The organism is Rhodococcus sp. RCBS9 (genome assembly GCF_029457415.1).
Classification (GTDB): domain Bacteria; phylum Actinomycetota; class Actinomycetes; order Mycobacteriales; family Mycobacteriaceae; genus Rhodococcus_F; species Rhodococcus_F qingshengii.
Genome location: NZ_CP120422.1, coordinates 6,412,227 through 6,513,710, shown reverse-complemented (window position 1 = coordinate 6,513,710; position 101,484 = coordinate 6,412,227). Strand labels below are relative to the sequence as shown.

Here is a 101,484-nt window from a genome sequence, read left to right as displayed (position 1 = left end):
TGCAATGAGGTTGGGGGCACTTTTTTGTCATTCAGGAGGGGCTGAGTCGGCTTCCCTGACTCTCCCGACATTGCGCGATGGAGTGTAGGTGAGAGGTGCCGACAAGCTTTGGCGGTGCCCGTAAGTGCCCGCCGCATGCCTAACGTGGCACCGCTGCCGACTAGCTGCCGAACGGGAGTGAGCCGAGCGATCCCGTGCCTCCGTTGTCTTCATATCGGGTAACGATGACCGTAAACGTGGCGGATCCAACGGTCTGGACTCCGGTTGTCTGGTTGCGTACCTGGCACGAGACGATTGTGCCGAGTTCTCCGAAAAATGATCCCGACGTGGGGTTGCAGTTGCTAACTGTCAATCCAGCGACGCTGGCCGGCATGGTCCATGACACGTTTGCGCCGGCTATCTGCGCTCCGCTGCTGGGGCGGTCAGCTGGAACTACGATGTCGTGCGGCGTGATTTCGGTGCCGTTGAAGTAAGTCTTGGTGATTCGAGCATCGGCGAAATTGGCTCCCGAGATCTTTGTGCTTGTGAGGACAGCATTTTCGAGATTCGCGAAGCCGAGATTTGCGTCACGCAAGTCCACTTCGTGGAGGTTGGTGCCGGTGAGGTCGGCGTCGGTCAGTGTGACACCTGCCATGGACGAGCGGTCTAGCTTTGATCCTCTGACGGTAGCTCGATTGAGGTCGGCTCCGTCGAAATCTGCGTCGTTGATGGTGCCGTACGTCATCGACGCTGAGGTCAGTTTCGTGTTCTTGAATACCGCGCCATTGAGGTTTGCGCTATTGAGCGCCGAGTTCGACATGTCGGTGTCGGCGAAATTTGCGCCGCTAAGGTTCGCGCCGTACGCGTGCAGTCCCCGTCCAACTCCGAAATTTGCACCCGAGAACTTGGCGTCTGGGACGTTCGCGTACATCAAGTTGACTTGCGACAAGTCAGAGCCTGTGAAGTCTGCGCCTGGGCAGTTCGTGTATCGCGTTTTCGTTGGAGAGTCCACGATGGTGCACCCATTGATGACAGTATCCGCGGCCGCCGTGCCGCTTCCGACAGTCATAGCTGCGCCGACGGCGATTGCAAGCGCACCAACTGCGCTTGTGATCTTCGAGTTCACTGTTTTGCCCTTTGCTTGCTGAGTTGATTGCTCAATCAAACCAGACGAACTGGACGGTTGGTAGTTTTTTCCGCGGTGCCATTGGACTGTGTTCACGGTTTGCGTTAGCGGGTGCTGCATCGGGCGGGCTTGTGTTGTCGTTTCGTCGGTCGTGCGCGGGTGGAGCTTAAGCGCGTCGCGTCCGCCAGGACACTGCGGCAACTCCGGCAGCTGCAACGCCGGCGACTGCCCAGTACTGCCACGGCTGGTGTGTGACCGCGAGGGTGGCTGCGATGAGCGCGAAGATCGTCAGGCTGGTCTTGTCTTGGTTCGTCATCGTCTGATCCTTCCGTGTGTGGGAAACTGTAGTAGGGGAACCCGCCCGCTACATCCGGGCGGGTTCCCTTTGTTACTTGCGCTTTTTGCGTTTCCGCTTTGGGCGCTTTCGGGCTTCCAAGACTCTTCGGATGAATTCTGCCCATCCCAGCAGGATGGTGAGAAGTCCGATTATCTCGGTCCAATTCGGCGGGTCCATGTTTACCTCCTCTCTGTTGTTGTTCCTCAACTATAGCATCGTGACGATGCTGACACAAGTTGGAATTGTGTTTGTTTCCAATGTCTTCAGTGCTTGTGATAGCATCGTGACGATGCTAATGTTGTGTCAACACCAACAAGGGAGAGCAACATGAACGCCTACCGGACCACCGACACCACCGGCTTCGACATGATCGTCATGGGCACCAGTGCAGACCACGCCCGCGAGGTCGCCACCCAGATCCTCCAAGACCTCGCCGCTGACCATCCGAACATGATCGGAAGCAAGACCGTAATCGCGATGGTCGCGAGCATCTGACCGGGAGGCCCCTTCGGGGGCCTTCGTTGGCTGGCCGGTACCGTTGCATCGTCACGATGCTATCGTTGGTATCAGCGAACACTGAAAGGCGCAGATCATGATCCGCTTCCTCTCCCGGACCGAGGTCGCCGAACGTATCGGCGTCAAACCCACCAGCCTCGGCCGCTACAAGCTTCCTGAACCCGATGCCATGACAGGTGACGTACGTGGTTGGACCGTCGAAACCATTGATGCCTGGAATGCTGAACGCACGAAGCGATCTTGAGATGACGATGCCCCCACCTCCTGGCGAGGTGGGGCTTTGTCGTTTTGGGGGACCCGGCCTGGCCAGGTGCGGCCGGGTCCCGATTGACGCCACCCGCGTTGAGCACACAACGCGAATGACCAACCACATGCCGGATCCGACCCCTCGATTGAATCCGACTCATCGAACGTATTCGGCAAGCATCAGGCAATCACGCAAATCGGGCAGAAATCCACCAAACGAACGAAGATGGCCCCCAACCTCGGGGGGAGGATTAGGGGCCGCTCTCGACATTACAGGGGAGAGGCCCACCCCCGGCGAGTGGACAGCCGGAGGGCAGGCCTTGTGCGGCTGAACTGACCCGCTCAGAATCGCCGCAGCAACGGGATGGTATCCGCTTTTCGGGTGCCGTAAACACATCGGTTAGCGGGGCCGAGCTGGTCTTCCCTTACCCTCCCGACCCCGCGAGGCTGACGCTACCACTGATCGAACAGGTGTGCGAATATTGGGATGTGCCGTCGACTGAACGATCTCCGCAACGCTGCCCGAATGGGCACCTGTTGGTGGCGAACGCATGCCTCGTCGGGTGGGAAGTCTGCGGCTGCAAGACGGCGCACAATGGAGGTCATCGAACGCATTACTGCCGGCGGTGTGGTGAGACGATCCGGACGCCGGATTGCTCTGGCGCGCAGCCGCAGAAGTCGCGATGGAGCTAGCTCAAGCTAGTAACCACGCCGACTACAGTCCCGTCATCCATGACAATGACTCTGCAGTCAAAGGTAGAGCGAATCAAGGCGCCAAACCCGTTCTGGGAATCCGCCCATCCGCTGGCGATGTGACTGTAGTGATCGCCCTCGGGTGTCGTCACGAAGTCGAAGTCTCCGAACTCGGCAGACCCCGACGACTTGAGTCGGTTGGTCACCTTCTCGCGGCACTGGTCGGTCATCTGCTGAGTCTTGCAACTCCTCTTTCGAGGGACCCTCCGCCTCGTTGGAGCAACCGACGAGGGCGAGGGTTACGGACATGGCGAGCGAGAAGACCAAAGTCATCCCGTCGTAGGCGTAATTTATCGTCTTCGGAGTGACTATATCTATCGCGATCTGCTTCACCGTATACGACCTGCCCACCAGCGACGCTGAAGTGATTGCTCAGTTGTTCGAGGAGGTGCTGAAGGAGACGCAACTGGACAGCGACACGATCATCGTCAGGCGAGACAGCGAAGACGGGACCCGACGTGATGTGCGCGTGTTCTCCGAGGATTGGGTAGGTTTCAGCGGATTTTACAGGTGGCGCCCGCCCTTCGAGGAGTCGTTACAGCGTCGAGTGACCGAGGCGGTGCCGCATGCGAGGGTGTCCTTCGAATGGGACTACCGCGACGAAGACCTATGACCGCGGGCCTGACGCACTGCGTCCTTATGTGCTGCGTCCTTATGGGCTGCGTCGCCGCCCGGGTGAAACTAAACCCGGGCGCCCTTCGCCAGATTGCACGCCCGGCACAACAGCTGAACATTGCCTTCAGTGCTCGCGCCTCCTCTTGAGAACGGAATGATGTGATCGTATTCGAGGTAAGAATTCGCGCCGCATTCCACGCAAGCGCCACGATCTCGCTGGTAGACCGCAGACTTGACGTGTGCCGGTATGTGCCGCGACGGACGGTCCCCGTTGTCCGGTAGAAGGATTCGGCGGTCGATCCGCAGGGCGGTGTCCACCAGGATGGATGTGTATTCAGCATCAGGAACTGAGAAACGCCCGCTGAGTGACCGGGCTGTCGACTCGATCAGAACGGTGGTGCGGTCCAGGTATGACAGCCGCTGCACCTTGCTCAGTGGGATTTCGCCGCCATACTGCTGAGCGATAAACCGGATCTTGCGGTTGGTAATCGCTAGTTGCCCCTGGGACGGAGTGGGGCCAGCTTGGAGGTCGCGCCAGCGAGTTGCGCCAGCGACCATGTAGCAGTATTCGTCAGTGGGCAGATGGAGTCCTGGGATTTGAACAGTTGGTAGGCGACCTTGGCGGATCTCGCCGAGCATCTGCTCTCTGAGTAGTTGAGATTCGATGTGGGTGACCGCGGCGGGTTCCAATTCAAAAGCGCGTGCTGCTTGTCGGAAGGTGGCGAGTTCGTCGTCGGTGACGATGCCGTCACTGAGCGCGTATGTGGCGTACCTGTTGAGCCAAGTGAGTGCGTCGGCACGAATCGTGTCAAGTGCATGTTTCCGAGGGATACGCGCCCCGTACAGCCATTCGTGCAATGTGATCCATTCAGGTCCGAGCGGACCCGAGTGTGCCAACAGGTTCCTCGCAGCTGCCGAGTACTGCGTGAGGGTCGAATTCGCAAACGCCTTGCACTCAGGGCAGTAGCTCTGGAGCAATCGGGTCTTGGTGCCGCATCGTGCGCAGCCATCGCCAGCCGATCGAAAAGCTCTAAGCCACTTGTCTGCCATGCGAGATGCATACCAGACAGTCCGAACTGTGGGCAGTTTGCCTGCGAACCTGGGAACTGGCTTCCGGGATTGATCAGCGCGTGACTAACTAGGAAGCCCGCGGCTGTAGAACCAACTGCATACGGCGGCGGGTGCCAGGAGTCACTACTGCCGGCGGTGTGGTGAGACGATCCGGACGCCGGATTGCTCTGGCGCGCAGCCGCAGAAGTCGCGATGGACTAGCCGCCAATCGACATGAACGGTCCGGATCGAGCGTCCTCGTTTGAGTATGTAACCACTCCACGATGTGACACCTCGACCTGATAGAAGTCCAGGTCCGCGGGAACCGGAATCGAGAACGTCAACATGCATGCGCCGTCCATGTACTCGCTACCTGTAATCGACCCTGTTGCGACAGTCTTCCCCGACTCATCGCCAATCGTCACCGAAGCGCCTTCTGACAGATCCTTGTATCCGCCCTTTCCTGCACAACGATTGTCTGACAACTTGCTTGCGCCGTCGATGATCCCCACATTGCCTTCCAAGTTGAATGTCTTAGGCTCAGTGTCTCTCAGGGCGAATACCGCAATGATCGCGATGACGATGGCCGCGATAACAATTCCGCCGATGATAAGCACGCGCTTGTTGTTGTTCGGCGCGGGCTGCGGTGCTGGGGTTGGGAAGCCCGCTTCAGGGGTTGGGGGATATGTCATTAGGGCTGACCTTCTGTTGGTGTATGCGGATGCTAGTTAACCGAATCAGGATCGAACGCGAATGTGACTCACGGGCTCCGGTCCTCGGAGGGCGCAGATCGTCGCAGAGTTAACCATGCGGCTCCCGCGCCAATAATGCCGATTAATCCGAGGACGAATACGATCAGCCCACCACGATTTGCGCTCACGCACCGCCCGATATGGACTGACGTGTCCACGCAGTCGGAGAATCTATTCGTCTCGTATATATCGAATCCAAGGCCCAGCAGTATAAGTGCTGCCGACACAGCTAGGGCCGCTGCTGTCAGGGCTTTGGTGTTTGCGTTCATGGGTGTTTAATACCAGACGGCTCAGACATTGCGAACCGACCGGTTGCGATAGGTCAGATCGATTCGAACATTGTTCGAACACTTCGTGGGGTTCTTGCCCACATTTTGCCCACAAATAGTGGGCAAATCGAAGATATGTTCGAACATTGTCGAATATCGAAAACGCGCTGATCTGCTCATTTGACAGGAAAGCCCAGCGTATGACGGGGGTTGAGAACGAACTCATAATCCATTGGTCGCGGGTTCGAGCCCCGCCCGCCCCACCAAATAACTGCAGTTCAGACGCCCTTTCGGAGTAATCCGGGAGGGCGTCTTTTTGCGTCTGCCCACATTTTGCCCACATTTGAAGTCAGGCACGCTTCCGATTGCCACTGGATGCATTGCTTTGTGCAAGTACTGCGGCATCGATTTTCGACGCCACATCGTCCAGATGATCGTCAAATAGGTGGCCGTACAAATCCAAGGTCATGGTTGCTGTCTTGTGCCCGAGCATGGTTTGAACGCCCTTGAGGTTCGCGCCGGCGGCGATCGCGATGGAGGCCGCGGAGTGGCGGAGGTCGTGCGGGGTGATGGCAGGGACTTTCGACATTTCGACGGCGGCATCGAACCAGTCGCGGCGGGCATTCTTATTTCGCATGACGCCTCCACCGCTTGCGGGGCACAGGAGGTCAGTTGAGGATCTTCCAGCGATTGCAGCATTTATTTCATCGGCCACGAAACGGGGCACAGACACGGATCGGGCCTGGTGATTCTTCACAGGCCCCCACGTTAGTTTCCCGTCGATTTCGGTTACCTGTTCGGCGATGCGGAGTCGTCTGCGCTCTGGATCCCAGCGCTGCCCTTTAAGGGCTGCCATTTCTCCCCAGCGAAGTCCGCAGAAACCGAGAATAAGAATGGAGAGTTTGCCGACTCCTGATGCTTCAGCGAGAGCGATGACTTGTTGGCTCGACAGAAATGTCGGTTCGGTGTCTGCAATTCTCGGAAGGGTAAGGCCCTTTGCAGGGTTGGATTGGATCCGATAGTCGCGCACTGCAAGGTCGAGCAGCATCGACAAAAGTTGGTGGGCCTTTTTTACGGTTGTCGCCGAATACGGATGTGCGACAAGTTGCGCCAACCACACTTCAATTCCGGATGCTGTCATGTCGGACAGCTTCACGTTCTGCCACGTTGGAGCGACTTGGCCTTCCCACGACAACTCGTATCGGCGGAGGCTTGATGGTGCGAGGTTGAGTTTGGTCGGTCGCCACTGTTTGTACATTTCCGCGACTGTGGTTTTACCGGCCGCGGGGGAGACGTAGATACCTTTGAGTTTGTCGACTTCTACGTTCGCTGCCCAGGCGTTCGCTTCGGCTTTGGTGACGAATCCGCGCTTGTCAGTTTGCTTGCCCTGTGGTGTCCGGTATCGGACTCGGTAGCGCCGGCCTGCTGCGGTGTCGTATGCCTTGACGTTCGCCATGGTTTCCCCTTATGGGTGGTCTCGTTCTTGGAGCCGGGTTTCGATGTACCTGCACTCGTCAGCGCTGAGGGTTTGGAACCAGACGCGGAGGGTGTGGTGGTCTACTCGGAGTTCTTCGGCCGCGTGTGTTGGCGGGACCTTGTTTCCGAATGGGATCGCGGCAATGAAGGCGTCGATGTGGATGAGCTGGCGCGCCACGAGTTTGTCGATGGCCATCTCTTCGCGGTAGTTAGTGAGGTGCATCGAATGGTTGGTTTCGCGTTTGATGTGCCAGAGCTCGTGGCAAAGGGTGCAGCGGAGTGAGTCGCGGTCGAGGCTGCTGCACAAGTAGATGGTGTTGCCTTTAATGCATCCGCGTAGCCCTGGAGGCAGTTTGTGACTTCTGTCGATGAGGTAGTCGGGGTGGTTGTCACGGGCGTACCTCCAGGGGTTGAAATCGGGCATGGCGGAATCATGAGGGTCGCTACCGACATATTCCGCCGTGCGCCTCTTTACTATTGACGCCAAGTTACGGTGACTCCAAACCGTTTTCGGGGATGACTTGCTTCTCTCCGTGACTGGCTGCGTCGTATTCGCTGAAGTCAGGCTTGTAGGTGGGGTCGTATGTGGGCGGCTCATCCTTCGTGGCAGCCTTTTCGCCCCTGTCTGCAAGCTGCGCCTCGAATGCTTCGGATGCTGATCTGATGGGGCGAGCGCCGGCTTCGATTGCAAGTTCGGTGACGATACGTGTCATGATCGCCGCTCGCGAACGATCCGGAAGTGAAGCGATGAGCGGCGCTAGTGCGTTTAGCCACTCGGATACTGCTGGAGGCCACTTCTCATCTGAGTCGGCAGCAGCAGTCTCGGTTGTGGCACGCAATGCGTGCACGGTCCCGTCTTGCTTTCGCGCATCTCCCTTAAGGCCGAGGAGTTCGTCGACAGCGGCATCGCGATCGAGGCCGAAGTACTCAGCGGCTGACACCACGTCCTGGTAGTCGTAACGGCGGTTCTTCCGTCGGTAGAACGTTGACCGTGTGAGCCCGGTTGCTTCCAGCATCTCCTCAACCGTGACGCGGCGTCCCAGCGCTCGCTCCACGTATGCGGTGAGGTCCCATTCCGATTCGGTCATGACACTATCTTGTCTCATATTTGGGACTATTGCAAGTGGCTCTGCCTGCACGTTTGACCCGAGTTGACACCCCATCTGTCCCAAATGTGGAACAACATGGTTGACATTCGGCACGAGTCGGCTCATAGTTTGAGGCATGCCAATCACGAAACCCGCTGGCCTAGCCGCACTTCGAGTTCGGACTGACGCAATCCAGGCGGCGATGTCGAAACGAAACATCCCAAACTATTCGGCACTTGCGGTGGAACTAAAAGTTCCAAAGGCGACACTGCATCGAGTCATGACCGCTCAGTGCCAGCCCGGTCCTGCTGTCATCGCGGCAATCAGGCTTCGTCTCGGAATCCCATACGACTTCATCGTTGAGGCTTATGAGGTTGATGCCGCATGAAGGCTGCAGAGAAATTTGGCATGACGGAGTACATGACTCCGGCTGAAGCGGCCGAGATCGCAAGATGTAACCGGACACATGTGTATGCGGCGTTGACATCGGGTGAGCTTGAGGGTCACCAGCGTAAGCGCCGCAACAAGATCAAGGGCCCTTGGCTTATTTCTCCTGAGGCGCTTGATCGTTGGATTCGCGGCGAGTGAGCTAGGAAGTCCCGAATGGTTTGTGCGGGTTCGATTCCCGTGCGGGACGCGCAGCCTCAGGTCTGAGGTTTTGCACAACAACTTCTTTCAACCGTCTCTGACGGCTTCTTAAGCGCGGGTTTTTGCCGAGTCGCCTACGGGTGGTGGTGGCAAATGGATGCCCGTTGCTGCATGTCCTTCGAAAATTCCACAGCGTGTTTTACGTGCGGTGCCTGACCTTTGTGGGCCTGTCGTGACTGTCTGAACCCTGATGTGACTTGTCTGCGGGGGTGATGGTTGCAGGGTTTGTGGGTTGGGGTGTTTGCTGCACGGTTTGGCGCGGGATACGGGACTGGTTGTCCTACACCAACTTTTGTTGAGGTAAATGCGTCGAACGGTTTGGTGGTCCTGCCCAAGGTTGGTTGCCCGTTCGAGTCGGGCCAGGACACGGTTACACCCACTACTACATTCTTGGAGGTTGTTGTGACGGAACTTGTTTCCGTGGATGTGCAGTCGCCGTTTGATTCCATCCGCAAGGTTCGACCAGATGGCGTTGAATTCTGGTCAGCGCGTGACTTGATGCCGATGATGGGTTACGCCAAGTGGCAGGCATTCGAAGTGCCTGTCGCCAGGGCCATGCAATCGGCAAAGAATCAAGGCCACGACGTGACCAGTCATTTTACGGGATCCCGTAAAACGCCACCTGGGGGTGGGCCAGCCACTTTGGACTACGCCCTCTCTCGTTTTGCCGCGTACCTCCTAGCAATGAACGGCGACCCGAACAAGCCTGAGGTTGCAGCCGCTCAGTCCTACTTCGCGATCAAGACTCGCGAAGCCGAATTAGTGCAATCGCAGATCCCGCAGACATACGCCGAAGCATTGCGCGAAGCAGCGGCATTACACGAACGAGCCTTGCAGGCTGAAGCCGCTGCACTCGAAGCGAACACCAAAGTAGTTGAGCTGGAACCACTTGCCGCCGAATACGAACGGTTCCTCGATGCCGAGGGGACGCTGAAGATGGGCGGTGTCGCCAACATGTTTGGCATCGGCAGAACGACACTCTTCAAGCATCTGAAGGAAGAGGGTGTGTTGCAGCCGGATCGCAGGCCGTATCAGCAGTATGCGGATTGGTTCAGGGTGATTCCGCATGGCTACCAGAACAGTAAGGCTGAGGATCGGATGGCTTTTACGCCGACGTTGAAGCCTGATGCGGTTGATCCGATGCGGAGGTTGCTTATTCGGCGCGGCCGGCTCGCAGCTTGAATCTTCACTGACTTGCCCAAATGGAATGGCCCGGCACTGCACCACCAGTGGCCGGGCCTACGAACATCCCACTCAAAGGACCATTCAATGGAAACTATATCAATTCGCCGTGATGTTTGGGAAAACATGCAATCGGCGTTGGCGAAGGCCGTCCACTACATCACTGATCAAGAGTCCAGCGGAAGTGGTTGGCTGGATCGGCTGGGGGATTTGGTTGCGCAGCCCGGCACTACGATTGTCAGTCGAGATCAGGTTGCCGCTGAGGACGCCACGTTCGAGGGTTTTGCGGAGTTCTCGGATCACTCGCCGATCCCGTACACGTTGGCACCCCGCGTTTTTGATCGCGGTGACACCATCCCCGACGATGTGAAACGCCTCCGGCTGTCGAACGAGGAGAACAAGTCGTTCCAGGTTGTGGAACGCAAGGGATCTGGCAATTTCGGATTCCTGCATGTCAATCACAATGGCGGGTGGGGGCCGAGCGATACGACAGATCCCGCATGGGAAGACAGTGACTTCCCACTCACTGAGGTGTTCGAGGATGTGACGTACAGCGTTTTCGAGGCCCTCGATCATCTGAAGCATCACGGTGTTGATACGAATGCGGTTCGGCTGCATCGGTTTTTGAATACGGGTGCGGCTTGGACTGATGGGTTCGGGTTCCCTCGGGACTGTGTTTCGGAGTATCTCGTCGCAGGTGACGCGATGCCAATTGAGTTGCGGTTCTCGCCGGCGGGCCTGGCCGAGTTGGTTCGTATCATGAAGGTGGCTGTCTGATGGCGTACACGGATTCAGATCTGATTCACGAGTACAAGCATTTCCGGTCCTTCGGTTTCTCGAATGCGGAGATTGCCGAGAAGTTGGGCTATGTGAAGCCTGACGTGATGATGGCTCGTCTCAAACAGCTTGGGGTTGTCACGGATTCGGCGTATCAGGCGCGTGCTCGTGAGGTGGTGGATCGCTTGGTTTGTTCGGGTGTTCCGTTCACGGTCGAGATGTTGCCGACGTTGGCGGAGCCGTCGTTGGGATTCTCGTTGGTCAGGACTGCTCATGCTGAGGGGCGTGTTGTGAAGGTTGGCCGGTGTTCTTCTCGGCGTCCGCATTCGGGTGCTGTTGCGTGGCAGGGGGTTGCGGCATGACGAATCGTGAGCTTGAAGCTGCGGCTGATCGGTTGCTTGCCGCTGATCCTGAATGGTGCGAGGAGCGAGTCACATTCGCGGATCCTGCTGGTACGGCGGCTGACATGGATGTGTTGATCAATGGTGAGGGTTGGTTTCCGGATTTCCTGGCCCGCAAGTTTCGGATCCGGCGATGACCTCGTTGCCTCCTGATGAAGACCCGGAGGGTGAACTTGACTGGGTTAAGGGAGCTTTCGGCGCGACGATGCTATTGGGTGCATATGCGTATGCGCGGTTCAGGGGGTGGGTGCAGTGAAATCGCCTGTGTCTGTCAATGAGTGGCGTTTCTATGGGGCTGTGCTGGCTTCTTATCTGTTGGTGTGGTCTCAGATGGTGGGTGTGTTGTGAGTGTTCCGAGTGGTCCTCCGGTGTTGGATCCGCCGTTGGTGGGGTTGGGTTTTGATCCGGATGATGTTCCGGCTGCGTGCCCGCATTTTGATGTGGTTGAGGTGGCTGCTGCGGAGTTTGGTCGGGATTGTGTGTTGGTTGCGGGGCATGTGCCGCCGTGTGTGTTGGTGTCGGGTTCGGTTTTCAATGTGACGGAGGGCGATTCAAATCACTGATTACAGCGTGGTGAGAGATCAGTACGGGAGGCCCTTCGTCACCACAGACGGACAGCCACTCAAATACGAAGGCAAAAAGAAGACCCCCGTCAACGCTGTCGGCTACACCCGAGTATCGACACTCGCCGGCGCACTCGATGACAAATCGAACCTGGGGGACTGGCTGGCAGCGCAGACCGCTGTCGGTTTGATCCGCGAAAAGTCCGTCGCCGCGCAGGTCGCGTCACTGGTGTCCAAGTACAAGGATCCGTGGTCGCAGGCGAAAACGCAGATGAAGCAGCTCGTTTCGCGTGCTCAGACAGCTGCGTCGTCGGATGACGGATCGGGAAAGGGTACGGCGTTTCACGAGTTCACGGAGATTGTGGATGCGGGTGGTGAGCCTGAGTTCATGCCTGAGGAGTTCAAGCCGTGGATGGACTGCTACCGGGAGGTGATGTCCGACTACGAGGTGTTGGCTGCTGAAGAGTTTGTGGTTGTGGACGAGCTGCAGGCGGCGGGTTCGTTCGACAAGCTTTTGCGGCATAAGCGGTCTGGGCGTGTGCAGATTGGGGATTTGAAGACTGGTGCTTCGGATCCCCGGTATCCGCTGAAGGCTGCGATTCAGTTTGCTTCGTATGCGCATGGTGAGCGCTATGACCAAGTGACTGGTGCTCGTGAGGTGTTGCATGCGGATTTGGATTTGTCGGAGGCGGTGTTGATTCATGTGCCGATTCGGGGAAAGTCTCCTTCTGCTGCTGCGTATTCGGTTGATATTGGGGCTGGTTGGGAGTTCGCGAAGTTGGCTGTGCGGGTTCGTGAGGCTCGGAAGATGAAGCCGTTGGAGGTTGTGGCGTAATGGGCTATCAGAAGAATGACGACTACATCGAAGTTCCGGAACGGATCGCGGAGTTCCGAACCAAGTACCCGGAAGGTTCGCTGCAGCCGTGGGACAAGGCCAAACCGTATGAGGTTGTAGATCTTGGCGGAGTGGTTCACATCATTGTGGTTGCCGCGGCCTACCGTTCGCCGGATGATCCGCTGCCGGGTGTGGGTATGGCGCAGGAGGTCGTCCCTGGCAAGACGCCGTACACCAAGGGGTCTGAGTTGATGAATGCTGAGACTTCGGCGTGGGGTCGTGCGATTGTCGCGGCGCTGGCGGCTGACACGAAGCGTGGGATTGCTTCGGCTGAGGAAGTGCGGAACCGTCAAGCGGAACGCGATGTGCCGGATTCAAAGCCTGCAGCTCAGCCCAAACCTGAAGATGCCGAGGCAGCAGACCTTCGGGCGAAGATCATCGCTGCAGCACAGGCTGCTCAGTTCACACCCGCTCAGGTGACCGGCCTTGTTGGTGAGGCCGGAGGCAAGGGCGGGTTGAACACTGAAACTGATCTGGCGGTCCTCCGCGCTGTACTTGCTCTGATACCTCCGTTCTGATGAGCGGCGATGTGAGAGACGTTCTCCTTTCTGAGCAACTCGATCCCACCTCGCCTGCCTACGTCAACGCTCGACTCTACGAACTCGAACAGTTCTTTCAGGAAATGCCTGATCTGTTGGAGTCGATCGAGGGTGCCCACGATGAGGCGACCGAAGCTCATTTGTTGGCTGAGGCGTGGGCGCAATTGGAGGCAGACGGGAAGACTGCGGCGGATCGTGAGGCGCAGGTGTTATTGAAGACGGCTGAGTCTCGGAAGGTGTTGCAGGCTGCGAAGTCTGCTCTGCGTCATGCGAAGGCTCGGGTGAAGGCGCGTTCGGAGGAGAAGGACACGTTGATTACGCGGTCGGTGAATTTGCGTCGTGAGATGGATTTGAGCGGAAGGGGCAGGCCGTGAGGGTGTTTGAGTTCGGGGATCTGATTCCCGATGACGTTGAGCGTGTGGGGTCGCCTGACGGTGATGAGTATGTGCGGGCCGAAAACGGTGCGTTCAAGTTGGTGCGGGATCCGGGCGAGTTGCCTGGATATCTGCGTTCAAATACGGGCGCGGTGGGTCCAGAACCGCTGCGCGCAGCTTGGTTTGATTTCGAGTTTCCTTTGATGGAGGTTGCGGTATGAGTGTGACGGCAGATCAGATTGAGGCAGTAGCTGAGCATGCTGAGGCTGTGCATCTTGTTGGTGCGGCTCAGCAGTTGCGCGGTCGGGCCGCTCATGTGCGGTTGGTGGAGTCGCAGCCTGCTGAGGTTGTGGAGTTGGCTGCGGCGATCCGGAATGCGTACTACAACGATGGTGTGCGGCGGGAGTTATTGTCGTCGCGGGATCCGGGTCAGTGGTTGCGTATGGCGGTGGAGGCTAAGTCTGCGTTGGATGCTGGTGCGGTTGGGCCTCGTGTGTTCGAGCGCGGCAGCATCATTCCCGACGATGTACAGAGGGTTGTCGACACAGACGGCGACGTGTGGACTCGTAGACCCAACGGCGAGTTCTCCTTGCAGGGGTCATCCGAGGACGGTTACATGCCGTCAAATACTGATGGCGAGGGCCATGGTGGCGATTTGTGGGGCTACTATCTGCCACTCACCGAGGTGCTGGACGAACCGAAACCGCCGACGCCGCGTGTCTTCCATAAAGGTGACGAAATCCCGGACGACGTGACGCTCGTTCGCACCGCTGACGATCAGACCCTCGCGGTGAGGCTGAAAACTGGCGTTTGGCGTTACGTGGAGGACCTTGAGGAGGCGCGAACCGCTCGCGAGAATCGACGCAACGGCTGGAGCGTGTTCGGGGAGTCGGAGTTTCCTCTGACAGAGGTGTTGGAGTCATGACACCCGAAGAGGTCGACCAACTCGCCCTCAACCACGCCGGCGAACCCGACATTCACAACGCAATCCAATACATCCACACCCTGCAACAACGCAACGACAACCTGTCCAAAGCGCACAGGATAGCCGAAAACCTTGCAGAACAGTATCGGATCCCGCTGACAGCGTTGCGCGGGTTGAACCGCAAGTTCCGGGCAGGCGAGATCGATCAGGTCCAATTCAATGCGGGCGTCAACTACCACGCCACCGACAACTAGGAACAACACAACATGGGTTGGCAACAACAAGCGAAATGTCTGACCGCCGATCCTGAACTCTGGTACGTCACCAACCTTCCTGCCGAGGATCCTGTCGGGGCAGCTCGCGAGTTGTGCGCTGGCTGCCCCGTGCTGCGGGACTGCGCTGCTGATGCGGCGAAACCTATCGACATGACAGCGCTGTTGGGGACGTTCGAAGAACCGGACCTCATTCACGTGTCTGGTGTGGTTCGTGCGGGAATCATTTGCGATGAGTAACGCACTCGCGCAGCTTCTTTCCATCGCAGAGGGTGAACCGGTCGCCGATTGGTACGGCGGATCTTGCGTCGATTGTGGGCGCAGCATGTACCGCAAAGGACACCTCGCGCAGGGCAAGCCGCGTGGATGGGTTTGCAAGGGCGCACAGGGCAAGTGCATGTCGTGCTATCAGAGGAAGCGTCGTCGGGAGCGGGGACATATGCCGCGCCGTTCTGCAGCGTTGAGCCGTTGCGTGGTGTGTGGGCGTTCGATCAGGTATGCGGATGAGCCTGCAACGGTGGGTGAGTTGGTTCGGTCGAGTTTGTCGACGTGTAGGTCATGTATTGCTCCGAGGCCTGACGATCCGGTGGCGTGTTCGTTGTGTGCGCGCAGGTTTGGGTCGACGGGGCCGTTGGGTGGGCGTGTGCGGTTGGGGATTCGGAGGTCGGGTGTGTGTACGACGTGTCGGGATCGTGAGTCTCAGAGGAGGAAGCGTGGCCGGGCGAAGGACGGGGCCGGATAGGCGGACGGTGGAGCTGGTGACGAAGCGGGCCGGCGGGGATTGCGAATGCTGCGGTATGGGTGCCGCGGAGCAGATACATCACAGGAAACCCCGCGGTATGGGCGGGACCAGAGACCCGGCTATCAATGCGGCATCAAATTTGCTTTTCATTTGCGCGGCGTGCCATCGCGATATCGAGTCGAATCGTTCATCGTCTATGGAGTTTGGGCATATCGTCCGGAATTCTGGGGATTCTTTGTCGACGGCGGTTTATCGGCGTGGAGTGAAGTCGCTTTTGGATGATGATGGAGGTTGGATGATTTGCGTATCAGATCCATAAAACCTGAGTTCTGGCGTTCGCTGGATGTGACGCAGCATTCGATTCCAACGCGGCTCCTGTTTATTGGGCTCTGGAATTATGTGGACGATAACGGCGTGGGGTTGGACTCGGCGGAACTCATTCGGTCCGATCTGTTCCCGATGGACGATGTCACTGAGTCCTCAGTGAGGGTTCACGGAGGGCTCACTGAGCTCTCAAGTAGTGGTCAAATCGTGCGATACATCGGGGCCGATGGTCGGCCGTACTTGTACATCTCGAATTGGGCCGTTCATCAGAAGATCAACCGACCTACTCGCTCGAATAAACCGCTCCCTACCAGCGACGGCGTCAAACTCACTGAATCCTCAGTGAGTCCTCACGGAGCCCTCACTGAGCCCTCACTGCAGGAGCAAGGGAGCAAGGGAACAAGGGAACGAGGGATCGAGGGTGGTTCACGCAAGCGTCCCAGCCTTCCAATCCCTTCGGATTGGGTTCCGAATCAGTCGCACATCGAACGAGCGCGTGCCCGCGGCATGAACGTCGAAGTGCTCGCAGAGGAGATACGTAACTGGGCGGAGTCCAAAGATGAGCGGAAAGTCAATTGGGACGCGGCTTTCACCAATTGGATTAATCGGGCCGACAAAAAGCCCAGTAACACTCTCGTGAATCAGGATGCACCTTTATGGCAGGAGTGAAATGGATTGATTGAGGTTGAATACGATCGTGAAGTAGCGTGGGATGAATTGCAGGAGAAAACCCTTCTCGGGTTGGCGGTCCAATTCCCTGACCGGTGCGGTGACGCGCTACTGACTGTTGAGCCTGACGATTGGTATCACCCGGCGCATAAAGAGCTCGCGGCGGTAATCGTGAAGATGTTGCGCTCGAAGCAGTCGGTGGACACGGTGACCTTGGCAGGGCAGTTGCAGGCACAGGGTCTGACGAGGTTTTGGGATGCGGTGAAGATCTTCGGGCTAACTGAGTTGGCTTGGAGGCCTGAGAGCGCTTCTCAGATCGCCGCAAGGCTTAGGGAACTCTCTGGTAGGCGGAAGCTTGCTGACGCGTGTCAGCGGACCACTCAGCGGCTGCAATCGCTCTCCGACATCGACGGGTCAGCGGAAGTTCGCGTAGCGACCAAACTATTACGCGAAGCCTGCGATGCCGCAGAAGACACCGCAGCGGATCGAGAAACGCCACTCCCCAGAGGTATGAGTGACTTTCTTGCAGCCGAAACTCAAGCGCGTCAATGGCTCGTTCCAGGGCTACTTGAGCGGATGGACCGAACTGTCATCACTGGGGCAGAGGGTGGCGGTAAATCCGTTCTCTGCTCACAAATCGCGGCATGCCTCGCCGGCGGAGTGCACCCATTCGGCGGCAACGTCATGGGTGACGGAAACCAATCAGTGCGAGTGCTCGTAATCGACTGCGAAAACTCCGACGATCAGTCACGCCGCAGATACAGGTGGGTCATCGACCGTGTGAAAGCGATCCGAGAGCAGCACGGGCATGGCTTGGTGGACTGGAACGATCAGATGCGAATTGATACGAAACCGGCTGGGATCGATCTTCTGTCGGGTCGAGACATTTCGTGGCTGGAGAACGCGATTCAGTCGTTGGCACCCGACCTGTTGGTGTTAGGGCCGTTGTACAAACTGCACCATCGTGACCCGTCTGAGGAGACTTCGGCGCGGGAAGTGGCTCACGTGATTGACGGGTTGCGTGAGCGTCACGGGTTCGCGTTGCTTACTGAGGCGCACGCGGGCAATTCGAATGACATGCAGGGGCAGCGGGTTATGCGTCCGATCGGGTCTTCGTTGTGGCGTCGTTGGCCTGAGTTCGGGTTCGGTATTCGCCGGGCGAAGAGCGATCCGGGTTTGGCTCGGGCATCGATGGTGGATGTGGTGTCGTGGCGCGGGTCTCGTGAGGAGCGTGCGTGGCCAGCTTCATTGCAGCACGGAGCGGTGGGATTGCCATGGATTCCTGATGCCGAGTACTACGACTCGATGAACAACTATGAGTAGGAGTGTTTATGGCTAAATCTGTTGTGGCCGAGGACTTTGAGAAGATTCTTGTGGCCGTGTTTGTGTTGATCGGTTTGTGGGTGTTGTCGCCTTGGTTGTTGATGGTGGCGTTGGGTGCGATCTATCCGTGGGGGATCAGTTTCTGGCAGGCGTTCTTCGGCCTGTTGGTGGTTGGTTTGGTCGGGGGACGCTGGCACGGCTCACGGCGAAAGGTAGGTGCGTGATGCCCCTGAACATCACGTTCTCGACAGGGCAGAAGTCGTCAATCACGTTGAAAGACATCCGCGAACTCCATTCTGCAACCCGGGACTGGCATGAGAACACGAGGGTCGATTTGAACGTCGATCGCGGCTACAACCAGTTAGATCCTGGCGGGACAACGATCACGTGCTCTCAGGACCAGAGACTGGAACAGGGGAGCGCGAGGCGTATGGATGCTCGCGGCCCGAACGCATGACCAACCTGGTTTGGCGAATCATGCCACCCGAGGAGGTCGGCGAATTGGAGGCATGTCAAGCGCTGGAACCTAAGCGGCGCGCCAGACAGATGCAGTGCGTCTGTGGTCGATTCGTCAAGCGGTCTACGTTCTGGCGACGGGGTTACGACGTCAATGGCATGTCCAGTTGGGGCTGGCACTGCTCCCAGTGTGGCGACATGGTCGAACGATCGTGAAACGCCTGAAACATTCTGTAAAACAAACCATCTAACGAAAGAGAGCATCACATGGCTTTGGCCAATCTGAGTGGCAAGGGTTTCATCATCGGAGAAATTGAACTCAAATTCATCGGCGACCGACCCGTCGCCAACTTCCCCGTCGCATTCAACAAAGACAAGAAAAACGAATCAACCGGGCAGTGGGAGAAGGACAAGAGCGCAGTAATCCGTTGCGCCGCATGGGGACCACTCGCGGAGTTCGTGAAGGAAAACTTCGACGCGAAGACTGAGATTGAACTGTCGGGTGAGTTTTACATCCGCCCGTACGAGAAGGACGGGGAGACTCGCCAGTCGGCTGAGTTGACGGTTCGGACGGTGTCGAGCCCGATCCCGAAGCGTAAGAGCAACAATGACGCACCTGCGGACCCCTGGGGCAGCGCATAACCCATAGCTGAATACACCTGCACGGGAGGATCACACAGCTGTGGTCCTCCCTTTCTCATGCCCAAAGGAGAAAACATGACTGCAATAGCCTGGCCCACAGCTCAACCCGCCACCGGGTATGCCGGCCACGCCGAGATCTACGACATCGAAGACGGCCCCACAGCCCACGGCAAACAACTGTTGGTGTGGACGATCATCGAGCCGGATGCGTCGGATCCGGATGTTGAGCGTGCGTCGACTGTGGTGTTTACGCGGTTTGGTGGGGTGCCGTTGTTTGAGGGTTCTGTTCGTTCTCATGAGAAGGCGTTGGCTGCTTGCGGGTATGAGTTGGTGCCGGTGGAGGAAATCGCAGCATGAGTGAACGTCTAGAACGAGCACAAGTGTGGGTAGATACAGCCCTCGAATCCATAGGGCAAAGCGACCACGAATCCGCGACAGGTGAACTTCTGATCGCCGTCGACCAACTGATCACCGAAATCCGTGAACTACGAATCGAGTTGGGCAAATGACGCTTGTTGATGGTTTGTGTGTCCGATCCGAGTTCCCACCCGAATGGTGCTGGCACTGCAGAGACCTGCCCGACGACCCATTCGATGGCTTCCCCAACCCAGAACAGGAGACTGAACATGAGTGACTTCGAATTCAAGCCCTGGCCCAAAACGCCACGCCTCAAACGATCCGTCGTGATCACCGAAAAGATTGACGGCACAAACGCCTGCATCTACGTCAACGATGACCAAACATTCGTAGGCGCACAATCACGCAACCGCATCGTCACCCCAGACAACGACAACGCAGGATTCGCCCGCTGGGTTTACGCCAATGCCGGCGCACTCGCAGACACCCTCGGGCCCGGATATCACTACGGCGAATGGTGGGGTAGCGGAATTCAACGCGCCTACGGCCTGAAGAACGGCGACAAGCGATTTAGTTTGTTCAACGTGGATCGTTGGCAGTCACATGCTGATGAGTTGGCGGCAGTCGATTCTTTGGGTGTGGTGCCGGTGTTGTACCGCGGCGACTTCACTACGAATGCGGTGGATGACACTGTCGCGGAGTTGGCTGAGTCTGGTTCGCGTGTAGCTGATTTCGATCGTCCTGAGGGTGTGATTGTTTATCTGCCGGCTGCGCGTCAGGGTTTCAAGGTGCTGATCGAGAATGATCATTTGCCGAAGGGGTTGGCAGCGTGAGCGATATTCGCGAGTTTGATGAGATGTGGGCGGACTACGCCACCGCCAACTTCGGATTCCCGCAACCTGGATTCCTAACGGCCTACTTCAGCGATCCGCATACGAAGTGGCTTCTGTTCTCGGTGCCGGGTGGCAACTACAAGTGGAAGCGTGAGGTTCCGTTGCAGTGTGACGGGCTGGGTGATCCTGGTGCTGATCCAGCTGCAGAGTGGGATGTGCCAGACAAGCCAACTGACTATGAACTGCAGTCAGACGCAATCAACCCCAACCACTACCGCAGCCACCCCAGCGGCATCGAATGCATTCAGATCACCGAGCACATGGGGTTCCTGCTCGGAAACGCAACCAAGTACATCTGGCGTGCAGACCTCAAGCATGACAGTCCGATTGAGGACATCGACAAGGCAATCTGGTACTTGGAACGGTACAAGGCACTGAGATCGTGAAACCGTGCGTTGACTGCGTGGCCGAGAACATCACCACCAACCGGCCAATCGCCACAGACACAAACGAACCGGCAAACCAGTACCCGGACCACGCTGCACGACCCACCACCGAGCCAAACGTGCAGCCACCAAGGCGAAATCACACGCCCGCTACGTCCAAAACACCTACAAACTGCCGCCAGGAATGTACCCCGCAATCCTGGCGGCACAAGGCGGACGTTGCTACATCTGCCAAAGAGCGTCAGGAAAGGCGCGGATGCTCGCTGTCGATCACGACCACAGTTGCTGCCCTGGCGGGGAATCGTGCGGCAAATGTGTTCGGAGCCTTCTCTGTTCGCCGTGCAATCAGCTGTTGGGGCATTTGCGGGATGACGTGGAGGCGTTGCGTCGGGCAGTTGTGGTGATTCGGGATAAGCCCGCTCAGGCGGTGATCAATTCATTGAACTAGGAGAACACATGATTGAAAGTCGGATTGAGAAGCTCACGCGCATCGGGCAGGAGATGGCGGCAGCCGTCGCTGAGATGAACGCTGAAGCCGTAGACCTCACGCCTGACCTCACCACCGAACTTGCAAACCGGCAGATTGAGGGTGAAGCAGCGTGGTGGCGAAGCGTCGACTTCGACCGAAATGCCAGTCGCACTTTCGAGTCAATGACCGGAGATTCGCAGCAGGCTGTGCGAACCGGGGTTGAGCGGGTCCTCGCGCATCTCCAGTCCACTGGCCGTCTCATCCCTGCCGGCGGTATGGCACTCACCGCCGAACAGGTGAAAGACGTGCGGATCGTGCTCGGCCTGAATGGTTCGCAGGACATCAAGGTTGTGCTCGATGCGCAGGCCCGTCTCCGCGCCCTGTTCCCGGCAACCGAACCCGCCGAGGATGGTTGGGGTGACGTGAACCCGAACGATCCACTGGGCCGCACCTACCGCGAGACCGCTGAGGAGTACTACTCCGCCCCTGCCGAACCCGCCGAGGAGGAGACGAAAGCGGAAACGTGCGCAGGCATCTTCCAGGGTGATCGCGCTTACCTGTGTGCGCTGGCGGCCGGGCACTACGGCGATCACACAACGGCAAATGGTGAGCACTGGCAGAAGTCGTCCTCCTCGCCGGCTGTCCCTGCCCCCACCGAAACCGGACCGTGGAAGCGGATCGAAGACGTACCCGAGAACGTGATGGTCCGCGGCACAGACGGAACTTGGCGAGGTGACCCTGACGGCTGGCTCAGATCACCCGGCGCCCGCGCAAGTGCCAACCTCTGTGCCCCGTTCGTTGCGGCCGAGGAGGGGTGAGCATGAGCGCGGACGGCTGGCGGATCTTCCTCATCTGCCGAACAGAGAAGTGCAATCACCCCGAACACGAAAAGTCAGCCAAAGCGAAGTGGAAGACGTTCCTCGCAACCGAAACCATCTTCGCCGGCGCGAAACTCGTACACGCGGAACGCTGCTCGATGCTGTGGCAGGCCAGCCACGGCGGCACCTATGTCGATGCTCATCGGCGGCATTGCGGGGAGGGAAGTGTTCGACACGTTGCGTGTATCGCGAACAAGCCGTGGTTCATCGACCTATGGAGTGACACACATTCATCTGCCGGCGAGCAAATGACATTGGGGGTGGCGGCATGAGCCTTGAATACATCCGAAAGAACTACCAGGTACCAGCGAGCCGAGGCCAACGGATCACATTCTTCGGAGGCGACGACATCGACTTCGGAACAATCGTGGGATCAACCAGAGCTACAGCGCATCTCCGAGTGCGACTCGACAACGACCCGACACGGATCCATTCGTTGCATCCGACATGGAAAGTTCACTACGGAGACCTGTCCAGGTTGATCGGTGTTCGCGAACTATCAGGCAGGGACGTTGTCGGCATTCCAATGGACCAGCTCAGTGCCGACGCGATTGAGGAGATCCTGCTGGGCTACGACATTGGTAGCGACCACACTGTCATCGATTTCGCCGATGCAGCACAGGGAATTCTGGAATACCTGCTTTCGTCGGTCGTCACCCAAGGGGCCGAGGTGTCCTCGTGACTGGGGTGGATGTTGAGCACACGAAAGCGCTGATAGCCGAGGCGATTCGAGAAGTCCCATTATCTCGTCGGCGTGCGATCACTTTGGACCCGCCCATTGCGTTCAAGTTGGTGTAGCAGGCGGACGCCCTGGTTGCGGCTGTCGAGCGAGTCCAAGCACTGCACACGCCCGACGAGTTCGGGATGTGCGAAGGCTGCGGAAGCAACGAACACGGATATGCCATCGTCCCTCACCCTTGCCTCGCAATCCGAGAATTGGAGACACCATCATGAGCACAAAGATTTGGAACTGGGGCGACTTCGACAACGGGCACGACCCAATCGTTGAGTGCCCCGGGGAAGTTCATCAGCCCGGCATCACCATCGACAACCGATATGGCGACGACCTCAACATCCGATTCGATCAGCTCGACCCCCTCATTAAGCACCTCAAGGCGTGCAAGCAATTCCTGTACGAGCGCGGACTCGACGAGCCCGAAGGGGGGCAGCAATGAGCGCATTGACCACCTGCAACAACTGCGGCCACCTAGCCCAATCCGATCGCGAGGTCATGGAATGGGCACTGACACGAGAAATGCCACGCCGCATTCCGAACAAGTGGGACGTCAAAGACCTTGTCGGAACAGTCTTCGCGGTCATCGAATCGCTGGGATACAGCAAGCCTTCGGAGGAGTCGTTGTGAGTGAGATCCGATCACAGGCCACACCAGCGAGAGACGAACTGGTGCACATATTGGCCGGCGCAGTTCTCGACAACCCCGGTGGCATTGGGACGCTGCCACAGCACGCGGCCGACCGACTCCTCGCCGCTGGTTGGTCGAAGCCTCACACGGTGAACAGCGCGGCCGAGTTGGATGCGCTGCCGGTGGGGTCAGTCGTCTGGACACAAGCCCTAGTAGGTCCAGTCGGTCACATCTTCGTCAAATGCGCACGCATGTGGATTATTCCGTGGCACGACACCGCCGAAGACCCGCTAGAGCAAAACGGCAGTGTCACCGTCCTCTTCACTCCGGGGGATGCGGGATGACGCCGCAGGTTCCGTATGAAGAGATGCGGCGACTGTGCGGACTGCCCGACATTGAGCACCTCGATCTGATGGCTCTCATCCGAAAGCATGGACTGAACCAGGCGATCAGCTTCATGCAACTGACCGGCACTTTCCAGCAGCAGGAGGACGGGAGAATTCAGTGGACGCCCGATCCGTCGCCTTGGTGGGTTCCAGTCGATAGGCCATCGATCGAATCAACCCAGTGGACGTATGGCCGGCGTACTGGAAGCACGGGCGGTTTCCTTGGTGGGCGTAAACCTGAGGTTGCTACCCCGCTACCGAAACCCTCAACCAGTCCGCCGATGTGGGCAAACAACCCAGCCCGCACACGCAGAACAACATTCAAACCAACACGACGAGTCAAATGACCACCCCACAGAAAGGGGACCCATGAACGAACTCATCGACCTAGTCAAAGACACCCCGGACGTGATCGAGTTCCTCCGCCGGCAAGCGTACGCAAACAGTAGTGCTGCGGCGGGTCGGGATCAGTCGGATGTTGAGCGTGTGGAGGATGCTGAGCGTGTGTCGACTGGTGCGCGTCCGAAGTCTAAGCCTCCGTTGAATGTTGATGCGTTGGATTGTGCTGACGCTGAGGCTGCTGTCCTGTTTCGGTGGGCTGATGCGTTGGGGATTCCTCATCGGGGCTGGGTGTGGCGTGTGCAGGGTGTGCCGCGGGGTGTCTTGTATGGCGATTTGACGGCTGTTCGGGATATTCGTGCGTGGCTGTTGGGGGCGGTGGGGTTTGTTGCTCCTGAGGGGTTTGTGGGGGAGGTGCGTTCGGTTCGGAATGTGAATCGGATGTTGTGGCCTGAGTTGGATGTGTTTTTGTCGTCGGAGCAGGATTTCGCGGCTCGTAGGGATGCTGAACCTGCCTTGTTCTGACATGCATTGGTACCGTCTGTCGTGTGCCCCCTCTTGGTGATATCGCACAATGAACTATGCGCACACTTCTAATCGACACCGAGTACGAACTCGAAGACTGCGACCTGACGAGCTTCGAATCTCCGATTTCCGCGTTCGACTACGAGGTTGTTGTCTGGCATCCAGCAAGAACCCACCTGAAGCTGATCGGGAGTACGCACAGCAAGTTCGAGAATTGCCCAGCGCCCAATCAAAATGTCTCTGTGCTTTGGCGGGCTGCGATCGAGCGGAGAAAGACTGAGTTTGCTCGACTTCTCGAGCTGGGACGAACTGTGGTAATCGTACTGTCTCCTGCTCTGCGCATCGCCTTAGACACCGGTGAGCGGCACTATTCTGGGACAGGGCGCAACAGGGTGACGACGACTCTACGCGAATTTGTAGACCTGATGGTGGCAGTTCCAGTTGACTTGCAGGTCGGGCAGGCTGTGGGACTAAATATCGAATTGGTCCACCAACGAATCTCCACTTTGTGGAAGCGCACGGAACACCAGTGGATATACCGAGCATATTTCAATACCGTTCCCGGCATCCCGCTCCTCAAAATAGCTGGCACAGATCTGATAGTCGCGTCGCTCGTTCAGGACCAGGGGAGAGGTATGACGATCCTGATCCCCGAGCTTTGGATTCCAAGCGATGAAGAAGGCGAAGGTGATCCTGCGGAGGGGCAAGGACCTGACGATGAAGATACGGACCCCCTTGACAGTCCCCGCGCTCTGCTTGAGTGGATTCGGCTTTTGCAAGAGCCGAGTGCAATCGAACGTCCAGAGTGGTTTGAAGAATATCGTTTTGAATCCGAAACCAAGCGGCTCGCCGATCAGTCGCAGCTTGAGAACCAAATCGCAGCCCTCGAAGCAGCATTGGAAAAGTTGAAGGCTGAGCATGCTGAGGACGAACGGTGGAAGTGGTTGATCTCAGCCCAAGGCGCAGCTCTGGAAGCTCAGTGCAAGAGGGCATTTGAACTTCTTGGCTTCGAATCGTTGGAATCTGAACCAGGTAGGGCCGATCTGCGATTGGAACATGAAGGCCAGGTGATCGTGGTTGAGGTGAAGGGGGTAACGAAGAGCGGAGCAGAGAGCCACGCTGCTCAGCTTGAGAAGTGGGTTGCCACCGAGTTGGAACACGGAGTGACAGCGAAAGGAGTTCTGGTAGTCAACGGGTGGCGGCATGTGCCGCCATTTGAGCGGACTCAAGCCAACTTTCCGGATCAGATGGTGAAGTACTCGACAAACCGAGACCACTGCCTAGTTTCGGGTCTTCAACTTCTGGTTATGGCGCGGTACGTCTTAGAAGACGAATCAAAGGCAAAGGAGTTCCGCGACTTGCTGGTACAGACCTCTGGGAGGCTTTCACAACACGACGACTACACCGCGGTACTCGGTCGCGTTGTGGATGTCGAGGCTACCGACGATGAATGACCGGCGGGTATTCCATCCGGGGGATTGAAAGGCTATCAATGGCGACAGTGTGGCTGGACGTGTGGGACGCAACCCGATACGTCAACCGATCCACCAAAACCCTCCACCGCTGGCGGAAAGAAGGACTCGTCAAAGTGGGCAGGGGTGGTGGGCGTTGGTATTTCGATAAGGATTCGTTGCGGGCGGCCCGTGTGTTGTGTGAGCGCAGGCAGACTGGCTCGCAGTTGCAGTTTCGGAATCGGCGTGGGTTTGAGTTGGCGGGTCCGGGGCGTGGGCATCGTAAACCGGTTCGGGATGGTGGGCAGTTAGTGTTGTGGTTGTAGTTGGTTCGCAGTTGGGTGTCTCAGATATTTATCGCTACCCGCCGAATCAACGGTTGTCTCCTGCACACAATGAGCGGGAGTATCTGCCCCGTTACGCAAACAGGCAAAGCGGCATTCCTCAAAAGAATGTGTGTGCGAGTTCAACTCTCGCACGGGGTACGGCTCACACGTCGGTGTGAGAATCTGCGGGCGTTGGCCAGTCGCGGCAGGTTGGTGTTGACCCGGTGAGCTTGTGGGTGTTCCCGTGGTCCGCCTTGGCGGGTGGTGGTCTGGTTCAGGCCACCACCCTGCCTACAAACGGGCCTACCAGTTACACGTAGCGTTAGTGGCCTGGATGATCACCGAGTAGCTGTAGGGAGCCGCCGTCTCCGAGTCGCACGGTGACACAGGGCATCTGCACGGTTCGATAGCCGTGAGGTGCGTAGACTCGTGCGCTTTGGCCAAGTCGATTGCTTCGCGTATGTCGCTTGTGAGGACAAGCCATTCGTTCGTCTTCATTTGTTCCCTATTCAATTTTTGAGGCGAAGCCTTTTCGCCTGCTGTGAACACTATTTCATGCCTGCCTACGGTGCCGCAATTCTCGCCTGAATCCGCCAGTTAATCCGCACCAATTGAGTTGTAGGGGGGCGACTATGGGTAAGTGCCCTATGGTCATTGCCACGTTCGCGCTACTTATCGGTTGTCTTGCGCCTTTTGAAATGGCTTCGAATGCCAATGCTCGCAACGTGATCGTTGTCGACGGCACCGGACGGGACGGAGCCGTACTACACGCACCCGAGATCAAGCCAGGCGACACTGTCACGAACATTGTGTATCCGGGGACCGTGTTGTGGCCGAGCTACAACCGGAGCGTGGATGCGGGCAAGCAAGCGTTGCGTGAAGCGTTGGCGGAAGCCCCTGAGGACACACTTGTGGTGGGCTACAGTCAGGGCTCGCGAATCGTCGGAGACGTGTTGACAGAGGAACAGAAGCCTGGTGTCGAAGGGGTTCTGTACTCGGACCCCAGGCAGGCCGGCGCGGGTATCGAGACGCAACTGCCGTTTCATTTGCCAGGTGCGTTGATGTCTGGTGAGCGTGAGGGTTTCGCGGTTCCGGTGAAGTCCCATTGTATCCCTGGCGACGGTGTCTGCGACTGGAGTAACGATGATCCGGTGGGTTCGATCGTCGGCTACCTCAAGGTCCATACCCGCTACTTCGAATGAGCGCTCATGTCACGTGCGCGGCGCAAGAATCCGAATCGGTTGTCGGTGAGCGAGATTGAGTTGCGGCTGAACTTGAAGCGCGAGTTCACCGAGCGTGCTCTTAAGTCGTTGCAGGCTCAGATTGGTCTGATTCGTTCTGTTGTGAGGAGTGAGTGTGTCCGGTCGGATGGTCTTCCCCTACGAAGAGTTACCTGAGGGAGAGCGAGGCGAGTTCGCGTATCAAGAGGTGTGGTCGAATCCGTGGTCGATTCCGCAGAGATTTGTGCTGGGGACGGTGCCGAATCCTCCGAGGTGTGTGGTGCAACGTGCAAGCCGTGGACTGAGGCGGCCTGTGAAACCGGGATACCTGCACGTAGACATCTCCACGAGTGGTTCGTTCGCGTTCGGGTGGAACTCGTATGGCATCTACTACGACGAGCTGCCTGAAACTGACGCGTCAGCGCGAGCGGTCGCGAAGATCCAGACCATGCTCGATGAGATGCGTAGGGAGTCGGTTTGGTGAAGCGGTTGTGGGAGTGGCTGGTTGAAACGTATTACGACTGGCTTGTGAAGTTCATGTTGTTTCAGATGAAGGTTTGAGTAGTAGCCCCAGGCGATGTCTGGGGCACTTTTTTTGTGTCATAACGAGGGAGACCTGTGAGTACCAAGCCCGTTGTAAGCACCACCGCGACCATGAATGTCGGTCGCTTGACCCTCGACGTTCTAGAACAGTTTGTTGCTGCCACACGTGACTGGCCCAGGGACGCGGTCGTGTCGATCACGCAGAGTTCATACCGAAACGAATCGAATTCGTGCATCACGGCGACGCTCAGCGGTGCAACGTGATTGGGGTCCTTTTCATGATCCTTCACATCATCTTCAAAGGACTAGGAAACAATTGAACGTAACCGTATACAGCAAGGCCAACTGCCCAGGCTGCAAATTCACCATGAAGAAACTCGACAACAACCACACCCCATACACAGTGGTGAAGGTCGATGAAGATCCTGCCGCGTTGGCGTTGATTCAGTCGTGGGGGTTCACATCCGCCCCGGTCGTGGATGCGGGTGGTACCAGGTGGGCTGGATACTCGCCCGACAAGTTGGATGCGTTGAAGGTTGCGCCGGCGGAACGTGAGGTTCACCGGTCTGCGGGTGTTGAGGACCGCACCGACACCGAAGACAAAGGGTGATCGTGGAACTCGTTGAGGGACAGAAAGTCACCGTGCGCATGGGCGGGCGGGAAATGACAACCACGGTCGTGTATCGGAAGCCGTGGGAGACAGTGGAGACGTTGAAGTCTGCGGATCCTTACTGGCGGGAAGCTGGGGTGGCTGATGTTTTGTAAGGCTGGGGCGTGGCTCGACACACTCGATGACGACGACCGCGACGCATTCACCACATGGCCGGGATCCATGGCGCGACTCTTCAAAGTGTGCGTACGGGCAGGGTTTACGGGTGGATTGACCGCGGTTAAGGATCACATCCAGGGGAGATGCTGCTGTGAGTAGAACCTTCCGAACTGAGAGGCCGAGAACCTGGCGCGTCCGCGAATGGTTCCGAGCCGACGACCACACTCGGCTGCGAACCCAACTGGCGGACGCTGCGAAAGAACACAACGGATCAGGGTCGACCGACGTTGATGCGCAAAACTGGATTCGCCGCGTAGGCGTCTGGTGCGACTAGGGGGATTGCATGGGTGTACTAGCTGAGTTGATTCGCGAAGATGATGAGACCGAAACGCCACCACCAGAACCAACACTCACCAAAGGTGACTGCCTACTCAGCAGTGACGGCGGCGAATTCAAAAACGTCACCATGCTCGAAGACATCGGCACCGACTGGACACCCATCTTCCGGAAGTTCAACCTCGACCCCGATCACTTCGAAATCATCGACGACACTGTATCGATCCGACTATCGCAGTGGCAGCAGTCGAAACGCACTGACAACGGCGACCGCGACGTAATCGACTTGCAGGCATGGAAGTACAGTGCCCGATTCAAACGAATCTCGACAGAGCGGGTACCGGAATCGGTAGTAGCTGAATGGCGCGACTCACTCCGAACCGTCGTCCGGCCCGCAACCCCCGGCCTCAAATACCCGAACACGTATGTCATGTTCATCGCGGACCCGCAACTTGGGAAGAAGAACACCGGGCAGGCGGTCGAGAACTGGAAGCGGGGTGTGGCCGGCCACTGTGATGCGATCCGCACGCTGATAAACCAGAACCGATCACCATCCGCTGTGCATGTGGCATGGATGGGTGACGAGACTGAAGGTGTTTGCAACAACTACGGGAATCAGCCGCACACAGTTGAACTGAACCTGTCGAAGCAGTTGGAACTCGACTTCGATCTCCGCGTGTGGACACTCAAGCAGGTAGCGGAACTCGGGTTGCCGATCAGCGCGTCATCGGTCATATCGAACCATGGCGAGTGGAGCCGCAACGGATCCAAGGAACCCGTCACGTCTCAGGGCGACAATGCTTCCACGCATATCGCTCGGCAGGTGCAAAAACTCTTCTCCGAGACTGAGGCGTTCGGCGGGTCGCACATCGACTGGACAATTGGCGACGGTGACCCTGCAGTCCTGGTGAACCTATCCGGTGTTGACTGCTACTTCTCTCACGGCTACATCGAGAAGGGCAAGGGAGGGTCAACGGAGATCCGCACGAAGTCCGCAATTGAGCGTCAGATTCTCGGTCGGACTGACACATTGGGGAATGTTCCACTCTGGTTCATGGCTCACTATCATCACTTCTACACCAATGAGTTTGAGGGACGGACGTTGTTCGGGATGCCTGCCCTCGAAGCGGAACGATCCTCCGAGTACATGCTGAATCAGTACGGGGTGTGGTCGAAGCCGGGGATGTTGGGGATGTTGGTTGGTGAGCATACGGAGCGGCGTTGGTCGGATCTGAGCGTGCTCTGATGGCTACGAAGTATGTGGTCCGCAAAGAGGGCGGCCAGTGGGTTGTCCGTAAGCGTGCCAACTGGTTTCTGCGCTATTTCGGGTTCGCTGAGTGGGATATGCGGACGGTTCATCAGTGGCGGTTTGATTCGTGGGCTGATGCTTTCGAGGATGCGTTCTGGTGGTGCGAGCAACAGCGAAACAATCGGACGGACATGATGCCGATCCACTACTACGAGGGATACATGAAGTCTGAGTATCGGTTGCCGTGAACCGTAGTCAAATCTGTGGGGTTGATTCTTTGGAGTCAACCCCTTTTCGTTGACAAGGGGAAAAACGTGAACGCGCATGACGTGTTTGTTGTAGACAGTGCCGGCGTCACCACCATCGAACGCAGGGAGCAGTTGCCTTGGGTTCGGTTGTGGGATGAGAACTGGAATTTGGTGCGGGTGGTTCAGGCGGGTTGGCGGATTGATGAGCCTGAGGTTGTGGTGCTGCCATGGTCTGACCCCGCGGCCTTGTGGTTGTGGCGCAAATCGATGCTCGGGAAGGTTTACCTGACAGTCGATTGCGGCAATGGCAATCGTTGGAGCGGACGTGTCAGTGGTGCTGAGTTCTCTGATGGCGGTTGGGTGTCAGCACGGTTTGAGAGTTATGGCGTTGTTGAGGCAACGCGTGACGCTCTGGATTTGTTGATGGATTGGCTTGGGGTGCCGCGTTTGGATGTTTCGAGTGTGATTGCGCCGCTGGTCGAGGACGCAGAGCGGGCGTATCGGAAGCGGTACCGAATGGATGGGTCCTTCGACTCACCTCGCGTCTATCTGCCGAATCTGGAGGTGTGATGGGTGTGTTTTCGGATCAGGAAGCAGCCGAACAGAATCCACGTCGAGGCGAATACATGATCGTGCGCTGATTGGTCGATGCGGAGAATGAGTGCGTCCTCGCGGCGATCAATTCGGGTTGGTAAGAGCGTGAGGGTTGTTCGGTGAAGTCCTGCTACTGTGACTTCTCAAAACTGGAGTCTGGCCGAGGAACCGTCTTGCCACCCGAGATCGGGTCTAAGGGCGACCCAGTTCGTTGACGAACACGCAGTAATGTGCCGATCTGATGTACGTCCAATTCGCTAAACTAGGTGATTGCATTCCGCATACTCGCGAAAGATCTTGCTCGAGCAATCAGAAGGTAGGCGATGGGAGTTCCTGGAAAAGCGACGAAGACGAGGCTTGAGTACAGGGAGTACATCAACAGCCCAGCTTGGCGAAAGAAGCGCGAAGACTACTGGCGATCAGGGATGCCGAAGAACTGCTATTGCTGTGGCACTCCTCGACACTCAGGTATGCACCTTCACCATCGAACCTACAAAAATCTCGGAAACGAACGACTGATGGACCTCGCTCCGATGTGCCAAACCTGCCACGAACGGATTCACGACCTCCACCGGTCAAGCGAGCGCTGGAAGATGAAGGGCCTGTGGGCGGCCACAAAGCAGATTCGTAAGTTGAACAAGGCGTCGGGAAAATTGCTCGACCGGTAGCTCCATTTAGTGCAGCGGAGTACGTGGTTGCTTTCAGGAAACTGGTGTGTCGTTGCGGCTGTGATGATGAACATATAGGCCTATGAACCCACACGTGACACGAATCCTGCCTTGCCAGCCACTGCGGTTGGTGTTGACCCGGTGAGCTTGTGGGTGTTCCCGTGGTCCGCCTTGGCGGGTGGTGGTCTGGTTCAGGCCACCACCCTCCAAAACTTTGGGATGTGGTCGTGATTACAGAACGCCCCAAACCTTCAACCCGAGTTCAGTTGCTGCGGACTGCAGTGCCTTGTCTCCGAGGTCGATGGCCTTCTCGCGCTCCAACCTTGGCCGCGGCTTGTGCCTATAAAGAGTGGAGGCCCTTGCGTCAGGCGATAGTTCGATGCCAGCCTCTTCAAGAGTGGACTCACCCTTGTCGGTGGCGATTCCCGTTCGATAAAGGGTTTGTCCCACCCCTTGTACTTCAGCCTTCGCGTGCAGGGCGAGGGTGTATCCGATTCGCCTGACATCGCTGGCGTTGTAAATGATCTCGACGCACGCATAGCGTTCAACCTCGTTTTCCTTCTCGCCTGAGCCTTGAAAGAGGTGGAGTGAAGCTGTGAGGATGCCGAGCGCAACTCCTTCGTCTACCGCCACCCACCGCAGTAGCGGATTTCTGCCGGCTTCGAGATCTTCTTGAACGTGCGCTTCGACTAATTGAGGCATGTGGGAATCTTCTCACTTTCGCAATCGATTCGCAGCGATGCGGGCGATTTGAGCGGCGTCCGACATGCGAGAACGCGTCGAAACAGCAACGAATCGTGCCGCTCGACACCTCGCTGTCGGGTTGGGCTTCCTGTGGTGGTGCCAGTGCGGACAGTTCGTCTGATCCGGTGCGGACAGTTCGTGTGATGACGACTCGGGTCTTAGGCTAAAGTCCACCGCATGCTGCGATTTAGGACGGTCACAAGTTGACCATCGTCGAACCGGTGTTGGTGTTGCCAACTGACTCGTTGCCGGATACCGAAATGAAACAGCAGATCAGCATTGCCTATGTCCGAATGGTGGTAGCTGCGGCGGGATGCACAGTTCTCAGCTGGGACACTGACTACGACGGGGTTGACATCTCGATCAAGTCATCTGCGGAGTACAACGTGCGACTCGGGCCGCAGATCGATATTCAACTGAAATGTACAAGCCAAACGAAAGTTGTGCGTGAAGATGAGATTGCGTGGTCAATCGATGCGCGCACCCACAAGTACCTGACTTCGCCGAAGCGTCAAACGCCCGCCTTGCTGGCCCTGTTGGTGGTGCCTGACGACGTCGACGGGTGGCTGGACCACGACGAATCCCGGCTCCTTACAGCGAGTTCGATGTATTGGGTGCTGGGCTTGGATATTCCAGAGCTGCCGGATGGGCAGCAGTCGATAACGGTGAAGATCCCGCGAGCGAACCTGTTCACCAGAGACGCCCTGCTGGGCATCATGCATGCGGTGGGAGAGGGGTGGATAGGTGGACATTGAGCGGGTAACTAGTGACACGCTCCTCCCTCCTCAAGCTCTTAAGCGGTTCCTTGGGGCGAACCGGTGGGGGGTGGTGGAGAACTACGCAAACGAGTGGGAGATATGGCGTGCACCCGAAGGTTTGAAATCGCCTACTATCACTCTCATATTCGATCGCGAGTACTTCGATTTTGACGCGAGACTCTTCGAAGCTAACAAGCTAATTCAGAAGGCCTATCAGATTGATTCAACGGGCCTCGCGGAACGGATCACGTCACTGTCGGCGGACCTCTTTTTTGTGAGAATCCAGCAATTCTCTAGTGATGGAACTATTCCTTTCAAACAGGCTCAACGGGCGCTCGACAACATTTCTACGATGGTGAGAGCAGCAGCGACGACTGTGGCCAGCCCTTCTCATTCTCATCAGGGTCGACGCCCAGTTGAGGTTGAAGATTTCCTATCTGAAAACCTTCGTTTAGGCCATACGAAGAAGGGGAGTTTTGTTGTCACAGCGGTCGCCCGCTTTGATGACGAGCCTTCTGAGTTCAAAAACATGGCTTTGGCCAGCGAAACTGACGAAGCGTCGGATGATCCGCCTATACACATCGACCGCGAATACGAATCCGATGACGAACTGCGAGATGCTGTTGACGATCCGATAATGCCATTTGGTCGTCGGGTCATGCGGACTTTGTCGCGAGGTTTGGACGCAGCGAGAAAGGTCGCGAGTGACGAAACTTCGATCGGCCTAGCTCTGGAAGAAGGCTTGAGCCTAGAGCTTGCTGAGGCGCTCCAGAGGATTTCGAGTGAACCAGGTCTCCAAACGATCGACGTGACCTTCGATTGGTCACCCTCAGTGCCGCAACCAACTTCAGTTCCGGAACGCGTGGTCTTCGAGCAGAAGACGATCCAAGCACTTGCTGCAGTAACCGAGGCGCTGCAAATTCACAATAAACCGCAGAAAGCTGAAATCCTCGGTTCGGTGATCGGTTTGTCTCGATCGCTGAATAATGGCGAGCCAGGGGATTCAGGCCCAGTCACCATCCTGGCGGACGTTGACGGTCACCTTCGAAAGGTGACCGTCAACCTCGAGGGTGAGGAACACCGATGGGCAATTCGTGCCTATCAAGATCATTTTCCTGTGCTCGTAGAGGGGGAACTCGTAAAGCGAGGGTCGTGGCGACTGGAAGGGGCCGTTGCTCTAAATATTGAGGCAGCGCGCCAGTTCGCATCGGTGAAGCCCAAGACGCAATCAGCAATCGAAAGTTCCCGCAACGAGTCGAATGATGATGATCCCGAAGTAGACAGCAGCACACCCGCAGACTGAAGGCGGGCTCGCGGAACGGGGACCGACATGCTTCTGGCCGTGGCCGTGTATGCCGATCACCCCAACTACGAGAGGATGCGGGCAGTTGAGCGGCTAGTTGTCCTGTGGAGGAATGTCGGTACCACCAAGTCCAAGTTGAACAAGATCAGTTTTAGGATCATATTTGGTGTTTAGGCCCCGCACCGTCCTCCTGTACGCGCTATGCATCTCCGCCTGCGCTTTCCAGGCTGGATCAAATGCTGGGTACGGTTCCAGGTCTTGATCGATTTTGCGCCAAATTGCGTAGAGAGCATCTCGTAGGTCTTTAGTAGATTTGGACTCATCTAGACCCAAAAGTTGCAGCTTGGTTTCAACGGTGCGCAAACGGTTTAGGGAATTTTCGACGTCCTGCGCGGTCGGCGGGATCATGTCAGATTCTCCCAGATATGACGCGTGAGATGCCCCAACTGTGCTCCACGCGTGGTCTCCAGCTTCCAGTGCTTCTACCAGCGCAGATACCGCCTCAGCGCGCCGTCTTTCGATCGCGGCCACGGTCTCTTTGTCGACATGCTGCTGTTGGTTGCGGTTAACCCCGTAGAGGGTTACGCAGGCGACGATAACCGCCGCGCTAGCCGCAATAAGTGTGGCCACGGGTTGTGTAAGCCATGTCGAGGACTCCGGGGGAATATTTTGCACGATGACGGGCGCAACCTGGGCGTGGAGGAAGTTCACCGAAGAATCGTCGCATACAGGGTGGTGATTCTTAACGGGGGTTAAGTAAAACCGGTGTGTCCCTGCGACTGTCATGATGGACATGTAAGCCTTACAGCCCACGCGTCAAACAAATCTTGCCCTGCCATCCTTCGGGTTGGTGGGGCTTTTTTGTGCCCAAAACCTGGAGGAACAACCTTGACGATCAATCGCATCGACAGTGACCTTGGTATCAATACGACGGCGCAGGGTTTGGCGTCCTATCGGGATGAACTGTTGGAGCTTGGGTTTCATGCTGCGACGGTGGATGAGCTTGTGCGTGATGCTGCGTATGCGGTTCATCGCCGCGAGTTGCGCGTGAAGTCGCTGACTTACCGTCCGGATATCGATACAGCTGTGAATGTTGGCGGGCACGAGTTGCCGTCGCCGTCTGCGATTGTCAAAACGTCTTTCGAAGAAGCGCTAGCGGCGTTTAGCTCCTCCATAAATCGATGACCTGGAGGTGCCCGTGAAGCTGTTCGTAGATGACGAGCGTCCCGCGCCTGACGGCTGGGTGCTGCGTATGACTGCGGAAGCCGCGATCGAGACGCTTCGAACGCACCGACTCCTGCGGCAGCCGATCGACTGCCTGTCCCTCGATCATGACCTCGGGTATGCCACCGACACAGTGATGCCCGTCCTCTGCTGGATGCAGAAGTACAACTTCTGGCCGGTTGAGTTGTACGTGCACACAGCCAATGAAGACGGCGAGGAAGTCATGCTCGGCTTCATCGAGGCGCACGCTCCTGCTGGGACTTTGAAGGGCTACGGCTGCAACTTCTGGGGAACTGGCTGCGACTCGCAGGTGCGGAACTGGCTAGGCGGAGGTGCCCGTGAGTGAACGACTTACCCGGGCATACGAACAAGTCGACGCCGCGATCAAAGAACTCACCACCGCAGCCGACGAAGCCGAAGGCACACAAGAAGCGTGGATCGTCTCCCACTATGCACTCGTGGTTGGGCAGCAACGCTTCACAGATGAAGGCACTGTCGACTCAACCCAGTACTTGGCGTTGCCTTTTGGTGGGCCGCTCACATATTCCATCAAGGGATTGTTGAGTGAGATCCCTGAGTTGATCGGGCAGACAGAAGAGACAGACCTCGAATGACCCGCAAGAAACCACCAGCAATCGCATACCACTGGTCACCAACCATCCACCGAGACGGCATCAAAGCCTCAGGGCTGAAGGCGAACCACGGCGGAATCACACGAAGCAAGCCAACTGTGTGCCTATCGCCCACGCCAGTGGATGCGTGGAGCTTGATCGCGGGGCCAACTCGGATGGCCGAAACAAACTGCCGGCGAATCTGAAACGCAGAAACAAATCTAAACAGAAACTTCTCAATCAGATTTTTGTTAATCAGATTTTTTCTGAAACAGAATCCGCGGGCGACAGCGGGCAGCGCGAGCATGGCCAGCACGGTGAGCACGCCGACGAAGGCAACTCACCAAAAGCGGAGAAGCCGGCGAGAAGACACGACTCCCAACACGGACACACTCGCACACCGGCTACCGGGCCAGCACACAGGCCAGCAGCCAACGGGTGCAACACAACAGCACCTGGCATCCGTACACATGGCACACGTACACACAGGGCACAGGCACCTCGCACACAGGGGGACCAGACAGTCCCACACAGACAACAGCAACAGACACGCCAACGACACGATGAGTATGCGAGGTGAGCACCCATGCCACGAGCACGCACACGCGTCTGTTCACAACCCGGATGCCACCACATGCAACCAGAGCCAGAGTGCAGGCAGCACAGGGCGCAGCGTGACGCCCACCAGTGGGCAACCACACCCACCAAGCGCACACGCACAGCCGCTGAGCAGAAGCGCAGAGCCGCAGCAGTAACCGAACACCGAGCACTTGAAGGCAACTGGTGCCCCGGACACAACAGACCAGGACACCCCAGCACCGACCTCACAGCCGACCACATCCACGACATCCAACACGGAGGGTCACCAACAGGACCCCTCCAAGTCCTCTGCCGGGCATGCAACAGCACCAAAGCAGGCAGCCGGCCAAGCCCCTGACCAGCACAAACACAACTCGTACGCCCAGGTAAGCAACGCCCTGACCTGCACCAACACAAGGGGTGGGGGCAAACCCCCAAACGCGAAAACGAAAATCACAGGTGCTGGAGTCTTGTGTCCCAGTTACCAGGTTAACCTTGGGATGCGTCATCCTTCGCCGTTGATTCAGTTGACGGCTACGTCTGAGGATCAGGTTGCGAATGTGTATCGCCCGCTGGTGGCGATGATCAAGTTGGGTCCGTTGTCGGATTTGATGTATCCGCGTGAGGGTTTCATTCGTATTGCTGGTGAGTCTGGCGATGATGATGGTGACCGTATTGATGTTGTGACTGCGTCGGCGAATTCGCGTCTTGGTAATCCGATTAGTTTCGCGTTGCAGGATGAAACCGGTCTGTACACCAAGACTAATAAGATGGTGAATGTTGCTGATACGCAACGTCGTGGTGCTGCTGGTATGGGTGGTCGGACGTTGGAGACCACGAACTGTTGGGATCCGTCCGAGAATTCGGTTGCGCAGGCTACGTATGAGTCTCAGGTGCAGGACATTTTCCGGTTCTATCGGAAGCCGCCGGCTGGCCTGTCGTATCGGAACAAGCGTGATCGTAGGAAGATTCACCAGTATGTCTACGAGGGTTCGTGGTGGGTGAATCTGGATTCGATCGAGGCTGACGCGGCCGAGATTTTGGAGCGTGATCCGGCTCAGGCTGAGCGGTTCTTCGGTAATCGGCTGGTGTATGGCCAGGGGTCTTGGCTTCGTGATGGTTTGTGGGAGTCGAGGTTCGCTGGTGTCGAAGAAAGAGGCGTTGCCTAATCCTGCTCCTGGAACTGCGATCTCGTTGGGTTTCGACGGGTCGGAAAATAATGACTGGACTGCGATTCGGGCTGAGACGCGTGATGGTTTTCAGTTCACGCCGTTGTATGGGCCTGATCGGTTGCCGACGATTTGGAAGCCTGTTGATTGGGGTGATCAGATTCCGCGTGGCGAGGTGAATGCTGCTGTGGATGAGATCTTTTCGACGTGGCGTGTTGGCCGGTTCTATTGTGACCCGCAGGACTGGTATTCGGAGATCGGTGATTGGTCTCTTGCTCATGGTGATGGGCATGTGTCGGAGTGGCCGACGAACAAGATTGATCGAATGTTTCACGCTATTAGGCGTTTTGAGACGGATCTGGCTAGTGGGCGAATCACTCAGGATGGTTGTCCGATTACGGCGATCGCTATGGCGAATTGTCGGAAGGTCGCGAAGCCGGGTCAGAAGTATGTGTTGGGTAAGCCGGCGGATCATCAAAAGATTGATCCTGCAATGGCTTCCATTCTTGCTCATGAGGCTGCGGCTGATGCTCGTGAGGCTGGTTGGTCGGATGCTCCGAGTAGCCGAATGATTGTTTTCTGAAAGTGGGTGGTTGTGCCGATGGCCGACACTGTGAACGCTATTGACCTGATCCCGGTTCTTGAAAAGGGTTTGACGGCTGATCTGGCGAATCTGACGAAGTGGGACAACTATTTGGAGGGCGAGCAGCCTCTCAAGTACATGTCTGAGGCGATGAAGGAAGAGCTTGGTGACACCGCTGTCGAGTTGGTGTTGAACTGGGCTCGTCTGGTTGCTGATGCGTATGAGAACCGTTTGGATGTCGAAGGTTTCCGGTATGCGGACTCGGACACTGAGGATGCAGATCTGTGGGCGTGTTGGCAGTACAACGACATGGATGAGCAGTCTCAGCAGGGGCATCTGGATTCGTTGGCGTTGTCGCGAGCCTACGTGCTGATTTCCTCGAATGAGGAGAAGGACAAGCCGCCGCGGAATACGGTCGAGTCACCGTTTCAGGTGTGGGCGCAGCGCGATCCGAAGACCCGCAAGGTGAATGCGGCGATAAAGAAGTGGAAAGACCTGGACAAGGTCGAGCATGTCCTCGTGTACACGCCTGCTGAGACAGTGGAGTTCGTCAAAGACGGTGGCGACTGGAAGCAGGACGGGTTCGAAGACAAGCACAACTTTGGGATTGTTCCTGTTGTGCCGCTGGTCAATAAGCCTCGCCTGTTACGTCCGGATGGGATGACGGAGTTCAGGGACATCATTCCGTTAGCTGATGCGGCGAACAAGATGGCTACGGACATGATGACTTCGGCCGAGTTTCATGCGATGCCGCGCCGGTGGGCGTTCGGGTTGAAGGCGAGCGACTTCGTTGACCGTCAGGGCAATCCGGTGAGTTCGTGGTCGAAGATCAAGGGGCGTCTGTGGGCGTCTGAGAACAAAGATGTCAATGTTGGCACCTTCCCTGAGGCCGACCTCGCGAACTTCCATGGCACGATCAAACTGTTGGCGCAGTTGACTTCCCAGATGGCTGCGCTGCCGCCTCATTACATGGGGTTCAACAGTGACAATCCTCCTTCGGCGGATGCGATGCGTTCTTCGGAGTCGCAGTTGGTGAAGAAGGTTGAGCGGAAGCACACGTTCCTCGGTGGGGCGTGGGAGGACGTTCAGCGCATCAACTTGATGTTCATGCGAGGGAATCCTGAGCTGGAGGATCGCGATTACCAGTTGGAGACGGTGTGGCGTGATCCATCGACACCGACTGTGGCGCAGGTTGCTGATGCTGCGGTGAAAAAGTATGAGTCTGGTTTGGTTCCGTTGGAGCAGACGCGTATCGATCTGGGGTACAGCGCTACTCAGCGGGAGCAGATGCGGAAGATGGATGAGGAAGTCTCTCCTGCAAATCAGATTGCCGGCATTGTGAAGGCGAATGCTGCCTGATGCTGCGGCCGCGCACTACGCGGAGCAGCGGGGGATTACGGCTGAGGTGTTGGGGATCGCCGCCGATATGTGGGGTTCTCGACCGCCTTCCGATTTCGATGCGTGGTTCGACCGGAATTTGCCGATGCTTATGCAGTTGGTGGCTTCTGGTCAAGGTCGGGCGATGGCCGGGTCGGGTGTGTATGTCGCTGATGTGCTGGACGAGTTGGGTATTGGCGTTCAACCGGATGCGGTGCCGAATCTTGATGGCTTGGTCGGTGTGGCCTCTGATGGGCGTGCGCTGGAGTCATTGATGTACGGCGCTGTGGTCACCGCTAAGGGCCAGGTTGCTCAGGGTGCGTCTACTGCTCAGGCATGGGCGTCGGGGCTTTCTGCGTTGCTTGTGAGGCTGCAGGTACAGGTTGCGGATGCGTCTCGCGCTGCAACGTCGCTGCATATCGCATCGAGGCGACGAGTCGGGTACGTGCGAATGCTCAATCCGCCGTCGTGTCCGCGGTGCACAGTGTTGGCGGGCAAGTTCTACAAGTACAACGTGGGGTTCCTTAGGCACCCTGGGTGCGATTGCCGGCATATCCCATCTACGGAAAACCGCTCCGGTGATCTGACCACCGATCCGAACGAGTATTTCGAGTCCCTTTCTGTGGAGCAGCAGGAAAGGCAGTTCACTGTTGCTGGCGCGCAGGCGATTCGCGAGGGTGCTGACATCAGTCAGGTTGTGAATGCACGTCGGGGGATGTCCACGGCGCAGGTGTTCGGCGAGGAGCTGCTCGCGACTCACGAAGGTGTGACTCGTAGAGGTGTCGCTTACCGGGCGATGTCGAACGCGGGGTCTGCCCGTAGATCGACTGATGTTCGCGGACGACGTAACTTTCAGGCGAGTGCACCTAGGTTGATGCCTGAGTCGATTATGGCGATGGCCGAGGATCGTCCTGATGCTTTGCGTCTCCTGAAGCTGTATGGCTACATGGCGGACGAGGTTCCCGCGCGATCGAAGCCGGTTCCTTTGACCGGCGGGGGTGGTGGGAAGCCTCCCGTTAAGCCTCCGACGCGTGGTCAATCGATCCAAGGGGGCGATCCGCCCCGAAAAGGCAATGTGGACCGCACGCAGGTTAAGCATGTGGAACAACACGAGTTGGACACTGCTGAGCGGCTGGCGCTGCTGGGTCATAACGTGACGTTCCGCCCACCGATCGCAGCTCGCCGTGAAGATGTTCTGATCGAGGGACCTGACGGGGCTGTCGCGTGGGAGTTCAAATCGCCTACATCTTCCAGCAGAAACACCATCATGCGGCAGATCACCAAAAGCATGGGTGAACAGGCGAATCGTTGGATTCTGGATATCAACCGCTCGGATATCAGTTTCGAGGCCGCTGAAGAGCTGTCTTCGAACTTGATTGGTAGATATGCTGATGTGCACGAGATCTGGATCATCGGTGCCGCCGGCGCAGATGGTTTGCCGCTACAACGAAGGATTGGAGGCTCTGATGGCTAACGTCGATTACGTGGAAGTGTCAGGCGCTTCCTCCCTGAATGATGTTGTTTCGGCGGTTTCGGATGTTCTCGGGGCTGCGGTGCTGGATGGGCCGCAGCCGTGGATGACTCCGGATGATCGCACTCGGGTGGGGGTTTCCCCGGATCCTGAGGATGCCGGCACTGTGTTGGTGGAGATCTACTACGCGGGCGGTTTGGCTGCTCGCCGGCGGTGCGCACAGTCCATCTTCGATGCGCTGGTTGCACGTACTCAGTGGGGTTTGCTGTTGACGTCTGATGACGCTCCTGGTGAGGGTGTTGTTGCTGAACGGGTCCGCTCTGCTGCGTAAGCGTGAGCTTTGCCGTTGAACCCCGAAGTGTTTGATGCTTCGGGGTTTTTTCATACCCGAAACCGGTGAAATCTTGGTAACCAACGCAACTTGATAGATCCCAATCTTTGAGGCCCTGTGAGCTTTCTGCTCCGGGGCCATTTTTGTACCCAAATTCTTTTGGCCACGGTCTGTGGCTGTTCTCATTCCCGTCCGGGCGATCCGGTGCGGGCCAATTCCCCCGCGATGGAGGCGTTCTACCTATGTCTGAAGTTACCCCTGCTGTTCCCGTTGTTTCTGATCCGAATGTTGTGCCGCCGGTTCCTGGTGTCACTCCTGAGGCTGTACCTGTTGTGCCCGCAGCTCCTGCGCCGACTGCTCCTGTTGTTCCTGCCGCGACGGCTGAACCTCAGTACCCCGAGGGTCTCGGTGACCCCGGCAAGAAGGCGCTCGATGCCGAACGTGCACGTGCAGAAAAAGCTGAACGAGATTTGAAGGCTTTGCGCGACAAGGCTGCTGCTGATGCGAAGGCGGCTGAGGATGCGAAGCTGTCGGAACTTGAACGGGCGCAGAAGATTGCGACTGAAGCGACCGCTGCGGCGGAGAAGCAAGCGCAGGAGAATCTGCGTCTTAACTTCGCTTACAACAACGGCGTCCCCAAGGAATGGGTGAATCGCCTCGAAGGCTCGACTCCCGAAGAACTTGCGGCTGACTGGGCGATCCTGCAGCCGACGTTGGTGGCCCCGGTGGCTGCTGTCGATCCGAACGCACCTCGCGTTCCTGCTCCGGTTCCGTCTCCGGGACCGCAGCCCAGTCCGACCAAAACCGAGGATCAACTCCTCTACGAGCAGGTCTACGGGTCTGCTCCGAATCGAAAGTGAGACAAAACTTATGGCTGAATATACTCCGATCCGTAAGCCTGGCGCTGATGTGCCGATCGCTACGTCGGCTGCTGTGACTGGCGGGCAGGTGGTTGCCATTTCCGGTAACAGCACTGTCGCTCCTGCAGGTGCCGCGTCTGCTGCCTGGTTTGGTGTCGCGGCGTTCGATGCTGCTGTCGGCGAGACGGTGACTGTGCATCGTGGCGGTGTTCACGAGTTGACCGCAACGGGCCCGATTGTTGCCGGCGCGAATGTGATTACTGCTGCTGCTGGCGCTGTCGCCACTGCTGGCGCTGGCACGTTCGATCAGGTTGTGGGAATTGCGATTTCCGCTGCTGCTGGCGGCAAGGTACGTGTCGCGCTCCGCTGAGTGCCGCTCCTTTTCTCTTATTTCATTCTTCGAAGCCCTCACGTTCTCGTGGTGGGCTTCTTTAGGCTCTGGAGGGCCGAAAATTGGCTATTACTTATCCCGCTGGTCCGCCCACTTTCTCTGCGGACACTGCAACGATCAACCGGTTCCTGAACAGCCCCACGGCTGTGGCGACTCGGGTGAATGAGATTGCGAATCAGCGTTTCATCTCTGATTTCATTTTGACTTCCCGCCAGGATGTGTCGGGCGGCGCGATCGTGTTCGATCAGGATGACCCGCTTTACACTGATCGTCCGGTTGAGGCGATTTCGCCTGGCGCTGAGTACCCGCTGGCTGGTGTCGGTTCGGGTACCCCGCAGGCTGTTCGGGTCACCAAGTGGGGCCAGGACGTGCCGATCACGGATGAGAAGATCAAGCGGTCGAACTTCTCCCCGGTTGAGAAGGCGTTCAACACGATTGTCAATCAGATTGTGAAGACAATTGACTCGTTGTCTTTGTCGTTGGTTGCCTCTCAGGTCACGGCCACTCAGGCTGCCGCATCCACTTGGAGCGGTGTTGATCCTAAGATTCTTCGTGACATCATGCTCGCGAAGGCTAAGGTCACCGGCCTGAATAAGGGTTATGACCCTGACGTGATCGTTGTCGACGATGCTACTTGGGCGATCCTCGCATCTGACGACAAGCTGTCCACCCTGATGGCCCGCGAGGACAAGGGTAATGCTGTTTACTCGGGCGAATTCCGCACAATTGCGGGTCTGACGATTCTCCCGACCCCGAACCTGCCCGCTGCTGGCGCTTGGATCATTGACACCAACGCTCTTGGTGGTATCGGCGACGAGAAGCTGGGTGAAGGTTATGCCGGTGCCATCGTTGAGACGAAGTCGATTCGTGACGAGGACAACGATCAGTGGCGTGTTCGTGGCCGGCGTGTGTGTGTTCCGTATGTGAACGAGCCTGGTGCTGCTATCAAGATCACCGGAATCTGAGGGGTTTGAGTATGTCCTATGTTGTTGTTGCGCCCCTTGTCGGGGTGAATGGTGCTGATGGAAAGCTGAAGTACCTGTATCAGGATGCGGTTGTGCCGCTTGATGTGTCGGAAGCGGATGTTGCGCGTCTCGCTGCGGGTGGCCTGATCGAGAAGCTTGAAACCGAAACGGTTGAGGCTGAGACGGTCGAGACCGAGAAGGTTGAGCCTGTTGTGAAGACCACTCCCGCAAAGGCAGCCCCAAGAAGCCCGCAGGGGCATCGAGTGACGGCACCGCTTAGCCCGCTCATCACAGTTGAAGACGTTCAGTTTCGTCTGGGGGAAACCTTCGATGACGCTGAACGCCTTCAGGTTGAGTCGTTGATCGACTTCGCGTCGGCTCGACTGCGAGCGTATCCGCTGGACATCGACACCCGTATCGCGCAGGGCTCACTGAGTCCTGCGCTCGTTACGGGTGTCCTGGTCACTGCGGTGGCCCGCGCTGTAGATGCTATGCGAGTGGGGTTGCGGGTCCGCTCGGAACAGTACCCGGAGATCAGCACCACGTATGTGGATGTCGATCCGTCGCTGATTTTCTTCTCCGCTGATGATCTGGCTGTGCTCGATCCAGCGGTGGGAGTTCAATTCGGTGGCGCTTTCACGATTGTGCCGGGCTGATGCGGCGGCTACCTGAACCGTGGGTGCTGTTGCGCGACAACCCGCCCACGCTCGATCCGTCCACCGGAAATCGGCGTCCGAGCGACCCGACCGAGGTTCCATGGTCAGGTTTGCTGCAGCAGAGGCAGTTGGCGTCCTCATCTGTTGATGCTGGCAACGTGGAGTTCGTGGACGGCCATGTGGTGAGTTCTTATGTGCTGCTGCTTGATCCGGGCCTCAATCCGCACCCTGTGCCGCGTGATAAGTTCCGCGGCCCTGATGGGACTGTGTTCACGGTTGTCGGCCGCCCTCGGGTTAGGCGTCCGGTTCGTGGGACACGCAGGCCTGCATACATTTCCGCGATTGTGCGGAGTTCAACTGATTACCAGGAGTGACTATGGCGATTGTGTCCTATACCGACGAGGACGGTGTGCATTTCACCGATGAATTCTCGAAGACGTACGAAAAGCATCTGAAGGCTGTGGCCGACAAGGGTGCGGTGAAGCCGGCGGAAACGCCGAAGCCGGAACCTGTGAAGCCTGTCTCGAAGCCGGATGTGAAGTCTGACCTCAAGGTCAGCTAATGGCGCGGGTCACGATCTACCGTGACAACGCGCAGCGGGAGGCTCGGGAACTGTCCACCGAGGGTCGCAAGGAAATCGCGGAGAAGATCAAATCCGAGTTCGATGCGACAGCTCCGAGGCGCACAGGGGAGTTCGTTGGGGGTTCGGCGCTGGTAGTGGAAGGTGACCGTGTGTTCGTTGAGGACAACGATCCGGAGGCGTTCTGGAAAGAGTACGGAACGTCGAGGATGCGCGGCATTGCGGCGATGACGAACGCTGCCCGCAAGCACGGCAAGTATTCCGGGTTCAAACCTCGGGGATCGAGGGCCTGATGACTGCTTTCACACCGTTCGCTCCTGGAGCTATCCGCGACTTTCTGATCAACAATGCCGAGTTCACTGCACTTGTTCCTGCGGTAAACATTTCGACGCGGGACATCCCTGATCCTCTGACTGGTCCGTTCGTGACCTTGTCCGCTCCCAGTAATTATGGGGAGGATCCGATGTTGCGCCGGCCGATGATTCAGTGCGATGTGTGGGTTCCGAAACTTGAAATCTTGGGCGGGGATACGGATCCGGAAGAGTTGGCGTGGAACATTGCTGACATTGCTGGGCGTCTGGTGCACAAGGCTCCATCGTCGCAGCGACGGTTCCGGAATTGTTCGTGGGCTGCGAAGTGGATTGACGGCCCGATTACGGATGTTGATGCCGAACGTGGTCCCGAGAATCTGTTGTTCCGTGCGCTTGTGCGTTGGGACTTGAAGATGATCGTCCGCTAACTCGCCACCGATGTGTGGCGTCTCAATTGTCCTGCCCTGAATGTTTGCCGCGCCAGGCGCATTCGGGGTGGGACTCACTTATTTCTGCCCGCGCTTGGTGTGGGCTTTTCTGGAGGTTTTTTGTGAGTACTCATGCAGATCCGAATAAGGCTTATGTTTGGCAGGATGGTGACGCGTTCCGTGCTCCTGCTGGCACTGCGGCACCTACTGATCCGTTTGGTTTGACCCTTGTTACTGGCACTGCGCCTGGTGTGACTTGGGATGCGTTCGGCGGTATTGAGGCGGGGTTTGAGCAGAACCCCAGCCAGGACACCAAGGAGTTGCCGATCTGGAACTACCGCCAGTCGTCTTACAAGATTGCTCGCGGCCCGCGTTCTGATCGTTTGAAGCTGAAGCCTGTCGATTACTCGAAGGCGACTGTGCTGACCCTGTTGCAGGGCGGTGAAATCGTTGAGACTGCACCGGATTCCGGAATCTTCAAGTGGGTGATTGGGGATTCGGAGGAGTTCGCGATCCTGTTGCGCCTTGAGGATGAGGATGACAAGCAGGTGCTGTATTGCGAGCGGGCGACGTTGTTCACTCCGCCTCCGCGTTCGCTTGGTGGAGACAAGATTGATGGCTTTGAGCTTGAGTTGCTGGCGTTGTCGCCGGTTCAGCTTCTGACTAACAGTAACCCGCTCGCACCTTAATTTGAGGAGTTTTTTGTATGCCTGGCGCACCCCGTAAGTCTGTTTCGAAGGTTGAGCCCACTGTGGTTGAGTCTGAGGTGGTTGCAGATGAGGTCGATGATGCTTTTGACCTTCTGTCCGTGTTGGACACTGAAGATCTTCCACCTGTTCCGGTGAAGTTGAAGGATGCGAAGTTCGACATCCGACGAAGCTACAGCGGTGAAGAGTCGATTCAGTTTGGTGCCTATTTGCGTGCCGATCAGATCGAGTTGGCGATGAAGCTGATCGCAGGCGATGAAGGTGGTAGTGCGATTGCACGACATCTCGGTGACTGTTCAATTGAGCAGGCTGTGAAGCTGATCAACAAGCTCGGGAACATTTCGACGCTGACTTCGGGGGAAGCGTTGGCGCTCTTGCCTGCCTCACTACGCGGGATGGATGGAGCGCTGCCCTCACAGGATGCGAACGCTACTACGGTCGAGGCCTCCGCGAAATCTTGAGGGAGCCACTTCGGGACTGCGCGTTGAAGATCCGTGCGGTGATGGAGTGGCTTGAGGCGGAGAAGCGGGATTCTGAGAATCTCGCGATGCTGGTGGATCGCGATGATTACTGGTTGAACTCTGAGTACGCGAATTGGATCGCAGATCCTGATGACAAGGATGCTCAGAGGGAGCGGGACAGGCGGAAGCGTGAGGGTATTAAGCCTCCGCCTCTGCCTGTGTTGCCTCCGGTGGGTAAGCGGTCTGTGTCGGATACGTCTTTGTTGGTGGCGGAGTTTTTGGAGAAGCGTGCTGTGGTTGAGCCGCCGAAGCCCAAACCGCGTTTGGCGAACCTGGTGACACAATGGCAGGTCGGCTGATCCCGAGGATTTACGGATTTCCGCTTGTGTAGTCGACATCCAGGTTGGCGTTATAGGTGCCGCCGGTTTGGGTGGTGGCGCAGTTGAAGGAGTAGTCGAACGCACCGACCGTCGATGAGAACACCCCTTGCAGGCGACCTGTTGTGTAATAGAGCCCGTTCCCATGGTCACTAGTAGTGACCTCGGAATAGACAGGATCTTTCGCCGCCTCTGCGAGATCGCTCATCCGCTTGATACACGCAGCTTCTGCAGCGGCGGTCGCAGGATCTTGCGTCGCCGTGGGGGCCTGCTCAACGGGCTGTTCCTGCTCTGATCCGCACCCAGTAATCGCTACAGCTACTGCTGCCAGTACGTAGGCAAGTTTCATTTTCATATTCAGATCATCTCATGCGGTCTTCTCAAGCCAGATAACTCTGTACGCGCTGAGCGACAACTGAATATTCATATTTCCGGTAGCCCGTGGACTTCGAGTCTTCGGGCTACCGGCGTTTCCATAGGAGGTGGCCGTGGCTGGTGGTCGCATTGATGTCGAGGTCGCAGCAGACCTGTCCGAGTTCAACTCTCAGTTCGAACAAGGCCTTGAAGGTGCAGGCGAGGCCGCATCGAACTTCGCGGGAAAGATCGCCGGAGTACTCGCCTTCACAGGTGCTGCTGTGTCGTTCGGGTCGATCATTGACAAAGGTAACGAGTTCACGCGAACTCTGAACGCGATGTCTGGTGTCTCCGGCGCTACTGGCGAGCAGATGGACGCCATCAAGGCGAAGGCGATGGCACTCGGCAACGATGTTGAGTTGTCCGCCACCTCAGCTAATGATGCTGCTGCTGCGATGACGGAACTCGCCAAGGGCGGGTTCTCTGTCGACCAGTCGATGGAAGCAGCGAAAGGCACTTTGCAGCTTGCCGCTGCAGCGCAGATTGATGCCGCCGAGGCGGCAACAATTCAGTCCCAGGCTTTGCAGGCGTTCGGACTTGATGCAAGTTATGCCGCAACAGCTTCCGATGTGTTGGCGAATGCCGCGAACGCGTCGAGCGCTGAGATCACAGATATCGCCGCGGGATTGCAGCAATCGGGTGCCGTCGCGAACCAGTTCGGGCTTTCGATCGAAGAAACGTCTGCAACTCTGGGTGTTCTCGCCAATGCCGGCATCACGGGATCTGACGCAGGAACGCTGCTCAAGTCAACGCTTCTGTCTTTGACTGACACGAGTAAGCCAGCTCAGGCTGCGATGGAAACTCTCGGCCTCACTGTGTATGACACGCAGGGCAATTTCGTTGGCATGGAGTCACTGTTCGGGCAGTTGAAGGACGCTTCTGCCGAGTTGACTCCCGAGATTTATCAGCAGGCGTCGGCAACGCTTTTCGGCTCGGATGCCATGCGCCTTTCTGGCGTCGCCGCTGAGCAGGGATCCGATGGCTGGAACTTGATGCGGGAGGCTATCGGTCGGCAGGGTGCCGCGGCTGAACTCGCTGCTGCGCAGAATCAGGGCTTGCCTGGCGTATTCGAGAAGATCGAGAACACATCCGAGCGACTGCAGCTGCAGTTGTATGACCTGATTGACGGGCCACTGACTTCGTTCGGTAATACGGCCGTTGGTTTGGCGGACGGTGCGCTGGACAAGTTTGATGTGGCGCTTGGTAACTCGGGTGGCGTGGTCCAGGGCTTCAACGAAGTTATCTCAGGTTCTTTGACGAACCTGCCGATGCTGTCGGGGACGTTCAACAATGTTGTTCGCGCCGGCGACTCGATGCGTGAGATGGCATTGAGTATTCGCGACGGTCTTGTTGAGATTGCGGAAGGCGCAACAACTTCTGGTGGCGCGCTCGATACGCTGCAAGGTGGGCTTTCGCTGGCAACGGGCGTTGGAGCGACCGCGCTCGCAGTGCTAACCCCGGTTGTCGGCGTTGTAGCCTCTGCTGCTGGCGCTTTCGGTTCTTTGCCGGGGCCAATTCAAGCTGTGGTTACCGGGTTGGTGGCGTTCAAGATTGCGTCGATGGCCAGCTCGGCCTTCATGGCGCGGAGCACTGACGGCATGGGCCGGATGGCAACCGCTGCACACGGTCTCGGCACCCGCATTCAGGGCATCGGTCCGGCCACGACAAGCGCTTACACCGGGTTGCGATCGATTGTGACCGCGAGTGGCGGGCTGGTGAACACCGCTCGTGTCGGCACCGTCCAAATGGGGTCCTTCGGTTCGTCCATCCAGCGCCTCGGGACACACTCTCCCGCGATTGCAAGCATGCAGGGCGCATTTGTGAACGCCGCCGCTGGTGCATCTACGTTCGGCCGTACAGCCGGCACCGTCGCTGCTGGGTTTGCAGGTCTCAAGACTGCTGCTGGTGGGCTGATGGGCGCTCTGGGTGGTCCCGCCGGGCTTGCGGTGATGGGTGTCGTTGCAGCACTGTCGATCTATTCGATGAATCAGCGGAAGGCTGCGCAAGCAGCCGCTGAGCATGAGGAGTCAATCAAGAGCCTCATTGGGACCTTGGATGAGCAGACTGGCGCGATCACAGAACGGACCTATCAGCAGAAGGCATCTGAACTTGCGGATAGTGGCGCAATCAAGTCTGCCAGGGATTACGGGATCGCTGAGACTGACCTTGTTGCGGCACACCTGAATCAGGCTGACGCACTTGGTCGCACGAACCAAGTCATTGACGACAATATCAAGAGGTCGCTCACTTCTTCTGAACTGTACCGAGATTCAGAGAAGAACTACAAAGCGGCTGGCATCTCTCTGCAGGACCTTACTGACGCACTAGGTGGGGCTCCCGGCAAGTACGACGAAGTTAACGGAAAGATCCAAGACTGGAACCGCAACATGGGTGCGTCTGGCGCGGCGAACTCGTCGATGATGGAATCGTTGGGCGCACTCAAGGGCGGAATGGACACCGCTGGCCAGGGAGCTGCGAACCTTGGCACTGAGATCGGTAAGTCGAACGTCGACCTTGCTGCTGCCCAGCAGCGCGCTTCGGATGCCGCTGCGGCTCTAGAGAAGGGTCGTTCACCTGCCAGTCAGTTCAGCGATGCAATGCAGAAGCTGGGCGGCATGGCAGGCAGCGCCGAAGAGAAACTCTCCGCGCTCTCGAATGCGCTGACCATCTTCAACGGTGGAACTGTTGGGCTAGAGCAGGCGCAATCCCGCCTTGCGGAAGCGAGTGACGCTACAAAGGCAGCGTTCGCGGATGCAGCTGGCGTCGGTGCGATTGTCAACGGCGCGTTTGACGTGAGCACTGAGACTGGCCGACGCCTGCTGGACGCGACTAACTCTCAGCAGCAGGCAACTTTGGCGAATGCTCAGGCAGCGTACGAAGCGAAGAAGAATGTTGGCGATCTTGCTGGCGCGCAGGCTGATGCGACCGCGGTTGTTGCGGCCTCGCGTCAGACGTTTTTGGACCAGATTGCCACGATGGGGATCGTTGGCGATGAGGCGCAACGGATGGCCGATAAGTACATCGGAATCCCCTCCGTCATCTCAACACTCCTGACTCTCGACAATCAGAGCTTCAAACTGAACGCGCAAGAGTCCGAGAACATTATCGCAATGCTGAGTGGGCTTGAAGCAACGCCGCAGGTGACTGCAATACTCACGAAGCTCAAAGAGGGTAAGGCGATCACCACTCAGGATCTTGCTGAGTTGTCGAAGTCCACGGCTGATCCTGCAGTTGTTCTGAAGATCGCAGAGGCGTTGGCGAATTCACAGCAGGTCAAGGACGATCTGGCTGGGATCAAGGACAAGACGGTCACGATCAGCGTTCAGTACAACTCGATTCGAGACGTGGCGCTGCAGTACGGACCTGGTTCGCCTGAAGCATGGGCGGAGATGGCTCGCCAGCAGCAAATAAGTGGGCGAGCCCTAGGTGGACCGATTGAAGGCGGCATTCCAGGTAAGGACTCTGTTCCGATTCTGGCGATGCCTGGCGAGCACATGCTCACCACTGCGGATGTTGACAGTCTGGGCGGGCAAGAAGGTGTCTTCCGGTTCCGTGCTGCGCTAGCGCAAGGCAAGGTCGGGAAGTTCGCGGATGGTGGGGCTATCGGCTCTGACGGCCTCGACAACATGATCAACTTTGCCCGAGCCAAGGCCGGTATCGGTTACGACTACGGGCCGTGGGACTGCTCGATGTACATGTCTCACATCGCTGCAACCGGCATGGGGCAGCAACCGCGGCGTCTGTGGACGACATACTCGATCCTCGGCGGTGACCTTCAGGGCATGCAGCTTGGTGGCAGTGAAGGCCACTTCCGGATCGGTGTCAGCCAGGAACATATGGCTGGCACGTTGTTCTTCAAGGACGGGTCTCGGGTCGATGTCGAGAACGGTGGCAGTAACTCCGGTTCGACGTTCGGCGGTAACGCTGCCGGCTATGACGACAGTCAGTTCCCTGCGCAGATCCATCTTCCGGATTCGGCGCTTTCACCGGCATTGCAGATGGCTCTCACAGGTGGCTCTGGCGCGTCGTACTCGGGTGGTGTGGCGAACGAGCCGTGGACTGAGAAGGATGCTCTGGCGCTGGAATCGGCTCGTGTAGCGGTCATTCAGGCGAAGGAAGCTCAGGACAAGGTCAACGCGAACGAGAAGAAAACTGACGCTGACAGGCAGCAAGCTGAGTTGAAGGTTCAGCGGGCGGAGCTGAAAGTCCGTGAGCTTGAGCAAAAGCGTGACGGTACGGGTGCGGGTAAGGCGATTGGTCCTGCGCCTGAGCTTCAGGGCGCGATGACTGATGATGCGATCTCGTTGCGGAACGCTGAAATCGCTGTAGTTGATGCGCAGCTGGCTCGTGACAAGACGTATGCAGCGGCCGAGTCCACATCCATCGACCGAGAGAAAGCCGACATAGCCGTGTTCTCGGCGCAGAACGCTCTCGAAAAGGCGAAGGCGGGGGACGGCGCGAAGACCTTCAATCTGAAGGATCGCGTAAAGAGCTACGGCACTGACGTAGTCGGCATTCTGGTTGACGCCGCATTCGAACAACTTCCTAGTGCGCTTTCGGAGTCTCGTTGGATCACAACGGACTGGGAAGGGCTGATGGGGGTTAAGCCGAAGCCTGTGGCTGCGGCTCCGTCGTTCTCTCAGGCCGAGATTGATGCGCAGTTGCCGGCAACTCCGGGCGCGCCTGGTTGGCAGACGGCTATTGCTTCTGTGGCTGGCGATGATTGGCAGAAGCGACTTGCTGACGCTTTGAACATGCCGACTGTCCTGCGTGATGGCGGTGGTCCGGTTCCTCACGGCACGGCTGCGTTGAATTTGTCGGGCGCTGAGGAATGGATGCTGACGGCGGACGAGCGACTGAATTTGTCTCGTGACTTCGCGTTGATGCGTGGCGCAACGAACCGTGGTGGCGACGGTGCGTCTCTGGATCTGTCTGGACTGATGTCGCAGGTAGATCGCCTGGTCGAGCATGCTGACCGACCGAACGTCACCTATCAAACCAGGGATATTGATGCGGCATTGCGGCAGGACCGCCTTGATCGCAGGAAGCAGTCTCTGACGTTTTCACGAAGAAGGTAACGAATGCCCGACACTCTTGTCGAGCTGGAGGACATTCGTGGCAACTTGTTTACATTGGCAGGCCCAGGACAAGGCGATCGTGGCATTGTCCTGGGTACTGATGTGGACGGTATCTACGATGCTCCAGTCAAAACGATTCAAAATTCGCATGCATTCCAGACGGGTTCAACGTATGGGGGCAAGCGAAACCTGCAACGCGACATCGTATTCGGAGTCTACGCACACCATGATGATGGTGACAAGAACTGGAGTTTCAATGACTCTGAGTGGCGTAAGGGCTGGTCGTATGAGCAGGACTGCAAGCTGTGGATCACTACCGAGGATTCGCGGCGCTATCTGAAATTGCGGATGTCTCAGCATCCTGAGTTCAAACCTGAGCACGATCCGAATGGGACGCAGATCGAAAAGGTTGTAATGACCTGTGTCGCAAACGATCCGTGGTGGTATGAGAAGAACGATGTGACCGACCTGTGGGAGTCGCCTACGAGCACTCTCAATGGTTCGATCAATTACGGGACTGTGTCGGTGTCGAATCCGACGGATGTCCCGATCTGGCTGAAATACGTCGTGCATGGTGCAGCGAAACCGATGTTGCCGGACTTCAGTTTTGGTGACGACCGCTACGAGCGCGCCGAGATTGATGCAGACCGGAAGCTGTGGCTGCCAAAGATCACGGCCGGTGACACGATCGTGTATGACACCGACGAGGAAGCTGATCAGGCCACGTCACGCCTGAAGATCCCGTACTGGCAACAGATGAACGGCGTCACGTTCTGCTATCCAATCCCGCCGTACACGAAAAAGATTCAGTTACCGGTGGGGATGACGTTGGCCGCGGCCGGTATGGGGATTCAGGTGCGTTGTCCGCGCCCGTGGTCTCGTCCGTGGGGGCTTCAATGATTGGGGGTGTTCGATGACGGCACCTTCGATTACTGATTACGATGCTGCGTTCGCCGAGATCACCAATCGCCTGAAGGCAGAGAAGAAGCGCCGGCTGGTTCCTCCTCTTGTCCGGTTGTGGGATGGGGATTGGAATCTCCGCGGCATTGTGAAACGCGAGAACAACGCCTCGTTCCAGTATCTCGATAACGAGACTGGGATCGGTTCGTTGGAGATGCCGCTGGACTATTTCATGTCGAAGTGGCTGGTCGACGTTGACGGCCGCGGTACGACGAACGTGCACATCACAGTAGACAAGGACGGCTCCCGGTGGGGTGGCCGGATGGATGAGTTCAAGATCATCAAAGATGATCAGGGACGCAAGTTCATTCGAGTGTTCTTCAAGAACGACTATGAAGAGCTGAAACACATTCTGGCGTGGTCGAATCCGTTTCTGCCGGCTGAGATTCAGTTTCCGCGATTGTGGGTGTGCTTCGGGCGTGCTCGTTGGGCGCTGAAGACGACTCTGCTGGTGAATCTTATGCGGCTCGAATCGTCGTTGTTCATGCTGCCTGACGATCCGATGGATCCGGGGCAGTGGTTCAACTTCGATCAGTCGACGTGGTGGAATGTCGTCAAACCTGATCTGACGCCGGATCATTCGGTGGGTGCGCTTGTGCATTCGCGTTTCAAGAACATGCACGAGGTTTCGAAGAAGATTGTTGCGGATGCGCAGTTGTCTTGGGAGCCTCGGCGTTTCTTGGCGGGTGATCCGCCTCCGTGGCCGGGCGCGAATGTGCGGCATGGCTGCCTTGTCTGGGATTTGATCGACAAGTCCGGTTGGAATACTGGTACATCGTTCGGCGGCAACATCTTCAGTGGTCTCGTTCATGAACTGATCAATATCGGTGCGGATGGCAAAACTGAGAATGTTGAGCAGGTCGATGACCCGAATGTCCCTGGCGAGTATCTGACTCCGGGCTATAAGGGCACGATTCCGTCGATGCCGGGTGTTGTTTACCGCGAGGGTGAGCACACGGGCATTCAAGCATCGGAGTTCAGCCATAGGCCGGCTACTGATGTTGGGGTTGTAGCTGGCGGCCACTCGATGCCGGGAATGAACGAGTTGATCTCTGCGACTGTGCAGATGGTCGGCGACCTCACGGCAATGATTCCGGGCGTGCCACCTCTAGGCGGTGTGGCTGATGCAATTCTGAAGCCTTTGTACACCGATGTGTTCATGGCGTTCGGGAAGTGGAAGAGCCCGCAGAGGGCGCAACGTCTCGGCAAGAACCATTATCACGAGCGGTGGGCTGACGGGGCGGACAAGGCGTACACGCTGTCGTTCCTGTTGGCTATGCGGTCCGGCATGTGGTCGACACGTGAAACGAACAGTGTCACTTTGACTGTCGCTGACGGTGCGCCGTGGCGTATCGGTCAACTTGGTCACGGCCATTTCTTCCTTGGTGATCGTGTGGCGTTCTCAGTTCTGGGGATGAAGCCGGGACGTTTGTTCGTGGAACGTGTTTCGGAGTTGACGCTTGCGTGGGATCGGGACACTACGCCGACTTGGCAGATTCAGATCGGCCAGCGTGAAGCTGAGGATCCGATTGCTCGGATGGCTGAAGATTTGCAGGACTTTTTGGGGATGCTTCAAGAATTGGGGGTGGTCTAGTGTCGGATCGTATTCCTACGCTGGAGAATTGTGATCAGTCTGATCCTGAGCAGGTGCTGCAGTGGATTGCGGTGCAGCTGCCGTTTGCCGGGAAGCAGGAGTACACCCCTGGACCTGATCAGCGTGCTGCGTGGTCGAAGCGGTGGGATTCGCTGGCGATTGTGTATGCGCCGAGTTTGGTGAAGTTGGCTGACGAGAACGGGAATATTCATGTCAGCCAGCTTCCGCAACCGAAGCTCAAACTTCGTGTTCCGCATCGTGGTCAGCAGCATTACTTGAATGGTGCGATGCAGTGGGTTGATATTGATGAGCCTGAGCTGGATCCGGTGGCGCTGCCTGATATGGGGGAGTACACGCGGCATGAGCAGGAGTTCGTTGCAGAGCAACTGCGCTATCACGGTGTTGTGAAGGACGCTGCGTCGGAGTCGGATTCGGCTGAGGTTGTTGACTCTTCGGAGTTGTTTGATCCGGCTGATCATACGGTTTCTGGGGTTAATGGGTATTTGTTGGCTCCAATTCCGTTGTCGGAGAAGCGGCGTGTGATTGCTGCGGAGATGGCGTCGAAGAAGCCTCGGCAGGGGATTTTGAATGCGCCGCAGAATAGGGGTTTGTGATGGCTGCGAAGTTTTGGCCGTTGGAGCGCGGACTGGTGGTGACTTCAGGTTTCGGTTCGCGTTGGGGGACCACTCACTGGGGCACTGATTTCGGTAAGGATGGTGGCTCTGGTGGGCTGCCGGTGTTCGCGGTTCAAGGTGGAACTGTTGTGGGTTCCGGGGCGGCGTCCGGGTTCGGTCAGTGGGTTGTAGTGGATCATCCGACTGCTGACGGGTCGGGCACGACTGTGTATGGGCATGTGATCCCGGAGGTCGCGGTCGGCGCTCGTGTTGAGGCTGGTCAGCGCATTGCCCGTATCAATCCTGTGAAGGGTGCGGGGAATGGCAATGTTGATCCGCATCTGCATTTGGAATGGCACAAGTCAGTGTGGTCGGCGAATGGTGCGGACCGAATGGATCCGTTGCCGTTGTTGGATGGTGCGTCGTATCCCGGTGAGGCTGCGCCGAAGCCTGATGTTGGGGGTGAACGGGTGACGTTCTTCGGGATTGATATTGCGTCATATCAGGCTGGCTTGGATATGTCGCGGGTGAAGTCTGAAGGCTTCTCGTACGTGATCGCGAAGGCAACTGAGGGTGCAAGTTACACGAATCCGGAGTACCGCCGGCAGCGTGATGGGGCTCGGGCGAACGGACTGTTGTTCGGCTCTTATCACTATGTGAAGTCGGCGGATTCGGCGCGGGCGCAGGTTGACCGGTATGAGTCGGTTGAGCCTGACCGGAGTATTCCGGTGATGCTGGATCACGAGTTGTCGTCTGGCGATGCGGGTGTTTTGCGGGCGGTGTTCGCAGAGTTTGTTGCTCGCGGTTATCGCGTGAATTTGGTGTATCTGCCGCGCTGGTATTGGTCGGGGCATATCGGTTCACCGGATCTTTCGGGTTTGCCGCCGTTGATGGCGTCCAACTATGTGACCGGTGGCGGTTTCGCCAGCGTCTTGTACGACAGGGCGGGCGGCGACGGGTCTGCTCGTTGGGATGGCTACGGCAACAACAGTGTTGCGGTGTTGCAGTTTTCTGATCAGGGCCGTGTGGCTGATTACTCGTTGGATGTGAATGCCTTCCGGGGCACAGTGGAAGATTTGGCTGCTCTGTTTGGGGTGGCCCCTTTGGAGGTTGTTATGTCTCTTGCGGACGAAGAGTTGGGGAAGTCGTTCCCTTCGCGGTCGATTTATCGTGATCATGATCAGGTTGTGGATACGTTGGCCGGGTTTGTGTTGAACATGGACGCACGTATTCACGAGGATTTTGTTGTGGCTCAGGCGAAGTTGGGTGTGCCTGAGTATGTGGAGAAGGTTCGTCGTGTGGCGGCGAATGGTATGGCTGGTGTGGGTGATCAGGATTCGAAGAATCGCGCTCAGGCTGTGTTGGATGGGTTGGTGAGCGATGTCTGAGGTTACGCAGGTTGCGAATTCGTGGCGTACTACGGTTCGTACTGGGTTTCAGGTGGGGTTGGCGTTGGTGTCGATTCTGCCGGTGTTGTTGTTGACTTCGGGTTTGTCGGCGACTGTGGTTGGTGCGCAGTTGATTGCGGTGTCGGCGGTGGTGGCGAAGGTGATGGCGTTGCCGCAGGTGAATGCGTTCATCGAGCGGTTTGTGCCGTGGTTGGCTGCTGAGCCGGTTCCGGTGACCGCGAAGCATCGACCGAAGCCCGCGGGCGGCGTCGGTGAATCCGCCTGAGACGCATCCTTTGGTTTTGTGGGTGGGGGTGATCGCGGCGGTACTTGCTGTCGTCGCGGTCATTGTCGCTAAGACCAAAGAGATTGCTGCTCCGATTGCTGTGTGGTTGTCCAGCATTGAGGAGCGCAGGATCGAGCGTCAGGCTCGTATTGAGGCTGCTGCACGGATTTTGAATGATGCTCGGGTGGATACGCTTTCGGTTCAGGTGCGCGGTTTGGCTGGGCAGTTGGATGAGGCGTTGCGGGAGATTGTGTCGTTGCGTGCGGAGTTGCATGCGGAGCGTTCTGCTCGTGAGCGGTTGGCTGAGCTGGAAGCGGAGAATGCGGTGTTGCGTACCCGCGTGAATGGTCTTGGGGGTGTGTAGTGACTACTCCTGGTATTGGTGCTCCGGATGGGGCGTATGTGGTTGGTTCGCGTTACGGCCAGGATGTGCCGAGAACTGAAGCTGGCGTCATGGCGCTGGTCAAGGGGCAGACCGCTAGTCCTTGGCAGGGGGCCCAGAACAAGTTCCGGGTGAATGGCCGTGCTCTAGAGGAAGATTTGCGGCTCGTTAATAAACATGAGTCGGAGATTGGGGAATTGGTTGACGCCTACCGTCAGCTAATCCTTCAGGGCGAGGCCCAGGTGTTCACCAAGTCTGGGATGTATCGCAAGACTGAGGGCTGTGTGTCGATCGAGGTCATCATGATCAGCGGTGGTGGCGGCGGCGGCGCGGGCAAGTGGGACATCCGCGGCGGCGATTATCGGGGCGGTGGCCATGGCGGCGGTGGTGGCGGTGAACTATATGCGAAGATTCCGGCCATGCTTTTGCCGGATGAAATGCTGGTAGAGGTTCACTGGGGCGGGCTGGGTGTCGGTGGTGTCGGCTCTGAAGCGTCAGGGACTGGCGGCGGTACCGTCAAGTTCGGCAACGTCCTTACAGCGGTTGGCGGCAATGGCGGATTGGGCGCTTCTGGCAACCTCCGACCCGCTGCGACTGGCGGTACTGGACTAATCGTCGGCGGCACCGGCGGGTTGGGCTGGGTGGTCAATGCCGACAACACGGAGTCTCCGCAAGGTCGCGGGTCGGTGGGCGGCAACTCCACATATGCTGGCGAGCTTCGCGGCGGTGGCGGCGGTGGCGGCGGAGGGTCTCCATACATTGGCTATTCGTGGCGCGGTGGAACTGGCGCGGCCTTCCCTGGCGGTGAACCTGGATTCGATGGAATGTCTCCAGCGCAGATCATTGCGACCGGCGGTGGTGGCGGCGGGGGCGGAACGGACGCCCGAAGGAATGGCGGCAACGGCGGCTGGCCCGGTGGTGGTGGAGGTGGCGGTTGCGGCGGGACGCTTGCCAGCAACAACGGCAACGGCGGAAATGGCGCTTCTGGTGTTGTTTACATCATTGAGCGGATGACGTAATGCCTTATGTCGAACTGAAAATGTTTGGGGAGAACGGAATCTGGGTCAAACCTCCGCGGCTCTACGCTGTGGAGTTCGTGTGCCGTGGCGGCGGCGGTGGCGGTAGTTTGCTAGCTGGAACTGGCGCTGGGCATGGCGGTGGCGGCGGTTCAGCCACTCGCTCCTTACGCAGGGTCCTCGCATCTGACTTGCCTGACTCCCTGGAAGTCGTTGTGGGCCAAGGTGGCGCTGGTGGACGCCCCGGCGGCAACCGGAATGGCTCAGATGGCGGAGAATCCCAGTTCGGCGACCTCATTGCCGCGGGAGGCGGGACGGGCGCAACCACTTCAAGCCCAGGCTCTGGCGGCATCGGTTCATTCGTTGGCGCTAACGGTGGAGCCGGGGGCCAGAGAGGGCAGGACGCAGTATCCAGCAAGCGGGACATGTTCACTGGCGGGGCTGGTGGCGGCGGTGGGGGTCAGCCTGGCGGTTCCGCCGGTTGGCGCTTCCCGGGCGAAGGCGTTCCCACTGCAGGGAATAACGGAGTCGGCTGGCGCATGTGGTGGCAGGTTCTCAGCTCTGGGTGCGGCGGAGGTGGAGCTACTTCGTCCACATCTGGCATGGCTGGCGCTGGAGGTTTCCCCTCTGGCGGTGGCGGCGGCGGCAATGGGAATGTGGCGGCCGGCAATGGCGGGAATGGTTGCGTCACAGTCATTGAATACATTTATGACAATGAAGGGTAGTGGCTACGTGAGCAAAATTGCGAAGGTACTGGTTGACGATTACAAGGGCGCACCGGGCCGGGCGAGACTGTTTCGATTGTCGGAAACGTTGGATGGTTACGACGAGGTTCTGATCTGGCTTCAAGATTCGATTGGACCGATGGGGCCTGAGGTCAATGTGGTTGGCACTAACCTTATTACGGGCAAACCTAAGCTGGGGTTTCCGCTTCCCGGTTCGTGCAAGCTACAGCACATGGTTGAGTTTGAAGACGCCTGCTTGTGGGCGCTGGCGACGGCTGGCGGATACACGATGGAAGCGGCTGACCCGGAACCGGAACCCGATGAAGCGAGATTCTCTCAGGATTTGCGCGTCTATGAACTGGCTTACAAGCTCGATGTTCCATCGGCTCGCGTCATCAAGACGCTCGAAGCCCTTGGCATCGAAGGTAAGACACCGAGTTCGAATGTTGGCCCTGCGGATGCTGAGCGTGTTCGCGACTACCTGAATGAGGCGACGGATGGCTGACATTCGCAAACCAACACCCAAGGGTGCATTGAACCTGCCTACGGTGGGGGATTTTGTGTACTGGTACGCGTTCGAGGACGGTATCGAGTTCCCAAACGGCACTCAAATGTACTTTCTGTTGGGCGATCCTGAAGACACACAGTTGAAGTGGGACTTCGCAATCACGGGCGATACAGCGTCGATCAAGATTGAGTCTGAGGTGGTTGCAACTGTCGATACGGGAACAAAGTATTGGTTGATGCTGAAAGACACCACAACAACCCCGACAACCGAGACTGAGTTGCAGACCGGAACCGTGAAGAAGGTGAACGCATGATTCTGGTTGGTAGTGACGGGGACCGGATTGTCTTGGGGGAGGAAGCCACTGGCAGTGGAGGTGTGCTCGTTCCGTTGGAGGGTCCTCCCGGCAAGGACTCAACCGTTCCAGGCCCCCCTGGCCGAAACGTCGATGGTATTACCCTCTCCGGTGACAACCTGGTCTTCGACATGTCGCAGGGTGCAGATATTGCGGTCGCCGTCCCGGCGATCACCGAAGCGAACCAGGCCGCGGGACGGGCTGAAGATGCTGCCGATATCGCAGTCCAGACCGCAGCAGGCATCCAGGATGTTGCGTCCGATGCGGCTCAGGTGGCGGAGGATCTTCTGGCTGTGGAATCCGCGGCGTCCGCAGTCGCGACCGACCGTCAGACGGTTACTGATGCGCGTGATGTCGTGGTCACCGCGAAACAGGATGTCGAGCAGGTCAAGATCGACGTAGTGCAGGCGAAGGGCAGTGTTGACAACACGGCTGCCTTGGTCGACCAAACTCTCGCGCAGTACGGCGTTCAGTTCGTCGCAGAGAGGGAACTGTCGCAGCAAGCGGTGACGGACGCGACGGCGCAGGCGCAGCGAGCTGAGGATGCCGCTGACGGCATCGTTGCGGGTTCTGTGCTCGACAACGCAGTCACGACCCCGAAGCTGGCTGACGAGGCTGTCACGAAGGCGAAGACCTCACCGGCTGTGCAGGCCTCGCTGAACAAGGCCGACGGGTCGGTGCAAGGGGATGACGCTCGACTGACCAATGCGCGGACACCCACGGCGCACGTTCACGCCGAGGCTGACGTCACAGGACTGACTGCGAAGTTGGCGACCAAGGCTGACATCGACGGCAACGGGTTCCTCGTGCAGTCGCAGATCCCTGCCGTGGCAATCCGAGAGTTCCTCGGTTCGGTCGCAACTCAGGCCGCGATGCTCGCGCTTGTGGGGCAAAAGGGCGACTGGTGCTCAAGGTCTGATCGAGGGTCTGACTTTCAGATCATCGGGAACGATCCGACACAGCTCACGAGTTGGCGTGAGAACACCTATCCCGCTTCACCAGTTTCGTCGGTCAACGGACGCCAGGGAGCGGTCACAACCCAGACCGTCGACATCACCGACTCGACCGCAGTGGGACGTGCAGTGATGAAAGCGGCCGATGCTGGTGCAGGCCGGCTGGCGCTCGGCGTTGACGCACCCTCTGACACACGTAGTCCATCTCCTGGGTCGGTGACCATCGCGACGATGGCTTCGGCTGCGAAACAAGACACTCTCCGATTCGGACTCTGGTCGGACACCCGCAAAGTTGGTGTGGGTGACGGATTCGCGCTTGACGGCTGGGAGTTCACCTACCCTGTCGTGGTGACGGGCTGGAAAGTGCAGCTCGGAACTGCCGACGCAGTGGGCGGCATTGCCACCTCTGTTCAGATGAAGAAGAACGGCAACGATGTTTCTAGCGCAACCGTCAGTGTCGCAGCCGGATCGCTCACGGGTTCAGTGACAGGATCGTTCGCTTTCGCGGCCGGGGACGTCCTCACCTTCAGTCAGACCACTGTCGGAACGACACCCGGCAAGCGAGCTTCGATCATTCTGTCGATGACGAGGACCTGACATGTCGATGTATTGGTTTAACTCGGGCTCAGTCGATCTCGTACCGCAGATATCGGCAACCGCGTACCACTTCAAAACCACTGGCTCGACGCTGTCGTTCAACCTGCCGCCGGCCGAAGTGGGCGACATACGCATTGCAGCGGTCGCCTCGATCCGCGCCTATGTCACTACCCGGCCACCGACGGGGTGGGTCACAATCCAAGACAACGGCAGTTGGTCCAACAACAACTTGTTCGTTTTCGGGCGGGCCAAACAAGCTGGCGATTCCGATGCCGTGTCTTGGGCCACCGCTGGTTACGACAGTGAGTTCATCGTCTTCGTGGCGGTGCTTCCCAAGGTCGCCGCGGTGCCGAACGCTTCCGCGAAGTCCGAAGGTACTGGGCTCACGTGGCCGACTCCGGCAGTGACGACGACTATGCCGAATTGCTTGATCCTGCGATACGCGGTCAGTTCCGGAACAGGTGTCTCCGAGATCGTCTGGGGCCCGGACGTCGAGTCGGTTTTCTCATACACCATCGCCGACAAAGTAACTCTCGGTGTCGCAATCCAAAAGGCACGAGACCCAGGTGTCTACGCGGCAGTCAACGCCGGACAACCAGCGAGCCGAAGATTCTCGACAACAACGGTCGCAGCAGCACCTGCCGCGTAGACCTGCCGGGCGCGCTTTCCGGACGACTCCATGCGCCGCAACGGGACAGCGTGGGTGCTGCGTATAGGTCCAAAACAACGAATGGGCTACCGCCCCATAGCGGCGGATTCGTTAAAGCAGAGCGAATTGTTGCCCAATCTATTTCGCATATCTCAAGGAGAACAATGACTTTTGCCAGCCAGCCAGGTTCGATTGACGGACCTTCAACAGTTTCGAGAGTTCTGGACCCCGCGGAGGGGGCGGCACCGGCAGTCGCGGTCCACGATAGTTTGCCGGGTTTGGACGCCACAGGCATCAACGATTCGTCACAAGCATTACAGGACGCAGTCAACTCCACACTTGATGGCTCAAAGCTCATCATTCCGCCGGGGACGTATCGAATCGACTCGACTATCAATATTGACAACAAGTCGATTCAGATCTCCTGTTACGGTTGCCAGTTTACGAAGACGACGCCAGGCAAGATCTTCAATTTCAAGGCCTCCACCGAGACTGTGTACTCGGTTTCAGCGCTTACAGTTACCACTGCAGTCGAGGAGACATCGCAGGACGCGGTCCAATTGACAATCGCGGGAACCCCCAACTGGTCTCGCGGCGACATTGTGAAACTCGTAGCTGACGACGTTCTCGTGGGTGTTCGACCTGGCTCGAACGGAAACGAATCCCGGACCGGTCAATTCATGGTCGTGCATTCCTCCGGGTCCGACACGGTGGAACTTCTTGGAACACTTCGAGATCCGTTTACCAAGAATATTCGTGTAGCACGTCTGACTCGACACGCAGTCTCGATCGAGGGTGGCACCTTCACACACCCAAACACTGGCGGAGTCGTGGGCTTCACCCAGCTCATTGCGCCGCGTATCAACAATGTTGATATCACCTCAACGAATGGCGAAGCGATATCATTCAATGGGTGCGTGGCGTACCAGGCCGACGATATCGTCATCAACTACGCCCAAAACGATCCGGCCAACGGAATATACGGCTACGGCATCCTCGACAACGCATCCGCCTACGGCAAGGTGCGCGGGTTGCATGCGATGCGCGTTCGACACGCGTTCACGGACGATACACAGCGAATTGTCGAGAACTCGGTCGCACTCACTTACTACGGACGTACCTTCGGCGCGACAATCTCGGAATCTCGGGGTATCGCGTGCAGTCAGTCGGCGTGGTCAACGCATGCGGCATCAGAATCGGTGAGTTTCGTCAACTGTGATGCGATCGATTGCTACACCTTCGCCGGCCTCCGGGGTCGGAATCATCGCATCTACGGTGGCAATGCCATCGACTGCTATCTCGGTTTCAACATCTTCTCCGAGGACATGGACACGGATTCTTACGGGCATATCGTGGATGGTCTTCAGTTGATCCGGCCCAAGCGGAGTTACGTTGTGGAAGTTAATCTCAATCCCGTATCGAAGGAGCGCGAGAAACGCCCTTCACACATCCGCAACTTGTCTGTCGAGGGTATGGCCGCTCCGCTGATCAATGTGTACAACGGCACATTACGGGTCAGCGGGATAACGGCGACTGCAGCGGCCACACTTACCAAAGATGCGGGTGTGTTCCGGTTGCGTAATGCAGTTGTTGAGGGACGCGGTGTCGATGTCGATTGGCGGAACAACACTTCGGGGGCAACTTTGCGATTCGCCTCGGTGGAGGGAGTCGCGGTTTCGGAACTACGACTCGACGAGGTGGCCTTCCGGTTCTCCGAATCGGTTCGTACCCGACTGCACCGCTTTGTGAGTGTCGATCCTACGAACACGAGTTCGGTCGTACGACTCGGCGGCGTGGAATTGGGAGGGAAGCCGGTTGTCATCTCCGATGCGCTGGCGCCGGGTTCATATATCGAGTGGGCGGCAGGGCCGGATTCGGCCGCGTATGTTGCGTTGGCGACTACGGCAATTGAAAACCCTGTATCGACAGCACAAGTCGCGTACACGTCCGCGCCACAGGTGACGATGAAACTTCATGCGAGTGACGGGGCGCGAACGCTGGCTTCACTGCCTGCATCTCAGCAGAAGGGGCAGCGACTGGTCATCTTTTCGTCGTCAACTGGAGCAGTGACTATTCCCCATGCGATGGCGTCGAGGATTCAGCTGGCAGGTGGCGTGGACGTAAAGCTAGCTCAGTATCAGTCAGTGTCCCTCTTTTGGGACGAGACCTGTTGGCGTCAAAGCTAGCCATGGCGGTCGGCCGACAGGACCTGAAGCGTCATTTAGCTCAAACCTTCGAGCGCGGGGGATTTTGGTGCTTCATGAACTTCTGATCGCGGCAGTTCCCGCGGATGGATTGGATTGAAATAGCTGTGATCTGACCCTGACCCTGACACTAGTCAACCTGGCACTTTGGATTCGCGCATCTGGCGCAAGACGCGCCACAGCGAAAATGCACCGGACGCCGAGTTGTTCAGTATCGAACAACCTGAGAAGAAGGCAAATACGGCCAAAACGAAGCGCCCACAATCTCTATGTACGACACCACTTTTAGTATTGCCAACAAGAAAGGCAACCAATGCCGCTCGAATACTGCACTGCCCGAGTCCATCTCACCACCGACGCTGCAAACGACATCCCAGATGGAGCACCAGGCGCTGAAGTGGGCCGTGCAACCATCCCCACTCTCGATGAAATACCGAACAACTCTGTTGGACTGGCACAACTAAGTCCTGACGTGCGGGAGATAGTCGAATCTGTCGCGACCAAGATTGACCAAACAGCCGGAGACAGTCGATACGCTCCGGCTGAAGGTTCGCCTGTCTATTCCCTGAAAAACGTGATCGACGCCGAAGAGTACCGGCTGGCAGGGGATCTGTACGACCACCAGCGAGTTCAACGGGCCGTGACAGCAGCAGCGAACCTCGGAGTTCGTGAAGTGCTTCTCAAAAAGGCGAAATACACCTTTCGTCAAGGCATCAATATGAACGGTTGCCACGACTTGACTATCCGCGGCGCCGGCCCATTTAGTACTGAGATCTACATCCCAGGAACGCCGGCCGACGCGACTGTCTACTCCGGGTTCTGGACCAGCGGAGACTGCAGCGGCCTGCTCTTCGATGACTTCACCATTCGCGGCACTGCTGTCGATGACGTCACCGGCCCGCGCCGAGCACGGACGTACTCACCCACTCCCGGTGTCTCTCAGGCTTTCACCTTTCGTGGTGACCTAATCCCGACAAGTGAGGGTGTAACACCCAACCCGGCCTACCCAGTGGTCCGGGATATCGAGATCGGTCCGGGCATCCGAGTCAAAGGCACTAGGACGCTACCGTGGTTGTTCGCTGGGGTGCGGGGCAAGGCCACAGCGCGTGGTGCATACGTCGAAAACACGATGGACGCTTCGTGGATCTTCTGCGAAATCGTAGAAGCCCACAACCTCACAAGCATCAACTCCGCAGACAATGCATTTAGCTTTTCTCGCGGAAACAAGTGCGTCAATTTCTCGAACCTCACTGCGATCAATCCTGCCTACTATGCAGTGTGGATTTCTGGTTTCAGAACTTCCAATCCAGGTGCGGACGGCCCGAGTTGGGCTGGCCCACACGGTGTTACCGGATCGGGCGTGATCGGAAGGAACTGTGGAATGGGTGGGCTTCTTCTCGATGACGCACCTCGCAATGGCACCGTCACCGGGGTGATGATCGACGGAGTACGTCGGGGGCCGAGCGATGAACCGTCAGCTCTCGGTGGTGTCGGGATCAGGTTCGGCGGATTTCCAAGCAACGACCGGGTCAGCCCGTCCGAGTACGCCAGCAACTTCTCTGTCAGCGACTTCGTATTGATCGATTGTGCCAAAGGTGGCGTTCAACCCACAGGATCAATGGACTGCTCTGTCCACGACGGCAAGATCATCAACTGCGGAAGCGAATTCACGGAGGACGGTTCGACCGTCATATCCAGCTCGGATACAGCGCAGAACTTTGGGATCGGAACCGCGGGAATCGAAGCTGGAACTGTCGTTCGGTTCGGCGTATACAACGTGAAGGTAGTAGACACCAGGTCGACGCCGCGAACCAACTACCCTCTCTACCTTGAAGGAACCGTGAATTCGGAGTGGTTCAATGTGACAGGGCATGGCACCCGAAGGACCGCTGCAACTGATCGGGTCGCCACAGAACGTCGGCTGTTGGGATCCACAATTTTCGAATCCATGCTGACACTTCCGTCGGGCCTGCGCAGCGGGGCAACTGGAGCAGTAGGCACTGTCCGCGGGTTGGATGTCAATGGAGCTCCTGGATCCCGCCGACAAATCGGGCAAGCTCTTACGGGCGGGGTATCCCGCTGGGAGGTTGCAGTTACCGGGGACGCGGAGGCCGGGTCGAATGCAGGGTCGAACTATGTCGTTGCCGGGTACGCGGACAGCGGAACGAAATTGGCGGACTATCTGACCATTCGCAGAAGTGATGGCCGGGCCTCGTTCGGAGGGGCCGCGCAACTCAAGTCCTACTCCACGGCGGGCCGACCAAGTGCGTCGACATCAGGAGCTGGGGCGAGTATCTATGACACGACGTTAGGTAAGCCGGTTTGGTCCGATGGTTCAGGATGGAAGGACGCATCCGGAACGGTAGTGTGACCGCCGGAACCACTCATCGGTTGGTTAATGGCAATCACAACTAGGGGCATTGCCGCAATCCAGAAGATCTGGTCTACCTCCCGAAATTCTGTTTTGACTTGTGTTTTGAAGTTGAGATGCCCGTTTCAATGAAGACGATAAGGATGCCCCCAACCTTGCAATGAGGTTGGGGGCACTTTTTTGTCATTCAGGAGGGGCTGAGTCGGCTTCCCTGACTCTCCCGACATTGCGCGATGGAGTGTAGGTGAGAGGTGCCGACAAGCTTTGGCGGTGCCCGTAAGTGCCCGCCGCATGCCTAACGTGGCACCGCTGCCGACTAGCTGCCGAACGGGAGTGAGCCGAGCGATCCCGTGCCTCCGTTGTCTTCATATCGGGTAACGATGACCGTAAACGTGGCGGATCCAACGGTCTGGACTCCGGTTGTCTGGTTGCGTACCTGGCACGAGACGATTGTGCCGAGTTCTCCGAAAAATGATCCCGACGTGGGGTTGCAGTTGCTAACTGTCAATCCAGCGACGCTGGCCGGCATGGTCCATGACACGTTTGCGCCGGCTATCTGCGCTCCGCTGCTGGGGCGGTCAGCTGGAACTACGATGTCGTGCGGCGTGATTTCGGTGCCGTTGAAGTAAGTCTTGGTGATTCGAGCATCGGCGAAATTGGCTCCCGAGATCTTTGTGCTTGTGAGGACAGCATTTTCGAGATTCGCGAAGCCGAGATTTGCGTCACGCAAGTCCACTTCGTGGAGGTTGGTGCCGGTGAGGTCGGCGTCGGTCAGTGTGACACCTGCCATGGACGAGCGGTCTAGCTTTGATCCTCTGACGGTAGCTCGATTGAGGTCGGCTCCGTCGAAATCTGCGTCGTTGATGGTGCCGTACGTCATCGACGCTGAGGTCAGTTTCGTGTTCTTGAATACCGCGCCATTGAGGTTTGCGCTATTGAGCGCCGAGTTCGACATGTCGGTGTCGGCGAAATTTGCGCCGCTAAGGTTCGCGCCGTACGCGTGCAGTCCCCGTCCAACTCCGAAATTTGCACCCGAGAACTTGGCGTCTGGGACGTTCGCGTACATCAAGTTGACTTGCGACAAGTCAGAGCCTGTGAAGTCTGCGCCTGGGCAGTTCGTGTATCGCGTTTTCGTTGGAGAGTCCACGATGGTGCACCCATTGATGACAGTATCCGCGGCCGCCGTGCCGCTTCCGACAGTCATAGCTGCGCCGACGGCGATTGCAAGCGCACCAACTGCGCTTGTGATCTTCGAGTTCACTGTTTTGCCCTTTGCTTGCTGAGTTGATTGCTCAATCAAACCAGACGAACTGGACGGTTGGTAGTTTTTTCCGCGGTGCCATTGGACTGTGTTCACGGTTTGCGTTAGCGGGTGCTGCATCGGGCGGGCTTGTGTTGTCGTTTCGTCGGTCGTGCGCGGGTGGAGCTTAAGCGCGTCGCGTCCGCCAGGACACTGCGGCAACTCCGGCAGCTGCAACGCCGGCGACTGCCCAGTACTGCCACGGCTGGTGTGTGACCGCGAGGGTGGCTGCGATGAGCGCGAAGATCGTCAGGCTGGTCTTGTCTTGGTTCGTCATCGTCTGATCCTTCCGTGTGTGGGAAACTGTAGTAGGGGAACCCGCCCGCTACATCCGGGCGGGTTCCCTTTGTTACTTGCGCTTTTTGCGTTTCCGCTTTGGGCGCTTTCGGGCTTCCAAGACTCTTCGGATGAATTCTGCCCATCCCAGCAGGATGGTGAGAAGTCCGATTATCTCGGTCCAATTCGGCGGGTCCATGTTTACCTCCTCTCTGTTGTTGTTCCTCAACTATAGCATCGTGACGATGCTGACACAAGTTGGAATTGTGTTTGTTTCCAATGTCTTCAGTGCTTGTGATAGCATCGTGACGATGCTAATGTTGTGTCAACACCAACAAGGGAGAGCAACATGAACGCCTACCGGACCACCGACACCACCGGCTTCGACATGATCGTCATGGGCACCAGTGCAGACCACGCCCGCGAGGTCGCCACCCAGATCCTCCAAGACCTCGCCGCTGACCATCCGAACATGATCGGAAGCAAGACCGTAATCGCGATGGTCGCGAGCATCTGACCGGGAGGCCCCTTCGGGGGCCTTCGTTGGCTGGCCGGTACCGTTGCATCGTCACGATGCTATCGTTGGTATCAGCGAACACTGAAAGGCGCAGATCATGATCCGCTTCCTCTCCCGGACCGAGGTCGCCGAACGTATCGGCGTCAAACCCACCAGCCTCGGCCGCTACAAGCTTCCTGAACCCGATGCCATGACAGGTGACGTACGTGGTTGGACCGTCGAAACCATTGATGCCTGGAATGCTGAACGCACGAAGCGATCTTGAGATGACGATGCCCCCACCTCCTGGCGAGGTGGGGCTTTGTCGTTTTGGGGGACCCGGCCTGGCCAGGTGCGGCCGGGTCCCGATTGACGCCACCCGCGTTGAGCACACAACGCGAATGACCAACCACATGCCGGATCCGACCCCTCGATTGAATCCGACTCATCGAACGTATTCGGCAAGCATCAGGCAATCACGCAAATCGGGCAGAAATCCACCAAACGAACGAAGATGGCCCCCAACCTCGGGGGGAGGATTAGGGGCCGCTCTCGACATTACAGGGGAGAGGCCCACCCCCGGCGAGTGGACAGCCGGAGGGCAGGCCTTGTGCGGCTGAACTGACCCGCTCAGAATCGCCGCAGCAACGGGATGGTATCCGCTTTTCGGGTGCCGTAAACACATCGGTTAGCGGGGCCGAGCTGGTCTTCCCTTACCCTCCCGACCCCGCGAGGCTGACGCTACCACTGATCGAACAGGTGTGCGAATATTGGGATGTGCCGTCGACTGAACGATCTCCGCAACGCTGCCCGAATGGGCACCTGTTGGTGGCGAACGCATGCCTCGTCGGGTGGGAAGTCTGCGGCTGCAAGACGGCGCACAATGGAGGTCATCGAACGCATTACTGCCGGCGGTGTGGTGAGACGATCCGGACGCCGGATTGCTCTGGCGCGCAGCCGCAGAAGTCGCGATGGAGCTAGCTCAAGCTAGTAACCACGCCGACTACAGTCCCGTCATCCATGACAATGACTCTGCAGTCAAAGGTAGAGCGAATCAAGGCGCCAAACCCGTTCTGGGAATCCGCCCATCCGCTGGCGATGTGACTGTAGTGATCGCCCTCGGGTGTCGTCACGAAGTCGAAGTCTCCGAACTCGGCAGACCCCGACGACTTGAGTCGGTTGGTCACCTTCTCGCGGCACTGGTCGGTCATCTGCTGAGTCTTGCAACTCCTCTTTCGAGGGACCCTCCGCCTCGTTGGAGCAACCGACGAGGGCGAGGGTTACGGACATGGCGAGCGAGAAGACCAAAGTCATCCCGTCGTAGGCGTAATTTATCGTCTTCGGAGTGACTATATCTATCGCGATCTGCTTCACCGTATACGACCTGCCCACCAGCGACGCTGAAGTGATTGCTCAGTTGTTCGAGGAGGTGCTGAAGGAGACGCAACTGGACAGCGACACGATCATCGTCAGGCGAGACAGCGAAGACGGGACCCGACGTGATGTGCGCGTGTTCTCCGAGGATTGGGTAGGTTTCAGCGGATTTTACAGGTGGCGCCCGCCCTTCGAGGAGTCGTTACAGCGTCGAGTGACCGAGGCGGTGCCGCATGCGAGGGTGTCCTTCGAATGGGACTACCGCGACGAAGACCTATGACCGCGGGCCTGACGCACTGCGTCCTTATGTGCTGCGTCCTTATGGGCTGCGTCGCCGCCCGGGTGAAACTAAACCCGGGCGCCCTTCGCCAGATTGCACGCCCGGCACAACAGCTGAACATTGCCTTCAGTGCTCGCGCCTCCTCTTGAGAACGGAATGATGTGATCGTATTCGAGGTAAGAATTCGCGCCGCATTCCACGCAAGCGCCACGATCTCGCTGGTAGACCGCAGACTTGACGTGTGCCGGTATGTGCCGCGACGGACGGTCCCCGTTGTCCGGTAGAAGGATTCGGCGGTCGATCCGCAGGGCGGTGTCCACCAGGATGGATGTGTATTCAGCATCAGGAACTGAGAAACGCCCGCTGAGTGACCGGGCTGTCGACTCGATCAGAACGGTGGTGCGGTCCAGGTATGACAGCCGCTGCACCTTGCTCAGTGGGATTTCGCCGCCATACTGCTGAGCGATAAACCGGATCTTGCGGTTGGTAATCGCTAGTTGCCCCTGGGACGGAGTGGGGCCAGCTTGGAGGTCGCGCCAGCGAGTTGCGCCAGCGACCATGTAGCAGTATTCGTCAGTGGGCAGATGGAGTCCTGGGATTTGAACAGTTGGTAGGCGACCTTGGCGGATCTCGCCGAGCATCTGCTCTCTGAGTAGTTGAGATTCGATGTGGGTGACCGCGGCGGGTTCCAATTCAAAAGCGCGTGCTGCTTGTCGGAAGGTGGCGAGTTCGTCGTCGGTGACGATGCCGTCACTGAGCGCGTATGTGGCGTACCTGTTGAGCCAAGTGAGTGCGTCGGCACGAATCGTGTCAAGTGCATGTTTCCGAGGGATACGCGCCCCGTACAGCCATTCGTGCAATGTGATCCATTCAGGTCCGAGCGGACCCGAGTGTGCCAACAGGTTCCTCGCAGCTGCCGAGTACTGCGTGAGGGTCGAATTCGCAAACGCCTTGCACTCAGGGCAGTAGCTCTGGAGCAATCGGGTCTTGGTGCCGCATCGTGCGCAGCCATCGCCAGCCGATCGAAAAGCTCTAAGCCACTTGTCTGCCATGCGAGATGCATACCAGACAGTCCGAACTGTGGGCAGTTTGCCTGCGAACCTGGGAACTGGCTTCCGGGATTGATCAGCGCGTGACTAACTAGGAAGCCCGCGGCTGTAGAACCAACTGCATACGGCGGCGGGTGCCAGGAGTCACTACTGCCGGCGGTGTGGTGAGACGATCCGGACGCCGGATTGCTCTGGCGCGCAGCCGCAGAAGTCGCGATGGACTAGCCGCCAATCGACATGAACGGTCCGGATCGAGCGTCCTCGTTTGAGTATGTAACCACTCCACGATGTGACACCTCGACCTGATAGAAGTCCAGGTCCGCGGGAACCGGAATCGAGAACGTCAACATGCATGCGCCGTCCATGTACTCGCTACCTGTAATCGACCCTGTTGCGACAGTCTTCCCCGACTCATCGCCAATCGTCACCGAAGCGCCTTCTGACAGATCCTTGTATCCGCCCTTTCCTGCACAACGATTGTCTGACAACTTGCTTGCGCCGTCGATGATCCCCACATTGCCTTCCAAGTTGAATGTCTTAGGCTCAGTGTCTCTCAGGGCGAATACCGCAATGATCGCGATGACGATGGCCGCGATAACAATTCCGCCGATGATAAGCACGCGCTTGTTGTTGTTCGGCGCGGGCTGCGGTGCTGGGGTTGGGAAGCCCGCTTCAGGGGTTGGGGGATATGTCATTAGGGCTGACCTTCTGTTGGTGTATGCGGATGCTAGTTAACCGAATCAGGATCGAACGCGAATGTGACTCACGGGCTCCGGTCCTCGGAGGGCGCAGATCGTCGCAGAGTTAACCATGCGGCTCCCGCGCCAATAATGCCGATTAATCCGAGGACGAATACGATCAGCCCACCACGATTTGCGCTCACGCACCGCCCGATATGGACTGACGTGTCCACGCAGTCGGAGAATCTATTCGTCTCGTATATATCGAATCCAAGGCCCAGCAGTATAAGTGCTGCCGACACAGCTAGGGCCGCTGCTGTCAGGGCTTTGGTGTTTGCGTTCATGGGTGTTTAATACCAGACGGCTCAGACATTGCGAACCGACCGGTTGCGATAGGTCAGATCGATTCGAACATTGTTCGAACACTTCGTGGGGTTCTTGCCCACATTTTGCCCACAAATAGTGGGCAAATCGAAGATATGTTCGAACATTGTCGAATATCGAAAACGCGCTGATCTGCTCATTTGACAGGAAAGCCCAGCGTATGACGGGGGTTGAGAACGAACTCATAATCCATTGGTCGCGGGTTCGAGCCCCGCCCGCCCCACGTTCAGTTGCCGTGAGCCCGCAGGTCAGACCCAATGACGTTTGTCGAAAGTCATGCTGCCGACGATCGCAACGGCGACAAGTGCGCAGAGTGCAATCAACAGGGCAGTTGCCCACAGGTAGTTGGTGCAGTTGCCCACACGTAGTTGGTATTGAATCGCACGCAACGCGCATGCGGGTACGGCTGAGTTGATCCTTCGTGGCTACACAAGTAAATGTCGTACCGCGATCGTCGATCTCGGACGAGGTGAAAGTCTCGGATCCGGATACCCAATCCTCGACAAGTATCGGGAGCGCAGTGCAATTGGGCGCAACCGAGCGAGCGACGTGCCGGACGTGAAGGAAAAGTAGGTACCTATCCGGGTATTTCAGCGTATGTGCTCGACGTACAGAAGTGTCACGCTTTAGACGTGCCTACCGGTGTAGGTACAAGGCAGTCGAGCCGTCCCCCCCGCGGCTCGGCTGCACCCAAATGTTGACGCGCTGACCGGCAGCCGACTGTCGGAAACGACTCTACGCAAGGAACGGCAACGATAGTGGGCCCCGCAACTGCGGGGCCCTTTCCCTGTCTGAAAAGCGCTGTCGGACTTGGGTCATCACCATTGAGGACTTCGTGCTCGATCACTGGAAATGAGAGCCAACGAGGGCTGTCTCGCCGTCCTTGTCTGCGTCGGATCCATTTTGCCGAGCTTCGTGAATTGCAGAATCCGCAGCCCGCGAGAGCTCAGTAGTTGCCTCGATCGGGTGCAAAACCGGGCAATCGGAACAAAACACTTGTCGATGCGTTACAAATATTGTTAAAGTGTAACGACGAACTGCAAGTGAACAGCAACTTCAAGGTCTCGCTACCGGAAGCCGATGGGCGCCGGGGGAGATTCGTCTGCTGTCGATGGACGCGACGCCGTTGGGCGGCACGGATAAAGGCTCTGCGAATTGCGCCGGGTCGCACCCCTGATCAACCTGACAGACCAACGTAACGGAGAACATACTGTGACAATCAAGAACTCGATCGGGCCTGGTGTCGAAGCCGATCATGGAAACAGGCTGTTCGGCAACACTATTCGATCAGCTGAAGGTGAGGAACTGGTCCAGCGGCTGAATGCCATGTTCGAGCGAGCGAACAGCGCAGGTCAGGTGGTGAATCAACGAGAACTCTCGACCGTGCTTTCTGTGCGGAGATCCGAGGGTTCGCCGGTCGACCGGTCGATTCCGGCGCCTGACAGGCTGATGCATGCGATCGAGGGACTCTCGTACGAATCCCTTTCCCTGTTGATTTGTGCGGCCGAGCATTTACTGCGTTCGGAAGGGGTACATGTCGACTCGACGCCCTTCACGTGAGGGGCGACGAGACCCGTCGAGGAAATCGAAGTGATCGGTCCGTCGCCGACGAACGAGTATTTTGTCACGAACGGAATGACGTAGTTACGTCGTCGTTTGTAATTCTGTTGTGCGACCGGCGAATCAGGCTTCCGGCGTTGCTCGGTCGCACGATCCCGATTTCGCTGCTTCGAAGGCTTCTTGGGTGCGCTCACGCGCCTCAGCGTCGAATCCTCTTCAGTCGTCGTGCGGTCCGCTCGTGTCATCGCGGACTCGATCGATCGGCGACGTGGAATCAGTCGGAGTATGTCCAGTTCTTCGGCCGATCCGAGTATCGACCGGCAAATCTTGTCGACGGAGTCAGATGCCGATACCGGCACAGAAATACGGATCAACATTCACCTCGGGAAGCCGCATGAAGTGAATTGACTATCGCAGTCTGCTGTTGTGGTGTGAACGTTGCCCAGGCGCTGGCGGAACCCACGAGTTCAGGGACATCGTTCCATCCAGGGCTCTGTGCCGGGCCAACGCCGCCTCGACCGTCCCGAAAACTTCGAGGTACGCATGTGCGTCGTCGCATGTGAAGGCGAGTTCGTGTGGTTCGGCGTCGCCCACGTCCCCGCCACACGAAGTAAGCATCAGCACGAATGGAGTCGCAATAGCGATCATGATTCGCTTCATCGGCCAATCGAAGCAGACTGACCCCGCCCTGGCGGACTATTCTCGATCCATGCCGACCACCCCGGATACAAAGAACTGGACCTGGGTCCTCGAACGCCCATGCGCCGAGTGCGGGTTTGATTCGTCCGCTGTGGCGTTCGCGGATGTTCCAGATCTTGTGCGTAGCAATGCCGTCTCGTGGGCCGAGGTACTGGAGCGCGAGAATGTGACGGAGCGACCGGACAGCGAAACATGGTCAGCGCTGGAGTATTCCGCCCACGTACGCGACGTGTTCCGGATCTTCAAGGTGCGGTTGGAACAGATGCTCGAATTCGACGATCCGCGATTCGAGAACTGGGATCAGGACGCAACAGCCGAGGCCGAGCGGTACAACGACCAAGATCCGGCAAAGGTGGCATCGGAATTGTCCGACGCCGCGGCGGAGGTCGCGAATGCCTTCGAAACCGTGCCAGAGGGTAGCCGCCAACGACGGGGTCTCCGCAGTGACGGATCGGCGTTCACCGTCGAATCGTTGGCGGCCTACTTCATTCACGATCCGATCCATCACCTGCACGACGTCTCGGTGTAGTCAGAGCCCGCGCACCTCCTCGAGGGTTCTTCTGGCTCCGACGGAGTGCAATGAGTCGAGGGTCTTTCGGAAGCTAGCGACAAATCGGCGATCGTCCACGAGATCGCCGAACACTTGGCGGTACCCGATGAAGGCCAACGGGTCGCTCGACTGTTTCTGGGCGAGCGGCACCAGAGTGTCCGACAGCTGATCGACGACGGTGATGGGATCTCCGTTCTCGTCTGTGCCCTCGGCGTAGCGGGCCCAGCTGGCGACAATTGCGGTGGACAGGTTGATCGACCCACCGGTGTCGAGTTGGTTCCGGATGACGGGCAACAGCCACTTGGGAATTCGATCGGACGACTCGGCACACAGACGTGCAATCGTGTCGCGGATCTGGGGGTTCGAGAATCTTTCGATGAGGGTCTTCTTGTACTGATCGAGGTCGACGCCGGGTACCGGGTCAAGGGTCGGCGTCGCTTCGAGATTCATGTAGTCGAGCAGGAACCCCGACAAGAGTTCGTCCCGGCATGCCTCGTGGACCAGGCGGTATCCGGCAAGGTAGCCGAAGTACGCGATGCCTTGATGGCCGGCATTGAGAAGGCGCAGTTTCATCAGTTCGTACGGGCGAACATCCGGCACGAGATTGACGCCGGCATTCTCCAGAGGTGGCCTGCCTGAGGTGAACTCGTCCTCGAGGAACCACGCGGTGAACGGCTCAGCCGCGACCGGCCACTGATCTTCCACGCCAAACGTCTCGGCGATCTCGGTGGTCACCTCGGCTGTCGTGACGGGTGTGATCCGGTCGACCATGGAGTTGGGGAAGGCGCCGTTCTCGTCGATCCACTCCGCAAGTTCGGGATCCTTCAGGGCGGCGAACGCTCCGACTGCCGTCCTGGCGACCGATCCGTTGCCTTCGATGTTGTCGCAACTCATGATCGTGAACGGGGCGAGGCCCCGGTCGCGACGGAGTGCGAGTGCCGCACAAATCAGACCGAAGGTGGTGTGGGGGAGTGTTCCCGGCTCGAGATCGTGCATTACATCGGGATCGGACGCGTCGAACTCACCCGTAGTGTGCGAGATGTTGTATCCGCCCTCGGTGATGGTGAGAGATACGATTTTCGTCGATTCGGATGCCATCTTTTCGATCACCGCCTCCGGATCCTCCGGAGCGAACAGGTACTCGACGATCGACCCGATGACCCGGGCCTCGAGGGTTCCGTCAGAATGCTTGAGCGCCAGCGTGTAGAGGCCGTCCTGCGCGCGGAGTGCGTCTTTCATTCGCTTGTCCGACGGCATCACTCCCACTCCGCAGATTCCCCAGTCGAAGCCCTCACCGCGTCGCAGGAGAGCATCGATGTACATGGCCTGGTGTGCACGGTGAAAGCCTCCGACACCGAAATGCACTATGCCAGTGGTGACTTTGCTCCGGTCGTAGTTCGGCACTTCGAGTGCAGCATCGAAGTCGAGCAGGGTCTTCGTATTGAGTTCCATGAAAGTACTAGTCTCCTTCGGCGACAATGACTACGGCTTTGATGCTGCCGGGAATGCGATCGGCCACCAGGGCCTCTTGCGACTGTTCGAGTGAAAAGCGTGCTGTGACCATCGAGTCCAGGTCGACGCGCCCGGCAGCGACCAGTGCGGCGGCGATCGGCCACGTGTTGGCGTATCGGAACACTCCGGTGAGCATCAGTTCGCGATTCTGAATGATCGGGACCGGCAACGGTATCTCGTCGGCACCCATTCCGACCAGAACGACGGTTCCAGCGGGCCGAACTGCGTGAATCCCGTCGATCACTGCGGCCGTGGCACCCGACGCGTCGATGAATGCGTCGACGGCCAGCGAGCGTACGTCGCTTACACGGGGATCAACGACGGTTGTTGCGCCGAATTTCAGTGCCACATCACGCCGGGCCGCGTCGATGTCCGAGACGATGACTTCCGTCGCGCCGAATGCCTTGGCCACCTGCGTCGTCACGATTCCTACCGGGCCGGCGCCGGCGATCAACACCCGAGAGCCGGCAGTGATCCCCGCCTTCTGGGCTGAGGCGATCCCTACGGAAAGTGGCTCAAACAGCGCAGCTGCCTCGTAGGACACGGAATCTGCGATGGGATGGGCGAAGTCGGCACCGATCGTGACGTAGTCGGTCAGCGCACCGTCGATCGGCGGCGTCGCGAAGAACTCCATATGAGGGCAGAGGTTGTATCTGCCTGCCTTGGATTCGGGACTTGTCGGATCGGGCTTCTGAGGCTCGATGGAGACACGCTGCCCGATGCGTCTTGGGTCGACGCCGTCACCGACTGCGGCGATGCGTCCAGATGCTTCGTGTCCGAGAACGAGCGGTGAGTTGACTACGTAAGGGCCGATGCGACCTTCGTGAAAGTAGTGCGCGTCCGACCCGCACACGCCCACGGCATGGATGCGAACGAGGACTTCACCCGCCTTCGGGGACGGTCGTGGTCTCTCGACCATCTGCATCTTTCCGGTCTCAACGAGAACATTTGCCCGAATTGTCGCAGGTAGATCGACGGATTCTCCGGAAACTGTTGTGTGGGTCACAACGTAGATGTTAGCTTAATGAGCATAAGAACACCTAGTGAGCATTTGCTCACGATCGAGAAACTTTAAACCTGATGCACAAGGAGACCGTGTGAACCAGTCGGCTCAGCCCACAGGACTCAAGTCGTCGAAGTTGCCCGCTTCCGAGGATGTGCGGCTCGCCTTGCGGGCGGCGACGATGTATCACCTCGAAGGTGCCACTCAGGCGGAGATTGCAGCGAAGTTGGGCGTCTCGCGGCCGACAGCCGGGCGACTGTTGGCCAGGGCGCGGACGCAAGGTTTGGTCAGGGTCGAGATTTTGGTGCCGCCTGAGCTCGAAGGTTCGGTGAACACGGAGTTGGAATCGAAGCTGGAGAAGCACTTCGGGTTGGCCGAAGTGTTGATCGTCCCCGAAGCGATTTCGGATACGGACGACCCGGACTTCGACGCACTCGGCCGAAGAGCAGCGGAAGTTCTGGTTCGCCGTCTGCAGCCGTCGAGCGTTCTCGGGTTTACCTGGGGTCCGGAAACCGTTGCGGTAGCAAGATCTTTGCCAGACAAGGCCGCGAAGTGCTCGGCTGTGGTACAACTTGACGGCTCCATGACGGTGACCGACTACCAAACCGGTGTCGACTTCACCATCGGCCGATGTGCACAACAGTTGCAGGCCAATCCTATTCGTCTCAACGCTCCGCTGTATGCCGACTCGGCGACCGTGGAGTCGATGCGAAACGACTCGGTGATCTCGAAGGCGCTGCAAGCCGGAACTGATTCCGACATCATGGTTTTCGGAGTCGGTGCCGTCTCGACCGCGACGACCTTGTTTGCCGGTAGCTTCGTCGACTCGACCATGCTGGACGAGTTGGAAAGTCGAGGCGCTGTCGGTGAAATCGGCGGCCGTTTCTACACGATCGACGGCAATCCAGTGGAGGGGCCACTGCCTGAGCGAACGGTCTCCGTCTCGCTCGACGCAGTGAAATCCTGCGATCAGACGATTCTGATTTCGGGGGGAACACACAAACGCCAGGCCGTTCTGGGCGCATTGCGCGGAGGTTTGGCAAACGTACTCGTCACCGACGTCGAGTGCGCCCAGTGGCTGCTCGAAGGCTAGCGATCTCACGAGTTTCGCGGTCCGAGCGCGCGACTGACACGCAAGTGTGAAGGAAGGTAATCCGTGAAAACAGGAAGACGAGTGTGGGGCGCTGCCGCGGCGGCGCTCTGCCTCCTGGTGTCGGGATGTGCGGGCGCTGGTGCGCTCGGTGGTTCCGGCGAACGAACAGTCACCATCGCGATGGTGTCGAACTCGCAGATGCAGGACGCCATCAAGCTGGCGCCGGCTTTCGAAGCCGAGAACCCTGGCATCGACCTCAAATTCGTCAGCCTTTCCGAGAACCAGGCGCGCGCCAAGATCACAGCGTCGACGGCAACCGGCGGCGGTGAGTTCGACGTCGTGATGATCAGCAACTACGAGACACCTCAGTGGGCTGCAAACGGTTGGCTCACGAACCTGTCCGACTATGCAGACACGACGCCCGGTTACGACGAGGACGACTTCGTACCGTCGATCAAGACTTCTCTGTCGTACGAGGACAGTATGTACGCGGTCCCCTTCTACGGGGAGTCGTCGTTCCTGATGTACCGCAAGGATCTGTTCGATCAGGCGGGGATTACAGTTCCCGAAGACCCGACGTGGCAAGAAGTCGCAGGTTGGGCAGCGCAGTTCGACAACCCGGATGCCAAGATGGCGGGAATCTGCTTGCGCGGAAAGCCTGGCTGGGGTGAGGTACTCGCACCGCTGAACACAGTGATCAACACCTTCGGTGGACGCTGGTACGACGAGAATTGGAATGCGCAGTTGACCAGTCCGCAGGTCGAGGATGCGGTTCAGTTCTACGTGGACACGGTCAAGGAGCACGGTCAGCCGGGTCCTGCCACGAGCGGATTCGGTGAATGTGCAACACAATTCGCGCAAGGCAACACGGCGATGTGGTACGACGCGACCTCAGCTGTGTCGGTGCTCGAAGATCCCGCCTCGTCGAAGGTAGTCGGCAACATCGGATATGCGAAGGCCCCGAAGGTCGAGAAGTCCGATCCTGGTTGGCTCTACACGTGGGCGCTCGGAATCCCGGAGTCGGCAAAGAACAAAGATGACGCCTGGAAGTTCATTTCCTGGATGACGAACAAGGACTACATCCAGAAGGTCGGAACCGAACTCGGCTGGTCGAGAGTTCCTCCGGGAAGTCGCCTATCGACCTACGAGATTCCGGAATATCAAGAGGCCGCACAGGCATTCGGTCCGATCACCCTCGAATCGATCAACAATGCAGATCCGAAAAACCCGACAGTGCAACCGGTTCCGTACACCGGCGTCCAGTTCCTCACCATCCCTGAGTTTCAGGACCTGGGCACTCGCGTCAGCCAGCAGATCAGTGCGGCCATCGCGGGTCAGAAGAGCGTGAAAGAAGCACTCGAACAATCCCAGCAGTATGCCGAGGTGGTCGGCAAGACCTATCAGGAGAACCGATGACTACGGTTGCCGAGCCCAGAACTACGGTGGACGACGCGCCACCGGTCCGTGTCGAAAAGAAGATCTCCCGCGCCGAGGGTTGGCGTCGTAGAGGTCCCCTGTTGCCGGCGTTGATCTTCTCGATCGTCGTCACCCAGATTCCGTTTCTGTTCACCCTCTACTACTCGACGCAGTCGTGGAACCTAGTCCGGCCGGGATCGCGGCACTTCAACGGGTTCGACAACTACATAGAGGTTTTCAAGGACAGTCAGTTTCGGGAAGTCGCGGTCAACACGGTCATCATGATCGTGGGAACCGTCATCGTTTCCGTGATCCTCGGACTCGCGCTGGCGCTGCTACTCGACCGCGCATTCCTTGGTCGGGGGATCGTGCGGACACTGCTGATCACGCCGTTTCTCATCACTCCCGTCGCCGGCGCATTGCTGTGGAAGACAACAATGTTCGACCCGGTGTTCGGTATCGTGAACTTTGTCCTCCAGCCTTTCGGCGTCGGCCAGGTCGACTGGGTCAGTAAGTTTCCGCTCGCCGCCGTCATGATCAATCTGATCTGGCAATGGACGCCCTTCATGATGCTGCTCATTCTGGCCGGTTTGCAGTCCATGCCCCGAGACATTCTCGAAGCCGCACGAGTGGACGGAGCCAAGCCGTTTGCGATGTTCCGCGAACTGACGTTGCCGCACCTGCGCCGCTTCATCGAACTCGGTGCAGTTCTGGGTGCGATCTACCTCGTGAACACCTTTGACGCGGTGTACATGATGACCTCGGGTGGGCCCGGCGTGGCCAGCTCGAACCTGCCGTTCTACATCTACCAGCGCGCGTTCCTCGGCTTCGACGTAGGTCAAGCTGCGGCGATGGGTGTCGTAACGGTGATCGCGACGATCATCGTGTCGACACTTGCGCTCCGATTGATCTTCAAGAGCTTCACCGGCAACGAGGAGGCGGCGTGATGACTGCCGTAGAGACGACAAGCGCGACGGCCGACAAGCCCGTCGTCAAGAAAAAGAAGAGCAGCAAGTTCAGTCCGTGGTCGGTTGTGGCGTGGATCGCCGCTCTCGGGTTTTTCTTCCCGGTCTTCTGGATGGTCCTCACCGCGTTCAAGACCGAGGCAGACGCCTACACGGATCCGCCGAAGCTGTTCTTCACTCCCACCCTCGAACAGTTCCGTGCCGTCCTCGACTCCGGTCTCGGCACGACGCTGGCAAACTCCGCATTTGCGACGGCCATGTCGACGATTCTTGTTCTGCTACTGGGTGTTCCGGCTGCGTTTGCATTGTCGCTTCGCCCGGTAGCCAAGACTCAGGACGTTCTGTTCTTTTTCATCAGTACCAAGATGCTCCCAGTCGTCGCTGCAATCGTGCCGCTGTACGTGATCGTCAACGACATCGGGTTGCTCGACAACATCTGGGCGCTGGTCATCTTGTACACATCGATGAATCTGCCGATCGCAGTGTGGATGATGCGTTCGTTCTTTCTCGAAGTCCCCGGCGAACTTCTCGAAGCTGCCAGCATGGACGGCGCGAGTTTGTGGACCTCGGTTCGCGAGGTGATCCTCCCGCTGATCTCGCCCGGAATTGCTGCGACTGCGCTGATCTGCGTGATCTTCTCGTGGAACGAATTCTTCTTCGCAGTCAACCTGACAGCTGTTCAAGCGCAGACGATTCCGGTCTTCCTGGTCGGGTTCATCACCGGCGAGGGACTGTACTGGGCTCGGCTCTCCGCGGCAGCGACCATGGCGGCATTGCCCGTCATCCTGGCCGGTTGGTTCGCCCAGAACAAACTGGTGCGCGGCCTGTCCTTCGGTGCAATCAAATAATTCTCCTCACCCTCTCAGGAGTTCGTCATGGCTGAAATCTCTTACCAGAAAGCGTCTTGCATCTACGAAGGTGCTGGGACCCTCGCTGTAGATTCACTCGATCTTGACATCAAGGACGGGGAGTTCATCGTGCTCGTCGGTCCGTCAGGTTCCGGAAAGTCCACGGCCCTGCGCATGTTGGCAGGGCTCGAGGACATCGATTCCGGTGCGATCACCATCAACGGCAAGGACATGACCGATGTCCCGTCGAAGGATCGCGACATCGCAATGGTCTTCCAGAATTACGCGCTGTACCCCAATAAAACCGTCGGCGAAAATATGGGGTTCGCGTTGAAGATGCGCGGTGTGCCCGTCGAGGAGCGTAAGAAGAAAGTTGCCGAAGCGGCCAAACTGCTTGACCTGACGGAATACCTCGACCGCAAACCGGCCAAGCTTTCCGGTGGTCAACGGCAGCGAGTTGCCATGGGCCGAGCTATCGTTCGTGAACCGCAAGTGTTCTGCATGGACGAGCCGCTCTCCAACCTCGACGCAAAGCTACGCGTCCAGACCCGCACGCAGATCGCGGCGTTGCAGCGTCGTCTCGGAACCACCACCGTCTACGTCACGCACGATCAGGTGGAAGCGATGACGATGGGTGATCGCGTGGCAGTGCTCAAGGGCGGCAAGTTGCAACAATTCGCTTCTCCGACCGAACTTTACGATCGGCCGGCCAATGCGTTTGTTGCCGGCTTCATCGGATCTCCAGGTATGAACTTGGTAACGGCGCCGGTCAGTTCGGGTGGGGTGCGTTTCGGCGACGTCGAGGTTCCGCTGGACCGCGAGCAGATGGCGGCAATCGCCGCGGCCGGTCTGGCTTCGGTCACAGTGGGAATTCGGCCCGAGCAATTCCAGGTGGTTGCTGCCGGAGACGGAATCGCAGCTCAGATCGACCTGGTAGAGGAACTGGGCAACGAGTCGTACATCTACGCACACGTGCCTGGTACCGAAGCCGACCCGATCTCGCTCGTTGCACGCACCGGCGGTCGATCGAAGCTGCAGTACGGCCAGACGCTGGGCTTCGAGCGGGTGGACGGCCTCGTTCACCTCTTCGACCCGGCTACGGGCGAGCGTGTGGGTAGCTGAATCCCATCACATCCATCTTCGACTGGTGAGAAGGTTAGGGTCTACCGATGAGTGATACACGCGAACGATCCGTCGTGGTGTGTGGTGAGGGACTGGTTGATCTGGTTCCGGTGGGGGAGAACTTCTCACCCAAGTTGGGCGGTGGACCGTTCAACGTTGCGATTGCACTGGGTCGACTCGGATCCGACGTGGGATTCGTCTCTCGCTTGTCCACAGACGCTTTCGGAGATCGGATGATCGACTCGCTGGCCGCGTCCAATGTCGACACAACTGGGGTCGAACGTGGGCCCGAGCCGACAACTCTGGCCGTCGTGAACCTTGCAGCGGACGGAGGTGCGCGGTATTCCTTCTACCTCGAGGGAACGGCGGATCGACAGTTCGCGCTGCCGAAACTTCCCTCTGCCCGGGCATTCTCGTTCGGAACGCTGTCGCTGGTGCTCGAGCCCGGGGCCTCTGCCTACGAAGCTTTGCTGCACGAAGCCCACGCCCGCGGTCGACTCACCATGGTGGACCCCAACATTCGTCCGGCGGTGATCTCCGACCCGGACGCGTATCGACGACGGTTTCGTTCGTGGTTGCCAGCCATCGATATTCTCAAAGTGAGCGACGACGACGCGAAGTGGTTGGGTTCGGTCGACGGCGCCGAGTGGCTCGACGAAGGCGTCGGCGCCGTCCTGCTCACCCGTGGCGGTGACGGGTTGCGGTTGATCACCGAGCAACTCGATGTTTCGGTGCCCGCGCCCGCAGTCGACGTCGCGGACACGATCGGTGCCGGAGATACCGTACACGGAGCCCTGTTGGCCTACCTTGATCGTCACGACGCACTCGACGTCGCTGTTGTGCGCGGGTTCTCCGAGGCAGATTGGTCGGCCGCGTTGACCTTTGCCGCACGCGCGGCAGCCGTCACCGTGTCACGTCCCGGGGCGGATCCGCCGTGGTCAAGGGAGTTGGGCCGGCCCGTCTAGCACTGGGGACCACCGCCCTACTGCGAGCGCAGTACGTCGAACTGCCTACCTGTGCACGATGTGCGACGGGGTCGTGTATCGGCACAGTGACACGCATGTCGATATTCCTGTACAAACTCTCGCGACTCGCGTTTCGGCGCCGTTGGGCAATGGTGGGCTTCTGGGTCGTCCTGCTGGTGGCGGGCGGAGTAGGCGCAGCAACGCTGTCCGGTCCGACCGTCAATACGTTGTCGATTCCGGGCACCGAATCACAAGCGGCGCAGGATCTTCTGGCTGAAAGATTTCCGCAGTCGTCCACCGACGGAGCCAGTGCTCGCATCGTCTTCGAATCTCCGGCAGGCACGACGCTCACCGATCCGGCGATTCGACAATCCGTCAGTGACTTGGTCTCTGCGCTCGGGAAGGACCCCGAGGTTGCAGCGGTATCGGATCCGTATGCCTCCGGCGGAGTGTCGCCGACCGGGACGATCGGATACATGCAGGTCTCTTATACCGCCGACTCGATCGACTTGCCGGACAGCTCGAAAGAACTGCTCGAGTCCGCCGTTCACGACGCTGCGGGTTCGGGACTGGCGATCGATGTCGCCGGCAACGTGCTGATGGAAAGCAGTGCCGAATCGATGGGCGAAGTGATCGGCGTCGCGATCGCCGCGGTGGTGCTGACCGTCACTTTCGGTTCGTTGGTGGCAGCAGGGCTTCCCTTGATCAGCGCGTTGATCGGCATCGGCATCGCGATCTGCACGATCACTATCGCAACTGGTTTCATCGAATTGGGTTCGAGCACAACCGTCCTGGCAATGATGCTTGGGCTCGCCGTGGCGATCGACTATTCGCTCTTCATCGTCTCGCGCTACCGCTCCGAACTACGTGACGGACATGATCCGGAAATTGCTGCGGGCCGCGCAGCGGGGACTGCGGGTTCGGCCGTAGTGTTCGCGGGGTTGACCGTCCTCATCGCACTGGCCGGACTGTTCGTCGTGAACATCCCGTTCCTGACAAGCATGGGTCTGGCTGCAGCATTCGCAGTTGCTGTTGCAGTGGTGATTTCACTGACGCTGCTGCCCGCCACACTCGGATTTGCAGGGTCGCGCGTCATGAGTCGGTCTGATCGTCGACTGCTGGCGTCCGGCGGTGAACTGACACACCGGAAACAGTCGGAGGGGGCGGGCTCGCGATGGGCCAAGTTCGTGATCCGGCGTCGAGTTCCGGTTTTGCTCGCGTCAGTCCTCGGGCTGGGATTGCTGGCGATCCCCACCTTCGGAATCAACCTGAGTTTGGCGAGCCCACCAGTGCCCGACACAACTGCCGCCAGGGCTACCGACCGACTATCCGAGGGGTTCGGTGCCGGGTTCAGCGGTCCGCTCATGGTGGTCGTCGACGTTGCCGACGCCGCAGATCCGGCAGCGGCATTGAGCGGCGCCCAGGAAAAGCTCGGTGCTCTGCCCGACGTAGCGGCAGTGACGCCGCCAGCACTCAATCAGGCCGGCGATACAGCAGTCATCACGGTGGTTCCCTCGAGTGGCCCGGAAACCGAGGCAACAAAGGCGCTCGTCGCAGATATACGTGAGGTCGCCGGATCACTGACCGACGAGACCGGAGCCACGATGTCGGTCACCGGTCAGACAGCGTTGACGATCGACGTTTCGGATCGCCTGGCCGACGCCCTGGTTCCCTACCTCGCATTGGTCGTCGGCCTCGCCTTCATCCTCCTGATGTTGGTGTTCCGCTCGATCTTGGTACCACTCAAGGCAACTCTCGGATTTCTGCTCTCGATCGGTGCGACGTTCGGTGTGCTGGTCGCGATCTTCCAGTGGGGTTGGTTCGCCGGCATTCTCGGAATCGAAGGTCAAACCGGATCAGTTGTGGCGATGTTGCCCATCTTCATGATCGGCATCGTCTTCGGGTTGGCGATGGACTACCAGGTGTTCCTGGTGACCAGAATGCGTGAAGCGTTCGTCCACGGTGACGGACCGGATGAAGCAGTCGTGAAGGGCTTCGACCAGGGCGCGCGAGTGGTCACGGCCGCGGCGCTGATCATGATCGCCGTTTTCGCGGGCTTCATCTTCGGCGGCGACGCCTTCATCATGCAGATCGGACTCGGACTCTCGTTTGCGGTTCTGTTCGACGCCTTCGTGATTCGTATGACCGTCGTACCGGCCGTCATGTCCCTGTTGGGCTCGAAGGCATGGTGGTTCCCCTCATGGCTGGACCGGTTGGTCCCGAACGTCGATGTCGAGGGGGAGCAGTTGACTGCGCTGCTCGCAGATTCGAAGGAATCCAGTGAACCCACGAGCGACAAGTTGTCGGTGTGACCCGGATACGGTAGATCGATGACTTCGACATCGACGTGGGGTCGATGGTGTGCGGAACACCCGCGCACCATCGACCTGGCACTGGCGATTCTCGTGCTCCTTGCCACGTGGACGGCGCACCGCATCGCGCTCGACGGCAATGACACCCGCGAGGTCACGGTTGTGGGAGTGCTTGTAACAGCGATCGCAGCGGCAACCATCGTGTTCCGAAGGCGCTATCCGTTCTCGGCACTGGCGGTGGCAGTACTCCTCGGCGTATTGATTATTGCACTGTCAGCGCCGCCGAATGCCGGCACAGGTTCCGCAGCGATGGTGTGCCTCTACTACGTTGCCAGCACGAGTGACCGCCGGAGGACCTTCTTCGCAGCGGCGAGCACAGTCAGCTCGCTGATGCTCGTCACGATCTTTTTGGGAGTGGGGAACAATCTCCTGCAGGAGGCACTGGGGTTGTTGTCGTGGTTGCTGATGGCAAGTTTTGCCGGCGCCGAGGTCCGTTCTCGCCGGGCCTATCTGGAGTCCGTCGAGGCGCGCGCGGTGCAAGCGGAAAGAATGCGCGAGGACGAGGCCCGACACCGCGTCGTCGAAGAAAGGATGCGGATTGCGCGAGACCTGCACGACGTTGTCGCGCACCACATTGCCTTGGTCAACCTGCAAGTCGGGGTCGCGTCGCACTTGATCGGGAAAGACCCGGAGAAGGCGACGACTGCACTACGCGGAGTGGAGGAAACGTCCAAGGCGGCACTCGATGAAATTCGGGCCACGGTCGGAGTTCTCCGTGATGCTCAGGACGGTGATCGCTCGATGAAGCCGGCTCCGGGGCTTTCGGATCTACCGGCACTGGTGGATCAATTCGTCAGTGCAGGAATGGAAATCGATGTGCGCGCTGTGGGTTCGCTGCGCCCACTCGGGCCCGCAGTAGATCTCACAGCGTACCGAATTATCCAGGAGGCACTCGTGAATGCGAGCAAGCATGCGCTGCCAGGAGCCGTCACCGTGTCGTTGTCATACGAAGCCGAGGTTCTGATGCTGTCGGTCGAAAACGCCGGAACGGCAGTGCCTTCGACGTCACCACCCGGGTACGGACTGCTGGGAATGAAGGAGAGGGTACAGGCGATGGGAGGCGAGGTCTCAGCAGGATTCCGCGCCGACGGGGGATTTCGTGTGGACGCCCAACTACCGCTTGTCTCGGTGTCCAGGGGTTCGGAGCGTGAGGAGTCGTGAGTATTCGGGTGGTAGTGGCAGACGATCAGGCGCTCTTCCGTCAAACGCTTGCGCTGCTGATCGGTTCGGAAGAGGACATGGAGGTGGTCGCCGAGGCGGCAGACGGAGAGCAGGCATTCCAGGCGGCGCTCGAGCATCGACCCGACGTTGTATTGATGGACATTCGAATGCCAGGCACCAGCGGAGTCGAAGCGACCGCCATGATTGCCGATCATCCGGATTTGACCGACGTGCGCGTGTTGATTCTTACCACCTTCGAAGTGGATGAGCATGTGGCACAGGCGATCCGGGCGGGAGCCAGCGGCTTCATCGGCAAAGGAATCCGAGCCGAGGATCTACTCGATGCTGTTCGGACGGTCGCAGGTGGGAACTCTTTGCTGTCGCCGATTGCGACCAACGCGTTGATTTCTCGGTTCCTTTCCACTCCGTCGCGGGCCGACTCGACTTCTGGGATTTTCGGTCAGTTGACCCCACGCGAACTCGAAGTGGTAACCCTCGTTGCCCTCGGGATGTCCAACGACGAAATCGCTGCGGAATTGGTGATCAGCGCGGTCACGGCAAAAACGCACGTGAACCGGGCGATGACAAAACTGGATGTCCGCGACCGCGCGCAACTGGTGGTTCTCGCCTATCAATGCGGTGTGGTGATTCCGGGACGCTCGGTGGATTGACTCGAGAAACTCTTGACTCGAACGGGTGTTCGAGTATTGTTTGGGGAGGGGATCGGGGGATTCAATGAGTGTCTTGTTGTCGGATGTGGTGTCGGGTTCTGCGGTGGGGTTGCGCGGACGGTTGTGGCAGTTGTCTGCTGCTGAGTTGCGTGCTGCTGCTGTCGAGGCGAGTGCTGAGATTTCTGCGCCTCGAGGCGGTTCGTGTGGCGGTGGTGGACGAGTTGTCGTTGCGCCCGGATGATCAGGTGATTGCCAGTCGCGGTGTCGGTTCGTGGTTGGCGGCTAACACGATGCTGCAGGTTCGGGACGGGAAGAAGATCGCCGCGTTGGGTGCGGCTTTGCGGCCGCTTCCGGGTGTGGCTGCTCGGTTCGGTTGTGGGGATTGCTCCTTCGATCATGCCGTGTTGATCGTGGCGTTCTGTGAATCACCACCGAAGGGCATGCCGGAGGAGGCGCTCCCTCGCTGTATCGACCTACTGCTTGCGGCTGCGTCGGGCGTGGAAGCGACGACCACGAAAGTGCGGAACGTGATCGCGGCCTTGGAGCGAATCTTCGAATCCGATGAAATTCCACCCGCCGAAGACGTCGACCGGAATGAGCTGCGGATCGCGTCGACATTGAACGGTCGAGTGGTGGTGCGCGGGGATTTCGACGCCCTCACCGGCGAAATGCTGTTGTCGGCGTTGTCGAATCTGACGATGCCCACCCCGGCACCCGATGGAACCCCGGATTCTCGGTCGGCAGCGAAACGAACTGCCGACGGGTTCACCGAACTGATCCGCCGCTATCTCGACTGCGCCAAAACAGGCACAGACGGTGGTCAACGCCCGCACGTGAACGTGCACATCAATGCTCGTGATTTGGCTGAGCATCGGGATTGCGCCGCGTCGCCTTCTGATGTGGACGACGAAGGCTCACCCGATCTGGACTTGTCGGATCTTGATGTCGGGCACATGCCCTGGCTCGGGCCACTGTCGGTGTCGCAGACCCGACTTCTCGGGTGTGATTGTTTCCTCTCGACCGTTCTGCTCGACGATCACGGCGCGCCCTTGGATGCGCAACCAGGGAAGAGGTTGGTCACCGCCGAACAGCGAGTGGCGTTGATTGCCCGAGACAGAGGCTGTGCGTTCCCGGGTTGCACATGTGTACCGGCGTGGACTGATGCGCACCATATCCGGCACTGGGCGAACGGTGGCCCGACGGTGACGAACAACCTGGTCCTGCTGTGCCGTTCACATCATCGGTTGATGCACCGAAAATCAGGGTTCGTCGGGAAATGGGTGATCCGCATCGGTGTCGACAACAAACCGTGGTTCATCCCGCCACCCTCGATCGACCCGGGTCAGCAACCGCGGCCGGCGAACACCACCTTCAAAACCTGAGGACGAACCTCAGATGCACCAGAACATGCCCAGGTCTGTTTCAGACCCGCTGCTCTGTGTCCGACCGATTGGTGGGGGGTGGAGTCGAATGGTTGCGTGCTTTCGGGGCGGCTCTACTTTCGGGTGCCCGTGTGGCCTGTCCCACTCAGTGGGTCATTATTCCGTTGTTGCCGCGCCGGTTGTGCCAGGTCATTTGGACGTCTGACCTGCAGTGCAAAATCTTTCGTTAGAACACGTTCCAATTTCGCAGATTTGTGGCTATGGTCACAGAGATAGATGCGGGTGTGCGAATGAAAGGGTGAAGTGACGTGAAGACCAAGGGTGCAATCCTGTGGGGCCTCAATGAAAAGTGGTCCGTCGAGGAGATCGAGATCGGTGAGCCCGTAGCCGGCGAAGTTCAGATTCGCATGGAAGCGGCCGGAATGTGCCACTCCGATCACCACATCGTCACCGGCGCGACCCCGATGCCGTCGTTCCCCGTCATGGGTGGGCACGAGGGTTCGGGCGTCATCACCAAGCTCGGCCCGGAGGTCAAGGGTCTGGAGGTCGGCGACCACGTCGTTCTGTCCTTCATTCCGGCTTGTGGAACCTGTCCGGCGTGCTCGGCCGGCCATCAGAACCTGTGTGACCTCGGGATGGGCCTCCTCAGCGGCCAGGCCATCAGTGACGGCACGTACCGGATCCAGGCTCGCGGCGAAAACGTGATCCCGATGTGCCTGCTAGGGACGTTCTCGCCCTACATGGTCGTGAACCAGTCGTCAGTGGTGAAGATCGACAAGGACATTCCGTTCGAGGTTGCCGCACTCGTCGGTTGCGGCGTCCCGACCGGTTGGGGATCGGCAACCCACATCGCCGATGTGAAGCCCGGCGAAGACGTTGTGATCATGGGTGTCGGCGGCGTCGGTATCAGTGCGCTACAGGGTGCAGTTGCATCGGGCGCCCGGTACATCTTTGCCATCGACCCCGTGCCGTGGAAGCGTGAGCAGGCTCTGAAGTTCGGCGCAACGCACGCTTTCGAAAGCGCTGCCGCTGCCATTCAGCCGATCATCGACGCTACGTATGGCCGCATGGCACAGAAGACGATCATCACCGTCGGCGAAATGAAGGGTGAGTACGTCGAAGAAGCGATGATTCTGACGGCAAAGGCCGGCCGTTGTGTCGTCACCGCAATGGGGCACCTGACGGACATGGATGTGAAGCTGAACCTGTTCCTGATGGCGATGCTTCAGAAGGACCTTCAGGGCAACATTTTCGGCGGTGGCAACGCTCGCCAGGACGTGCCGAACCTCCTCGCGATGTACAAGGCAGGCAAGCTGAACCTCGACGACATGGTGACTCGGACCTACACGCTCGAAGGCGTGAACGACGGCTACCAGGACATGTTGGATGGCAAGAACATCCGCGGCGTCATCCGCTACACCGAAGCTGACTGGTGATCGGAAGCGCAACTCTTGTGCCAGTAGTCTGATCGGGTGCCCAGTACTCACAGTCTCGACGTAATCCAGCAGTGGCCGGTCGACAATGCGGCAGCGGTCGTCCTCTCCGGAAAGAATCCCGGTGAGGGCGACCGCATTCGTGGTTTCAGTGGCGACCAGGCGCATGTTTTCCCCCTGGCTTCGGTGACAAAACTGTTGTGCGCCTACGCGATTCTCGTGGCAGTGGAGGAGGGGGCGGTCGAGTTGGATGGGCCGGCCGGGCCTGAGGGGTCGACCGTTCGTCATCTCCTCGCACATGCTTCGGGATTGGCATTCGCCGAACGTGTTGTTCAGGCTCCGGTGGCGTCGAAGCGGATCTACTCGAGTGCAGGGTTCGAGGTGCTTGCCGAGTTGGTTTCCCGGGAGACCGAGATCGAATTTGCCGACTATCTGGCCGAGGCGGTGTTCGCGCCATTGGCGATGACCAGCGCGGCTCTTGTGGGTCCGGCCGGTCACGGTGCGCAGGCATCGGCAGACGACTTGGCCAAGTTCGCGGCTGAACTGCTCTCGCCGACTCTGGTCTCGGCGCAGACGTTCGCAGAGGCGACAACTGTGCAGTTCCCGGGGCTCAACGGAATCCTTCCGGGCTACGGCTCTCAGCGCCCCAACGACTGGGGGCTCGGATTCGAAATTCGGGGCGACAAGCGTCCGCATTGGACCGGTCTCGAGAACTCGGCCGCTACCTTCGGTCATTTCGGCCAGTCCGGGACGTTTCTGTGGGTCGATCCCACGATCGATACTGCGTGCGTCGTGCTTACCGATCGCGATTTCGGTGATTGGGCCAAGCCTTTGTGGACCGAATTGTCGGATGGCGTGGTCGGTGAAGTTTCGCGGTAGAGCACAATTTTCTCTCCTTCCACTGGCGCAACACGGGTAACACAAGGCACACTGTTCAATCGAGCGTGCTGCACGAACTCGACAGAGGTCGTTGGGGAAGACGTCCCTCGTCGAAGCAGGAGGCTCGAGTGCGCGAAATGAATCAATTCGCGGACGTGACGACTGGTGTGGTTTACATCCACTCGTCGCCCGCGGCGCTGTGCCCGCACGTGGATTGGGCTTTGTCCGCCACGTTGGACAGCCCTGCCAAGCTCAGATGGACCTCACAGCCTGCCTACGACGGGCTTCTGCGTGCGACGACGGACTGGACGGGTCCCGTCGGAACCTGTGCCCGCCTGGTCGACTCGCTACGCGCGTGGCCGATGTTGCGGTTCGAGGTCACCGAGGACCCGAGCCACGGCGTCGACGGCGAACGGTACAGCCATGTGCCCGGTCTGGGCCTGTGGCGCGGATCCACCAGTGCGAACGGTGATGTCGTCGTAGGGGAGATGAAACTGCGGTCCATCATGAATTCCGGTGGAGACATCGCCGCGGAGATCGATCGGGCGATAGGCGCACCGTGGGACGAGGAACTCGAACCCTTCCGGAGTTCAGGCGAAGGTGCCGAAGTGACATGGCTGCGAAGGCGTGTCAGCTGACCGAGGTCCATCCTGAACCCGGAGTGCTCTCGCGGCTTGAACGACAAAGACTCGAATGACAAAGGTGGGCCCCGCCGTATCGGCGAGGCCCACCTTGCTGTCCAGGGTTGTCAGAGCGGAATGTTCTTGTGCCGCGCGCGGACAGATGGTGCAGACGCGAGGGCAGCGGTCACGATGCTGCGAGTCTTCGCCGGGTCGATTTCCTCGTCGACGACGCCGATTTCGACCGCGCGGTCGACGCCGCCCGCGATTGCCTCGTGCTCGGCAGCGAGTCGGTCGTGCAATGCTTCACGCTCGTCGTCCGGTGCAGCTGCGAGGGCCCGCTTGTGCAGGATGCCGACAGCAGCCTTCGCACCCATCACGGCTACTTCGGAGTTGGGCCAAGCGAATACGGCCGTGGCTCCCAGTGCTCGCGAGTTCATCGCGATGTAGGCGCCGCCGTAGATCTTTCGAGTGACGACGGTGACGCGGGGGACCGTTGCCTCGGCGAAGGCGTGAAGTAACTTCGCTCCGCGTCGGACAACGCCTTCCCACTCCATCGAGACGCCCGGCAAATACCCGGGAACATCGACGACGACCACGAGCGGCACGCCAAATGCGTTGCACAGTCGCACGAATCGAGCGGCCTTCTCTGCACTTTCGGAGTTCAGGCACCCCCCGAGTCGCAGTGGGTTGTTCGCAATGACGCCAACGGTGCGTCCGGCCATCCGGCCGAAACCGGTGACGATGCTCCGAGCGTAATTTCCTTGCAGTTCTTCGAAACTCGACTCGCCTTCAACGTTGTCGAGCATTTCGTGAACGATCGGACGAACGTCGTACGCGCGTTTCGCGGAGGCAGGCATCATGGCGCGCAGATCGCTGTCACCGAGTTCCGCTGCCCGCTGATCGAATTCGCCCTGCTCGCACATCATCGAGACCAGGCGGCGCGCGCGGTGCAATGCGTCGGCCTCGTCGTGTGCGGCGATGTGTGCGACACCCGACTTCTTGGTGTGTGTGTCCGGACCGCCGAGTGACACCATGTCGACCTGTTCGCCGGTGACACTACGAACTACGTCTGGGCCGGTGACGAACACTCGGCCTTCCGGCGCCATGATCACGACATCGGTGAGGGCTGGACCATACGCGGCTCCGCCAGCGGCAAAGCCGAGCACGACGGAAATTTGAGGTATGAGACCCGACGCGCGGACCATGGCCTCGAAGACCAGTCCGACGGCGTGGAGCGCCTCGACGCCTTCAGCCAGACGCGCGCCACCGGAGTGCCAGAGGCCCACGATGGGGGACTCTTCCTCGATAGCGGTATCGATGGCTTTGACGAGGTGTTTGCAACCGTCGACGCCCATGGCGCCACCCATGACAGTGGCGTCGGAGCAGTACGCGATGGTGCGGACGCCGTCGATGTTTCCGGACGCGGCGAGCACACCGGACTTGTCACGGGCGTGGAGCGGCACTGTTGTGCCGGGGTCGAACAGATTTTCCAGGCGCGCAAGAGGATCGCGCGGGTCTGTCGATGATTCGGACTTTGTCACGGGGGCCAGGATGGTCATCGCGTCCTCCTTCAGTACGAGCCTTGGGTGGAACGAAAGGTCGGTGTTGTCCGCGGGTGACGTTGTGTTGCAACGACACCCGCGGACAGATGCAAACCGCGGTTCGGGCTAGGCCCGACCGAAGGCGAGCGCGACATTGTGCCCACCGAAACCGAACGAGTTGTTCAGTGCGAAATCGAAAGAGCCGGTTCGGGGTTCACCCTTGACGACATCGAGATCGATCTCTGGATCCTGGCTGTCAACGTTGAGCGTGGGCGGGATGATCCCGTCACGCACTGCCAGAACCGTGAGGACTGATTCGAGGGCGCCGACAGCGCCGATCGAGTGTCCCAGCGCGGATTTCGGGCCGTACACCGCAGCGTGATTGCCGACCGCTGCGTTGATTGCCTTTGCCTCTGCGATGTCACCGATCGGCGTCGCAGTGGCGTGGGCGTTGATGTGCTTGATGTCGGACTTCGTCAGTCCGGCCATCTCGATTGCTCGGGTCATGGCTCGCGCCGCGCCCAGGCCTTCCGGATGCGGTGCCACGATGTGGTACCCGTCCGAAGTGATTCCGGAACCAAGCAGGCGGGCGTGAATCGTTGCCCCGCGTGCCTTTGCGTGCTCCTCGGTTTCGAGGATCATCAGGGCGCCGGCTTCGCCGAAGACAAATCCGTCGCGGTCCTTGTCGAAAGGACGTGAAGCTGCGGCCGGATTGTCGTTGTTGGTGCTCATCGCACGCATCATGGCGAAGCTCGCGATCGGAACGGCGTCGATGAAGCTCTCGACTCCACCAGCCACAACCATGTCCGCGTCACCCATGACAAGCATGCGGTGAGCGTGAGCAATTGCCTCGGAACCTGATGAACATGCCGACACCGGAGTGATGACGCCACCGCGGGCCCCGAGTTCGAGTCCGACCGTTGCGGCCGGTCCGTTGGGCATGACCATCTGCACCGAGAACGGGGACACCTTGCGGTATCCGCCGCCACGGAGCTTGTCGACGGCGTCGATGAGCGTGTCGCCGCCGCCGAGTCCGGTGCCGATGACAACGGCCAGGCGGTCCTGATCGACTTCAGGGCTGCCGGCGTTGCTCCAGACCGTGCGACTCAACGTGAGGGCAAGGCGTTCCACCCAGCTCATCCGTCGAATTTCGACGCGGGACAAGCCCTCGTCCGGTGAAACCTTCAGGTGCCCGCCGATGCGAATGGGAAGGTCGAACTCGTCGATGAACGGGTCATCGAGGATTCCGATGCCGCTTTCGCCGGCGAGTAGCGCCTTCCACGTGCCATCCACATCACCAGCCACCGAGGTCGACGTCGCGAGGCTCGTGACGACGATGTCGGGGAATTTCCCTTTGCGGGTAGAAGCGGAAGTCACGGTCGGCTCACTCTGCGTTCTTGGCTTCGGCGCCTTCGGCTTCGAGCTTCTGGATGTACGCGACGATGTCGCCGACGGTGCGCAGACCTGCAAGATCCTCGTCGGGGACCTTCACGCCGTACTTGTCTTCGGTCTGAACGGCGATCTCGACCATGGACAGGGAGTCGATATCGAGGTCGTCCACGAAGGACTTGTCAACGGTGACCTCGGAAGGCTCGATACCGGTGACCTCCTCCACGATCTGGCCGAGTTCCGCGATGATTTCTTCCTGAGTGTGGGCCACTGGTGTGGCTCCCTTCTTGATCGATTGAGGTGGGGTGAAACGTCCGGCCGCCGTTCGGGCTGATCGGCCGGGTGGGCGTCCGAGCTAGGTCAGCTCGGACAGTGCGGAGATATCCTCCGGGTTCTTGAGGGCCACCGTCGGTGTGCCACGCATTTCACGCTTGGCAATTCCGACGAGGGTTCCGGCCGGCGGGAGTTCCACGATCGCGCTGACTTCTGCTGTCCGCAACGACGCGGAGCAGAGGTCCCAACGAACGGGGCGGGTTACCTGCGCGGCAAGCTTGGTGAGGGCGTCGGCGCCCGAGGAGACGGGTGCGCCATCCGAGTTGGAAAGCAGCGTGCGCGTCGGATCGGAAGGGGTGATCTTGGCGGCAGCAGCTGCGACGGCGTCCTGCGCCGGCGCCATGAAGCGGGTGTGGAAAGCTCCGGCGACGGGTAGTGCGCGGACTCGGGCCTTTTCGGGTGCGTTTGCTGCGAGTTCTTCGAGCGCGGTGAGCAGTCCGGCCGCCACGATCTGGCCGGCCGCATTGCGGTTGGCTGCTTCCAGCCCGAGTTCTTCGATTCGTGCGAGCACTTCGGCTTCGTCTCCACCGAGAACGGCTGACATGCCCGTGGGCTCGAGCGAACAAGCCTTGGCCATCTCGGCGCCACGGAGGGCGGCAAGCGCGACCGCGTCGTCAGCGGAGATAACACCGGCGACCGCAGCAGCGGCAAGCTCACCCACCGAATGGCCGGCAGCGATGACGTCGGCGCCGAGGAGCCCACGTGATTCGATTTCCTCGTATGCCAGCAGAGCAGCGGCAACGACGAGGGGCTGGGTTACCGAGGTGTCGGTGATTTCTTCGGCGGTCGCGGTCGTGCCGAGTCGGACGAGGTCCAGGCCGGCTGCCTTCGACCACACTTCGAGGCGGTCTTGTGCTCCGGGCAGTGCCAGCCAGGGGCTGAGCATGCCGGGTGTCTGAGAGCCCTGTCCCGGGGCGAGCAACGAAATCACTTATTAAGAGAACACCGCCGCGAGCGACCTGCGAGATGTCGGTCGCGATGAACTCTGGCGAAGTGTTTTGTAGGGTTCCCACAAAATCCCACGTCGCGCTCGGCCATCGAAATTGGACGCTCAGGGGTTACAGGTTTGTTTGTCCGGATGTTAAAGATGTGACTGAAGTAACCGAATTGTTCGATTTGAGATCGATTTGTGTCAATCGGCCCACGGTAGCGGCGATCCGTAGTACATACGCGTCGCGTGGATTCGTTGGATCCCGGCCGGTAACTTCGGCGATTCGCTTCAAGCGGTACCGAACGGTATTTGGATGAACAAACAGAAGACGTGCACAAGTCTCAACCGCACCTCCACAGTCGAGATAACTGTCTAAAGTATCGGTCAAGACTGTGCCGGATTCAGCTAAAGGTGCGACGAGGAAATCGCGAAGAGCCTTCACGGCAGCGGCGTCTCCCAGTAGTGCCCGTTCCGGGAGCAGTTCAGTCGCGAAAACGGGACGAGGTGCGCCGCGCCACCCGGCAACAGCCTTGATTCCCGCCAGCGCTTCGGACGCACTGAAGTGCGCTGCGCTCAACGAGGGTGTCGTCGGGCCGATCACCACCGGCTCGTCGGCGAAACTCATGAGCAGGTCTTGAAGGAATTGGCTGCCTTCCGTCTTACTGCTCAGCTCGCCGCTGACGATCATCACCAGTCGCGGACCCTGCACCACGGCGAGAACAGCGCGCCCGTGCGCGGCGGCAGTCGCGTGGACGGTGCCGGCAACCGAGACCCGCTCGTCCGGCGGGGGAGACCCGACGATGACGGTGGCCGGAGCCGTGGCATCCCAGTTCAAGGTGGCGGCGCGAGAGAGCATGTCCGAGCCGGTGTCTCCCTGCACGACGGCGTCGACGACGAGCGCTTCCAGTCGCGTGTCCAGGGCACCCCGCGACTCGGCAGCGCTTGCGTACACCGTCGCTGCTGCGAAACCGAGTTCACGCCCGTAGCGCAGGACGGCTTCTGTCAGCGCGATCAGCTGCTGATCGTTGCGGGCGAGAGCCGGCAGCCATTTCTCGAAGAACTCCATCGCCACCCGGACCATGTCGACGGTCTGGCGCAGCGTGAGCTGTCGAGCAAGATCCTGAGGGATGACCGGAAACGACTCGTATCCGAAGCTGATCTCCGAGTCGAGTTGCCGCAGCCATTCCAGGAAATTCACCACCGACGTCTGCACCAACAGTTGAACGTCGGCGCGTTGCGAAGCGTCGAGACTGTCGAAGAACGGAAGCTGCTCCTCCATCACGGTCACGGCCTCGGTGGAGAGCCGGCCGGAGAACTGTTTGACGCGGCGGAGCAAGGCTTCTGGAAGTGGATCGCGAACCTGACGACGGCGGGCGAGTACAGCCTGCAACCCGGACGACTGTGGTCGAGTGCGGCGTACGCCCTCTTCGGGTTTCTCGGGATCAGGTTCGGGCATGAGAAAAACCTACGCCCATCGCCGCAGCGGATGTCGAGATGACACCCGCGGCGATGGGCGTAGGTCTGTTTTCGATCGCTGGGACTGTTGCCCTACGACTTAGGCGCTACCGGTGTCCCCGGTCTGCTCGGGAGCAGCATTCACGTCGTCGATGCGGTATCGGCTCGCTGCTTCGACGGCCTTCGACCGCTCGATCGATCCTTCCTTCGCCAAACCGATCAGCACGGCAACGACGATGGATTCGGCATCGACGTTGAAGTAGCGACGCGCAGCGGTGCGGGTGTCGGAGAACCCGAACCCGTCCGTGCCGAGCGTGGTGTAGTCGCCGGGAACCCACTGACGGATCTGGTCCGAGACCGCCCGCATCCAGTCCGAAGCCGCGACGACGGGGCCTTGGGCCGACGACAACGCCGTGGTGACGAAGGGAACCGGAGCATCCTCGGACGGATTGAGCAGCGCCTGACGTTCGCATTCGACGCCTTCGCGGCGCAGCTCACCCCAGGAGGTGACCGACCAGACGTCGGCCGAGACGCCCCATTCGTCGGCGAGCAGCTTCTGCGCGCGCAGCCCCTCGGGCATCGCGACACCGGAGACGAGGATCTGTGCCTTCGGGCCCGATGCTTCGGACGTCTTGTAGAGGTAGATGCCCTTGAGCAAGCCCTCGACGTCGAGACCTTCGGGCTCGGCCGGCTGAACGTACGGCTCGTTGTAGATGGTCAGGTAGTAGAAGATGTTCTCGCCACCGAAACCGTCGACGCCCTCGGTGCCGCCGTACATGCGGCGCAAGCCGTCCTTGACGATGTGCGCCAACTCGTACGAGAACGCGGCGTCGTACGTGACAGCTGCGGGGTTGGTGGATGCCAGGAGCAGCGAGTGTCCGTCGGCGTGCTGGAGACCTTCACCGGTCAGAGTTGTACGACCGGCGGTGGCGCCGAGAACGAATCCCCGAGCCATCTGGTCGGCAGCCGCCCACAGGCCGTCGCCGGTGCGCTGGAAACCGAACATCGAGTAGAAGATGTACAGCGGAATCATCGGTTCACCGTGGGTGGCGTACGACGTGCCGACTGCGGTGAACGATGCCGTCGAGCCGGCCTCGTTGATGCCCTCGTGCAGGATCTGGCCGATCGGGCTCTCCTTGTAGGCGAGCATGAGTTCGGCGTCGACGGAGGTGTAGAGCTGCCCGTTGCGGTTGTAGATCTTCAGCGACGGGAACCACGAGTCCATACCGAACGTGCGAGCCTCGTCCGGGATGATCGGCACGATGCGCTTGCCGATTTCCTTGTCGCGCAACAGTTCCTTGAGGATGCGCACGATCGCCATGGTGGTGGCGACTTCCTGCTTGCCCGAACCCTTGCGGATGACGTCGTACGTCTTGTCCTCGGGGAGCTTGAGCGGCGCCGCATCGGTGTTGCGGGAAGGCAGGAACCCGCCGAGTGCTTTACGACGGTCGAGCATGTACTTGATCTCGGGAGCGTCCGCGCCCGGGTGGTAGTACGGAGGCAGGTACGGATCCTTCTCGAGCTCGGCGTCCGAGATCGGGATGTGCTGCATGTCGCGGAACGCCTTGAGATCGTCCAGCGTCAGCTTCTTCATCTGGTGCGTGGCGTTGCGGCCCTCGAAGTGCTTACCGAGGGTGTAGCCCTTGATGGTGTGCGCCAGGATGACCGTCGGCTGGCCCTTGTGTGCCATGGCCGCTGCGTAGGCGGCGTGGACCTTGCGGTAGTCGTGGCCACCGCGCTTGAGGTTCCAGATTTCCTGGTCGGTGAGGTCCTTGACCAGTTCCTTGGTGCGGGGGTCACGTCCGAAGAAGTGATCGCGTACGAAC

Annotated in this window: 109 protein-coding genes, 1 tRNA gene and 2 pseudogenes (1 of these 112 cut by a window edge); 90 read left to right on the top strand and 22 right to left on the bottom strand. The window is 58.7% G+C overall.

The features are described 5' to 3' along the window. Positions 1-160 precede the first annotated feature (160 nt). Together P0M12_RS30400 and P0M12_RS30395 are read right to left on the bottom strand one after the other, a co-directional pair. A complete protein-coding gene (locus P0M12_RS30400) occupies positions 161-1,048 on the bottom strand; it encodes a pentapeptide repeat-containing protein (RefSeq protein ID WP_277377943.1) in 888 nt (295 codons plus the stop codon). Between the two features lie 223 nt (positions 1,049-1,271). Continuing rightward, a complete protein-coding gene (locus P0M12_RS30395) occupies positions 1,272-1,421 on the bottom strand; it encodes a hypothetical protein (protein ID WP_277377244.1) in 150 nt (49 codons plus the stop codon). A gap of 348 nt (positions 1,422-1,769) precedes the next feature. On the opposite strand from P0M12_RS30395, the gene P0M12_RS30390 reads away from it, so the two are divergent. The 3 genes from P0M12_RS30390 (at position 1,770) to P0M12_RS30380 (ending at position 3,570) form a co-directional block, all read left to right on the top strand. After that, a complete protein-coding gene (locus P0M12_RS30390) occupies positions 1,770-1,937 on the top strand; it encodes a hypothetical protein (RefSeq protein ID WP_277377243.1) in 168 nt (55 codons plus the stop codon). Positions 1,938-2,034: 97 nt separating this feature from the next. Beyond that, positions 2,035-2,202: an XRE family transcriptional regulator gene (locus P0M12_RS30385; RefSeq protein WP_210377233.1), complete on the top strand. Its 168-nt coding sequence runs from the start codon at positions 2,035-2,037 to the stop codon at positions 2,200-2,202. A 1,059-nt stretch (positions 2,203-3,261) separates the two neighbouring features. Beyond that, the gene (locus tag P0M12_RS30380) at positions 3,262-3,570 is read left to right on the top strand and encodes a hypothetical protein (protein WP_277377241.1); all 309 of its coding nucleotides are present in this window, start codon (positions 3,262-3,264) and stop codon (positions 3,568-3,570) included. Between the two features lie 68 nt (positions 3,571-3,638). Here P0M12_RS30380 and P0M12_RS30375 read toward each other — a convergent pair whose 3' ends face one another. The 5 genes from P0M12_RS30375 to P0M12_RS30355 form a co-directional block, all read right to left on the bottom strand. Continuing rightward, the gene (locus tag P0M12_RS30375; protein WP_277377239.1) at positions 3,639-4,622 is read right to left on the bottom strand and encodes an HNH endonuclease; all 984 of its coding nucleotides are present in this window, start codon (positions 4,620-4,622) and stop codon (positions 3,639-3,641) included. A 218-nt stretch (positions 4,623-4,840) separates the two neighbouring features. Next, positions 4,841-5,314, bottom strand: a complete 474-nt coding sequence (locus tag P0M12_RS30370) for a hypothetical protein (protein WP_210377227.1) — start codon at positions 5,312-5,314, stop codon at positions 4,841-4,843. A gap of 678 nt (positions 5,315-5,992) precedes the next feature. After that, positions 5,993-7,099, bottom strand: coding sequence for a tyrosine-type recombinase/integrase (locus tag P0M12_RS30365; protein WP_210377369.1), 1,107 nt, complete (start codon positions 7,097-7,099; stop codon positions 5,993-5,995). A 9-nt stretch (positions 7,100-7,108) separates the two neighbouring features. Further along, entirely contained in the window at positions 7,109-7,543 is a 435-nt protein-coding gene (locus P0M12_RS30360) for a hypothetical protein (RefSeq protein ID WP_210377367.1), read from the bottom strand. A 64-nt stretch (positions 7,544-7,607) separates the two neighbouring features. Continuing rightward, the gene (locus tag P0M12_RS30355; RefSeq protein ID WP_210377365.1) at positions 7,608-8,207 is read right to left on the bottom strand and encodes a hypothetical protein; all 600 of its coding nucleotides are present in this window, start codon (positions 8,205-8,207) and stop codon (positions 7,608-7,610) included. A 384-nt stretch (positions 8,208-8,591) separates the two neighbouring features. Here P0M12_RS30355 and P0M12_RS30350 point away from each other — a divergent pair, with 384 nt between their 5' ends. The 34 genes and pseudogenes from P0M12_RS30350 (at position 8,592) to P0M12_RS30185 (ending at position 31,247) form a co-directional block, all read left to right on the top strand. Further along, positions 8,592-8,795, top strand: coding sequence for a helix-turn-helix domain-containing protein (locus P0M12_RS30350; RefSeq protein ID WP_210377363.1), 204 nt, complete (start codon positions 8,592-8,594; stop codon positions 8,793-8,795). A gap of 462 nt (positions 8,796-9,257) precedes the next feature. Further along, complete coding sequence (locus tag P0M12_RS30345; protein ID WP_277377313.1) at positions 9,258-10,037, top strand: phage antirepressor KilAC domain-containing protein; 780 nt, start codon at positions 9,258-9,260, stop codon at positions 10,035-10,037. A gap of 12 nt (positions 10,038-10,049) precedes the next feature. Then, a complete protein-coding gene (locus tag P0M12_RS30340; protein ID WP_277377312.1) occupies positions 10,050-10,814 on the top strand; it encodes a hypothetical protein in 765 nt (254 codons plus the stop codon). Continuing rightward, positions 10,814-11,176, top strand: a complete 363-nt coding sequence (locus P0M12_RS30335; RefSeq protein ID WP_210377358.1) for a hypothetical protein — start codon at positions 10,814-10,816, stop codon at positions 11,174-11,176. The genes P0M12_RS30340 and P0M12_RS30335 overlap by 1 nt, the downstream gene beginning before the upstream one ends. Beyond that, a complete protein-coding gene (locus tag P0M12_RS30330; RefSeq protein ID WP_210377356.1) occupies positions 11,173-11,352 on the top strand; it encodes a hypothetical protein in 180 nt (59 codons plus the stop codon). The genes P0M12_RS30335 and P0M12_RS30330 overlap by 4 nt, the downstream gene beginning before the upstream one ends. A 433-nt stretch (positions 11,353-11,785) precedes the next feature. Then, the gene (locus P0M12_RS30325; protein WP_210377354.1) at positions 11,786-12,613 is read left to right on the top strand and encodes a hypothetical protein; all 828 of its coding nucleotides are present in this window, start codon (positions 11,786-11,788) and stop codon (positions 12,611-12,613) included. Next, complete coding sequence (locus P0M12_RS30320; RefSeq protein WP_277377310.1) at positions 12,613-13,191, top strand: hypothetical protein; 579 nt, start codon at positions 12,613-12,615, stop codon at positions 13,189-13,191. The genes P0M12_RS30325 and P0M12_RS30320 overlap by 1 nt, the downstream gene beginning before the upstream one ends. Positions 13,192-13,202: 11 nt before the next feature. Further along, positions 13,203-13,586 carry a hypothetical protein gene (locus P0M12_RS30315; protein ID WP_277377308.1) on the top strand — a complete coding sequence of 128 codons (384 nt, stop codon included), beginning with the start codon at positions 13,203-13,205 and terminating at the stop codon, positions 13,584-13,586. Beyond that, the gene (locus P0M12_RS30310) at positions 13,583-13,807 is read left to right on the top strand and encodes a hypothetical protein (protein ID WP_210377349.1); all 225 of its coding nucleotides are present in this window, start codon (positions 13,583-13,585) and stop codon (positions 13,805-13,807) included. Before P0M12_RS30315 ends, P0M12_RS30310 begins: the two co-directional genes overlap by 4 nt. Beyond that, positions 13,804-14,511, top strand: coding sequence for a hypothetical protein (locus P0M12_RS30305; RefSeq protein WP_277377306.1), 708 nt, complete (start codon positions 13,804-13,806; stop codon positions 14,509-14,511). Before P0M12_RS30310 ends, P0M12_RS30305 begins: the two co-directional genes overlap by 4 nt. Then, positions 14,508-14,765 (top strand): hypothetical protein, encoded by a 258-nt coding sequence (locus P0M12_RS30300; protein ID WP_277377304.1) that lies wholly within the window; start codon positions 14,508-14,510, stop codon positions 14,763-14,765. Before P0M12_RS30305 ends, P0M12_RS30300 begins: the two co-directional genes overlap by 4 nt. 1,759 nt (positions 14,766-16,524) lie before the next feature. Next, positions 16,525-16,755: pseudogene (locus P0M12_RS30295) on the top strand (DnaB-like helicase N-terminal domain-containing protein); the annotation flags it as partial. 273 nt (positions 16,756-17,028) lie between these two features. Further along, positions 17,029-17,841: an AAA family ATPase gene (locus P0M12_RS30290; protein WP_277377944.1), complete on the top strand. Its 813-nt coding sequence runs from the start codon at positions 17,029-17,031 to the stop codon at positions 17,839-17,841. Positions 17,842-17,849: 8 nt separating this feature from the next. Continuing rightward, positions 17,850-18,065, top strand: a complete 216-nt coding sequence (locus P0M12_RS30285; RefSeq protein ID WP_277377303.1) for a hypothetical protein — start codon at positions 17,850-17,852, stop codon at positions 18,063-18,065. A 499-nt stretch (positions 18,066-18,564) separates the two neighbouring features. After that, entirely contained in the window at positions 18,565-18,939 is a 375-nt protein-coding gene (locus P0M12_RS30280; protein ID WP_277377302.1) for a single-stranded DNA-binding protein, read from the top strand. Positions 18,940-19,014: 75 nt separating this feature from the next. After that, positions 19,015-19,296, top strand: a complete 282-nt coding sequence (locus tag P0M12_RS30275) for a hypothetical protein (RefSeq protein ID WP_277377301.1) — start codon at positions 19,015-19,017, stop codon at positions 19,294-19,296. Continuing rightward, positions 19,293-19,448, top strand: coding sequence for a hypothetical protein (locus tag P0M12_RS30270; protein WP_277377300.1), 156 nt, complete (start codon positions 19,293-19,295; stop codon positions 19,446-19,448). The genes P0M12_RS30275 and P0M12_RS30270 overlap by 4 nt, the downstream gene beginning before the upstream one ends. Before the next feature lie 117 nt (positions 19,449-19,565). Beyond that, positions 19,566-20,129, top strand: a complete 564-nt coding sequence (locus P0M12_RS30265; protein ID WP_277377299.1) for an RNA ligase family protein — start codon at positions 19,566-19,568, stop codon at positions 20,127-20,129. Beyond that, positions 20,126-20,575: a DUF3310 domain-containing protein gene (locus tag P0M12_RS30260; protein ID WP_277377298.1), complete on the top strand. Its 450-nt coding sequence runs from the start codon at positions 20,126-20,128 to the stop codon at positions 20,573-20,575. Before P0M12_RS30265 ends, P0M12_RS30260 begins: the two co-directional genes overlap by 4 nt. Positions 20,576-20,759: 184 nt before the next feature. Further along, a complete protein-coding gene (locus P0M12_RS30255; protein ID WP_257230695.1) occupies positions 20,760-21,023 on the top strand; it encodes an endonuclease VII domain-containing protein in 264 nt (87 codons plus the stop codon). An 8-nt stretch (positions 21,024-21,031) separates the two neighbouring features. Continuing rightward, entirely contained in the window at positions 21,032-21,862 is an 831-nt protein-coding gene (locus P0M12_RS30250) for a hypothetical protein (RefSeq protein ID WP_277377297.1), read from the top strand. A 2-nt stretch (positions 21,863-21,864) separates the two neighbouring features. Continuing rightward, entirely contained in the window at positions 21,865-22,194 is a 330-nt protein-coding gene (locus P0M12_RS30245; protein ID WP_277377296.1) for a hypothetical protein, read from the top strand. Beyond that, on the top strand, positions 22,191-22,604 hold the full coding sequence (locus P0M12_RS30240; protein ID WP_277377294.1) for a hypothetical protein: 414 nt from the start codon (positions 22,191-22,193) through the stop codon (positions 22,602-22,604). The genes P0M12_RS30245 and P0M12_RS30240 overlap by 4 nt, the downstream gene beginning before the upstream one ends. Before the next feature lie 268 nt (positions 22,605-22,872). Then, positions 22,873-23,097, top strand: coding sequence for a hypothetical protein (locus P0M12_RS30235; RefSeq protein ID WP_277377293.1), 225 nt, complete (start codon positions 22,873-22,875; stop codon positions 23,095-23,097). Then, positions 23,094-23,285, top strand: a complete 192-nt coding sequence (locus P0M12_RS30230) for a hypothetical protein (protein WP_277377292.1) — start codon at positions 23,094-23,096, stop codon at positions 23,283-23,285. The genes P0M12_RS30235 and P0M12_RS30230 overlap by 4 nt, the downstream gene beginning before the upstream one ends. Next, a complete protein-coding gene (locus P0M12_RS30225) occupies positions 23,282-23,629 on the top strand; it encodes a hypothetical protein (protein ID WP_277377291.1) in 348 nt (115 codons plus the stop codon). The genes P0M12_RS30230 and P0M12_RS30225 overlap by 4 nt, the downstream gene beginning before the upstream one ends. A gap of 411 nt (positions 23,630-24,040) precedes the next feature. Then, entirely contained in the window at positions 24,041-24,535 is a 495-nt protein-coding gene (locus tag P0M12_RS30220; RefSeq protein WP_210377318.1) for a hypothetical protein, read from the top strand. Between the two features lie 56 nt (positions 24,536-24,591). Beyond that, positions 24,592-25,989 carry a hypothetical protein gene (locus tag P0M12_RS30215; RefSeq protein ID WP_277377289.1) on the top strand — a complete coding sequence of 466 codons (1,398 nt, stop codon included), beginning with the start codon at positions 24,592-24,594 and terminating at the stop codon, positions 25,987-25,989. Positions 25,990-26,397: 408 nt separating this feature from the next. Beyond that, positions 26,398-26,471: transfer RNA gene (locus tag P0M12_RS30210), tRNA-Leu, on the top strand. Between the two features lie 539 nt (positions 26,472-27,010). Continuing rightward, the gene (locus tag P0M12_RS30205; protein ID WP_277377288.1) at positions 27,011-27,514 is read left to right on the top strand and encodes a PE-PPE domain-containing protein; all 504 of its coding nucleotides are present in this window, start codon (positions 27,011-27,013) and stop codon (positions 27,512-27,514) included. A gap of 727 nt (positions 27,515-28,241) precedes the next feature. Beyond that, positions 28,242-28,685 carry a glutaredoxin family protein gene (locus P0M12_RS30200; RefSeq protein ID WP_346772258.1) on the top strand — a complete coding sequence of 148 codons (444 nt, stop codon included), beginning with the start codon at positions 28,242-28,244 and terminating at the stop codon, positions 28,683-28,685. A 925-nt stretch (positions 28,686-29,610) separates the two neighbouring features. Beyond that, complete coding sequence (locus tag P0M12_RS30195) at positions 29,611-30,426, top strand: hypothetical protein (protein ID WP_277377285.1); 816 nt, start codon at positions 29,611-29,613, stop codon at positions 30,424-30,426. Continuing rightward, positions 30,426-30,677 (top strand): hypothetical protein, encoded by a 252-nt coding sequence (locus P0M12_RS30190; protein WP_277377283.1) that lies wholly within the window; start codon positions 30,426-30,428, stop codon positions 30,675-30,677. Before P0M12_RS30195 ends, P0M12_RS30190 begins: the two co-directional genes overlap by 1 nt. A gap of 66 nt (positions 30,678-30,743) precedes the next feature. After that, positions 30,744-31,247, top strand: coding sequence for a hypothetical protein (locus P0M12_RS30185; RefSeq protein WP_277377282.1), 504 nt, complete (start codon positions 30,744-30,746; stop codon positions 31,245-31,247). A 923-nt stretch (positions 31,248-32,170) separates the two neighbouring features. On the opposite strand, the gene P0M12_RS30180 is transcribed toward P0M12_RS30185, so the two are convergent. Next, a complete protein-coding gene (locus P0M12_RS30180) occupies positions 32,171-32,641 on the bottom strand; it encodes a hypothetical protein (protein ID WP_277377281.1) in 471 nt (156 codons plus the stop codon). A gap of 245 nt (positions 32,642-32,886) precedes the next feature. Here P0M12_RS30180 and P0M12_RS30175 point away from each other — a divergent pair, with 245 nt between their 5' ends. Together P0M12_RS30175 and P0M12_RS30170 are read left to right on the top strand one after the other, a co-directional pair. Continuing rightward, positions 32,887-33,438, top strand: coding sequence for a DUF4365 domain-containing protein (locus P0M12_RS30175; protein WP_277377280.1), 552 nt, complete (start codon positions 32,887-32,889; stop codon positions 33,436-33,438). Between the two features lie 73 nt (positions 33,439-33,511). Continuing rightward, positions 33,512-34,744, top strand: a complete 1,233-nt coding sequence (locus P0M12_RS30170; RefSeq protein WP_277377279.1) for a hypothetical protein — start codon at positions 33,512-33,514, stop codon at positions 34,742-34,744. Positions 34,745-34,837: 93 nt separating this feature from the next. Here P0M12_RS30170 and P0M12_RS30165 read toward each other — a convergent pair whose 3' ends face one another. Next, positions 34,838-35,455: a hypothetical protein gene (locus P0M12_RS30165; RefSeq protein ID WP_277377273.1), complete on the bottom strand. Its 618-nt coding sequence runs from the start codon at positions 35,453-35,455 to the stop codon at positions 34,838-34,840. 177 nt (positions 35,456-35,632) lie between these two features. On the opposite strand from P0M12_RS30165, the gene P0M12_RS30160 reads away from it, so the two are divergent. The 19 genes from P0M12_RS30160 (at position 35,633) to P0M12_RS30070 (ending at position 47,807) form a co-directional block, all read left to right on the top strand. Then, entirely contained in the window at positions 35,633-35,929 is a 297-nt protein-coding gene (locus P0M12_RS30160; protein ID WP_210377300.1) for a hypothetical protein, read from the top strand. A gap of 13 nt (positions 35,930-35,942) precedes the next feature. Beyond that, positions 35,943-36,314, top strand: a complete 372-nt coding sequence (locus P0M12_RS30155) for a cyclic-phosphate processing receiver domain-containing protein (protein ID WP_277377269.1) — start codon at positions 35,943-35,945, stop codon at positions 36,312-36,314. Then, the gene (locus P0M12_RS30150) at positions 36,307-36,582 is read left to right on the top strand and encodes a hypothetical protein (protein ID WP_210377296.1); all 276 of its coding nucleotides are present in this window, start codon (positions 36,307-36,309) and stop codon (positions 36,580-36,582) included. Before P0M12_RS30155 ends, P0M12_RS30150 begins: the two co-directional genes overlap by 8 nt. A gap of 583 nt (positions 36,583-37,165) precedes the next feature. Continuing rightward, on the top strand, positions 37,166-37,516 hold the full coding sequence (locus P0M12_RS30145; protein ID WP_210377294.1) for an HNH endonuclease: 351 nt from the start codon (positions 37,166-37,168) through the stop codon (positions 37,514-37,516). A gap of 142 nt (positions 37,517-37,658) precedes the next feature. Further along, on the top strand, positions 37,659-38,327 hold the full coding sequence (locus P0M12_RS30140) for a hypothetical protein (protein WP_277377268.1): 669 nt from the start codon (positions 37,659-37,661) through the stop codon (positions 38,325-38,327). After that, a complete protein-coding gene (locus P0M12_RS30135) occupies positions 38,302-38,910 on the top strand; it encodes a terminase (protein WP_257230614.1) in 609 nt (202 codons plus the stop codon). Before P0M12_RS30140 ends, P0M12_RS30135 begins: the two co-directional genes overlap by 26 nt. Before the next feature lie 18 nt (positions 38,911-38,928). Beyond that, positions 38,929-40,269, top strand: coding sequence for a phage portal protein (locus P0M12_RS30130; RefSeq protein ID WP_277377267.1), 1,341 nt, complete (start codon positions 38,929-38,931; stop codon positions 40,267-40,269). Beyond that, entirely contained in the window at positions 40,259-41,761 is a 1,503-nt protein-coding gene (locus P0M12_RS30125) for a hypothetical protein (protein WP_277377266.1), read from the top strand. The genes P0M12_RS30130 and P0M12_RS30125 overlap by 11 nt, the downstream gene beginning before the upstream one ends. Next, positions 41,754-42,089 (top strand): hypothetical protein, encoded by a 336-nt coding sequence (locus tag P0M12_RS30120; protein WP_210377287.1) that lies wholly within the window; start codon positions 41,754-41,756, stop codon positions 42,087-42,089. The genes P0M12_RS30125 and P0M12_RS30120 overlap by 8 nt, the downstream gene beginning before the upstream one ends. Positions 42,090-42,331: 242 nt before the next feature. Continuing rightward, positions 42,332-42,949, top strand: coding sequence for a hypothetical protein (locus P0M12_RS30115; RefSeq protein ID WP_210377285.1), 618 nt, complete (start codon positions 42,332-42,334; stop codon positions 42,947-42,949). Positions 42,950-42,959: 10 nt separating this feature from the next. Further along, the gene (locus tag P0M12_RS30110) at positions 42,960-43,319 is read left to right on the top strand and encodes a DUF2190 family protein (RefSeq protein WP_277377265.1); all 360 of its coding nucleotides are present in this window, start codon (positions 42,960-42,962) and stop codon (positions 43,317-43,319) included. Positions 43,320-43,498: 179 nt separating this feature from the next. After that, entirely contained in the window at positions 43,499-44,305 is an 807-nt protein-coding gene (locus P0M12_RS30105) for a hypothetical protein (protein ID WP_277377264.1), read from the top strand. 11 nt (positions 44,306-44,316) lie between these two features. Then, complete coding sequence (locus tag P0M12_RS30100) at positions 44,317-44,961, top strand: hypothetical protein (RefSeq protein WP_277377263.1); 645 nt, start codon at positions 44,317-44,319, stop codon at positions 44,959-44,961. Positions 44,962-45,337: 376 nt separating this feature from the next. Continuing rightward, complete coding sequence (locus tag P0M12_RS30095; RefSeq protein ID WP_277377261.1) at positions 45,338-45,523, top strand: hypothetical protein; 186 nt, start codon at positions 45,338-45,340, stop codon at positions 45,521-45,523. Beyond that, positions 45,523-45,834 (top strand): HK97 gp10 family phage protein, encoded by a 312-nt coding sequence (locus P0M12_RS30090; RefSeq protein ID WP_210377273.1) that lies wholly within the window; start codon positions 45,523-45,525, stop codon positions 45,832-45,834. The genes P0M12_RS30095 and P0M12_RS30090 overlap by 1 nt, the downstream gene beginning before the upstream one ends. Continuing rightward, positions 45,834-46,280 carry a hypothetical protein gene (locus tag P0M12_RS30085; RefSeq protein ID WP_276116669.1) on the top strand — a complete coding sequence of 149 codons (447 nt, stop codon included), beginning with the start codon at positions 45,834-45,836 and terminating at the stop codon, positions 46,278-46,280. Before P0M12_RS30090 ends, P0M12_RS30085 begins: the two co-directional genes overlap by 1 nt. A gap of 122 nt (positions 46,281-46,402) precedes the next feature. After that, a complete protein-coding gene (locus P0M12_RS30080; RefSeq protein WP_276116670.1) occupies positions 46,403-46,969 on the top strand; it encodes a hypothetical protein in 567 nt (188 codons plus the stop codon). A 17-nt stretch (positions 46,970-46,986) separates the two neighbouring features. Continuing rightward, on the top strand, positions 46,987-47,448 hold the full coding sequence (locus P0M12_RS30075; RefSeq protein ID WP_276116671.1) for a hypothetical protein: 462 nt from the start codon (positions 46,987-46,989) through the stop codon (positions 47,446-47,448). A gap of 23 nt (positions 47,449-47,471) precedes the next feature. Next, entirely contained in the window at positions 47,472-47,807 is a 336-nt protein-coding gene (locus tag P0M12_RS30070) for a hypothetical protein (protein ID WP_277377258.1), read from the top strand. Between the two features lie 10 nt (positions 47,808-47,817). Here P0M12_RS30070 and P0M12_RS30065 read toward each other — a convergent pair whose 3' ends face one another. Next, positions 47,818-48,180 (bottom strand): hypothetical protein, encoded by a 363-nt coding sequence (locus P0M12_RS30065; protein ID WP_277377257.1) that lies wholly within the window; start codon positions 48,178-48,180, stop codon positions 47,818-47,820. Between the two features lie 133 nt (positions 48,181-48,313). On the opposite strand from P0M12_RS30065, the gene P0M12_RS30060 reads away from it, so the two are divergent. The 14 genes from P0M12_RS30060 (at position 48,314) to P0M12_RS29995 (ending at position 67,916) form a co-directional block, all read left to right on the top strand. After that, on the top strand, positions 48,314-53,317 hold the full coding sequence (locus P0M12_RS30060; protein ID WP_277377256.1) for a phage tail tape measure protein: 5,004 nt from the start codon (positions 48,314-48,316) through the stop codon (positions 53,315-53,317). A 3-nt stretch (positions 53,318-53,320) separates the two neighbouring features. Further along, a complete protein-coding gene (locus P0M12_RS30055; RefSeq protein ID WP_277377255.1) occupies positions 53,321-54,217 on the top strand; it encodes a phage tail protein in 897 nt (298 codons plus the stop codon). 13 nt (positions 54,218-54,230) lie between these two features. Next, positions 54,231-55,871: a phage tail protein gene (locus P0M12_RS30050; RefSeq protein ID WP_276116675.1), complete on the top strand. Its 1,641-nt coding sequence runs from the start codon at positions 54,231-54,233 to the stop codon at positions 55,869-55,871. Further along, the gene (locus P0M12_RS30045; protein WP_210377259.1) at positions 55,871-56,485 is read left to right on the top strand and encodes a DUF2744 domain-containing protein; all 615 of its coding nucleotides are present in this window, start codon (positions 55,871-55,873) and stop codon (positions 56,483-56,485) included. The genes P0M12_RS30050 and P0M12_RS30045 overlap by 1 nt, the downstream gene beginning before the upstream one ends. Next, complete coding sequence (locus P0M12_RS30040; protein ID WP_277377254.1) at positions 56,485-57,873, top strand: GH25 family lysozyme; 1,389 nt, start codon at positions 56,485-56,487, stop codon at positions 57,871-57,873. Before P0M12_RS30045 ends, P0M12_RS30040 begins: the two co-directional genes overlap by 1 nt. Continuing rightward, positions 57,866-58,159: a hypothetical protein gene (locus P0M12_RS30035; protein WP_277377253.1), complete on the top strand. Its 294-nt coding sequence runs from the start codon at positions 57,866-57,868 to the stop codon at positions 58,157-58,159. Before P0M12_RS30040 ends, P0M12_RS30035 begins: the two co-directional genes overlap by 8 nt. Next, positions 58,146-58,523: a hypothetical protein gene (locus P0M12_RS30030; RefSeq protein WP_210377253.1), complete on the top strand. Its 378-nt coding sequence runs from the start codon at positions 58,146-58,148 to the stop codon at positions 58,521-58,523. Before P0M12_RS30035 ends, P0M12_RS30030 begins: the two co-directional genes overlap by 14 nt. A gap of 89 nt (positions 58,524-58,612) precedes the next feature. After that, positions 58,613-59,560, top strand: a complete 948-nt coding sequence (locus P0M12_RS30025; protein ID WP_277377252.1) for a hypothetical protein — start codon at positions 58,613-58,615, stop codon at positions 59,558-59,560. A gap of 573 nt (positions 59,561-60,133) precedes the next feature. Further along, the gene (locus P0M12_RS30020) at positions 60,134-60,787 is read left to right on the top strand and encodes a translation initiation factor IF-2 N-terminal domain-containing protein (RefSeq protein WP_277377251.1); all 654 of its coding nucleotides are present in this window, start codon (positions 60,134-60,136) and stop codon (positions 60,785-60,787) included. Further along, the gene (locus P0M12_RS30015; RefSeq protein WP_277377250.1) at positions 60,780-61,103 is read left to right on the top strand and encodes a hypothetical protein; all 324 of its coding nucleotides are present in this window, start codon (positions 60,780-60,782) and stop codon (positions 61,101-61,103) included. Before P0M12_RS30020 ends, P0M12_RS30015 begins: the two co-directional genes overlap by 8 nt. Continuing rightward, the gene (locus P0M12_RS30010; protein ID WP_277377249.1) at positions 61,100-62,692 is read left to right on the top strand and encodes a hypothetical protein; all 1,593 of its coding nucleotides are present in this window, start codon (positions 61,100-61,102) and stop codon (positions 62,690-62,692) included. The genes P0M12_RS30015 and P0M12_RS30010 overlap by 4 nt, the downstream gene beginning before the upstream one ends. A 1-nt stretch (position 62,693) precedes the next feature. Then, the gene (locus tag P0M12_RS30005; RefSeq protein ID WP_210377245.1) at positions 62,694-63,341 is read left to right on the top strand and encodes a hypothetical protein; all 648 of its coding nucleotides are present in this window, start codon (positions 62,694-62,696) and stop codon (positions 63,339-63,341) included. Positions 63,342-63,505: 164 nt separating this feature from the next. After that, on the top strand, positions 63,506-65,527 hold the full coding sequence (locus P0M12_RS30000) for a hypothetical protein (protein WP_277377247.1): 2,022 nt from the start codon (positions 63,506-63,508) through the stop codon (positions 65,525-65,527). Between the two features lie 331 nt (positions 65,528-65,858). Next, complete coding sequence (locus tag P0M12_RS29995) at positions 65,859-67,916, top strand: hypothetical protein (RefSeq protein WP_277377245.1); 2,058 nt, start codon at positions 65,859-65,861, stop codon at positions 67,914-67,916. A gap of 316 nt (positions 67,917-68,232) precedes the next feature. Here P0M12_RS29995 and P0M12_RS29990 read toward each other — a convergent pair whose 3' ends face one another. Then, complete coding sequence (locus P0M12_RS29990; protein ID WP_277377943.1) at positions 68,233-69,120, bottom strand: pentapeptide repeat-containing protein; 888 nt, start codon at positions 69,118-69,120, stop codon at positions 68,233-68,235. Positions 69,121-69,343: 223 nt separating this feature from the next. Continuing rightward, complete coding sequence (locus P0M12_RS29985; RefSeq protein WP_277377244.1) at positions 69,344-69,493, bottom strand: hypothetical protein; 150 nt, start codon at positions 69,491-69,493, stop codon at positions 69,344-69,346. Between the two features lie 348 nt (positions 69,494-69,841). Between P0M12_RS29985 and P0M12_RS29980 the strand changes: the two genes are divergently transcribed. The 3 genes from P0M12_RS29980 (at position 69,842) to P0M12_RS29970 (ending at position 71,642) form a co-directional block, all read left to right on the top strand. Beyond that, the gene (locus tag P0M12_RS29980) at positions 69,842-70,009 is read left to right on the top strand and encodes a hypothetical protein (RefSeq protein WP_277377243.1); all 168 of its coding nucleotides are present in this window, start codon (positions 69,842-69,844) and stop codon (positions 70,007-70,009) included. Positions 70,010-70,106: 97 nt separating this feature from the next. Next, complete coding sequence (locus P0M12_RS29975; protein ID WP_210377233.1) at positions 70,107-70,274, top strand: XRE family transcriptional regulator; 168 nt, start codon at positions 70,107-70,109, stop codon at positions 70,272-70,274. 1,059 nt (positions 70,275-71,333) lie between these two features. Then, entirely contained in the window at positions 71,334-71,642 is a 309-nt protein-coding gene (locus P0M12_RS29970; protein ID WP_277377241.1) for a hypothetical protein, read from the top strand. A 68-nt stretch (positions 71,643-71,710) separates the two neighbouring features. On the opposite strand, the gene P0M12_RS29965 is transcribed toward P0M12_RS29970, so the two are convergent. Both P0M12_RS29965 and P0M12_RS29960 read right to left on the bottom strand, forming a co-directional pair. Next, positions 71,711-72,694: an HNH endonuclease gene (locus P0M12_RS29965; protein ID WP_277377239.1), complete on the bottom strand. Its 984-nt coding sequence runs from the start codon at positions 72,692-72,694 to the stop codon at positions 71,711-71,713. Between the two features lie 218 nt (positions 72,695-72,912). Then, positions 72,913-73,386, bottom strand: a complete 474-nt coding sequence (locus tag P0M12_RS29960; protein ID WP_210377227.1) for a hypothetical protein — start codon at positions 73,384-73,386, stop codon at positions 72,913-72,915. A 1,581-nt stretch (positions 73,387-74,967) separates the two neighbouring features. On the opposite strand from P0M12_RS29960, the gene P0M12_RS29955 reads away from it, so the two are divergent. Then, positions 74,968-75,315, top strand: coding sequence for a hypothetical protein (locus tag P0M12_RS29955; RefSeq protein ID WP_054781977.1), 348 nt, complete (start codon positions 74,968-74,970; stop codon positions 75,313-75,315). Positions 75,316-76,024: 709 nt separating this feature from the next. Then, a complete protein-coding gene (locus P0M12_RS29950; RefSeq protein WP_204855945.1) occupies positions 76,025-76,543 on the top strand; it encodes a DinB family protein in 519 nt (172 codons plus the stop codon). Here the strand turns inward: P0M12_RS29950 and P0M12_RS29945 are convergent, their stop codons facing one another. Next, positions 76,544-78,016: a mannitol dehydrogenase family protein gene (locus P0M12_RS29945; protein ID WP_277377238.1), complete on the bottom strand. Its 1,473-nt coding sequence runs from the start codon at positions 78,014-78,016 to the stop codon at positions 76,544-76,546. 7 nt (positions 78,017-78,023) lie between these two features. Next, positions 78,024-79,034 (bottom strand): NAD(P)-dependent alcohol dehydrogenase, encoded by a 1,011-nt coding sequence (locus tag P0M12_RS29940; protein ID WP_277377942.1) that lies wholly within the window; start codon positions 79,032-79,034, stop codon positions 78,024-78,026. Between the two features lie 139 nt (positions 79,035-79,173). Between P0M12_RS29940 and P0M12_RS29935 the strand changes: the two genes are divergently transcribed. The 13 genes and pseudogenes from P0M12_RS29935 to P0M12_RS29875 all read left to right on the top strand — a co-directional run bounded on the left by P0M12_RS29935 (position 79,174) and on the right by P0M12_RS29875 (position 94,024). Beyond that, positions 79,174-80,172: a sugar-binding transcriptional regulator gene (locus P0M12_RS29935; RefSeq protein ID WP_030536582.1), complete on the top strand. Its 999-nt coding sequence runs from the start codon at positions 79,174-79,176 to the stop codon at positions 80,170-80,172. A gap of 63 nt (positions 80,173-80,235) precedes the next feature. Next, positions 80,236-81,588 (top strand): sugar ABC transporter substrate-binding protein, encoded by a 1,353-nt coding sequence (locus P0M12_RS29930; RefSeq protein WP_030536581.1) that lies wholly within the window; start codon positions 80,236-80,238, stop codon positions 81,586-81,588. Continuing rightward, on the top strand, positions 81,585-82,535 hold the full coding sequence (locus P0M12_RS29925; protein WP_019748978.1) for a sugar ABC transporter permease: 951 nt from the start codon (positions 81,585-81,587) through the stop codon (positions 82,533-82,535). The genes P0M12_RS29930 and P0M12_RS29925 overlap by 4 nt, the downstream gene beginning before the upstream one ends. Further along, positions 82,535-83,401, top strand: a complete 867-nt coding sequence (locus tag P0M12_RS29920) for a carbohydrate ABC transporter permease (RefSeq protein WP_003941600.1) — start codon at positions 82,535-82,537, stop codon at positions 83,399-83,401. Before P0M12_RS29925 ends, P0M12_RS29920 begins: the two co-directional genes overlap by 1 nt. Positions 83,402-83,428: 27 nt before the next feature. Next, the gene (ugpC, locus tag P0M12_RS29915; RefSeq protein ID WP_063316184.1) at positions 83,429-84,523 is read left to right on the top strand and encodes a sn-glycerol-3-phosphate ABC transporter ATP-binding protein UgpC; all 1,095 of its coding nucleotides are present in this window, start codon (positions 83,429-83,431) and stop codon (positions 84,521-84,523) included. A gap of 47 nt (positions 84,524-84,570) precedes the next feature. Then, entirely contained in the window at positions 84,571-85,488 is a 918-nt protein-coding gene (locus P0M12_RS29910) for a carbohydrate kinase (RefSeq protein ID WP_065456307.1), read from the top strand. 95 nt (positions 85,489-85,583) lie between these two features. Next, positions 85,584-87,800, top strand: coding sequence for an MMPL family transporter (locus tag P0M12_RS29905; RefSeq protein WP_042450144.1), 2,217 nt, complete (start codon positions 85,584-85,586; stop codon positions 87,798-87,800). An 18-nt stretch (positions 87,801-87,818) separates the two neighbouring features. Continuing rightward, complete coding sequence (locus tag P0M12_RS29900; protein WP_277377236.1) at positions 87,819-89,021, top strand: sensor histidine kinase; 1,203 nt, start codon at positions 87,819-87,821, stop codon at positions 89,019-89,021. Beyond that, the gene (locus P0M12_RS29895; RefSeq protein WP_065456310.1) at positions 89,018-89,692 is read left to right on the top strand and encodes a response regulator transcription factor; all 675 of its coding nucleotides are present in this window, start codon (positions 89,018-89,020) and stop codon (positions 89,690-89,692) included. The genes P0M12_RS29900 and P0M12_RS29895 overlap by 4 nt, the downstream gene beginning before the upstream one ends. A gap of 64 nt (positions 89,693-89,756) precedes the next feature. Continuing rightward, positions 89,757-91,074: pseudogene (locus tag P0M12_RS29890) on the top strand (DUF222 domain-containing protein). Positions 91,075-91,382: 308 nt separating this feature from the next. Continuing rightward, positions 91,383-92,510 carry an NDMA-dependent alcohol dehydrogenase gene (locus P0M12_RS29885; protein ID WP_003941638.1) on the top strand — a complete coding sequence of 376 codons (1,128 nt, stop codon included), beginning with the start codon at positions 91,383-91,385 and terminating at the stop codon, positions 92,508-92,510. Between the two features lie 36 nt (positions 92,511-92,546). Then, positions 92,547-93,386, top strand: coding sequence for a serine hydrolase domain-containing protein (locus P0M12_RS29880; protein ID WP_007735479.1), 840 nt, complete (start codon positions 92,547-92,549; stop codon positions 93,384-93,386). 128 nt (positions 93,387-93,514) lie between these two features. Continuing rightward, positions 93,515-94,024: a DUF3145 domain-containing protein gene (locus P0M12_RS29875; RefSeq protein WP_003941617.1), complete on the top strand. Its 510-nt coding sequence runs from the start codon at positions 93,515-93,517 to the stop codon at positions 94,022-94,024. 110 nt (positions 94,025-94,134) lie between these two features. Here the strand turns inward: P0M12_RS29875 and P0M12_RS29870 are convergent, their stop codons facing one another. The 6 genes from P0M12_RS29870 to aceE form a co-directional block, all read right to left on the bottom strand. Continuing rightward, positions 94,135-95,568, bottom strand: coding sequence for a carboxyl transferase domain-containing protein (locus P0M12_RS29870; RefSeq protein WP_003941597.1), 1,434 nt, complete (start codon positions 95,566-95,568; stop codon positions 94,135-94,137). Positions 95,569-95,676: 108 nt separating this feature from the next. Then, a complete protein-coding gene (locus P0M12_RS29865) occupies positions 95,677-96,927 on the bottom strand; it encodes a KasA/KasB family beta-ketoacyl-ACP synthase (RefSeq protein ID WP_003941591.1) in 1,251 nt (416 codons plus the stop codon). A gap of 7 nt (positions 96,928-96,934) precedes the next feature. Further along, positions 96,935-97,210 carry a meromycolate extension acyl carrier protein AcpM gene (gene acpM, locus P0M12_RS29860; RefSeq protein WP_003941649.1) on the bottom strand — a complete coding sequence of 92 codons (276 nt, stop codon included), beginning with the start codon at positions 97,208-97,210 and terminating at the stop codon, positions 96,935-96,937. 84 nt (positions 97,211-97,294) lie between these two features. Next, on the bottom strand, positions 97,295-98,203 hold the full coding sequence (locus P0M12_RS29855; RefSeq protein ID WP_003941630.1) for an ACP S-malonyltransferase: 909 nt from the start codon (positions 98,201-98,203) through the stop codon (positions 97,295-97,297). Positions 98,204-98,330: 127 nt separating this feature from the next. Then, positions 98,331-99,659: a helix-turn-helix domain-containing protein gene (locus P0M12_RS29850; RefSeq protein ID WP_003941635.1), complete on the bottom strand. Its 1,329-nt coding sequence runs from the start codon at positions 99,657-99,659 to the stop codon at positions 98,331-98,333. A gap of 99 nt (positions 99,660-99,758) precedes the next feature. Then, positions 99,759-101,484: the 3' portion of a pyruvate dehydrogenase (acetyl-transferring), homodimeric type gene (gene aceE, locus P0M12_RS29845; protein ID WP_042445740.1), read on the bottom strand. The gene runs 1,130 nt beyond the window's last position; only the last 1,726 of its 2,856 coding nucleotides appear in the window; its start codon lies beyond the right edge, outside the window; it ends in the stop codon at positions 99,759-99,761.

What these genes read in the sequence shown, in the direction of transcription:
- P0M12_RS30400 (WP_277377943.1), bottom strand. Translation starts at nt 1,048, where the DNA reads ATGACTGTCGGAAGCGGCACGGCGGCCGCGGATACTGTCATCAATGGG.
- P0M12_RS30335 (WP_210377358.1), top strand. Translation starts at nt 10,814, where the DNA reads ATGGCGTACACGGATTCAGATCTGATTCACGAGTACAAGCATTTCCGG.
- P0M12_RS30270 (WP_277377300.1), top strand. Translation starts at nt 19,293, where the DNA reads ATGAGTGAACGTCTAGAACGAGCACAAGTGTGGGTAGATACAGCCCTC.
- P0M12_RS30195 (WP_277377285.1), top strand. Translation starts at nt 29,611, where the DNA reads ATGTTCATCGCGGACCCGCAACTTGGGAAGAAGAACACCGGGCAGGCG.
- P0M12_RS30065 (WP_277377257.1), bottom strand. Translation starts at nt 48,180, where the DNA reads ATGAAAATGAAACTTGCCTACGTACTGGCAGCAGTAGCTGTAGCGATT.
- P0M12_RS30025 (WP_277377252.1), top strand. Translation starts at nt 58,613, where the DNA reads ATGGCGCTGGTCAAGGGGCAGACCGCTAGTCCTTGGCAGGGGGCCCAG.
- P0M12_RS30305 (WP_277377306.1), top strand. Translation starts at nt 13,804, where the DNA reads ATGAGTGTGACGGCAGATCAGATTGAGGCAGTAGCTGAGCATGCTGAG.
- P0M12_RS30355 (WP_210377365.1), bottom strand. Translation starts at nt 8,207, where the DNA reads ATGACCGAATCGGAATGGGACCTCACCGCATACGTGGAGCGAGCGCTG.
- P0M12_RS30215 (WP_277377289.1), top strand. Translation starts at nt 24,592, where the DNA reads ATGCGCACACTTCTAATCGACACCGAGTACGAACTCGAAGACTGCGAC.
- P0M12_RS29990 (WP_277377943.1), bottom strand. Translation starts at nt 69,120, where the DNA reads ATGACTGTCGGAAGCGGCACGGCGGCCGCGGATACTGTCATCAATGGG.
- P0M12_RS30085 (WP_276116669.1), top strand. Translation starts at nt 45,834, where the DNA reads ATGACTGCTTTCACACCGTTCGCTCCTGGAGCTATCCGCGACTTTCTG.
- P0M12_RS30005 (WP_210377245.1), top strand. Translation starts at nt 62,694, where the DNA reads ATGTCGATGTATTGGTTTAACTCGGGCTCAGTCGATCTCGTACCGCAG.
- P0M12_RS29960 (WP_210377227.1), bottom strand. Translation starts at nt 73,386, where the DNA reads ATGACATATCCCCCAACCCCTGAAGCGGGCTTCCCAACCCCAGCACCG.
- P0M12_RS30220 (WP_210377318.1), top strand. Translation starts at nt 24,041, where the DNA reads ATGAACGAACTCATCGACCTAGTCAAAGACACCCCGGACGTGATCGAG.
- ugpC (WP_063316184.1), top strand. Translation starts at nt 83,429, where the DNA reads ATGGCTGAAATCTCTTACCAGAAAGCGTCTTGCATCTACGAAGGTGCT.
- P0M12_RS30090 (WP_210377273.1), top strand. Translation starts at nt 45,523, where the DNA reads ATGGCGCGGGTCACGATCTACCGTGACAACGCGCAGCGGGAGGCTCGG.
- P0M12_RS30350 (WP_210377363.1), top strand. Translation starts at nt 8,592, where the DNA reads ATGAAGGCTGCAGAGAAATTTGGCATGACGGAGTACATGACTCCGGCT.
- P0M12_RS30140 (WP_277377268.1), top strand. Translation starts at nt 37,659, where the DNA reads ATGCGTCATCCTTCGCCGTTGATTCAGTTGACGGCTACGTCTGAGGAT.
- P0M12_RS29905 (WP_042450144.1), top strand. Translation starts at nt 85,584, where the DNA reads ATGTCGATATTCCTGTACAAACTCTCGCGACTCGCGTTTCGGCGCCGT.
- P0M12_RS30115 (WP_210377285.1), top strand. Translation starts at nt 42,332, where the DNA reads ATGTCTGAAGTTACCCCTGCTGTTCCCGTTGTTTCTGATCCGAATGTT.
- P0M12_RS30110 (WP_277377265.1), top strand. Translation starts at nt 42,960, where the DNA reads ATGGCTGAATATACTCCGATCCGTAAGCCTGGCGCTGATGTGCCGATC.
- P0M12_RS30050 (WP_276116675.1), top strand. Translation starts at nt 54,231, where the DNA reads ATGACGGCACCTTCGATTACTGATTACGATGCTGCGTTCGCCGAGATC.
- P0M12_RS30280 (WP_277377302.1), top strand. Translation starts at nt 18,565, where the DNA reads ATGGCTTTGGCCAATCTGAGTGGCAAGGGTTTCATCATCGGAGAAATT.
- P0M12_RS30360 (WP_210377367.1), bottom strand. Translation starts at nt 7,543, where the DNA reads ATGCCCGATTTCAACCCCTGGAGGTACGCCCGTGACAACCACCCCGAC.
- P0M12_RS30230 (WP_277377292.1), top strand. Translation starts at nt 23,094, where the DNA reads ATGAGCGCATTGACCACCTGCAACAACTGCGGCCACCTAGCCCAATCC.
- P0M12_RS30100 (WP_277377263.1), top strand. Translation starts at nt 44,317, where the DNA reads ATGTCCTATGTTGTTGTTGCGCCCCTTGTCGGGGTGAATGGTGCTGAT.
- P0M12_RS30240 (WP_277377294.1), top strand. Translation starts at nt 22,191, where the DNA reads ATGAGCCTTGAATACATCCGAAAGAACTACCAGGTACCAGCGAGCCGA.
- P0M12_RS30290 (WP_277377944.1), top strand. Translation starts at nt 17,029, where the DNA reads ATGAGTGACTTTCTTGCAGCCGAAACTCAAGCGCGTCAATGGCTCGTT.
- P0M12_RS30390 (WP_277377243.1), top strand. Translation starts at nt 1,770, where the DNA reads ATGAACGCCTACCGGACCACCGACACCACCGGCTTCGACATGATCGTC.
- P0M12_RS30255 (WP_257230695.1), top strand. Translation starts at nt 20,760, where the DNA reads ATGTACCCCGCAATCCTGGCGGCACAAGGCGGACGTTGCTACATCTGC.
- P0M12_RS30120 (WP_210377287.1), top strand. Translation starts at nt 41,754, where the DNA reads ATGGCTAACGTCGATTACGTGGAAGTGTCAGGCGCTTCCTCCCTGAAT.
- P0M12_RS30180 (WP_277377281.1), bottom strand. Translation starts at nt 32,641, where the DNA reads ATGCCTCAATTAGTCGAAGCGCACGTTCAAGAAGATCTCGAAGCCGGC.
- P0M12_RS29985 (WP_277377244.1), bottom strand. Translation starts at nt 69,493, where the DNA reads ATGACGAACCAAGACAAGACCAGCCTGACGATCTTCGCGCTCATCGCA.
- P0M12_RS30365 (WP_210377369.1), bottom strand. Translation starts at nt 7,099, where the DNA reads ATGGCGAACGTCAAGGCATACGACACCGCAGCAGGCCGGCGCTACCGA.
- P0M12_RS29965 (WP_277377239.1), bottom strand. Translation starts at nt 72,694, where the DNA reads ATGGCAGACAAGTGGCTTAGAGCTTTTCGATCGGCTGGCGATGGCTGC.
- P0M12_RS30330 (WP_210377356.1), top strand. Translation starts at nt 11,173, where the DNA reads ATGACGAATCGTGAGCTTGAAGCTGCGGCTGATCGGTTGCTTGCCGCT.
- P0M12_RS30190 (WP_277377283.1), top strand. Translation starts at nt 30,426, where the DNA reads ATGGCTACGAAGTATGTGGTCCGCAAAGAGGGCGGCCAGTGGGTTGTC.
- P0M12_RS29945 (WP_277377238.1), bottom strand. Translation starts at nt 78,016, where the DNA reads ATGGAACTCAATACGAAGACCCTGCTCGACTTCGATGCTGCACTCGAA.
- P0M12_RS30015 (WP_277377250.1), top strand. Translation starts at nt 60,780, where the DNA reads ATGGCTGACATTCGCAAACCAACACCCAAGGGTGCATTGAACCTGCCT.
- P0M12_RS30130 (WP_277377267.1), top strand. Translation starts at nt 38,929, where the DNA reads ATGGCCGACACTGTGAACGCTATTGACCTGATCCCGGTTCTTGAAAAG.
- P0M12_RS29975 (WP_210377233.1), top strand. Translation starts at nt 70,107, where the DNA reads ATGATCCGCTTCCTCTCCCGGACCGAGGTCGCCGAACGTATCGGCGTC.
- P0M12_RS30235 (WP_277377293.1), top strand. Translation starts at nt 22,873, where the DNA reads ATGAGCACAAAGATTTGGAACTGGGGCGACTTCGACAACGGGCACGAC.
- P0M12_RS30300 (WP_277377304.1), top strand. Translation starts at nt 14,508, where the DNA reads ATGACACCCGAAGAGGTCGACCAACTCGCCCTCAACCACGCCGGCGAA.
- P0M12_RS29850 (WP_003941635.1), bottom strand. Translation starts at nt 99,659, where the DNA reads ATGCCCGAACCTGATCCCGAGAAACCCGAAGAGGGCGTACGCCGCACT.
- P0M12_RS30320 (WP_277377310.1), top strand. Translation starts at nt 12,613, where the DNA reads ATGGGCTATCAGAAGAATGACGACTACATCGAAGTTCCGGAACGGATC.
- P0M12_RS30205 (WP_277377288.1), top strand. Translation starts at nt 27,011, where the DNA reads ATGGCTTCGAATGCCAATGCTCGCAACGTGATCGTTGTCGACGGCACC.
- P0M12_RS30370 (WP_210377227.1), bottom strand. Translation starts at nt 5,314, where the DNA reads ATGACATATCCCCCAACCCCTGAAGCGGGCTTCCCAACCCCAGCACCG.
- P0M12_RS29995 (WP_277377245.1), top strand. Translation starts at nt 65,859, where the DNA reads ATGCCGCTCGAATACTGCACTGCCCGAGTCCATCTCACCACCGACGCT.
- P0M12_RS30285 (WP_277377303.1), top strand. Translation starts at nt 17,850, where the DNA reads ATGGCTAAATCTGTTGTGGCCGAGGACTTTGAGAAGATTCTTGTGGCC.
- P0M12_RS30275 (WP_277377301.1), top strand. Translation starts at nt 19,015, where the DNA reads ATGACTGCAATAGCCTGGCCCACAGCTCAACCCGCCACCGGGTATGCC.
- P0M12_RS29900 (WP_277377236.1), top strand. Translation starts at nt 87,819, where the DNA reads ATGACTTCGACATCGACGTGGGGTCGATGGTGTGCGGAACACCCGCGC.
- P0M12_RS30385 (WP_210377233.1), top strand. Translation starts at nt 2,035, where the DNA reads ATGATCCGCTTCCTCTCCCGGACCGAGGTCGCCGAACGTATCGGCGTC.
- P0M12_RS30040 (WP_277377254.1), top strand. Translation starts at nt 56,485, where the DNA reads ATGGCTGCGAAGTTTTGGCCGTTGGAGCGCGGACTGGTGGTGACTTCA.
- P0M12_RS30010 (WP_277377249.1), top strand. Translation starts at nt 61,100, where the DNA reads ATGATTCTGGTTGGTAGTGACGGGGACCGGATTGTCTTGGGGGAGGAA.
- P0M12_RS30035 (WP_277377253.1), top strand. Translation starts at nt 57,866, where the DNA reads ATGTCTGAGGTTACGCAGGTTGCGAATTCGTGGCGTACTACGGTTCGT.
- P0M12_RS29925 (WP_019748978.1), top strand. Translation starts at nt 81,585, where the DNA reads ATGACTACGGTTGCCGAGCCCAGAACTACGGTGGACGACGCGCCACCG.
- P0M12_RS30000 (WP_277377247.1), top strand. Translation starts at nt 63,506, where the DNA reads ATGACTTTTGCCAGCCAGCCAGGTTCGATTGACGGACCTTCAACAGTT.
- P0M12_RS30395 (WP_277377244.1), bottom strand. Translation starts at nt 1,421, where the DNA reads ATGACGAACCAAGACAAGACCAGCCTGACGATCTTCGCGCTCATCGCA.
- P0M12_RS29980 (WP_277377243.1), top strand. Translation starts at nt 69,842, where the DNA reads ATGAACGCCTACCGGACCACCGACACCACCGGCTTCGACATGATCGTC.
- P0M12_RS30265 (WP_277377299.1), top strand. Translation starts at nt 19,566, where the DNA reads ATGAGTGACTTCGAATTCAAGCCCTGGCCCAAAACGCCACGCCTCAAA.
- P0M12_RS30055 (WP_277377255.1), top strand. Translation starts at nt 53,321, where the DNA reads ATGCCCGACACTCTTGTCGAGCTGGAGGACATTCGTGGCAACTTGTTT.
- P0M12_RS30145 (WP_210377294.1), top strand. Translation starts at nt 37,166, where the DNA reads ATGCCACGAGCACGCACACGCGTCTGTTCACAACCCGGATGCCACCAC.
- P0M12_RS29870 (WP_003941597.1), bottom strand. Translation starts at nt 95,568, where the DNA reads ATGACCATCCTGGCCCCCGTGACAAAGTCCGAATCATCGACAGACCCG.
- P0M12_RS30375 (WP_277377239.1), bottom strand. Translation starts at nt 4,622, where the DNA reads ATGGCAGACAAGTGGCTTAGAGCTTTTCGATCGGCTGGCGATGGCTGC.
- P0M12_RS29950 (WP_204855945.1), top strand. Translation starts at nt 76,025, where the DNA reads ATGCCGACCACCCCGGATACAAAGAACTGGACCTGGGTCCTCGAACGC.
- P0M12_RS30250 (WP_277377297.1), top strand. Translation starts at nt 21,032, where the DNA reads ATGATTGAAAGTCGGATTGAGAAGCTCACGCGCATCGGGCAGGAGATG.
- P0M12_RS29920 (WP_003941600.1), top strand. Translation starts at nt 82,535, where the DNA reads ATGACTGCCGTAGAGACGACAAGCGCGACGGCCGACAAGCCCGTCGTC.
- P0M12_RS30095 (WP_277377261.1), top strand. Translation starts at nt 45,338, where the DNA reads ATGGCGATTGTGTCCTATACCGACGAGGACGGTGTGCATTTCACCGAT.
- P0M12_RS30075 (WP_276116671.1), top strand. Translation starts at nt 46,987, where the DNA reads ATGCCTGGCGCACCCCGTAAGTCTGTTTCGAAGGTTGAGCCCACTGTG.
- P0M12_RS30125 (WP_277377266.1), top strand. Translation starts at nt 40,259, where the DNA reads ATGCTGCCTGATGCTGCGGCCGCGCACTACGCGGAGCAGCGGGGGATT.
- P0M12_RS30245 (WP_277377296.1), top strand. Translation starts at nt 21,865, where the DNA reads ATGAGCGCGGACGGCTGGCGGATCTTCCTCATCTGCCGAACAGAGAAG.
- P0M12_RS29910 (WP_065456307.1), top strand. Translation starts at nt 84,571, where the DNA reads ATGAGTGATACACGCGAACGATCCGTCGTGGTGTGTGGTGAGGGACTG.